105 protein-coding genes and 2 pseudogenes (2 of these 107 running past the window's edge) are annotated in these 112976 nt (G+C 66.1%); 49 read left to right on the forward strand and 58 right to left on the reverse strand.

Going from position 1 to position 112976, the window contains the following annotated elements:
• The 3 genes in view from ACZY0R_RS01555 to ACZY0R_RS01565 are tightly spaced (at most 16 nt apart) and all read left to right on the forward strand, a layout consistent with a single transcriptional unit that may run on beyond the window.
• Nucleotides 1-951 carry the 3' portion of a TolC family protein gene (locus ACZY0R_RS01555; protein WP_488856821.1) on the forward strand. Its footprint begins 318 nt before the window's first position, so the window shows 951 of its 1269 coding nt (coding positions 319-1269); its start codon lies beyond the left edge, outside the window; the stop codon is at nt 949-951.
• Between the two features lie 16 nt (nt 952-967).
• Complete coding sequence (locus tag ACZY0R_RS01560; protein WP_488856822.1) at nt 968-2554, forward strand: efflux RND transporter periplasmic adaptor subunit; 1587 nt, start codon at nt 968-970, stop codon at nt 2552-2554.
• A 14-nt stretch (nt 2555-2568) separates the two neighbouring features.
• The gene (locus ACZY0R_RS01565) at nt 2569-5772 is read left to right on the forward strand and encodes a CusA/CzcA family heavy metal efflux RND transporter (RefSeq protein ID WP_488856823.1); all 3204 of its coding nucleotides are present in this window, start codon (nt 2569-2571) and stop codon (nt 5770-5772) included.
• Between the two features lie 148 nt (nt 5773-5920).
• Here the strand turns inward: ACZY0R_RS01565 and ACZY0R_RS01570 are convergent, their stop codons facing one another.
• Entirely contained in the window at nt 5921-7363 is a 1443-nt protein-coding gene (locus ACZY0R_RS01570; protein WP_488856824.1) for a heavy metal sensor histidine kinase, read from the reverse strand.
• 25 nt (nt 7364-7388) lie between these two features.
• Nucleotides 7389-8063: a heavy metal response regulator transcription factor gene (locus ACZY0R_RS01575; RefSeq protein ID WP_488856825.1), complete on the reverse strand. Its 675-nt coding sequence runs from the start codon at nt 8061-8063 to the stop codon at nt 7389-7391.
• 188 nt (nt 8064-8251) lie between these two features.
• Here ACZY0R_RS01575 and ACZY0R_RS01580 point away from each other — a divergent pair, with 188 nt between their 5' ends.
• The 6 genes from ACZY0R_RS01580 (at nt 8252) to ACZY0R_RS01605 (ending at nt 12858) form a co-directional block, all read left to right on the forward strand.
• Nucleotides 8252-8740 carry a hypothetical protein gene (locus ACZY0R_RS01580; protein WP_488856826.1) on the forward strand — a complete coding sequence of 163 codons (489 nt, stop codon included), beginning with the start codon at nt 8252-8254 and terminating at the stop codon, nt 8738-8740.
• Nucleotides 8741-8828: 88 nt separating this feature from the next.
• Nucleotides 8829-9134 carry a hypothetical protein gene (locus ACZY0R_RS01585; RefSeq protein WP_488856827.1) on the forward strand — a complete coding sequence of 102 codons (306 nt, stop codon included), beginning with the start codon at nt 8829-8831 and terminating at the stop codon, nt 9132-9134.
• A 9-nt stretch (nt 9135-9143) separates the two neighbouring features.
• The gene (locus tag ACZY0R_RS01590; RefSeq protein ID WP_488856828.1) at nt 9144-10598 is read left to right on the forward strand and encodes a TolC family protein; all 1455 of its coding nucleotides are present in this window, start codon (nt 9144-9146) and stop codon (nt 10596-10598) included.
• A 2-nt stretch (nt 10599-10600) separates the two neighbouring features.
• Entirely contained in the window at nt 10601-11914 is a 1314-nt protein-coding gene (locus ACZY0R_RS01595; RefSeq protein ID WP_488856829.1) for a multicopper oxidase family protein, read from the forward strand.
• A 38-nt stretch (nt 11915-11952) separates the two neighbouring features.
• Entirely contained in the window at nt 11953-12429 is a 477-nt protein-coding gene (locus ACZY0R_RS01600; RefSeq protein ID WP_488859469.1) for a cupredoxin domain-containing protein, read from the forward strand.
• Between the two features lie 42 nt (nt 12430-12471).
• Entirely contained in the window at nt 12472-12858 is a 387-nt protein-coding gene (locus ACZY0R_RS01605; RefSeq protein ID WP_488856830.1) for a copper-binding protein, read from the forward strand.
• 43 nt (nt 12859-12901) lie between these two features.
• On the opposite strand, the gene ACZY0R_RS01610 is transcribed toward ACZY0R_RS01605, so the two are convergent.
• From ACZY0R_RS01610 to ACZY0R_RS01665, 12 genes are all read right to left on the reverse strand, one after another.
• Nucleotides 12902-13219: an H-NS family nucleoid-associated regulatory protein gene (locus tag ACZY0R_RS01610; protein WP_488856831.1), complete on the reverse strand. Its 318-nt coding sequence runs from the start codon at nt 13217-13219 to the stop codon at nt 12902-12904.
• 160 nt (nt 13220-13379) lie between these two features.
• Entirely contained in the window at nt 13380-13778 is a 399-nt protein-coding gene (locus ACZY0R_RS01615; protein ID WP_045241058.1) for a DUF350 domain-containing protein, read from the reverse strand.
• Between the two features lie 104 nt (nt 13779-13882).
• Complete coding sequence (locus ACZY0R_RS01620) at nt 13883-14638, reverse strand: hypothetical protein (protein ID WP_488856832.1); 756 nt, start codon at nt 14636-14638, stop codon at nt 13883-13885.
• Nucleotides 14639-14658: 20 nt separating this feature from the next.
• Entirely contained in the window at nt 14659-15831 is a 1173-nt protein-coding gene (locus ACZY0R_RS01625; RefSeq protein WP_488856833.1) for a glutathionylspermidine synthase family protein, read from the reverse strand.
• Entirely contained in the window at nt 15828-17234 is a 1407-nt protein-coding gene (locus tag ACZY0R_RS01630) for a saccharopine dehydrogenase C-terminal domain-containing protein (RefSeq protein WP_488856834.1), read from the reverse strand. The genes ACZY0R_RS01625 and ACZY0R_RS01630 overlap by 4 nt, the downstream gene beginning before the upstream one ends.
• A gap of 137 nt (nt 17235-17371) precedes the next feature.
• Nucleotides 17372-18334 (reverse strand): phosphatidate cytidylyltransferase, encoded by a 963-nt coding sequence (locus tag ACZY0R_RS01635; RefSeq protein WP_488856835.1) that lies wholly within the window; start codon nt 18332-18334, stop codon nt 17372-17374.
• A gap of 6 nt (nt 18335-18340) precedes the next feature.
• A complete protein-coding gene (locus ACZY0R_RS01640; protein WP_488856836.1) occupies nt 18341-18967 on the reverse strand; it encodes a lysophospholipid acyltransferase family protein in 627 nt (208 codons plus the stop codon).
• 6 nt (nt 18968-18973) lie between these two features.
• Entirely contained in the window at nt 18974-19444 is a 471-nt protein-coding gene (locus ACZY0R_RS01645; RefSeq protein WP_488856837.1) for a hypothetical protein, read from the reverse strand.
• A gap of 19 nt (nt 19445-19463) precedes the next feature.
• Entirely contained in the window at nt 19464-20840 is a 1377-nt protein-coding gene (locus tag ACZY0R_RS01650) for a phosphatase PAP2/dual specificity phosphatase family protein (protein WP_488859470.1), read from the reverse strand.
• Complete coding sequence (locus ACZY0R_RS01655) at nt 20840-22621, reverse strand: bifunctional alpha/beta hydrolase/class I SAM-dependent methyltransferase (RefSeq protein WP_488856838.1); 1782 nt, start codon at nt 22619-22621, stop codon at nt 20840-20842. The genes ACZY0R_RS01650 and ACZY0R_RS01655 overlap by 1 nt, the downstream gene beginning before the upstream one ends.
• Before the next feature lie 30 nt (nt 22622-22651).
• The gene (locus tag ACZY0R_RS01660) at nt 22652-23293 is read right to left on the reverse strand and encodes a CDP-alcohol phosphatidyltransferase family protein (RefSeq protein WP_488856839.1); all 642 of its coding nucleotides are present in this window, start codon (nt 23291-23293) and stop codon (nt 22652-22654) included.
• A 183-nt stretch (nt 23294-23476) separates the two neighbouring features.
• Nucleotides 23477-23710 (reverse strand): hypothetical protein, encoded by a 234-nt coding sequence (locus ACZY0R_RS01665; RefSeq protein ID WP_488856840.1) that lies wholly within the window; start codon nt 23708-23710, stop codon nt 23477-23479.
• Nucleotides 23711-23818: 108 nt separating this feature from the next.
• On the opposite strand from ACZY0R_RS01665, the gene ACZY0R_RS01670 reads away from it, so the two are divergent.
• Nucleotides 23819-24085 (forward strand): copper resistance protein CopQ, encoded by a 267-nt coding sequence (locus ACZY0R_RS01670; RefSeq protein ID WP_488856841.1) that lies wholly within the window; start codon nt 23819-23821, stop codon nt 24083-24085.
• A 23-nt stretch (nt 24086-24108) separates the two neighbouring features.
• Here the strand turns inward: ACZY0R_RS01670 and ACZY0R_RS01675 are convergent, their stop codons facing one another.
• Nucleotides 24109-24951, reverse strand: coding sequence for a beta-keto acid cleavage family enzyme (locus tag ACZY0R_RS01675; protein ID WP_488856842.1), 843 nt, complete (start codon nt 24949-24951; stop codon nt 24109-24111).
• 62 nt (nt 24952-25013) lie between these two features.
• The gene (locus tag ACZY0R_RS01680) at nt 25014-25988 is read right to left on the reverse strand and encodes a 3-hydroxyacyl-CoA dehydrogenase family protein (RefSeq protein ID WP_488856843.1); all 975 of its coding nucleotides are present in this window, start codon (nt 25986-25988) and stop codon (nt 25014-25016) included.
• Between the two features lie 196 nt (nt 25989-26184).
• Here ACZY0R_RS01680 and ACZY0R_RS01685 point away from each other — a divergent pair, with 196 nt between their 5' ends.
• Nucleotides 26185-27111: a LysR family transcriptional regulator gene (locus ACZY0R_RS01685; RefSeq protein ID WP_488856844.1), complete on the forward strand. Its 927-nt coding sequence runs from the start codon at nt 26185-26187 to the stop codon at nt 27109-27111.
• A 57-nt stretch (nt 27112-27168) separates the two neighbouring features.
• On the opposite strand, the gene ACZY0R_RS01690 is transcribed toward ACZY0R_RS01685, so the two are convergent.
• A complete protein-coding gene (locus ACZY0R_RS01690; RefSeq protein ID WP_488856845.1) occupies nt 27169-27894 on the reverse strand; it encodes a GntR family transcriptional regulator in 726 nt (241 codons plus the stop codon).
• 10 nt (nt 27895-27904) lie between these two features.
• Nucleotides 27905-29695, reverse strand: coding sequence for an IlvD/Edd family dehydratase (locus ACZY0R_RS01695; RefSeq protein WP_488856846.1), 1791 nt, complete (start codon nt 29693-29695; stop codon nt 27905-27907).
• Nucleotides 29696-29934: 239 nt separating this feature from the next.
• Here ACZY0R_RS01695 and ACZY0R_RS01700 point away from each other — a divergent pair, with 239 nt between their 5' ends.
• Nucleotides 29935-30969 (forward strand): Bug family tripartite tricarboxylate transporter substrate binding protein, encoded by a 1035-nt coding sequence (locus tag ACZY0R_RS01700; protein ID WP_488856847.1) that lies wholly within the window; start codon nt 29935-29937, stop codon nt 30967-30969.
• Nucleotides 30970-31147: 178 nt separating this feature from the next.
• Entirely contained in the window at nt 31148-31744 is a 597-nt protein-coding gene (locus ACZY0R_RS01705; RefSeq protein ID WP_488856848.1) for a phasin family protein, read from the forward strand.
• Between the two features lie 25 nt (nt 31745-31769).
• Here the strand turns inward: ACZY0R_RS01705 and ACZY0R_RS01710 are convergent, their stop codons facing one another.
• The 3 genes from ACZY0R_RS01710 to ACZY0R_RS01720 all read right to left on the reverse strand — a co-directional run bounded on the left by ACZY0R_RS01710 (nt 31770) and on the right by ACZY0R_RS01720 (nt 33529).
• Nucleotides 31770-32153 carry a cupin domain-containing protein gene (locus ACZY0R_RS01710; protein ID WP_488856849.1) on the reverse strand — a complete coding sequence of 128 codons (384 nt, stop codon included), beginning with the start codon at nt 32151-32153 and terminating at the stop codon, nt 31770-31772.
• 87 nt (nt 32154-32240) lie between these two features.
• The gene (locus tag ACZY0R_RS01715) at nt 32241-32711 is read right to left on the reverse strand and encodes a hypothetical protein (protein WP_488856850.1); all 471 of its coding nucleotides are present in this window, start codon (nt 32709-32711) and stop codon (nt 32241-32243) included.
• Between the two features lie 362 nt (nt 32712-33073).
• Nucleotides 33074-33529 (reverse strand): YccF domain-containing protein, encoded by a 456-nt coding sequence (locus ACZY0R_RS01720; RefSeq protein WP_488856851.1) that lies wholly within the window; start codon nt 33527-33529, stop codon nt 33074-33076.
• 165 nt (nt 33530-33694) lie between these two features.
• On the opposite strand from ACZY0R_RS01720, the gene ACZY0R_RS01725 reads away from it, so the two are divergent.
• Both ACZY0R_RS01725 and ACZY0R_RS01730 read left to right on the forward strand, forming a co-directional pair.
• Entirely contained in the window at nt 33695-34822 is a 1128-nt protein-coding gene (locus ACZY0R_RS01725; RefSeq protein ID WP_488856852.1) for a GGDEF domain-containing protein, read from the forward strand.
• A 72-nt stretch (nt 34823-34894) separates the two neighbouring features.
• Nucleotides 34895-35647: a head GIN domain-containing protein gene (locus tag ACZY0R_RS01730; RefSeq protein ID WP_488856853.1), complete on the forward strand. Its 753-nt coding sequence runs from the start codon at nt 34895-34897 to the stop codon at nt 35645-35647.
• A gap of 15 nt (nt 35648-35662) precedes the next feature.
• Here ACZY0R_RS01730 and ACZY0R_RS01735 read toward each other — a convergent pair whose 3' ends face one another.
• Together ACZY0R_RS01735 and ACZY0R_RS01740 are read right to left on the reverse strand one after the other, a co-directional pair.
• On the reverse strand, nt 35663-36784 hold the full coding sequence (locus tag ACZY0R_RS01735) for a M14 family metallopeptidase (protein ID WP_488859471.1): 1122 nt from the start codon (nt 36782-36784) through the stop codon (nt 35663-35665).
• The gene (locus tag ACZY0R_RS01740; RefSeq protein ID WP_488856854.1) at nt 36781-37629 is read right to left on the reverse strand and encodes a VOC family protein; all 849 of its coding nucleotides are present in this window, start codon (nt 37627-37629) and stop codon (nt 36781-36783) included. The genes ACZY0R_RS01735 and ACZY0R_RS01740 overlap by 4 nt, the downstream gene beginning before the upstream one ends.
• A gap of 282 nt (nt 37630-37911) precedes the next feature.
• On the opposite strand from ACZY0R_RS01740, the gene ACZY0R_RS01745 reads away from it, so the two are divergent.
• The 9 genes from ACZY0R_RS01745 (at nt 37912) to ACZY0R_RS01785 (ending at nt 46259) form a co-directional block, all read left to right on the forward strand.
• Nucleotides 37912-39513 (forward strand): ABC transporter substrate-binding protein, encoded by a 1602-nt coding sequence (locus tag ACZY0R_RS01745; RefSeq protein WP_488856855.1) that lies wholly within the window; start codon nt 37912-37914, stop codon nt 39511-39513.
• Between the two features lie 7 nt (nt 39514-39520).
• The gene (locus ACZY0R_RS01750) at nt 39521-40504 is read left to right on the forward strand and encodes an ABC transporter permease (protein WP_045241082.1); all 984 of its coding nucleotides are present in this window, start codon (nt 39521-39523) and stop codon (nt 40502-40504) included.
• Nucleotides 40501-41331, forward strand: a complete 831-nt coding sequence (locus ACZY0R_RS01755; protein ID WP_488856856.1) for an ABC transporter permease — start codon at nt 40501-40503, stop codon at nt 41329-41331. The genes ACZY0R_RS01750 and ACZY0R_RS01755 overlap by 4 nt, the downstream gene beginning before the upstream one ends.
• Nucleotides 41328-43013 (forward strand): ABC transporter ATP-binding protein, encoded by a 1686-nt coding sequence (locus ACZY0R_RS01760; RefSeq protein WP_488856857.1) that lies wholly within the window; start codon nt 41328-41330, stop codon nt 43011-43013. The genes ACZY0R_RS01755 and ACZY0R_RS01760 overlap by 4 nt, the downstream gene beginning before the upstream one ends.
• Before the next feature lie 175 nt (nt 43014-43188).
• The gene (locus ACZY0R_RS01765) at nt 43189-44217 is read left to right on the forward strand and encodes an NAD(P)-dependent oxidoreductase (RefSeq protein WP_488856858.1); all 1029 of its coding nucleotides are present in this window, start codon (nt 43189-43191) and stop codon (nt 44215-44217) included.
• Nucleotides 44218-44278: 61 nt separating this feature from the next.
• Nucleotides 44279-44650 (forward strand): hypothetical protein, encoded by a 372-nt coding sequence (locus tag ACZY0R_RS01770; RefSeq protein ID WP_488856859.1) that lies wholly within the window; start codon nt 44279-44281, stop codon nt 44648-44650.
• A 96-nt stretch (nt 44651-44746) separates the two neighbouring features.
• Nucleotides 44747-45607: an NAD(P)-dependent oxidoreductase gene (locus tag ACZY0R_RS01775; RefSeq protein WP_488856860.1), complete on the forward strand. Its 861-nt coding sequence runs from the start codon at nt 44747-44749 to the stop codon at nt 45605-45607.
• 201 nt (nt 45608-45808) lie between these two features.
• On the forward strand, nt 45809-45991 hold the full coding sequence (locus ACZY0R_RS01780; RefSeq protein WP_035862797.1) for a glycine zipper 2TM domain-containing protein: 183 nt from the start codon (nt 45809-45811) through the stop codon (nt 45989-45991).
• Between the two features lie 109 nt (nt 45992-46100).
• A complete protein-coding gene (locus ACZY0R_RS01785; protein WP_081862075.1) occupies nt 46101-46259 on the forward strand; it encodes a DUF3309 family protein in 159 nt (52 codons plus the stop codon).
• A 134-nt stretch (nt 46260-46393) separates the two neighbouring features.
• Here the strand turns inward: ACZY0R_RS01785 and ACZY0R_RS01790 are convergent, their stop codons facing one another.
• The 4 genes from ACZY0R_RS01790 to ACZY0R_RS01805 all read right to left on the reverse strand — a co-directional run bounded on the left by ACZY0R_RS01790 (nt 46394) and on the right by ACZY0R_RS01805 (nt 50110).
• On the reverse strand, nt 46394-47566 hold the full coding sequence (locus ACZY0R_RS01790) for an acyl-CoA dehydrogenase family protein (RefSeq protein WP_441628535.1): 1173 nt from the start codon (nt 47564-47566) through the stop codon (nt 46394-46396).
• 7 nt (nt 47567-47573) lie between these two features.
• Nucleotides 47574-48548 carry a Bug family tripartite tricarboxylate transporter substrate binding protein gene (locus ACZY0R_RS01795; protein WP_488856861.1) on the reverse strand — a complete coding sequence of 325 codons (975 nt, stop codon included), beginning with the start codon at nt 48546-48548 and terminating at the stop codon, nt 47574-47576.
• Between the two features lie 113 nt (nt 48549-48661).
• On the reverse strand, nt 48662-49639 hold the full coding sequence (locus tag ACZY0R_RS01800; protein ID WP_488856862.1) for a Bug family tripartite tricarboxylate transporter substrate binding protein: 978 nt from the start codon (nt 49637-49639) through the stop codon (nt 48662-48664).
• Nucleotides 49640-49711: 72 nt separating this feature from the next.
• Nucleotides 49712-50110 carry a cupin domain-containing protein gene (locus ACZY0R_RS01805; protein ID WP_488856863.1) on the reverse strand — a complete coding sequence of 133 codons (399 nt, stop codon included), beginning with the start codon at nt 50108-50110 and terminating at the stop codon, nt 49712-49714.
• A 412-nt stretch (nt 50111-50522) separates the two neighbouring features.
• Between ACZY0R_RS01805 and ACZY0R_RS01810 the strand changes: the two genes are divergently transcribed.
• Nucleotides 50523-50987 (forward strand): ProQ/FinO family protein, encoded by a 465-nt coding sequence (locus ACZY0R_RS01810; protein ID WP_488856864.1) that lies wholly within the window; start codon nt 50523-50525, stop codon nt 50985-50987.
• A gap of 73 nt (nt 50988-51060) precedes the next feature.
• On the opposite strand, the gene ACZY0R_RS01815 is transcribed toward ACZY0R_RS01810, so the two are convergent.
• The gene (locus ACZY0R_RS01815) at nt 51061-52473 is read right to left on the reverse strand and encodes a DUF2252 domain-containing protein (protein ID WP_488856865.1); all 1413 of its coding nucleotides are present in this window, start codon (nt 52471-52473) and stop codon (nt 51061-51063) included.
• Between the two features lie 386 nt (nt 52474-52859).
• Between ACZY0R_RS01815 and ACZY0R_RS01820 the strand changes: the two genes are divergently transcribed.
• From ACZY0R_RS01820 to ACZY0R_RS01835, 4 genes are all read left to right on the forward strand, one after another.
• Nucleotides 52860-55340, forward strand: a complete 2481-nt coding sequence (locus ACZY0R_RS01820; protein WP_488856866.1) for a heavy metal translocating P-type ATPase — start codon at nt 52860-52862, stop codon at nt 55338-55340.
• A gap of 211 nt (nt 55341-55551) precedes the next feature.
• The gene (locus tag ACZY0R_RS01825) at nt 55552-55686 is read left to right on the forward strand and encodes a hypothetical protein (RefSeq protein ID WP_488856867.1); all 135 of its coding nucleotides are present in this window, start codon (nt 55552-55554) and stop codon (nt 55684-55686) included.
• Between the two features lie 190 nt (nt 55687-55876).
• On the forward strand, nt 55877-56662 hold the full coding sequence (locus ACZY0R_RS01830; protein ID WP_488859472.1) for a TonB-dependent siderophore receptor: 786 nt from the start codon (nt 55877-55879) through the stop codon (nt 56660-56662).
• Nucleotides 56663-56698: 36 nt separating this feature from the next.
• Nucleotides 56699-57454: an IclR family transcriptional regulator gene (locus tag ACZY0R_RS01835; protein ID WP_488859473.1), complete on the forward strand. Its 756-nt coding sequence runs from the start codon at nt 56699-56701 to the stop codon at nt 57452-57454.
• A 42-nt stretch (nt 57455-57496) separates the two neighbouring features.
• Here the strand turns inward: ACZY0R_RS01835 and ACZY0R_RS01840 are convergent, their stop codons facing one another.
• From ACZY0R_RS01840 to ACZY0R_RS01870, 7 genes are all read right to left on the reverse strand, one after another.
• Nucleotides 57497-58585 (reverse strand): Rieske 2Fe-2S domain-containing protein, encoded by a 1089-nt coding sequence (locus ACZY0R_RS01840; protein ID WP_488856868.1) that lies wholly within the window; start codon nt 58583-58585, stop codon nt 57497-57499.
• 181 nt (nt 58586-58766) lie between these two features.
• Entirely contained in the window at nt 58767-59558 is a 792-nt protein-coding gene (locus ACZY0R_RS01845) for a glycosyltransferase family 2 protein (protein ID WP_488856869.1), read from the reverse strand.
• A gap of 106 nt (nt 59559-59664) precedes the next feature.
• Entirely contained in the window at nt 59665-60480 is an 816-nt protein-coding gene (locus tag ACZY0R_RS01850) for a lysophospholipid acyltransferase family protein (RefSeq protein ID WP_488856870.1), read from the reverse strand.
• A 114-nt stretch (nt 60481-60594) separates the two neighbouring features.
• Complete coding sequence (locus ACZY0R_RS01855; protein ID WP_488856871.1) at nt 60595-61710, reverse strand: chorismate transformation FkbO/Hyg5 family protein; 1116 nt, start codon at nt 61708-61710, stop codon at nt 60595-60597.
• Nucleotides 61707-63083: an NAD(P)/FAD-dependent oxidoreductase gene (locus ACZY0R_RS01860; protein ID WP_488856872.1), complete on the reverse strand. Its 1377-nt coding sequence runs from the start codon at nt 63081-63083 to the stop codon at nt 61707-61709. The genes ACZY0R_RS01855 and ACZY0R_RS01860 overlap by 4 nt, the downstream gene beginning before the upstream one ends.
• 24 nt (nt 63084-63107) lie before the next feature.
• Nucleotides 63108-63845: a 3-oxoacyl-ACP reductase FabG gene (gene fabG / locus ACZY0R_RS01865; RefSeq protein WP_488856873.1), complete on the reverse strand. Its 738-nt coding sequence runs from the start codon at nt 63843-63845 to the stop codon at nt 63108-63110.
• A gap of 158 nt (nt 63846-64003) precedes the next feature.
• The gene (locus tag ACZY0R_RS01870) at nt 64004-64264 is read right to left on the reverse strand and encodes a phosphopantetheine-binding protein (protein WP_441630586.1); all 261 of its coding nucleotides are present in this window, start codon (nt 64262-64264) and stop codon (nt 64004-64006) included.
• 467 nt (nt 64265-64731) lie between these two features.
• On the opposite strand from ACZY0R_RS01870, the gene ACZY0R_RS01875 reads away from it, so the two are divergent.
• The 10 genes from ACZY0R_RS01875 to ACZY0R_RS01920 all read left to right on the forward strand — a co-directional run bounded on the left by ACZY0R_RS01875 (nt 64732) and on the right by ACZY0R_RS01920 (nt 74727).
• Nucleotides 64732-65412, forward strand: a complete 681-nt coding sequence (locus ACZY0R_RS01875) for a COG4648 family protein (protein WP_488856874.1) — start codon at nt 64732-64734, stop codon at nt 65410-65412.
• On the forward strand, nt 65412-66869 hold the full coding sequence (locus ACZY0R_RS01880) for an AMP-binding protein (protein ID WP_488856875.1): 1458 nt from the start codon (nt 65412-65414) through the stop codon (nt 66867-66869). Before ACZY0R_RS01875 ends, ACZY0R_RS01880 begins: the two co-directional genes overlap by 1 nt.
• The gene (locus ACZY0R_RS01885) at nt 66866-67222 is read left to right on the forward strand and encodes an ApeI family dehydratase (RefSeq protein ID WP_488856876.1); all 357 of its coding nucleotides are present in this window, start codon (nt 66866-66868) and stop codon (nt 67220-67222) included. Before ACZY0R_RS01880 ends, ACZY0R_RS01885 begins: the two co-directional genes overlap by 4 nt.
• Nucleotides 67219-68184: a lysophospholipid acyltransferase family protein gene (locus tag ACZY0R_RS01890; RefSeq protein WP_488856877.1), complete on the forward strand. Its 966-nt coding sequence runs from the start codon at nt 67219-67221 to the stop codon at nt 68182-68184. Before ACZY0R_RS01885 ends, ACZY0R_RS01890 begins: the two co-directional genes overlap by 4 nt.
• Before the next feature lie 63 nt (nt 68185-68247).
• Nucleotides 68248-68841 carry a LolA-related protein gene (locus ACZY0R_RS01895; protein WP_488859474.1) on the forward strand — a complete coding sequence of 198 codons (594 nt, stop codon included), beginning with the start codon at nt 68248-68250 and terminating at the stop codon, nt 68839-68841.
• On the forward strand, nt 68838-71309 hold the full coding sequence (locus tag ACZY0R_RS01900) for an MMPL family transporter (RefSeq protein ID WP_488856878.1): 2472 nt from the start codon (nt 68838-68840) through the stop codon (nt 71307-71309). The genes ACZY0R_RS01895 and ACZY0R_RS01900 overlap by 4 nt, the downstream gene beginning before the upstream one ends.
• Nucleotides 71306-72154: a polysaccharide deacetylase family protein gene (locus tag ACZY0R_RS01905; protein ID WP_488856879.1), complete on the forward strand. Its 849-nt coding sequence runs from the start codon at nt 71306-71308 to the stop codon at nt 72152-72154. Before ACZY0R_RS01900 ends, ACZY0R_RS01905 begins: the two co-directional genes overlap by 4 nt.
• An 86-nt stretch (nt 72155-72240) precedes the next feature.
• Nucleotides 72241-73449, forward strand: a complete 1209-nt coding sequence (locus tag ACZY0R_RS01910) for a beta-ketoacyl-[acyl-carrier-protein] synthase family protein (protein WP_488856880.1) — start codon at nt 72241-72243, stop codon at nt 73447-73449.
• Between the two features lie 8 nt (nt 73450-73457).
• The gene (locus ACZY0R_RS01915; protein WP_488856881.1) at nt 73458-74261 is read left to right on the forward strand and encodes a beta-ketoacyl synthase chain length factor; all 804 of its coding nucleotides are present in this window, start codon (nt 73458-73460) and stop codon (nt 74259-74261) included.
• Between the two features lie 4 nt (nt 74262-74265).
• Nucleotides 74266-74727, forward strand: a complete 462-nt coding sequence (locus tag ACZY0R_RS01920; RefSeq protein WP_488856882.1) for a hotdog family protein — start codon at nt 74266-74268, stop codon at nt 74725-74727.
• Here the strand turns inward: ACZY0R_RS01920 and fahA are convergent.
• The 6 genes from fahA to ACZY0R_RS01950 form a co-directional block, all read right to left on the reverse strand.
• Nucleotides 74724-75986 (reverse strand): fumarylacetoacetase, encoded by a 1263-nt coding sequence (gene fahA / locus ACZY0R_RS01925; RefSeq protein WP_488856883.1) that lies wholly within the window; start codon nt 75984-75986, stop codon nt 74724-74726. The two genes, ACZY0R_RS01920 and fahA, sit on opposite strands and share 4 nt — an antisense overlap.
• A gap of 83 nt (nt 75987-76069) precedes the next feature.
• On the reverse strand, nt 76070-77410 hold the full coding sequence (gene hmgA / locus ACZY0R_RS01930) for a homogentisate 1,2-dioxygenase (protein ID WP_488856884.1): 1341 nt from the start codon (nt 77408-77410) through the stop codon (nt 76070-76072).
• 72 nt (nt 77411-77482) lie between these two features.
• Nucleotides 77483-77722, reverse strand: a complete 240-nt coding sequence (locus tag ACZY0R_RS01935; protein ID WP_045236832.1) for a DUF2783 domain-containing protein — start codon at nt 77720-77722, stop codon at nt 77483-77485.
• A gap of 20 nt (nt 77723-77742) precedes the next feature.
• Nucleotides 77743-79506, reverse strand: coding sequence for an FAD-dependent oxidoreductase (locus tag ACZY0R_RS01940; protein ID WP_488856885.1), 1764 nt, complete (start codon nt 79504-79506; stop codon nt 77743-77745).
• Nucleotides 79507-79600: 94 nt separating this feature from the next.
• On the reverse strand, nt 79601-80560 hold the full coding sequence (locus ACZY0R_RS01945) for an MBL fold metallo-hydrolase (RefSeq protein WP_488856886.1): 960 nt from the start codon (nt 80558-80560) through the stop codon (nt 79601-79603).
• 600 nt (nt 80561-81160) lie between these two features.
• On the reverse strand, nt 81161-81556 hold the full coding sequence (locus tag ACZY0R_RS01950) for a helix-turn-helix domain-containing protein (RefSeq protein WP_081862071.1): 396 nt from the start codon (nt 81554-81556) through the stop codon (nt 81161-81163).
• Between the two features lie 265 nt (nt 81557-81821).
• On the opposite strand from ACZY0R_RS01950, the gene ACZY0R_RS01955 reads away from it, so the two are divergent.
• Together ACZY0R_RS01955 and ACZY0R_RS01960 are read left to right on the forward strand one after the other, a co-directional pair.
• Nucleotides 81822-82430: a TetR/AcrR family transcriptional regulator gene (locus ACZY0R_RS01955; RefSeq protein ID WP_045236795.1), complete on the forward strand. Its 609-nt coding sequence runs from the start codon at nt 81822-81824 to the stop codon at nt 82428-82430.
• A gap of 258 nt (nt 82431-82688) precedes the next feature.
• On the forward strand, nt 82689-83597 hold the full coding sequence (locus tag ACZY0R_RS01960; protein WP_488856887.1) for an alpha/beta fold hydrolase: 909 nt from the start codon (nt 82689-82691) through the stop codon (nt 83595-83597).
• Nucleotides 83598-83816: 219 nt separating this feature from the next.
• Here the strand turns inward: ACZY0R_RS01960 and ACZY0R_RS01965 are convergent, their stop codons facing one another.
• From ACZY0R_RS01965 to oxlT (ACZY0R_RS01995), 7 genes are all read right to left on the reverse strand, one after another.
• Nucleotides 83817-84833: a zinc-binding alcohol dehydrogenase family protein gene (locus ACZY0R_RS01965; RefSeq protein ID WP_488856888.1), complete on the reverse strand. Its 1017-nt coding sequence runs from the start codon at nt 84831-84833 to the stop codon at nt 83817-83819.
• 138 nt (nt 84834-84971) lie between these two features.
• A complete protein-coding gene (gene fdhF, locus ACZY0R_RS01970; protein ID WP_488856889.1) occupies nt 84972-87809 on the reverse strand; it encodes a formate dehydrogenase subunit alpha in 2838 nt (945 codons plus the stop codon).
• Between the two features lie 14 nt (nt 87810-87823).
• The gene (locus ACZY0R_RS01975; RefSeq protein ID WP_488856890.1) at nt 87824-89533 is read right to left on the reverse strand and encodes an NADH-ubiquinone oxidoreductase-F iron-sulfur binding region domain-containing protein; all 1710 of its coding nucleotides are present in this window, start codon (nt 89531-89533) and stop codon (nt 87824-87826) included.
• Between the two features lie 205 nt (nt 89534-89738).
• The gene (oxlT, locus tag ACZY0R_RS01980; protein ID WP_488856891.1) at nt 89739-91055 is read right to left on the reverse strand and encodes an oxalate/formate MFS antiporter; all 1317 of its coding nucleotides are present in this window, start codon (nt 91053-91055) and stop codon (nt 89739-89741) included.
• 708 nt (nt 91056-91763) lie between these two features.
• Complete coding sequence (locus ACZY0R_RS01985; RefSeq protein WP_488856892.1) at nt 91764-92024, reverse strand: hypothetical protein; 261 nt, start codon at nt 92022-92024, stop codon at nt 91764-91766.
• Nucleotides 92025-92136: 112 nt separating this feature from the next.
• Nucleotides 92137-93048 carry a LysR family transcriptional regulator gene (locus ACZY0R_RS01990; RefSeq protein WP_488856893.1) on the reverse strand — a complete coding sequence of 304 codons (912 nt, stop codon included), beginning with the start codon at nt 93046-93048 and terminating at the stop codon, nt 92137-92139.
• A 117-nt stretch (nt 93049-93165) separates the two neighbouring features.
• Entirely contained in the window at nt 93166-94500 is a 1335-nt protein-coding gene (gene oxlT, locus ACZY0R_RS01995) for an oxalate/formate MFS antiporter (RefSeq protein ID WP_488856894.1), read from the reverse strand.
• A 212-nt stretch (nt 94501-94712) separates the two neighbouring features.
• On the opposite strand from oxlT (ACZY0R_RS01995), the gene ACZY0R_RS02000 reads away from it, so the two are divergent.
• The 3 genes from ACZY0R_RS02000 (at nt 94713) to ACZY0R_RS02010 (ending at nt 96836) form a co-directional block, all read left to right on the forward strand.
• Complete coding sequence (locus tag ACZY0R_RS02000; protein ID WP_488856895.1) at nt 94713-95654, forward strand: LysR family transcriptional regulator; 942 nt, start codon at nt 94713-94715, stop codon at nt 95652-95654.
• A gap of 98 nt (nt 95655-95752) precedes the next feature.
• A complete protein-coding gene (locus ACZY0R_RS02005; RefSeq protein ID WP_488856896.1) occupies nt 95753-96058 on the forward strand; it encodes a LysR family transcriptional regulator in 306 nt (101 codons plus the stop codon).
• A 223-nt stretch (nt 96059-96281) separates the two neighbouring features.
• A complete protein-coding gene (locus ACZY0R_RS02010) occupies nt 96282-96836 on the forward strand; it encodes a cupin domain-containing protein (RefSeq protein WP_488856897.1) in 555 nt (184 codons plus the stop codon).
• Nucleotides 96837-96877: 41 nt separating this feature from the next.
• Here the strand turns inward: ACZY0R_RS02010 and ACZY0R_RS02015 are convergent.
• The 4 genes and pseudogenes from ACZY0R_RS02015 to ACZY0R_RS02030 all read right to left on the reverse strand — a co-directional run bounded on the left by ACZY0R_RS02015 (nt 96878) and on the right by ACZY0R_RS02030 (nt 101242).
• Nucleotides 96878-97649: pseudogene (locus ACZY0R_RS02015) on the reverse strand (fumarylacetoacetate hydrolase family protein).
• A gap of 107 nt (nt 97650-97756) precedes the next feature.
• Nucleotides 97757-98105, reverse strand: a pseudogene (locus tag ACZY0R_RS02020) (acetate--CoA ligase family protein); the annotation flags it as partial.
• 131 nt (nt 98106-98236) lie between these two features.
• Nucleotides 98237-99466: a formyl-CoA transferase gene (gene frc / locus ACZY0R_RS02025; RefSeq protein WP_488856898.1), complete on the reverse strand. Its 1230-nt coding sequence runs from the start codon at nt 99464-99466 to the stop codon at nt 98237-98239.
• A 21-nt stretch (nt 99467-99487) separates the two neighbouring features.
• Nucleotides 99488-101242, reverse strand: a complete 1755-nt coding sequence (locus ACZY0R_RS02030; RefSeq protein WP_488856899.1) for a thiamine pyrophosphate-binding protein — start codon at nt 101240-101242, stop codon at nt 99488-99490.
• A 463-nt stretch (nt 101243-101705) separates the two neighbouring features.
• Between ACZY0R_RS02030 and sucC the strand changes: the two genes are divergently transcribed.
• Both sucC and sucD read left to right on the forward strand, forming a co-directional pair.
• The gene (gene sucC, locus ACZY0R_RS02035) at nt 101706-102935 is read left to right on the forward strand and encodes an ADP-forming succinate--CoA ligase subunit beta (RefSeq protein WP_488856900.1); all 1230 of its coding nucleotides are present in this window, start codon (nt 101706-101708) and stop codon (nt 102933-102935) included.
• Between the two features lies 1 nt (nt 102936).
• Nucleotides 102937-103821, forward strand: a complete 885-nt coding sequence (gene sucD, locus ACZY0R_RS02040; RefSeq protein WP_488856901.1) for a succinate--CoA ligase subunit alpha — start codon at nt 102937-102939, stop codon at nt 103819-103821.
• 232 nt (nt 103822-104053) lie between these two features.
• On the opposite strand, the gene ACZY0R_RS02045 is transcribed toward sucD, so the two are convergent.
• The 3 genes from ACZY0R_RS02045 to ACZY0R_RS02055 form a co-directional block, all read right to left on the reverse strand.
• Nucleotides 104054-104617 (reverse strand): BPSL1445 family SYLF domain-containing lipoprotein, encoded by a 564-nt coding sequence (locus ACZY0R_RS02045; RefSeq protein WP_488856902.1) that lies wholly within the window; start codon nt 104615-104617, stop codon nt 104054-104056.
• Between the two features lie 357 nt (nt 104618-104974).
• Complete coding sequence (locus tag ACZY0R_RS02050; protein WP_035862714.1) at nt 104975-105694, reverse strand: GntR family transcriptional regulator; 720 nt, start codon at nt 105692-105694, stop codon at nt 104975-104977.
• Between the two features lie 232 nt (nt 105695-105926).
• On the reverse strand, nt 105927-106901 hold the full coding sequence (locus ACZY0R_RS02055; protein WP_488856903.1) for a 2-dehydropantoate 2-reductase: 975 nt from the start codon (nt 106899-106901) through the stop codon (nt 105927-105929).
• Between the two features lie 272 nt (nt 106902-107173).
• Between ACZY0R_RS02055 and ACZY0R_RS02060 the strand changes: the two genes are divergently transcribed.
• Together ACZY0R_RS02060 and ACZY0R_RS02065 are read left to right on the forward strand one after the other, a co-directional pair.
• Nucleotides 107174-108793 carry an OpgD/OpgG family glucan biosynthesis protein gene (locus ACZY0R_RS02060; protein ID WP_488856904.1) on the forward strand — a complete coding sequence of 540 codons (1620 nt, stop codon included), beginning with the start codon at nt 107174-107176 and terminating at the stop codon, nt 108791-108793.
• 205 nt (nt 108794-108998) lie between these two features.
• Nucleotides 108999-109691: a GntR family transcriptional regulator gene (locus ACZY0R_RS02065; RefSeq protein WP_488856905.1), complete on the forward strand. Its 693-nt coding sequence runs from the start codon at nt 108999-109001 to the stop codon at nt 109689-109691.
• Nucleotides 109692-109730: 39 nt separating this feature from the next.
• Here the strand turns inward: ACZY0R_RS02065 and ACZY0R_RS02070 are convergent, their stop codons facing one another.
• From ACZY0R_RS02070 to ACZY0R_RS02080, 3 genes are all read right to left on the reverse strand, one after another.
• The gene (locus tag ACZY0R_RS02070) at nt 109731-110609 is read right to left on the reverse strand and encodes an EamA family transporter (RefSeq protein ID WP_488859475.1); all 879 of its coding nucleotides are present in this window, start codon (nt 110607-110609) and stop codon (nt 109731-109733) included.
• Between the two features lie 451 nt (nt 110610-111060).
• Nucleotides 111061-111246: a hypothetical protein gene (locus ACZY0R_RS02075; RefSeq protein ID WP_488856906.1), complete on the reverse strand. Its 186-nt coding sequence runs from the start codon at nt 111244-111246 to the stop codon at nt 111061-111063.
• Between the two features lie 419 nt (nt 111247-111665).
• A complete protein-coding gene (locus ACZY0R_RS02080) occupies nt 111666-112316 on the reverse strand; it encodes a DsbA family protein (RefSeq protein WP_488856907.1) in 651 nt (216 codons plus the stop codon).
• A 266-nt stretch (nt 112317-112582) separates the two neighbouring features.
• On the opposite strand from ACZY0R_RS02080, the gene ppk1 reads away from it, so the two are divergent.
• Nucleotides 112583-112976, forward strand: the beginning of a protein-coding gene (ppk1, locus tag ACZY0R_RS02085; protein WP_488856908.1) for a polyphosphate kinase 1. It continues 1799 nt past the right edge of the window; 394 of the gene's 2193 nt are visible here — the first part of the coding sequence; the start codon lies at nt 112583-112585; its stop codon lies beyond the right edge, outside the window.

Genomic DNA, 112976 nt, shown 5'->3' on the forward strand with positions numbered 1-112976 from the left:
CCGGTCGAACTTGGCGGCAAGCGCTCCGCGCGGATCGGCGCGGCGCAGAAAGCGCGCGAACTCGCGCAATCGCAACTGGGCGCGACCCGCACCGACTTGCGCGCCGCCGTTGTAGGCGGCTTCTTTGCGGTGGTTATCGCGCAGGAGCGCGTCAGGCTTGCGCGGGGCTCGGCCGACATCGCCGCCAAGGGCGCGCTGGCCGCGGCCCGCCGCGTGGCCGCCGGCAAGATCGCGCCGCTCGAGGAAAGCAAGGCGCGCGTCGAACAGGCCAATGCCGAGCTCGAAGTCGCCGACGCCGAGGCCGCGCTGGCCGTAGCGCGGCAGGCCCTCGCTGGCCTGTGGGGCAGCAGCGAAGCCCGCTTCCTTGAGGCCACCGGCAATCTGGACACCCTCCCCGCGCGCCCCGACGGCGCCATCCTGACGCAAGCGCTGGACAGCGCGCCGGAACTGGCGAACAGCCGGCTGGAGCTGGAGCGGCGGCAGGCCATCATTGGCGTGGAACGCAGCCGCCAGTATCCAGACCTGACCGTCAGCCTGGGCAGCAAGCGCGACAACAGTTCCGATCGCGGCACCATGCCAGTGCTGGGCGTGTCGCTGCCGTTGCCGCTGTTCGACCGCAACCAGGGCAATCTGTACGCCGCCATGCGCCAGGCCGACAAGGCCGCCGACGAGTACCGCGCGACGCAGGTGCGGCTCGCCAATGAACTGCAGCAAGCCGCGCGGCAACTGACCGTATCCCGGACTTCGGCCGAATCCCTCAAGGGCACCGTGCTGCCTGCCGCCCAACAGGCCTACGAGGCCGCCACGCGCGGCTTCGAAGCCGGCAAGTTCAACTTCCTCGACGTGCTCGATGCGCAGCGCACCTGGTTCCAGGCGCGCATCCGCTATCTCGGCGTGGTCGCCACCGCCTACCAGGCCGCCACTACCATCGACCGCATTCTTGGCCGTTGAGTCAAAGGAACCCATCATGGCAATCAGCAGCAAGCAAAGAACGAGCATCGCCATCATCCTGGCCGGCGGCACGCTGGCAGGCGCGGCATTGATCTTCACCGGCCGCGGCAACAGCGCGGCCGAAGGCGGACACGGCGCGCATACAGAGGCCGCCGCCCACAACGACGGCGAGCATCACGACGGCAAAGCCGGCTCTGCGCACGACGACGCCGCCGCACATGGCGACGGCGAGCATCACGAAAGCAGCACAGGCCCCAATGGCGGACAGCTGTTCAAGCAAGGCGATGCCAGCGTGGAAGTGCTGGTGGCCGAAGCCGGCGCCAGTGAAGGCGGCCCGCGCATGCGGATCTGGGTCGCGCAAGGCGGCAAGGCGGTGGCGCCGGCGGGCATCAAGGTGTCGGGGCAACTGCAGCGCCTCACCGGCGAGAAGGAACCGCTGGGTTTCCGGCCCGCCGGGTCCTACCTGCAAAGCGAAGCCACAATCGAGGAACCGCACGCGTTCGATGCCAGCCTGAATGTGACGCTGCCGGGCAGCAATGCGCCCATCGCGATCAAGCTCGGCAAGGAAGAAGGCCGCGTCGAGATGACGCCCGGGCAGATCCAGGGCGCCGGGCTCACGCTGCTCGCCGCCGGGCCTGAGCGTATCGAGGCAACAGTCTCCTTCCCCGGCGAGATCCGCTTCAACGAGGACCGCACCGCCCACGTGGTGCCGCGCGTAGCCGGCGTGGTGGAAAGCGTGTCGGCCAACCTTGGGCAGCAAGTGAAAAAAGGCGACTTGCTGGCGGTGCTGGCCAGCACCGCGCTGTCCGACCAGCGCAGCGAACTGCTGGCCGCGCAAAAGCGCCTGGAACTGGCCGAATCGACCTTCCAGCGCGAGAAGAAGCTCTGGGAAGACAAGATTTCCGCCGAGCAGGACTACCTGGCGGCGCGCACCGCGCTACAGGAGGCGCGCATCGCCACGCAAAACGCCACGCAGAAGCTGACCGCCATCGGCGCCAGCGGCAATGCAGGCGGCAAGTCGCTCAACCGCTTCGAGCTGCGCGCCCCCTTCGACGGCACCGTGGTGGAGAAGCACCTGGCGCTTGGCGAAGCCGTGGCAGCTGACGCCAACGTGTTCATCATCTCGGACCTGAGCACGGTATGGGCCGAATTCGTGATCGCGCCCAAGGACCTGGACCGCGTGCGCGTCGGCGAGAAGGTGAAGATCGCCTCGACCGCCTTCGACGGCAAGGCCGAGGGAACTGTCTCGTATGTCGGATCCCTGCTGGGCCAGCAAACCCGCACGGCCACGGCCCGCGTTACCCTGCCCAACCCGAAGATGGCCTGGCGTCCCGGCTTGTTCGTTACCGTGGGCGTGACCGATTCCAGCGCCGAGGTGCCAGTGGCCATCGACGCCCAGGCGCTGCAAAGCAATGGCGAGCAGCAGGTGGTGTTCGTTGCGGTGCCGGGCGGCTTCCTGGCGCAACCGGTCAAGACCGGACGCAGCGACGGCAAGCTGGTCGAGATCACGAACGGGATGCAAGCCGGCTGGAAGTACGTGGCCGACAACAGCTTCGTGATCAAGGCCGAGCTGGGCAAGGCCGGCGCCGAGCATAGCCACTAAGCGGAGACACCATCATGTTTGAACGAATGATCCGCTTTGCCATCGAGCAGCGGTGGCTAGTGCTGCTGGCCGTGTTCGCCATGGCGGCGCTCGGCATCTACAACTACAGCCGGCTGCCCATCGACGCGGTGCCCGACATCACCAACGTGCAGGTGCAGGTCAACACGTCCGCGCCAGGCTACTCGCCACTCGAAACCGAGCAACGCGTCACCTATCCGATCGAAACCGCCATGTCCGGGCTGCCCGGGCTGGAGCAAACCCGTTCGCTGTCGCGCTACGGCCTGTCCCAGGTGACGGTGATCTTCAAGGACGGCACCGATATCTACTTCGCGCGCCAGCTTGTCAATCAGCGCATCCAGGAAGCCGCGCAGAACCTGCCTACGGGCGTGGCGCCGCAGATGGGTCCGATCTCGACCGGGCTCGGCGAGATCTACCTGTGGACGGTGGAAGCCGAGGACGGCGCAAGGAAGGCCGACGGCACGCCGTACACCCCGACCGATCTGCGCGAGATCCAGGACTGGGTCATCAAGCCTCAGCTCCGCACCATGCCAGGCGTGACAGAGATCAACTCCATCGGCGGCTTCGCCAAGGAATACCTGGCGACGCCAAGCCCGGAAAGGCTGGCTTCCTACGGCCTGAGCCTGCAGGACGTGGTAGCGGCGCTGGAGAAAAACAATGCCAACGTGGGCGCCGGCTATATCGAACGGCGCGGGGAGCAATACCTGGTGCGCGCTCCGGGACAGGTCAAGTCCATCGACGATATCCGCGACATCATCGTCGGCAGCGCGCAAGGCCAGCCCATCCGCATCCGCGACCTGGCCGATGTGGGAGTCGGGCGTGAACTGCGTACTGGCGCCGCTACGGACAACGGGCGCGAGGTAGTGCTGGGCACCGTCTTCATGCTGATCGGCGAGAACAGCCGTGCCGTGTCGCAAGCGGTAGACCAGCGCATGGCTGCCATCAACCGTTCCCTGCCGGCGGGCATCAAGGCCGTCACGGTGTACGACCGCACAGTGCTGGTCGACCGCGCCATCGCCACCGTCAAGAAGAACCTGGTCGAGGGCGCGATCCTGGTGATCGTGATCCTGTTCCTGTTCCTCGGCAACCTGCGCGCCGCCATCATCACCGCGCTGGTGATCCCGTTATCCATGCTGTTTACGTTCACCGGCATGGTGACCTACAAGATCAGTGCCAACCTGATGAGCCTGGGCGCGCTGGACTTCGGCATCATCATCGATGGCGCGGTGGTGATCGTGGAGAACTGCGTGCGGCGGCTGGCGCATGCCCAGCAACAGCACGGCCGCCCGCTCACCCGCAGCGAACGCTTCCACGAAGTCTTTGCCGCCTCCAGGGAGGCGCGCCGGCCGCTGATCTTCGGCCAGCTCATCATCATGATCGTCTACATCCCGATCTTTGCGCTGACCGGCGTGGAGGGCAAGATGTTCCACCCGATGGCAATGACGGTGGTGCTGGCGCTGATCGGGGCCATGATCCTGTCGGTGACCTTCGTGCCTGCGGCGGTAGCGCTGTTTATCGGCGACAAGGTGGCCGAGAAGGAAAACCGCCTGATGCTGTGGGCCAAGCGCGCCTATGCGCCGATGCTCGGCAAGACCATCGCCAACACACCGGTGGTGCTGACCCTTGCCGCCGTGGCGGTGCTGCTGAGCGGCCTGGTGGCGACGCGCCTGGGCAGCGAGTTCATCCCCAACCTGAACGAAGGCGATTTCGCCGTGCAGGCGCTGCGCATTCCCGGCACCAGCCTGACGCAGTCGCTCGCGATGCAGCAACAGATCGAAACGCGCCTCAAGGAGAAGTTCCCCGAGATCGAGCGCGTGTTCGCCCGCACCGGCACCGCCGAGATCGCCTCGGACCCGATGCCGCCCAACGCGTCCGACGGCTACATCATGCTCAAGCCGTGGGCAAAGTGGCCCGACCCGTCCAAGACGCGCGAGCAACTGCTGGCGGAGATGGAGGCCGAACTGGCGACCATCCCCGGCAACAAGTACGAGTTCTCGCAGCCGATCCAGTTGCGGTTCAACGAACTGATCTCCGGGGTGCGCAGCGACGTGGCCGTGAAGATTTTCGGCGACGACAACGCCGTGCTGGAGGATACCGCGCAAAAGGTCGCCAACGTGCTGCAATCCATCCCCGGCGCGACCGAAGTCAAGGTCGAGCAGACCAGCGGCCTGCCGGTGCTCACGGTGGACGTGGACCGTGCCCGCGCGGCCCGCTACGGACTCAATATGACCGACGTGCAGGACACGGTGGCCATCGCCGTCGGCGGGCGCGATGCCGGCATCTTCTTCCAGGGTGACCGCCGCTTCAATATCGGCGTGCGCCTGCCGGAAGGCATCCGCGCCGATGTGGAAGCGCTGCGGCGCCTGCCGATTCCCTTGCCCAAGGGAACCACGGCAAGCGCCAGCTACATCCCGCTGGGCGAAGTGGCAACGCTCACCCTCGCCCCCGGCCCCAACCAGGTCTCGCGCGAGAACGGCAAGCGCCGCATCGTGGTCAGCGCCAATGTGCGCGGGCGTGACGTAGGCACCTTCGTGCCGGATGCCATGGCCACGCTCGATCGCCAGGCCAAGATCCCCGCCGGCTACTGGGTCACCTGGGGCGGCACCTTCGAGCAATTGCAATCCGCCACCACGCGGCTGCAGATCGTGGTGCCGGTGGCATTGCTGATGGTGTTCGTGCTGCTGTTTGCCATGTTCGGCAATATGCGCGATGGCCTGCTGGTCTTTACCGGCATCCCCTTCGCGCTCACCGGCGGCATTCTGGCGCTGTGGCTACGGGGCATTCCGCTGTCGATCTCGGCGGCGGTGGGATTTATCGCCCTGTCCGGCGTGGCGGTGCTCAACGGACTGGTCATGCTGTCCTTCATCCGCAGCCTGCGCGAAGAAGGCAAGCCGCTGGATGAAGCCATCCACACTGGCGCGCTGACCCGGCTGCGCCCGGTATTGATGACGGCGCTGGTGGCATCGCTGGGCTTTATCCCGATGGCGATCGCCACCGGAACCGGAGCTGAAGTGCAGCGCCCGCTCGCCACGGTGGTGATCGGCGGCATCCTGTCTTCCACCGCGCTGACCTTGCTGGTGCTGCCGGTGCTCTACCGGCTGGCCCATCGGCGAGATGAGGACGAGGCTGGCCAGGTGCGCGAAGCTGGCAACGAACGCCTGGCCGGTGCGGATCCGGCGCCAGCGTTGCCGAACGGCTAAGACCTGGGGAAGTCCACACAGGCCCCTTCAAACGGGCCTGCGTGGCCGGGGTCTGATGACCCCACCTTGCGCGCGGCCTGGCCTGTCAGGGAAGAACCGTCGACGTAGCTCCGCACAAGCGGCTCCCCTGCGCTTCGTCCCTTAACCTTCAAACCTTGGCCGGCCGCGCGCCTGTCGCCTGAGGCATCAGCGGAAACGTCAGCTCAGCCACCGTCTCGCCAGGCAGACTGCGCAGGCTGACGCTGCCGCCATGCAGGCGCATGATGGTGTCGACGATGGCCAGCCCGAGCCCGGTGGAGGCCGCCGAATTGCTGCGCGCCGGATCTCCCCGGTAGAAGCGCCCAAATACATGCGGCAGCGCCTCCGGGGCGATCCCGCCACCGCCGTTGCCCACCCGGATCCTGGTGGCATGGGCGTCCGCCGCCACCCGGATATCCACGGCGCTGCCGGCGGGGGCATGGCGCAGGGCGTTGTCGACGAGGTTGGTCACCGCGCGCCGCAGCAAGGTCTGGTCGGCATGCACGCTGCCCTGCCCCGCCAGTTGCACCTTGATATCGCGGTCCGCGGCAACGGCCTCGTAGTACTCGGCCACCTTGTCCAGCTCCGCCCTCGCGTCCAGCTCGCGCACCTTCATGGCCACCTGCGCATGGTCGGCACGCGCGAGAAACAGCATGTTCTCGATCATGCGGGCCAGGCGCTCGTATTCCTCCAGGTTGGACTCCAGCAGGTTTTCGTACTCCTGCACCGGGCGGCTCTGGCCGAGCGTAACCTGGGTCTGGCCGATCAGGTTGCTGATGGGGGTGCGGAAATCATGCGCGAGGTCGGCCGAGAATTCGGAGAGCCGGCGAAAGCCATCCTCCAGGCGCGCGAGCATGTCGTTAAGCGCAGCCACCAGCGCGCGCAGTTCGGTGGGCGCCTGCCCGGCATCGAGGCGCGTGGCAAGCCGGCTCATGGTGACGGCCGAGGCGTCCTCGGCCATGCGCCTGAGCGGACGCAAGCCGCGCCTGGCCAGCAGGTAGCCCAAGCCGGCCGCCACCGCCGCACCGCACAGCGTGGCCCAGAGCATCTGGGTCTGGTATGCCTTCATCAGCGCGACGCGGTACCCTGCGTCGCGCAGCACCACAATCTCGACTGCGCGATCGGAATCTCCCAGTTGCCCAAGCGCGGAGATGCCGCGCGAAGCAACGCCATTGCGCGGGTACCAGGTGTGCAGCCGCGATTTGTCGGGGTGCGTCTCGGCAGGCAGCACGGACAACACCGGCACCGGTTCATGGCGCGGATTGAGGCTCACCAGCGGCGCGCCCTCGCTGCCGCGTACCAGCAGGATCAGGCCTTCATGGCCCAGCGCGAGATCGGCAAAGCGATGTGTGTCGGCCCGGATCTCCTCCTCCGAACTGACTTCGCGCAGCAGGTGCCGCACCAGCAGGACTTCGCTGACCAGTTCGCTCTCGTCGCGATCCTGCAACTGGGCGGCAAGCGCGCTCGCCAGGTAAGTGCCTACGGCCACCAGGATGGCCACGGTGGCGGCGCCATAGGCCAACGCAAGCCGTGCCGTGAGCGATGCCGGCAGGCGCAGTACAGCGCGGATCAAGACGCGGCCTCTGACATCGCCCGGCTCACAGGGCCTCCTCTTCCAGTACGTAGCCCATGCCCCTGCGGGTGTGGATCAGCTTGCGGGGGAAGGGATCGTCCACCTTGGCGCGCAGCCGGCGGATAGAAACATCGACCACATTGGTATTGCTGTCGAAATTCATGTCCCATACGTGCGAGGCGATCAGCGAACGCGACAGCACTTCGCCGCTGCGGCGCGCCAGCAGTTGCAGCAGCGCGAACTCCTTGGAGGTCAGCTCGAGCTTCTGCCCGTCGCGGGTGACACGCCGCTTGACGCTGTCGATCTGCAGGTCCGCCACTTCGATCAGCTCGCTTTCACGCAAGGGGCCGCGCCGCAGGATGGTACGGATGCGCATGACCAGTTCGGCAAAAGCGAAGGGCTTGACCATATAGTCGTCAGCACCCAGCTCCAAGCCCTTGAGGCGGTCCGAGAGCTCGTCGCGCGCGGTCAGGAACAAGACAGGCGTATCGCGCTCGCGCCGCAGTTCCTGGAGCACCTGCCAGCCATCCATGCCCGGCAACATCACATCCAGCACGATCAGGTCGTACTCCTGGCCGCGCGCATGGGCAAGCCCGTCCACCCCGTCGCGTGCCAGGTCCACCACGAAACCGGATTCAGTCAGGCCCTTGCGCAGGTAGTCGCCTGCCTTGGGTTCGTCTTCAACAATCAATATGCGCATTTCCATTCACTCCGAGCCATCTGCCGGGCATCCGCCGGCCATCCGCCGGTTATCGGGCGGCCCTGCAAGACCGACACGCTATACGAGGAAAACCCGCCGCGGCAAAAGATGACAGGTTTGTCATGTTCGCGTCACGCTTTCGCACCTTTCAATGCAGGTACAATAACGGCTGCCATTTTCCTGCCCCGATGAAACGTCTCCTGAGCTCCTTCCTGCTATGTCTCGCCATGATCGCGCTGCCCGCACAGGGTGTCGCGGCGGCAGTCATGATGGTCTGCAGCGCGGCGCAGTCGGTGCAGGCATCCCACGGGCTGCCGACCGATTCGCCTGCCATGACATCGATGATGTTACGTCATGCGGCAATGAAATCGCAGGCGGAGGATGCGCTTGGCAGCCATGCCAGCGCGCATTGCCATGACGCCGTGGACCCGGCGCATGACCAGGCCGACGTGACAGACATCGCCGACCAATCCGGCCCGCAGGATCACCACGCCAGCCACGGCGCCGGTGGGGCCTGCAGCGCCTGTGCCGCCTGTGCGCTCGGGGCGGTCATGCCCACGATCCTGCCTGAACTCGCCCTGGCCAGCCACGGCCATGCCACACCGGCAGCCGCCCTGGCCGCCTATACCGGTTTCCTTCCCTCGCCCTCGTACCGCCCGCCCGCCGCACGCTGCTGACACCCGAGGTGCGCCCAGCGCACGCTCATCCCCCGTTCGTTTTGCCCCGCGCCGCTAACCGCGCCCCCCCACGAACACTGAGGTTGTCATGCATTTCGTCCGCATTTTCGCGGCGGCTTGCCTGCTGCTCGGGCCGGCCTTGTCGTCGGCCCAGTCCAGCGCACCTGCCGCCAATCCGCTCGACCCCGGCGCATCCGTGCCGCCCTTGCCGGCACTGAACGTGCTCGCCGGCTACGTGCCGTTCCAGGCCCAGCCGATCGCCCCATGGCGGGAGTCCAATGCCCAGGTCGCGCCCCCGGCAAGCAAGGACGCGCCAAGCGCCGGCGCGCCGATACCCGCCGGCAAGCCTGCCACGCCCGGGCAGGCGAGCGCCAGCCACGGCCGCCACCACTAAGGGCGCCGCATGTCTCTCCGATTGCCATTCCGGCCCGGGCTGGCGGCAGCGGCTTGCGCCCTGCTGCTGGCCGGCTGCGCCGGATTTACCCCCGATGGCGGCTTCGGCACCGCGGCCACCGCCGCGCGCGAACGCCTCGGCAAGGATGCCCTCTGGGTGCGCTCCGATGAGGATCGCGCCGCCGTCTTCGAGCGCACCCAGGCCTTGCTGGCGCAGCCGCTCGATGCCGACAGCGCGGTACAGATCGCGCTGCTCAACAACGCCGGCTTGCAGGCGGCCTTTGCCGAACTCGGTATCTCCGAGGCCGAATACGTGCAGGCCACGCGCCTGCCCAACCCTGGCTTTTCCTTCAGCCGCAAGCGCCAGGGCGACGACCTGAAGATCGACCGCGCCATCTCGGTCGGCCTGATGAACCTGCTGGTGCTGCCGCTGGCGGCCCGCATCGAACAGGACCGCTTTGCCCAAACCCGGCTGGCCGTGGCCGACACCTTGCTGCGGCAAGCGCTGGAAACGCGCAAGGCCTTCGTCAATGCGGTCGCCGCGGAACAGTCGGCACGCTATGCCGAGCAGGTGAAGAATGCTGCCGAGACAGGCGCGCTGTTCGCTCGCGACCTCGCGAGGGCGGGTAACGTCAGCGCGCTCGATCACGCGCGCGAGCAAGCCTTCTATGCCGACGCCGCCACCCAACTCGCGCGTGCGCGCCAGCAGGCCCTGGCAGCGCGCGAGCAGCTGACGCGCCGCCTTGGCCTGTGGGGTACCGGCGCGCAATACCGGCTCCCCGAGCGCTTGCCGGACCTGCCGAAAGCCAGGCCCGCGCTGGCCGACCTGGAGGGCTTTGCCATTGCCGGCCGGCTTGACCTGCAAGCCGGCCGGTTGCAGCTGGACAGCCTGGCACGCTCGCTTGGCCTGACCAGGGCGACGCGCTTTATCAGCGTGCTCGATGTGAGCTACCTGAGCAACTCGGAGACCGCCAAGCCGCGTGAAACGGGTTACAGCATCGATATCGAGATCCCGCTGTTCGACTGGGGCGGCGCCCGCGTGGCCCGCGCCGAAGCGGTCTATATGCAAGCCGCCAGCCGGCTGGCGGAGAGCGCCATCAATGCCCGCTCGGAAGTCCGCGAGAGCTATGCCGGCTACCAGGCGCGCTACGACATCGCGCGGCACTACCGCGACGAAGTGGTGCCGCTGCGCAAGCGCATCTCCGACGAGGGCTTGCTGCGCTACAACGGCATGCTGGTCAGCGTATTCGAACTGCTGGCCGATGCACGCGAGCAGGTGGGCGCGGTGAATGGCTATCTCGACGCGCTGCGCGAGTACTGGGTGGCTGAAACCGAACTCCAGGGCGCGCTCGGCGGACGGCTGCCGGAAGCTGGCGCCTTGCCGCCGCCTGCATCGCCCTCTTCCGCCAACGCGCCCCCGGCCCCCGCAAGCCCGACATTTCCGGCCTCGCCCAAAGGACAATGATCATGGTTACCCGTAGACAATTCCTGCATGGCTCCGGCGCCACCATGCTCGGCGCGGCGCTGGTGACGCGCGCCGGCGCCGCTGTGCTGCCCGAAGCCGCATTGCAAGCCAGCGCCGCCACCCAGCCGCCGCTGGCGCCCGCCACCGGCCGTCCGTACAACCCGGTGGTTACGCTCAATGGCTGGACCCTGCCGTGGCGGATGCACCAAGGCTGGAAAGAGTTCCACCTGGTGGCGGAGCCCGTCGAGCGCGAATTCGCGCCCGGCATGAAGGCGCACCTGTGGGGCTACAACGGCCAGAGCCCCGGCCCCACCATCGAGTGCGTGGAAGGCGACAAGGTGCGCATCTTCGTCACCAACAAGCTGCCTGAACACACGACCGTGCACTGGCACGGGATCATCCTGCCCGCCGGCATGGACGGCGTGGGCGGCTTGTCTCAGCCGCATATCCCGCCCGGCAAGACCTTCGTCTACGAGTTCGAGATGAAGCACGCCGGCACCTTCATGTACCACCCGCATTCGGACGAGATGGTGCAGATGGCGATGGGCATGATGGGCTTCCTGGTGGTGCATCCGAAGGACCCCGCGCAGATGCGGGTCGACCGGGACTTCGTCTTCCTGATCTCGGCCTACGACATCGATCCCGGATCCTATACACCGCGCGTGGCCGAGATGACGGACTTCAATATGTGGACCTGGAACAGCCGTGTGTTCCCCGGCATCGACAGCCTGCCGGTGCGCCTGGGCGATCGCGTGCGCATCCGCTTTGGCAATCTCACCATGACCAACCACCCGATCCACCTGCACGGGCACCGCTTCGAGGTGAGCGGCACCGACGGCGGCTGGGTGCCGCCGTCCGCGCGCTGGCCGGAAGTCACCACCGACGTGGCGGTGGGGCAGATGCGCGCGATCGAGTTCGTCGCCGACAACCCGGGCGACTGGGCATTCCACTGCCACAAGTCGCACCACACCATGAACGCCATGGGCCACCAGATGCCGACCATGATCGGCGTCAAGCAGAAGGACCTGGCCAAGCGCATGAATGCGCTGTTGCCCGACTACATGGCGATGGGCGAGGCCGGCATGGCGGATATGGGCGGCATGGAAATGCCGCTGCCCGACAACACGCTGCCGATGATGACCGGGCAGGGACCATTCGGGCCGATCGAGATGGGCGGCATGTTCAGCGTGCTCAAGGTGCGCGCCGGCCTTGGCCGCAACGACTACCGGGACCCCGGCTGGTACCGCCACCCGAAGGGCACGGTTGCCTTCGAGTACGCCGGCACGCCCGGCGCAAGCCAGTCATCGCACCAATGAGCACGTCAACCCAATCAAGGAAAGAAAAGATGCGCAAAATGCAATCCCGTGCCGCGGCCGCCGCCAGCGCCCTGTCCCTCGCGCTTGTGTGCGCCAGCGCCCTCGCCGCGGGCAACCACGGCAGCCATCATGGCGATGGCCCCAGCGCCATCGGCGAGCCTGGCGATGCTGCCAGCGTGAGCCGCACCATCAAGGTCGACATGACCGACAACATGCGCTTCAGCCCGTCGGACATCACCGTGCAGGCCGGCGAAACCATCCGCTTCGTCGTCCGCAACGCCGGCAAGCTACGGCACGAGATGGTGCTCGGCAGCGAGGCCGACCTGCAAGCCCACTATGCCGACATGCTGAAAATGCCCGAGATGGAACACGCCGACCCCAACGCCGTCACGCTGGAAGCCGGACAGAGCGGAGAAATGCTGTGGCGTTTCACGCGCGGCGGCCACGTCGCCTTTGGCTGCCTGCTGCCCGGCCACTATGACGCCGGCATGCGGGGACAGGTCCGCGTGCGCTAAAGATCCATGTATCGAATACCAAGTAATCAGAAAGGCATCCACATGAAAATCCACAAGATCCTGCTCGCGCTGCTGCCCCTGCTGGCGGCCGCCACCATCCTGCCGGCCCGCGCCGCCACCGATACTGGCAATAACGTCAATCCCGCGGACACCGGGAATGCCGCCGGGGCGCCCGGCGCGGTCCAGGCGGAGGCAGCGCCCATGACCGATGGCGAAATCCGCAAGGTGGATGCGGCTGCCGGCAAACTCACCATCCGGCATGGCCCTATCGCCAACCTGGATATGGGTGCCATGACCATGATCTTCCGTGTGCAAGACCCCGCCCTGCTGGGGCAGGTCAAGGAGGGCGACCGGGTGAAGTTCATCGTGGTCCGCGCCAACGGCGTGCTGACGATAACCACGCTTGCGGTGCAGCCTCCGGCGCAGTGAGGCGCACCCGGCGGGCTTGAAGCGCGGGGGATGCCCGGAGGTGTTATCCGACGCGGAAAAAGTCGATCGTCTGTCCGGCATTGACCGCGCGCTGCAGCCATTCCGGGCGCTCGCCGGTTCCATCCCAGCTCTGCCCCATGGCATTGCGGTACAGCGGCCGCGCGGGATTTTCCGCCTCTGCTGCCTGCGCGGGAGCCGGTGCGGGAACGGCAAGTGTCGCCGCCGGTATCACCGGGGCAGGCGCCGGGGGTGCGGCAAAACAGCCCGCTTCAAGTAAATCGTCGAGCGTGAGGCCGTGGAGGTCCATCTGCTCACGGACCCACGTCGCCGCGGCTATTTTGGCTTCATCAGACTCTGACATGACTTTCGTAATTGACTTTCCCGGCGGCGGATGGCCGGCATAGCGGAGGAAGGGGGATCGCCAGGCAGATCGAGCCGCCTGTAGGGTACGATTTTACAGGGTCTTGCGCCCATGCTGGCACAGACATTTCCCAAGCGGTATCCCCATCGCCGCCATGCTCCTACGCCAGGCAGGCTGCATTGACGATGCCCGCGGAAAGCGACACTACGCCCATCAGCGCGCCCATGCCGCGGTTATCCGCGGTAATTTGTTCGCTGACGCCGTGCAGCGCCCGCGCCACAAGCACATAGGCCAGCACCTGCACCACGAAGGCACCGAACCCCCAAAGCACAAACATCGAGAAGGCGGCATTGTGCTGGATGCTGGCCGACAACGTCAGAGAAAACCCCAATACCGCGCCGCCCAGCGATAAGGCCGCCGCCACATTCCCCTGGCGGATCAACTCGAACTCACGGTGCGGCGTAATGCGCGTATACACCAACAGGAACAATCCCAGCATGGCGAAACTGGCGAGAATATAAATCAGGTAGGCGTAAACCGGCTGCAGCGGGAATGTCATTTGGACTCCTGGTTATTTCGTACCGGCCGCTTGGATCGGATACAGCATGCCGGATAGGTCAAATCGTCTGCCAAGCAAGAAATGGAATCGCGCGGTGCGCCGCCTCAACCGCCACCTGAGCGGCCGGACCCGCCAAAGCGGCTGGTAAAGCCGCCGCGCGAGGATACCGGCGCCCGGCTGACCGCGGCCGATCGCATCGAGATACCGCCGGTCACACCGCGCCCGAGGCTGCTCCGGCGCAGCGTGCCCTCCTCCACCATGGTCGCATGCGGCGTGCCAGGCGCCTCGGCGATACGGGAGAGGCTGCCGTTACTGTCGTAGACACCCATCGGACGCGCGGCGCCGCCCGACATATCGCGCCGGGTCTGCGTGCCGTCGGGATGGTAGACCGTACCCGACTGGGTGTAGTACGGCCCGTACCGGCGGGCCACGGTGCCGCCGTAATATCCACCATGATAGCCACCGCCATGGCCGCCGCTGCTCCCGCTCGCACTGCTGGCATTGCTGCCAGCCGGATCCGCGAGGCTGGAGGCGTAGATGTCGTCAACCGGCACGCTCTCGCAATCCTCGGGTGCGTTCCAGTCGGCTTCGCAGTCGGCCTGCGATGCGTAGCTGGCGCGCCGCACGGTCACGGCTTCATCGTCGCCGTCGTCGCTGCATGAGTCGATGGCCGCCACGCCTGCAGCCAGCGCGCAGGCGCCGATCAGCCACAGGGCCGGCGAGCGGGATTTGCGCTGGGCGCGCGGGACGGACGCAGCCTGGCCGGGCCATGCCGACCGGCTGGAGCCGCTTGCCCGCGGCTGGTACGGGCTGCCATATTTTGACGGCTGGCCGCCCTTCTTGCCTTTCTTCCTGGCCATTGCTCTGTCTTTCTCCAGGCTTATGATTGCTGAAAATAATGCGGGACGAAGAAGCTGGTGTTCTTCGCGATTGGACCCAGTTCCTCACGTACGCACAGGCCGGCGGGCACGTCATCCACAAGCCATACACCGAGCGTGGTGTAACGTTCGTCAAAGCGCTGCGCGGGCGCGTAGGCCTGGTACATGAAGCCATCCTCGCCGTACTCGCCGGGATTCTCGAAGCGGCCCTGCGGCGTCACCAGCGACACGTTTTCGCCCTCACGCGACAGGAAGGGCTTCCTCGCGTATGAGCGCCCGGCAAAGATGCCTTCGCTGAACGAAGCCTCCAGCAAATTGGGATGGCCGGGGAACAAGTCCCACAGGATCGGCAGGATGGCCTTGTTGGATAGCACGGCCTTCCATGGCGGCTCGACCCACCGCACCGCGCTGCCCGCCAGTTCGGCACGGTAATCGGAAGTGGCCATCCATTCCCACGGATAGAGCTTGAACACCAGTTCCATCGGCTGGTCGTCGCCGTCGAAGAACCCGCCGCGTCCATCGGAGCCAACCTCCGCCAGTTCGGTCATCTTGACCGACCAGCCCGCCTGCAGCGCCGTATCCATCAGGTACTCCACATTGCAGACATCTTCCTGGCTGTCATACATGCAGGCGAAGTGCAATACCGTGGCGTCGCGGTAATGGCGGCGCAGCCATTGCCAGCGCGACACGAGCGCTTCGTGCAGGCTGTTGAACTGGTCGGCATCCGGCCGCACGGCCTCCTTCCAGAACCACTGCGCCAGGCTCGACTCGATCAGCGAGGTTGGCGTATCGGCGTTGAACTCGTACATCTTGGGCACGCCGAGCGCATCCATGGTCATGTCGAAGCGGCCAAACAGCGTCGGCTCGTCGCGATCCCAGGAGGTGCGGATCAGCTCCGCGAAATCCGGGGCAATGGCGTGCCGCGCAAACAGGTCGTGATCGATCACGTGCTGCACGGCCTCCAGGCAGCGCTGGTTCAGGTCCAGCGCCGCGGCATACAGCGCCTCGATCTCCCGTGCCTCAAACTCATAGGCAACATCCTCGCGCCAGTAGAAGAAGGTATTGCGGTCTACCTGGCGCGGCAGGTTCTGTTCGTCGAGCGAGTGGAAATGAAAGCCGATGCGCTCAAGCTGCTGCGGCCAGTCGGCGCGCGGGGTCTGTGGAACACGTTTCATGGCAAGGCAATTTCCGCGGCCAGAGGCGTGGGCGCGGCAAGGAGGAATTCGTCGAAGGCCAGCGTGCGGCGGCCCGGCATGGGCGTCCAGTCGGTAAAGCGGGTAACCAGCGGCGCCCACCACCCGGCGGCATGCTCGAGCACCGCCTGGTGATCCATGGCATCGGACTCGGTCACGCCACGCGCCGGATTGGCCTGCGCCCAGCGCATCGCGGCGACGATGCTGGAAGCCACCTGCAGGCTGGTGGCGGAGTTGTGCGGCGCCAGTGCGCGGGCCCGCTGTATGTCGAGTTGCGAACCGTGCCACACCGCGCCGTAACGTCCGCTCATCAGCAGCACGCCGAGTTCGTCCACGCCATCCGTGATCTCTGCCTTGAGGATACGGTGGCTGGCAATGCGGCCTGCGTCGCGCTCGCCCAGCCACTGCATCGAAGCCAGCGTAGCCCGGGTGGGCCGATAGGCGTAGTAGGCGGTGGGCCGGTACGGCGGCTGCCCATACGCGGTACAACTGAGGTACTCGGCAATCGAGATCGACTCGTTGTGCGTGATCAGGTAGGCATCGAACGGCCCATGCAGCGCGGACCAGGAACGCACGCGCGTGCGATGGCCGGGCCGGTCCAGCACGATGGCCGCGCCGCTGCCGTAGCTGTGGCGCCTACCCTCCGGGGGCAGCGCGGGCTCATGGCTGCCCCACCCGAGTTCGGCGTCCTGCAGGCATTCGGTGACGAAGCCATCGGCCGACCAGGTGTTGGCGAACTCGCCGTGCGCGGGATAGCCCGGTGCGGACTGGCTGTCGTACTCGGCCACCTGGATCACGCGCACATCGAGCCGGCGCGCGAGCCCGGCCCAGCCGGCCCGATCCGCTGGCTGCGCGCCGGGCAACCCGGGGATGCCCGCGTGCCGCGCCAGTTTCAGCAAGGCGGCCTTGACCAGCAGGGAGACCAGGCCGGGGTTGGCGCCGTGCGCGACCAACGCGGTGGACATCCGCTCGCGGCCGTGGGCAAACGCCAGCATTTCGCTGCGCAAGGCGTAATTGCCAAGCGGGGAAGCGTGCGCACCGTCCTCGTAGTCCCAGGGCTCGATGCCGCTATCGAGGTAAAGCGACTGGTGCGCCTGCGCGAGCGCGATCAGGTCGCGGCTGCATACTGCAGGCGCCAGGTTGAGCAGGAAGGTTTGCGGCCCGAGCAACGGGCCCAGCAGCCGGGTGTGGCTACCGGGTGTGACGGTGGCATGCACTGGCGCCGCGCGGTATTGCGATGCGAGTGACAGCCGGTGCGCGTCCATCGCCCAGTCCACCACCGTGACGGCGGCCTCCGGGTAGGCATGGGCCAGCAATGGCAGGATGGCCTGGCCGATGCAGCCGAACCCGACAATAACGATTTGCTCGATGCGCTTGCTTGACATGATGATATGGCTGCCGGCCGGGCACCTCGGGTGCCGTACCGGTAAAGAGTCCGTACGCCTTCAAGGCGACGAACTGAATGGCGAAGTGAATGGATGAGACCGATGGGCAGGAACGGGGCGGCGCGCGGACGCTCCGCTCAGGGCACCCACCAGTAACGAGTGATGTGGAAGAAGATCGGCGCGGCGAACACCACGGAATCCAGCCGGTCCAGCATGCCGCCGTGGCCCTGGATCATGTGGCCCCAGTCCTTGATGTTGCGGTCGCGCTTGATGGCCGACATCACCAGTCCGCCAAGGAAGCCCATCAAGGCAATCACCAGCGCGATCAGGCCCGCTTTCCAGGGAGAGCCGTAGGGCGTGATCCACCACAGCGAGGCACCCAGCGCGGTGGCGCTGGCCACGCCGCCGATAAAGCCTTCCACGGTCTTCGACGGCGACAGCAGCGGCGCGATCTTGGTCTTGCCGAGCAGCTTTCCCCACACGTACTGCAACACGTCGCTGCCCTGCACCACGATCACCAGGAAGGCGATCAGCAACAGGTTGCGATCCTCGAAGCCGGGAATCGGCAAGGTCAGCAACGCAGGCACGTGCGAGACGCAGAACACGCAGATCATCACCGCCCACTGCACTCCCGCGCAGCGTTCGAGGAAGCGCGTGGTCTCCGCCGACAGCGCCGAGAGGATGGGCAGGATCAGGAAGGCGTAGACCGGGATAAAAATCGAAAACAGCCCATACCAGCCGATATACACCAGCACATACTGCAGCGGCAGGAAGACGAAGAAGGCGGCGACGATGGCGCGGTGATCGCCGCGCCGGGTGGTGGTGATGGTAATGAACTCGCGCAAGGCGAAGAACGACAACAGATAAAACAGCACGACAATGGCGGTCCGCCCCGCGGCGAACGCCACCCCGAGCACGCCGATCATCCACCACCACGCCGATACCCGGGCGGCCAGATTATCGATCACCGCGTGCGGGCCACCCCTGGCAATGCGCCAGCGCAGCAGCGCGGTCACGGTGGAGGCCAGCACAAGCACGCCCAGCACCCCACCGAACAGCAGCCAGGTCTCGTGCATCATGGTCAGGTGAGGAAGGTTCATAGATTCTCAGTCCAGCGCGGGCGCCAGCGACAACAGGCCTGCGCGGCAGCGCGCCAGGAAATCGTCTTTGGCTTCTTCCGCACCAAGGGTCAGCGGCTTGCCGAAGGTAACGGTGCACAACAGCGGCACCGGCACGAACTCGCCCTTGGGCATCACGCGGTTGAGGTTATCGATCCACACGGGCACGAACTCCACGTCCCGGCAAACGCACGCCAGGTGGTAGATGCCGCTCTTGAAGGGCAGGAGCCGCTCGTCGGTGGTATTGCGCGTGCCTTCGGGAAACAGGATCAGCGAGTCGCCGCGGCGCACGGCCTGCTCCATCAGCGCCACCGGGTCGCTGCCCGGGTCGCTGCGTGTGCGGTCGATCAGCAGCGCGTTGAACACATCCTTGCCGATGAAACGGCGCAAGCCCGATTTGTTCCAGTAGTCCGCGCCCGCCACCGGCCGCGTCAGCGGCCGCAGGTCCGGCGGCAGGCAGCCCCAGATCAGCACGAAATCGCCGTGGCTGCTGTGGTTGGCAAAGTAGATGCGCTGCACCGCGGCGGGCAGGCAGCCGTTCCAGCGGGCCTGCATGCCGGTCAGCAGGCGCGCAAACAGGATGATGGCGCGTGCCACCAGTTTGGAAAGCCACATCTTCCGTTATCTCAGCAGCAGTAGCAGCAAGGCCACCAGTAATTGGAGGGCAGCCAGCGCCCCCGCCCAGTGAAGGAAGCGCAATGCGCCGCGAGCGCGCTGCGCCAGGGACCGCCCGCCGGACCCGGGCCTGGCCCAGCCCAGCCGCACGAGCGCCTGGTCCAGCGAGCCCAGCATCTCGTCCGTGCCGGCGCTTTGCGACATATCGGCAAGCGCCGCGAACAGCCGGCGATCGATTGCCACCCGCGCCAGCAGCCACAACTGCACGGCGCCGAACAGGGCCGCCACGATGCCCAGCACCAGGTAGACCTGGCCCGCCGGCGACAAGGTGCCGGCCAGCAGCAGGTTGATCAGCGCAAGCACCAGCCCGGCCCAGAGCAGCCGTGCCGCGCCGTCGAGGCCACCCACCGCGGCGAGCGCCACCCAGCGCTGCGCGGCAACGCCGAGGGGCTCGTCATCATGCACCGGGACCGACATAGCCTGCTCCCCCTGAAGACTATGCAGCCGCCTGCCGGCGGCCGACGAATTGCGACAGCGCGGCCACGCTGTCCGGGCCCAGCACCACGGCCGGCCGGCCCTTGCGCAGCAGCGCCAGCGCCTGTCCGGCATCGTGCGCGCCGGCACGGCCTGCCAGCCAGGCGGCTGCCACCAGGGCGCTGCGCGAGTAGCCAAGCGCGCAGCATACAAGCACTTTGCGGCCGTCGCGATGCCATGCGTCGAGCACGGCCACCGCTTCATCCAGTTGCGCCTGCGTCGGCACGGTCAGGTCCAGCACCGGCACGCAACGATACAGCGTAGCGCTTGCCAGCCGCGGCAGCTCGGCGGTCAGGTCCAGCACGGCATCCGCCCCGAGCCGGCGCAGTTCGCCGCCGCCGGGAAAACGGCCGACCCAAAGCCCGGGCACGATCTCGCTGGCGCCGGACTGGCTGCGGGTCCACCAGCGCGAATTGGCAAGCGCCCCTAGCAGATAAGGCGCCAGCACCCAGTGCGCGGCCATCGGCATCGTGCCGTCGTGTCCCTTCTGGAACAGGCCAGGCACGCCTTGCCGGTAAATCGCCGCGACACAAGCCAGGGACAGGGCCAGCCAGCCCAGCAGCAGCGCCGCGAGCGCTGACACCGGCAACAGCGCCAAGGCAACCGCGCCTACGGCCAGGGCGCCGGCGGCGTAGCGCCCGGCAAGCTGCCGCGTGCGGGCGCGGGCGGCGGGCCCGCCAATCCACCGCCCCTGCCCAAACGGAAACAGGAAGACGCAGAACCAGCCCACCAGCCAGCCGGTAGGCACGTCGATGGCATGGTGCTGGTATGTAGTCAGCACCGACACGCCAATCAGGACGAACCAGCCGTGCAGCAGCCAGCGCCATCCGCCTCGCGCGTGGATGGCGTAAGCCACCCACAGGATCACCAGCAAGCTGATATGCAGCGACGGCGCCTGGTTGAACGGCTTGTCGAAGCCACCCAGCAGCGTGAACAGGTGACCGGGCAAGCCGTCAGCCTGCGGGCGGTCGAAGGCAAAGCGCAAGGGGAAGGCGATGAAACATGCCACCGAGATCACTTGCGCCGCCAGCAAGCGCCTGGCGTGCACGAGCAGTTCGGCACGCGTGCGCCACAGGAAGAACGACAAGCCGTAGAGCAGGTCGATCGACCAGTACGGCACGATGCTCCAGGGCACAAAGGGTATGCGCCGCTCCCATTCAAAGTAAAAGAACGGGACTTCGGCGCGCTGGCTCGCCAGCCAGTTGGCCAGGCCATACGAGGAAAAGAACAAAGCCCCCATGCCGGCCAGCAGGACCAGCGCCAGGCCCCATGGACGAGCCTCGGCGGGCGCCACACCAGCTCCCCCTCCCGCCCTGTCCTCGCCCTGCTGGCGCAGCATCATGCCGTCCTGCGCGCCAGGCTGACCGTGAAGATACCCCACGGATCGATACGCTGCGCAACCTTCTCGAAACCAGCCTGCCGGACAAGTTCGTCCATCTCCGCCTGCGAGCGGCGCCGCATCACCCAGGCAGAGCCGGCACGGTGGCTGGTGAGCGCACGCGCGATGAATTCCAGCTGCGGGTGCCAGGGCTGGCCGGTATAGACCAGATAGCCGCCGGGAGGCACCGCACGCGACAGTCCACCCAGCGAACGCGCCACCATGGCGTTGTCGCCGAACAGTTCATAGAGGCCGGAGACGATGGCCAGCGTGGGAGCCGGGTCGAGCGCCGCGAGATCGTCGCCGTCGAAGGCGTCGCCCTTCTCGAAGCGGGCGATATCGGAGAGCCCCTTGCTGCGGATCAGCGCGCGCCCCTGCCTGACATTGATATCGCTGTAGTCGCGCAGCAGAATGCTTTGCACCTGTTGCGCGGCAGTGCCATTGAAGCCCTTGGCGGCCAGCGCCTCCAGCACGTAGCGGCCATGGCCCGCAGCGATATCGACGATGCGCACCGGCACGCCAGCGGCGCTCAGGCTGCCGATGGCCATGCCCAGCAGCTCTTCGATATTCACCTTGCGCTGGCGAATCCCCCGCCAGCCGATGGCGTCCAGGTAGTTGCGGTCGATCACCGGACCGACGCCAAACCGCCCTTGCGCCTGATTGCAGTAAACGTAATCCAGCGTGGAGCCCGAATCGAACCCGGTCTGGTGCCCGAGCCGCACGCCGTCGGACAGCATGCCGCCGACCTTCAGGCCAGCCCGCGTCAAGGCCCAGTAGATGCCAGCCGGGCTGGCCGGGGACAGCGCTTGTGCCAGCCGGTCTGACTCGTCCTTGAAAGCGCCAATGCGGTCGGCGTTGAGCAGCGTGACAGGCGGCGATGGCGATTCGAACTCGCGCACGATAAAGCGCCGCGCCGCCGCCACAGCCTGCGCGCGATCGCGCTCGCCAAGGGTGTCGTGGTAGAAGCCGTCCAGCACGATGCGCTCCTTGACGCTGGAACCCAGGCGCTCGTAAAACGCGTCCTGCGGGGCGCGGTGCACCACCCAGTCGGCGCCGGAGATCAGCAATTGCGTGGGCACCGTGATGGCGGCCGCATCGGCCACGATGCGATCGGCCGTCTCGTAGAGATCCAGCAGGATATTGACGGCGATCGGACGCGTAATCAGCGGATCTTGCTGGTAACTGGCAATGCGTTCCGGGTCGTGCGTCAGGAACTTCGCCTTGACGTAGCTGTTGACGAAGAACTTGCCACGCAGCTTGTGCATGAGCTTCAGGCCTGGCCGAGCGAACGGCACGTAAAGCTTGACCTTGAACGCCGGCGAGGCAAGCACCAGGCAGCGAATCCGCGGCGCATAGTCATGCACCCAGGTGGAAGCCAGTACCGCGCCCACGCTCTGGGCTACCACCGCGATGCGTTCCACCGGGATGCCATGGACCGCCGCGATATGGTCGACAAAGGTCTGGATATCGCGCACGGACGTGGCCAGGCTGGGGCTATAGCCGCGCTCGCCGGGCGAGCGTCCATGGCCGCGCGCGTCCCAGGCGAAGAATGCGTGGCCGGGCAAGTCCAGTTCGTCCACCAGGTGGGCGATCCGGCCCGAATGCTCGTGCCCGCGGTGGAACAGCACGACGGCGCCCTGCGGTGCATTGTCCGCGGTTGGCCAATGCCGGTAGAACAGCGACTGGCCATCGTGTGTTTCGAACTGCGCCTCGACGGGGGTACGGCTGGTTTGACTATCCACGTAGTATCACTCCACGGGTTGGGAAGAGGATCAGGCGTGCGGTGCCGCCTGTGCACGTGCCTGGCGTAGCTGTTCCGCCTCGGCCACGCCGCGGCGGACCCGGTTGGCGATGGTAAGCAGCGACAGCAGCGACAACAGTACCCACAACCAGTGCGCGGCGTATGCGAGGCTCAGGCCGAGCCCGACCCACAAGCCCAGCGCGCCCAGCACCAGGGCCCGGTCGCTCTTGCCAAGCGGGCCGTCATAGCGCCGGCTGGCGCCGGCCAGCGGCCCGATCAGGCCAGCACACTCGACGATCACGGCCAGGACGGCAAAGACCATGACCTCCCCCGCGCCGAAAGGCGAAACCAGGGCGAATGGCAGGATCAGCGCAAGATCGGAGACGATGTCGCCCAGTTCGTTGAGATAGGCGCCCAGCACGCTTTGCTGGTCATGTTCGCGCGCCAGCATGCCGTCGACGGCGTTAAGGGCCATGCGCACGAACAGCCAGACTGGCATCAGCAGGAAGACAGCGGGCAGCCAGGCCAGCGCGGCCACCAGGGCGCCAACGACCAATGAGCCCGCGGCGGCGGCAAGCGTCACCTGGTTGGCGGTCACGCCGCGCGCGGCGAGGCGCTTCACCAACGGTCGCAGAAGTGCCTGGAATTTCGGTTTGATCTGGTAAAGCGTCATGTTCCATGGCCGTTGAGGCCTTATGTTATTAGCGGCCATGGTGCCTGTACCCACGGCAACCGGCCATGTCAGTTCCCTGCCCCAGCCTCCCGGCTGCCTCCTTGGCGCCCGTCAGGTGTGCTGCGTTCCCGACAATCGGCAAGCATAGCCGGATATTGTGCGCTTACGTCATTTTTTAAGAATTTATGAGATTTTTGACACATTCAAGACACGTTTGACAGGCTGCGGCAGCGCGCTGCGTTGCTTTACATGATTGGAGATGCGGCGCGATTTCGCAATATTTTGGATGTCCTGGTGGGCATTGCGCGAAATTGCTCGAATTTGGAGAAATCGGAAGGCCAGGCCAGCAACCGCACGGCATAGCACGGGCAGTGGTTGGGAATCTGGCTGCCCGGCCAGGCGGTCGGCGCGATGCATGACAGCATTGTCATGTGCCAGTCATGTTGCCGTGGGTGCGTGCTTTTTAGACTGTCGGCACGGTCGATCCATGCCGGTCGCCGCCCCTTGAATCCTCGGAGAAAAAGAATGCGTACTCTCAAGCAAGCCCTGCTGGCCACTGCCATTGCCACAACGCTGGCCGGCGCCGCCGGCCTCGCCAGCGCCGCCTCGCGCAGTGTCGACCCGTACCTCGACGGTGCCGCCACCGGCCAGGCCCGGGATATCTATACGCAGAGCGCCAACAAGCTCGGTCCGCGCGACCCGTTCACCGACGGCGCGCACAACGGCGCGCGCGACCCCTTCACCGACGGCGCCCGCAACGGCACGCGCGACAAGTTCAGCGACGGCGCATGACCCCCCTCGCTGAACGCCGGGATTCAGCGGATCTCGCTGTAAATATGCCTGGCCTGCACGGCCGTGGCTAGCGGGCGGCCCAGCGTCCGCGCTCCCTCCGCCGCCTGCCCGACAAGCGCCGCGTTGCCTGGCGCGGTGCTGCCGTCGCGCAGCTTCAGGTTGTTCTCGAAGCCCACCCGCACGTGCCCGCCAAAGGCGGCGGCCGTGGTTACGCAGGCATTCTCCTCGCGCCCGAAGGCGCAGATCGCCCACGGCAGCGTGCCGTCGAAGGCCTGCAGGAACGGCAGCAGGTCGCGCGGTGACGAAACCTGCCCCGCCGAATACCGGCCCAGCACAAACAGCACCGACCATGCCCCCGGCGGCACCAGGCCGCGCGCGCGCAGCGCTTGCCAGCGCGCCACATCGGCCGCGTCGTACAGGATAATCTGCGCCATCACGCGCTCCCGCGCCAGCCAGCCCAGGAAATCGGCCAGTTCCGCCTCGGGGATATCTGGCACCGCGATTTCGCGCAGGCCGATGGAAACCGCCTCGGGACGGAGTTCGCGCACCATCGCGATCTGTTCCACAGCGCGGTAAATGCCGGCGGCTTCGCTGGTCACCTGCACCAGCAATTGATCGCCGACCTCCCGCTTCACGGCGGCAAGCGCTTCGCGATAGATCTGCGCATCCAGGGAGTGGCGCCCGTCGGGCTGGCGCACGTGCATGTGCATCATGGCCGCGCCGGCTTCGAGGCAAGCCCGCGCCTCGGCCGCCAGCGCCGCTGCGGTCATCGGCACGGCCTGGTGGTCGGCGGCGGTCTTGTAGGCGCCATTCGGCGCCACGGTAATGATCAGCGGCGAATCCGCCAGCAAGGTGTGTTCACTCATATTGCACTCGGTGTCGGTGTGTCCGGGGTCGCCCGGCAGGCCCCGGGCGGATACTGGAACCTTCAGGGTTGGATCTTGGGCAGTTCCGGCGCGATCAGGTCTAGACCCGCGCGCAGCAAGCGATCGTAACGCTCACGTTCGGCCGCGATGGTCCCGGGCGTCCACTGGTAAAACCCTTCGCCGCTCTTCATGCCGTGGCGGCCGTCCGCCGCGCGCTCGGTCAGGCACCGGGCCGGCACCGCCGAATTGTTGAAGGTGGGATACATGGTAGCGCCGGCCGCCGCGTGCACGTCGATGCCGGCATGGTCGCGCTGCATGACCGGCCCTGCGGCCAGGAAGCGGAAGCCAAAGCCGAAGCGCACCGCCGCGTCCACATCGTCGGGTGAAGCGATGCCGCGGTCGATCAGGTCGAAGGCTTCGCGCGACAAGGCGTGCTGCAGGCGGTTGGCGAGGAAACCGGGCAAGTCTTTCTTCACCTTGACCGGCACCATGCCGCAACGGCGCATGAAGGCGATCAGGGCGTCCGCGCCAGCCTCGGCACTGCCCTCTCCCAACACCACCTCCACCAGCGGAACCAGGTGCGCCGGCATGAAGAAATGCAAGCCGAACATGCGCTCGCGGGTGGGCAGGCCTTCGCCGATGGCGCTGATCGGAAAGCTGGAACTGTTGCTGGCGAGAATGGCGTCGGGGCGTGCGCGCTGCACGAGGTCGGCGAACAGGGCGCGCTTGATGTCGAGCCGTTCGGGGATGCATTCGATCACCAGGTCCACGGTGCTCCAGTCGACGGCTTCGAGCGATGGGGCCACGGTCAGCCCGGCCAGGCCGGCTTCGGCTGCCGGCCCGATGGCCGCGAGATTGGCGGCGACCTTTGCCGCCACCGCGGCAGCGCGCTGCGCCTCGGGCTCCACCACCGTGGTGCGGCAGTGCGCGCGGGCGAGCACCACGGCCACGTCGGCGCCCATGGTGCCGCCGCCCACCACCACGGCATGGGTGGCGCCGGGAGCGGTTAGAGAAAAGGTTACGGGGGCTTCGGCCATGGTGTTCCTTTGCACTGTCTGTAGGGCGTTGTTGGGGCGGCGTGACCACGCTTGCCATGCGAATATGGCTAAAGCTGCGCTTTGCCATGGATCATGGCGCCCCAGTCTGGCAGGATCGAGCGCCAGTGTAGACAAACCGCTTTGATTGATGAATCAGAATTTTTGGATAAAATGATCGGAAAACGAGATCAATTCCATGAAAATCAACCTGTCGATGCGCGATGTCGAGACCACGTTGGTGCTTGGCCGGACCCTTAACTTCCGCCAGGCCGCGGGGCAGTTGCACTTGTCGCAGTCGGCGCTTTCGACCCAGATCCTGCGCATCGAGGATTCCCTGGGCGTGCGGCTGTTCGACCGCACCACGCGCACGGTGCGGCTGACCGCGGCGGGCGAGGTCTTCATGCAGCAGGCGGCGATCCTGCAAGCGGCCTTCCGCGATGCCATCGATGCGGTCAGCGGCATTGCCAGCGCCGAACGCGGCCAGGTTGCCGTGGCCGCCCTGCCGTCGCTGGCCGCCCGTTTGCTGCCGCGCGTGCTGATGGCCTATCGCCGGGACCACCCCAAGGTCACGCTGAAGGTCTACGACACGCTCTCCGGCCCCGCTTTCGACCTGGTGCGCGCCGGCGAGGTGGATTTCGCGCTGACAGCAGCCGATCCGCAGCAGGCCGACCTGCACTACGACCCCATGATGTCGGACCGCTTCGTGCTGCTGATTCCCAGCGAGCACCCGTTGGCGCAGGGCAAGGGGCCGCTGCGGTGGGCCGACACCGTCAGCGCCGAACACGTTTCGATGACGCACCCCAGCAGCGTGCGCCAGTATGCCGAATGGGCTTTCCTGCAGAACCGGATCCGCTTCCAGCCGGTGTTCGAGGCCGAGCACCTCGCCACCATCGCGGCGATGGTGGAATGCGGCTTCGGCGTCGCCGCGCTGCCGGAGATCGCGGCCGGCACCGTGCGCCAGTCCGGCATCGTCGAGCGGCTGCTCACCGCGCCGGTGACGGAGCGCTCCATCGGGCTGGTGACAGCGCGCAACCGCAGCCTGTCGCCGGCGGCGGCGGCTCTGGTCGGCGTGTTGCGCACCCACCTGGCCCAGGCCGGCGGCGGCGTGCCCGCAGCCGTATGACCGAGGCGTGACGGCCACCTCGCCACGCGCGCCGGCCTGGTGGCACGCGAATAAATACTATGCCGGCCCGCCGGCGCGTTCACGCTCCGCCGCAAGGTAAGCATCGCGCGAAGGCAGCAGGTGATTGCGGCACAGCGCAATCAACGCCTCGCGCCGCCCTTCGCGCAAGGCTTCGATCATGGCCCAGTGCTCCTGCCGGGCGCGTTCCCGATAGCCCGCCGCCGCCAGCGAGCCAAAGCGGATCGGATGGGCGCGCCGCGCGTATTCCTCGATGGCCTGCCGCAGTACCGCGTTATCGACCAGGGCGAACAGCTCGCGATGAAAGCGCTGGTTGATGCGGAACACGGCGCGCGCGTCGCCGGCGGCCACGGCGGCGTCGTGTTCCTGCTGCACCGACACCAGCGCGTGCAGGCGCGCCGGCGGCACCGGCAGCGCGATCAGGCTGGCGGCATGCGCTTCCAGCACCTCCCGCAAGGCATACAGCTCCATCACCTCGCGCGCCGGAAAGGCCCGCACCACGGCGCCGACATTGCGCTTGCGCTCGACCACGCCCATGCCTTCCAGCGTGGCCAGCAACTGGCGCACCACATGGCGCTTCAGGCCAAAGCGCGCCATCAGGTCGTCCTCGACCAGCCGCTCGCGCGGACTCAGCAAGCCGAAGACGATGTCTTCCTCAAGGATGGCGGCGGCGGCCTGCAGGGCATCCGCACCGCTGCCGGGCGCATCGTCCTGGTTGCCCTGCGCAGCCTGCGCATGCGTACCTGCACGGGTTGGTCGATCCATGACAAGGCCCTCAGGACTGGCGCGGCACGGTTTCGCTGGTCTGCGCGGCGCGGAGGAAATCGAAGTCCACGCCCTGGTCGGCCTGCGTCACCGTGGCCAGGAACAGTTTGCGATAGCCGCGCTCGGCGGTGGGCCGCACTACCTCATGCTCGGCCGCACGGCGCGCCAGTTCGGCGTCGTCGACCAGCAGGGATATCTCGCGCCGGGCTACCGACAAGCGGATGCGGTCACCGCTGCGCACGTGGGCGAGCGGGCCGCCGATGGCGGCTTCCGGTGTGACGTGCAGCACGATGGTGCCGGCTGCGGTTCCGCTCATGCGGCCGTCGGAGATGCGCACCATGTCCTTGACGCCGGCGCGTGCAAGCTTCCTGGGAATCGGCATATAGCCGGCCTCGGGCATGCCGGGGGCGCCGGTCGGCCCGATGCGCTTGAGCACCAGGATGTCGTCGGCCCTCACATCGAGGGCCTCGTCGTCGATGCGCAAGGCCATGTCCTCGGCATTCTCGAACACCACCGCGCGCCCTTCATGCTCCATCAGCACCGGATCGGCGGCGGACTGCTTGATGATGGCGCCGCCCGGAGCGAGGTTGCCGCGCAGCACGGCAAGGCCGCCCACGGGGTAGATCGGCGCATCGAAGGGACGGATCACATCCTGCGCGAACGGCGCGGGCGCGGCGTCCAGTTCCTCGCCCAGCGTGCGGCCGGATACGGTGAGCGTGTCGAGATGCAGCAGCGGGCGCAATTCGCGCAGCAGCGCCGGCATGCCGCCTGCCGCGTGGAAGTCTTCCATGTAGTGCTGGCCGGAGGGTTTCAGGTCAACCAGTACCGGCGTCTCGCGGCTCATGCGGTCCAGCCCCGCCAGGTCGATGTCGATGCCCAGCCGGCCGGCGATGGCGGTCAGGTGCACGATGCCGTTGGTGGACCCGCCGATGGCCAGCAGCACGCGGATGGCGTTCTCGATGGCCTTGCCGGTAAGGATGCGGTCCGGCGTCAGGCCAGAGCGGGCCATGGCCACGGCGGTAGTGCCGGTGCGCTCGGCCACCCGCACGCGGTCGGCTGTGACCGCCGGCGCCGAGGCGCCGGCGGTCACCATCATGCCCAGCGCCTCGGTCAGGCAGGCCATGGTGCTGGCCGTGCCCATCACCGAACAGGTGCCCACGCTGGCAACGAGCTGGTTGTTCACGTCGGCAATCTCGGCCGCGTCGATCTCTTCAGCGCGGTATCGGCCCCAGTAGCGGCGGCAGTCCGTGCAGGCACCCACGCGCTCGCCGCGATGCGAGCCGGTCAGCATCGAGCCCGTGACCAGCTGGATCGCCGGCACGCCGGCCGAGGCCGCGCCCATCAGTTGCGCGGGCACGGTCTTGTCGCAACCGCCGATCAGTACCACCGCATCCATCGGCTGGGCGCGGATCATTTCCTCGGTGTCCATCGACATGAGGTTGCGCAGGTACATGCTGGTCGGCGCGGAGAAGCTCTCGTGCACTGAAATGGTGGGGAAGTCCACCGGCAGCCCCCCCGCCAGCATGACGCCGCGCTTCACAGCTTCCACCAGTTGCGGGGCGTTGCCGTGGCAAGGGTTGTAGCTGCTGTTGGTGTTGACGATGCCGATCACCGGGCGCGAAAGCGCGTCGTCGGTATAGCCCGCACCCTTGATGAAGGCCTTGCGCAGGAACAGCGAAAAACCCTTGTCGCCGTAGTTGGTCAGCCCCTTGCCCAGCCCTCTCTCGGCTTCCCGTGCGGGCTCGAAGGGGGCCTGCGCCGCAGTGGAGGGGTCCTTGGGGGAATCGTGGGAGCCGGCCATCCTATCTCCAATAATATTATTGATAATCGAGGAAAGCATGATAGCCGGCACGGTAATACAGACGCAACGGGAAATTGGATCCACTAGATTTAATCGAAAATTTGGATCAGTCGATAGAAAACTTCTGATTCTTCAATCAAGAGACGCCCCCTACACTCTGCGTAGCGACGAGCCGGGCGTCCCGCGCTGCACTGCAGCGAAGTCTTCCCATTCATACCAACCCGGCGCAGGAGATCCTCATGACCGGCATTCGACGCCCCGCTCGCCGCAGCGTTTCTGCGCCCCGGCGCCAACTGTTGTTTTCCGTCCTGGCCACTGCCGGCGCGTTGCTGGCAGGCGCCACCGCCGTCCCCGGCCTGGCCGCCGCGGCCGACTATCCTTCCAAGCCGATCCGCCTGGTTGTGCCCTATCCCCCTGGTGGCGCCACCGACGTCATTGCCCGCACGCTGGCCCAGCACCTGTCCAGCGCGCTGGGCCAACAGGTCGTGGTCGACAACCGTGCTGGCGCCGCCGGCAATATCGGCGCGGAACTGGTGGCCAAGGCTCCGGCCGACGGCTACACCTTGCTGATGGGCGCGCTGACCAGCCATGCGATCAACGCTGCGCTATACAAGAGCCGCGTTTCCTATGACATCGAGAAGAGCTTTGCCCCGGTGGCAATCGTCGGCACCGTCCCGCTGGTGTTCGTGGTCAATCTCAGTGTCAAGGCCAGCAGCCTGCCGCAACTGATCGCGCTGGCCAAATCCACCCCCGGCACGATTACCTTCGCCTCCGCCGGCAACGGTTCGCCCCAGCACCTGGCCGGCGAGATGTTCAAGCGCGTGGCGGGCGTGGACATGCTGCACGTGCCCTATAAAGGCAGCGGCCCCGCCATGACCGACCTGATCGGCGGCCAAGTGCTCAGCATGGTCGAGACCGTGCCGGCGGCGCAGTCCTACGTCAAAGGCGGCAAGATCCGCGCGCTGGCCGTCACCACCAGCGAGCGCGTGACGGCGCTGCCTGATGTCCCGACCACCAGCGAAGCGGGCCTGAAGGACTTCGAGGTCAACTCCATGTTCGGCATCGTGGCGCCGGCCGGCACCCCGGCCCCGGTGGTGGAGCGGCTCAACGCGGAACTGAAGAAGATCCTCGCCGAACCCGACGTGAAGGCCTCCCTGCTCAAGCAAGGTGCCATCGCCACCTGGACCACGCCGGCGCAAACGCAGGCCCGCATCAAGTCCGAGCTGGCGAAATGGACGGCGGTGATCCGGGAAGCCGGCGTCAAGCCTGAGTAAACGCGGCGGAACTAAACGCGGCGGAACGCCCGGGGGCTGGCCATGCGAGCCCTCGCATCCGGCATGGAATTGCCCGCCCCGCCGCGCAAGTGACGCGGCATGCGCCTTTCGCTCCGACTCTTGACACCCCGATGATTGCGCCTATCATGACAAGCGCAATGCTGCGCCGCAGCAAGCAATGATTGCCACCGGCGAAATCCCTTCGCACGCGTTGCATCGTCCATCGGAGACGCTTATGGCCACCCCCTCTCACTCCGAAGTCGTCGAAGTGCTCGCGCCTTATCCGGGCATGGCTTTTGGCCTGGCTGGCGCGTGGGCGCAAGTGGCCCAAAAGATCGGTGCGCTGAACCTGGAAACCGCCAGGGCCGCGATCGCCGAGAGTACCGAGTACTTTCGCGAAGCGGTAACGCAGCCGCCGGGCTTCGCCTTGTTCCGGCCGGAACTGGCCGACGTGATTACCGAGCACTTTGCCGCGTATGCCAACAGCCTGCACGAAATCCTGTTCGGCGCGAACGGGGAATTTACCGGCGAGCTGCAACGCCAGCTTGCCGCGATGACCGGCCAGGATCCGTTTCAGTGGTGCTTGATGGGACGGGATTTCCTGCCGGACTATGGCAGCACCCTGCCTAACATGAGCGTGGCGATGACGGGGTGGGTCGCGGCCTACCTGCCGGGCGCCAAGCCGCTGCCTGTAGCAACGGTCGAACCCGCGCAGCGCAAAACGCCGCTGCTGGCAGCACCGGTCGACGCCAAGCCGGGTACGGCAGCGGAATAAGCCGGAGCGCCGTTGCGCAGGTCAACTAGACCTCGACCACCAGCATGGAGGCCGCCGCATTGCCCGTCACCCGGCTCAGATGGCCCTTGCCGCTAACGTCTTCCAGCAGCAATGCGCTTCCCGCGCCGAGGGACCGGCGCTGCCCGTCCGAAGCTTCGAACTCCATCTCACTACTGAGCAGGACAATCCACATGCGGATTGGGGAAGGATGGAGTTCGCCACGCCACCCGCAGGGCAGCAGCAGGAAACCATAGCGGGATGCCTGCCCGAACGCCGAAACGTTGAACGCCGGCGCGGGAGGAGCGAACTGGCGGGGGACGGTCTCGATCGCAACCGGCCCGAAGTGGGATTCTCCGGCTGCGTCGGCATGGATTCGCTCATAGGCTAGTACAGGTGTCAGCGATGCCATCTCAACCCTCCCCGCGCACAAAAAAACGTTGATCGGGGAAGTCTGTATCAGCGCTCGCCAGGCCGCCCCGCTTTCCGGCATGGACCGTCACTGGCAGGCGGTACCAGGCACAGGCTTGCCCGAGTGGGTCACGCCCTGGCAAGCGTCGCCGACATTGGTATCGGCATCGAAGGCCGCGCTGTTGTACGGCTTGAGCCGGCCGGCTACCGTGCAGCAAAAACGCGGCTCCGACGTGGCCGGCGCAGCCGGAGCAACCGACGTGGGTGGCGGGGGCGGCGGGGGCGGCGCGTTCCTCACCATGCGGGAGGAGGTGGGCGCTTGCGCCGGGCTTGCGGTGGGCACCGGAGCGGGAGCGGGGGCCGGAGCGGCGCGAGAAGCTGCCTGCCTGGAGGCCTGGGCGGCGGCATCCTGCTCATCGTCATCGGGGGAAACGCACTGGCCCTTCTGGCAGATTCGCTCCCCTTTGCACTGCATGTCATATTGGCAACCCGCTGCATTCGCATGCAGCGGTAGCGCTATCGCCATCGACGTGGCGAACAGCAAGCCCAGCGTTCTCATATGCCCTCCTACGCGACCGCCAGCGATAGACGCGCACGTAGCGTCCCCACTCCGCGCTAGCAGCATCTTCAGCCTCCGGCATCTGCGGCCCGGCGGCCCTGGCCTCCTGGCTGAACACCGCGTTGGCCGGAGCGTTCAACCACCATCTTTAGAATAGCCAGCGATAGGGCACATCGGAGCACCGCGCGGAAAATTTTGTGAGCGCGGCCCCACCAACGATCGTGGTGGCTTGCAAAGCGGCGTCCGGTTTCCGGCGTGGTCCCGACCAACCATGCCGTGACAGCGCGGGCGCCGAAACTTGCCGCGACGCGCCCTTGCACAAAGCGAACTTCCTGTTCAGCGCACCAGGAGCACTCGCAGCGTCAACGGCGCAGCCCGTCAACGTGCGCGCGTGCCTGGTCTCGCCGCGCGGCCTCGGCGACTTCGTTTGTCACCACCATCTGGCCGATCGGCGCAAGCGCGATGCCGGCCAGCTTGAGATGCTGGATGGCAAAAGGAATGCCGATGATGGTGACAAAACAGGCAATGGCGGATGCCACATGGCCAAGCGCGAGCCAGACGCCGGCGAAGACGAACCAGATCACGTTACCGGCCAGGCCAAGGGCACCGGTGCCGATGTCATCCCGCTGGTGGAGTTCGCGGCGGCTGATAGCCTGCTTGCCGAACGGAAAGAAAGTGAATTTACCGATCACGAAACAGGCCTTGCCCCACGGGATCCCGACGATGGAAACGAAGGCGAGCAGCCCGGCCAGCCACCAGGCCAGGCCCATGAATACGCCGCCGAGGATGAACCAGAGAAAATTTAAGATGGCACGCATGAATCTCCCTCAAACAATTGAAGTCACGGCAGATGATACGCGAAGGCAACTTGCTTGCCTGGGGTACAAGGCATGGCGTGTGCCAGACGGGATTGAGACCCTGTAAGATCATCGCCGGACACCATCCCGGAACGCTTCCCCGCACACGATAAGTCAGGGTGATCCATGTTTGGAACTGTCGAATCCGAAGTGCTGAAGAAACCCATCCCGCCAGCCACGCTGGCGGAGTTTGCCCAGCATGAATACGAACGGCTGCATCGTTTCTGCCTGATCACCTTTGTGGTCAGCGTGGGTATCTGGCTCCTGTTCGACCTCCTGGTCAGCATTAAGGGCGGCCAGGGCTTTACGATCAACTCCGTGCTGCACCTGGCCCTGCTTTCGGCCCTGACGGCGTCCGTGCCGGTCGTACGGCGCGCGGATCATTTCCAGTTGCTCAACTTTGTCTTCGTCGTCGCCTACTGCGTGGGCGCCCGGCTGGTGCGCGATGGCCTGCAGGTCGAGGTACGTCCCATCTGGTTCATGCTGGTTGCCGCGAGCGTGCTGTTCGGCGGGTCAACGCTGCCGATAAGCCTGCGGGCATTCGTAGGCGTGATAGCTGCCACCTGGCTGATTCTTTTTCCTGTGCTGCCGCCGGAAGAGATCTTCGGCCTCAAAGGTATCCTGATCATCTGCTGCGCGCTCTACTTCAGCGGCATCACGGTGTACACCTTCGTCACGCTACGGCGCACGAAGCTGCACAACTTCGTCTTGTCCAAGACCTTGCTGGAGCAAGCTTACGTGGACGCGCTCACGGATATCCCTAACCAGCGCGCCTTCATGGTCAATGTGGCCCCCCTGCTGACGCGCGCCGCCGCTGCGCACGATCACTACCTGGCCATGGTGGATATCGACGACTTCAAGAAGGTCAACGACCGCTATGGCCACGATATCGGCGACGAAGTGCTCAAGCACGTTGCCGCGGAGATCAGGGAGGTGATGGCCGGTTGCCAGTTCGCGCGCCTGGGCGGCGAGGAGTTCGGCATCTACCTGAGCGGGACGTTGCGCGCCGAGGCGGAGCTACGTATCGACCTGCTGTGCCGCTGCCTCCGGGATCTGCCTTCGGCCCATCCGGTAACCATCAGCATTGGCGTCGCCCACCTGGACGAAGGCGACACGCTCACCAAAGCCCTCATCAAAGCCGACGAGGCGCTCTATGATTCAAAGAGGACCGGCAAGGATAAATACACGTTCCACCGGGAAGCCAGTGCGCCGCGCGCCAGGGTCGGCGTGACCGGCGAAATTGCTTTCGGCTAGGGCGTTACTGGCGGGCCCGCTGGCCGGGCATCTCCCGGAACATCCGGCGCCACCCGGCGCAAGAGGATCGCCATGACCCGCTTCAGCACGCCACGCGCCACCTGGCTGGCATCCGCCTGCCTGACCAGCGCGGCACTGGCCCAGCAAAGCACCGTTGTCATCAACCAAAGCGGCGTCTCGGCCTCGGGAACCTCCGGCAGCAGTGTCGTCGTCGTCAATGGCCAGGTGGTGTCTTCCGTCGACGCCACCAGGGGAACGGGTCCCGAAAGGACCGAGCGGCGCACAGTCGGGGCGTTTTCAAGCGTGCAGCTCAATGCCCCGGTCGAAGCGGTGTTTTCGGCGTCGCCCACCGCGTCCGTTTCCATCACTGGCCCCGCGGACATCCTGCCGCTGATCGTGACCACCGTTGCCGACGGCAAGCTGTCGATCGGTCTCACGGCGCCCGTCGTGCTGGCCGCGCCGCTCAGGGTAGCCATTACCGGGCCATCGCTCCAGGCGGTCAGCATTCCCGGCGCCGGCACCCTGCGGGCGTCCGGGCTGCATGAGGCTTCCATCGACCTGCGCTTGTCCGGTTCCGGTTCGATCGTGGCCGAGGGACAGGTCGGCAGCGTGCGCGCCGCCATCTCCGGCTCGGGCGAGGTGGACGCCAGCGCGCTGCGCGCGCAAAGGCTGGATGCGCAACTGAGCGGCTCGGGACGTATCCTCGGATACGCTTCGGATGCCGCCAGCGTGGCACTGACGGGATCGGGCGATATCGTGGTCGCCGGCAGGCCGCCCCAGCGCACGGTCAGCCGGACCGGCTCCGGCCAGGTGTATTTCGAGTAGCCGCGCGCCGGATTGCTACCAGGCGGCCAGCCCGTCCACCGCCTGTTGGGTGATGGCAACGCCATGCCGCACCGTGGCATCGCGCCACGGCTGGGCCACCGGGATGAAGGCATCGAGCATGTCCGCCCGCAACTGCGCATAACGCCCGGTGCCGCGCTCCGCCTTGAAGCGCAGCCATTGGTCCAGGCGCAGTGCATGCCCCATATTGCTGCCCCGCGTGCCGAACTCGACCACCGCGCCCACCAGCGGCCGCTCCCCGAGGAAACGTTCGACGCCATGGAATACCAGCCCGGTATAGGCCGGCCGTGCCAAGCCGTGCGGGCGGACACCGAGCACGCGCTGCTCACCCCACCAGCTGGCGGCACGCGCCTGCTGGCCGCTGCCATCCGGGTTGAAGCACAGGAAGAAGGGTTCGCCGTACTCGCCGATGCCGGTATGCCAGTCGATCAGGCCGACCCGCCCGGCATGCGCCAGGTGCTCCCGCACGATGGTCTCCAGCGTCAGGTTTGACCACTCCCGGTGGTGGCCGCCGAACACCAGACCATCGGGGTGGCTGTACTGGCCCCGGGCGCGCGTGTCGAACAGGGCGTCGGCGCCATGCCTGGCCCCGTAGGCTTGCGCCGCGGCTTCCGCGTCGGCAACGCTGTCCCAGCTCCACTCCGCCGGAATCAGGCTGGCATGCAGTTCCGCGTAGCCGGGATTGGCGGGAACCGGCTGCGCCGGGTCGAAGAGATGCGCGGCGAAGTTGCGGTTCAGGTCGACATTGTTTTCGGTGGTGCGGGTGCCGTGCGCGAAGCCATAGGGATTGAGCCCGTGCACCAGCAGCACGCCCAGCCCCGCAGGCAATTGCCGGGCCGGCGCGCAGCGCAGCCATGCTACCTGCGCGGCCGAGCCGGCGTAGCCTTCCTGGCCATGGGTGCCGCTGATCAGGATCAGCTGGCGCGGCGCGCGCGTGTCGCCGAGATGCGCCACGTCGATGGCCAGCGGCTCGCCGGCCGGCCCGCTGGCGTGCGGATGCGGGTAGACGCTGAGCGCCGCGCCGGCCGCATCGGCAGCCGCGCGGAACTTGTTGCGGGCGCCGGTGTAGTCGGGCGCGTAGAAGTCCGTGAAATCCATCGGGATATCGTCCTCGCTTATTCGGTGAAGGCGATGGTGACACCCGCCGCTTCGGCCGGCGGCACCACCAACAGGCCGTCGATTTCCGCAATACCGCGCACCTCGCCCGCCGCCAGTGCGGCACGCGCCGTTTCCAGCGCCGTCGTGCGCAGTACCAGCGCGACCATGCGGTCGCGCCCGTCAATCAGCGGCGGCACGCTGGCGCCGAAGCGGCGCACTGCCGCATCCGGGCCTAGCACCACCACGGATGCGCCCCCGGCGCGCAGCCGCTGCCCGTGCTGCCCCTGGCTCACGTGCTCGCTGCCAAACAGCCGCGCCAGCAGGCCAATGGTGCGCGCCGGGTCGGCTGCCGCGATCACGTATTCCGCGACGCCGGTCACGCCATTGGGGTGCGCCTGCCAGTGGCCGCGCCAGACCAACTCGGGCGTGAAGTGGTGGCAGAAGTAGATGCGGCCGTTGGGCACCTGGTGGGCCGCCAGCCGCACCGTGCGAAAGCGCGCGTCGGCGCTGGCGCCGGGCAGTTCAACCGGGCGCGTGAACTCGCGCGGGGGCCCTTCCACGTCCAGCCCGCGTGCCAGGATCTCGCGGTGCAGCCCGGTCGAGTCGGCGCTCTTGAAGACTAGCCCGGTCAGGCCCGGGGGCTCGGCCAGCAGGTCCCCGCGGCCCGTGGTGGCCTTGCCGGCTTCGAAGCCCAGCAACTCCAGGTAGTCCGTGTCGAAGATCGCCAGGTGGTTACTCGACCCGAGGGAATGGTGGCCGCGCGGCGTGAGCTGGAAGCCAAGCCTGCGATAGCGGCTGGCAGCGTCATCCAGGCGTTCGTGGACATTGACGACCACGTGGTCGAGCAGCGGGATCAGGTTCGGCATTTCAGGGTTCCGTTGGAACGGGCGCGGGCTGGGATGGGATGGCTATGTCTGCGGCCGGAGCGCATGGAGATTACGTGAGCCTGGCCCGTTACCCAACTGCGCGTTTCGTCTTTGCTTATGCGTGCCGATGCCATGCCGGGGCGACAGCGCAGCGAGCGCCGCCACCAGCCAACTACCGTCTTTGCTTAGACGAAAAGCGCGTTTCCCTCGCGGAGCGGCGCCCCCTACACTCGCTGGCTGTCCAGCCTTCGTGCTTCTCTCGATCCTTGTGGAACCCCAGCCATGTCCCTGACCCGACGCGACTTCCTGATTCAATCCGGCGCCCTTGCCGCTGGCGCCGCCCTGCCGGGCACGCTGCTGGCACAGTCCTCCGAAGCGCCGCGCAAGGGCGGCGTGCTGACGGTCCTGCTGGGCGGCGAACAGCGCATCCTCAACCCTGCCCTGCGCGCATCCACCGGCGTCTACGTGGTCTCGAGCAAGATCATCGAATCGCTGGTGGACCTGGACGCCAGCGGCAGGCCGGCACCCGTACTGGCCACCGGCTGGAGCAGCTCGCCGGACGGCAAGACCATTACCTTCAAGCTGCGCGAGGGTGTCACCTGGCACGACGGCAAGCCCTTCACCTCGGCCGACGTGCAGTACAACGCGCTGGAGCTGTGGAAGAAGCACCTGAACTACGGCACCGCGCTGCACCTGTACCTGGAAGCCGTCGACACGCCCAATGCGCAGACCGCGGTGTTCCGCTATTCCCGCCCGATGCCGATCGAGCTGCTGCTGCGCGCGCTGTGCGACCTGGGCTACGTGGTGCCACGCCACAAGTTCGAAGGCACCAGCGTATTGGAAAATCCGGCCAATACCGCGCCCATCGGCACGGGTCCCTTCCGCTTCGTCCAGTATGAGCGCGGTCAGTTCGTGATCGCCGAGCGCAATGCCGCTTACTGGCGCAAGAACACGCCTTACCTGGACCGCGTGGTGTGGCGCATCGTCACCGACAAATCCGCCGCTGCCGCCGCGATCGAAACCGGCGAGGCGCAGCTGACCACCTATTCGCACGTGGGGCTGGCCGACCTCGAACGCTTCAAGAAGGACGGTCGCTTCAAGGTGTCCACCAAGGGCCTGGAGGCAAATTCGTACAACAACACGCTGGAGTTCAACGTGCGGCGCAAGGAGCTGTCGGACGTGCGGGTGCGCCGCGCCATCGCGCATGCCATCGACGTGGAATTCTTCATCAAGAATTTCCTGTACGGCACCGCCAAGCCGGCCACCGGCCCGATCCCCTCGACGTCGTCCTTCTATCCGGGTGGCAAGCAGCCCTACCCGTTCGACCGCAAGCGCGCCGAGGCCCTGCTCGACGAAGCCGGCTTCAAGCGCGGCGCCGACGGCAACCGCTTCACGCTCAAGCTGGTGCCGATCCAGAACGGCGAGGACGTGCCGCTGTTCGCCACCTTCGTGCAGCAGTCGCTGGCCCAGGTGGGCATCAAGGTCACGGTGCAGCAGTTCGACATCGCCGGCGCGCTATCGACCGTCTACCGCGACTGGAATTTCGACCTTGCCACGGGCTGGCACCAGTACCGCGGCGATCCGGCGGTCTCGACCACCGTCTGGTACCGCTCCGGCAGCCCAAAGGGCGCGCCCTGGACCAACCAGTACGGCTGGCAATCGGCCAAGGTCGACAAGCTGATCGACGATGCCGCTTCGGAAATCAACGCGGCCAGGCGCAAGGCGCTCTATGCCGAATGGGTCAAGGAGGTCAACGACGAGCTGCCGGTCTGGATGGTGACGGAGCGCGAGTTCTACTCGATCACCAGCAAGCGCGTGCACAACGACCACAACACGCCGCGCTGGCCCTCCAGCAGCTGGTATGACACCTGGCTTTCGGCCTGAGCCGGCCATGCGTGTGTTGTTGCTCGCGCTGCGCAGGCTGGCCGCCAGCCTGCCGTCCCTGCTGCTGATCCTGTGCGGCCTGTTCCTGCTGCTGCAATTCGCCCCCGGGGACACCGTCGACGCGCTGGTGGCGGAGATGGGTGGCGCCGATGCGGCGGTCATTGGCCAGTTGCGGCAGTTCTACGGACTGGACGCATCCACCACGGTGCAGCTCGGCCGCTACCTGTGGCGTCTCGTGCATCTGGACCTGGGCTACTCGGCCATCTATGGCAAGCCGGTGGCAGCGGTGATCCTGGAGCGCCTGCCGGTCACGCTGCTGCTGATGGGCTGTGCCCAGGTGCTGGCCGCCGTGTGCGGCGTCGCGCTGGGCGTCGCCGCGGCGCGCCGGGCCGGCCGCTGGCCGGATACGCTGGTGTCCATGCTCGGCCTGGTGTTCTATGCCACGCCGTCGTTCTGGTTCGGCCTGATGGGCATCGTGGTGTTCGCCATCCACCTCGGGTGGCTGCCGCCAGGCGGCTACCTGGATGTGGCCGCGGGATACAAGGGGCTGGAGCGCATCGCCGACATCGCCTGGCACCTGGTGCTGCCCACCGTGACGCTGGCGCTGATCTACCTGGCCATCTACCTGCGCATCATGCGCGCGTCGATGCTCGAAGTGCTGAGCCTGGATTTCGTGCGCAGCGCGCGTGCCAAGGGGCTGGCGGAATACGCGGTGCTGGTGCGGCATGTCTTGCGCAACGCGCTGCTGCCGCTGCTGACGCTGGCGGGGCTGCAGTTCGGCACCATGCTGGGCGGCTCGGTGGTAATCGAGAGCGTGTTCGCGCTGCCCGGCCTGGGCCGGCTCGCCTACGACTCGGTGGTGCAGCGCGACCTGAACACCTTGCTGGGCATCGTCTTTATCAGCGCGCTGCTGGTGATCGCGATCAATTTCATCGTCGACATGCTGTATGCGCTGCTCGACCCCCGCATCCTTCACGAACGCAAGGCATGAAGCTGCTCCAACGCTATCTGCGCAACCCGGCCGCCTTCTTCGGCTTGCTGGTGTTGCTGGCGGTCATCGCCATGGCGGCCTCCGCCCCGTTCTTGTTCCCGGCCGACCCGCTTTCGCTGGCCGGGCGCCCGTTGCAATGGCCGCTGGAGGACCCGCGCTTCTGGCTCGGCACCGACCAGACCGGCCGCGACATTGCCGCCCAGATCTTCCATGGCGCGCGCGTATCGCTGCTGATCGGCTTCGTGGCCACGCTGATCGCCGTCTGCATCGGCATCCTGATCGGGGCGTTCGCCGGCTATTACGGCGGCTGGGCCGACAACCTGCTGATGCGGCTGACCGAAGGCTTCCAGACACTGCCCAGCTTCCTGTTGCTGCTGGTGCTGGTTTCGGTATTCGGCTCCGGCATCGCCACCGTGACGCTGGCGATCGGAGCCGTGTCCTGGCCCGCCACGGCACGGCTGACCCGTGCCGAGTTCCTGACGTTGCGCAACCGCGACTTCGTCCACTCGTGCCGCTCGCTGGGCATGCGCGACCTGCAGATCATCTTCCGCGAGATCCTGCCGAATGCGCTGCCGCCGGTGGTGGTGTACGCCAGCGTGGTGATGGCGCTGGCCATCCTGCTGGAAAGCGCACTGGCCTTCCTCAACCTGTCCGACCCGAACGTGGCCTCCTGGGGCAACCTGATCGGCGGCGGGCGCAGCGTGCTGCGTTCGCAATGGTATGTATCGGCCATCCCCGGCATCGCCATCCTGATGACCGTGCTGGCGGTGTCGCTGGTCGGACAAGGCCTGAACGATGCACTCAACCCCAGGCTGAAGCGCCCATGAGCGGACCCTTGCCCTTTCTTCTCAGCATCGACGCGCTGAGCGTCGCCTTGCCTGCCGGCGCCGATCGCGGGCTGGCCCTGAACAACGTCTCGCTGGCGCTGGCGCCTGGCGAAGTCCTGTGCGTGGTCGGCGAGAGCGGCTCCGGCAAGTCGATGACCGCCGGCGCCGTGCTTGGCTTGCTGCCCGACGGGGTGCGGCGCAGCGCCGGCCATATCCTGTTCGAAGGCCGCGAGCTCACCGCCCTGTCCGAAGCCGGGTTGCGGCGCATACGCGGCGCCCGCATCGGCATGATCTTCCAGGAGCCGATGACGGCGCTCAACCCGCTGCGCACCATCGGTGACCAGATTGGCGAGGTGTTCCGCACCCACACCCGGCTGGGCAAGGCGGAAATCGCGCGCAAGGTGCTGGGGCTGCTGGAAGACGTGCAGATCCCGCAGCCACATGCTGCCGCCGGCGCCTACCCGCACGAGTTGTCGGGCGGGCAGCGCCAGCGCGCCATGATCGCCATGGCGCTGGCGCTCGAACCCAGCCTGCTGATTGCCGACGAGCCCACCACCGCGCTCGACGTCACTACCCAGGCCCAGATCCTGCGGCTGATCCGCGAACTGCAGCGGCGCAAAGGCACGGCGGTGCTATTCATCACGCATGACTTCGGCGTGGTGGCGGAGATCGCCGACCGCATCGCGGTCATGCGCCAGGGGGAAGTGGTGGAAACCGGGCCCGCCGCCGAGATCCTGGCACGGCCCCGGCACCCCTATACGCAGGCGCTGCTGGGCGCCGTGCCCGCGCTGGAGCCGCCGGCGCCACGCGTGGTGGCGGGTGACACGCTGCTCGCCATCGACGGTATCGCCAAGACTTATCGCAGCGGCAGCTGGCTCGGCCGGGGCCAGCGCCAGGTCCGTGCACTCGACCAGGTCTGCCTGACGCTGCCGCGCAGCGGCGCGCTGGGCATCGTGGGCGAGAGCGGCTCTGGCAAGAGCACACTGGCACGTTGCCTGGTGGGACTACTAGACCCGGACCGCGGCAGCCTGCGGCTCGATGGCGAAGATCTTCTCGCCGGCGGCGCGGCGCGGCGCCGGCAACGCGCCCGCCGTATCCAGATGGTGTTCCAGGACCCGTTCGGTTCACTCAACCCGCGCCGGCGCGTGGGGGAACTCGTTGCGCAGGGACCGCTGATTCACGGGGAGCACCCGCTGCGCGCACGCCAGCGAGCGGCTGAACTGTTCGAGCTGGTGGGACTGGACCCCAGCGCGCTCGACCGCTATCCGCATGAATTCTCCGGCGGCCAGCGCCAGCGCATCGGCCTGGCCAGAGCGCTGGCGCTCGAGCCTGACGTGCTGGTGGCCGACGAGCCGGTCTCGGCGCTGGACGTCTCCGTGCAAGCCCAGGTGCTGGCCCTGCTCGACGACCTGCGCTCGCGCACCGGCTTGTCGCTGATCCTGATCACGCACGACCTGCGCGTGGCCGCCCAGGTCTGCGACCGCGTCGCCGTCATGAAGGACGGGCGCGTGGTGGAGCAAGCGGATACCGCAACGCTGTTCGGCTCGCCCCGCCATCCGTACACGCAGGCCTTGCTGGCAGCGGTGCCCGGCAGGCAGGCGGCGGGCCGGGCAAGGGCCGCCGGGGTCTCGCCTGCCACCGCCGCCGCCGAACCGGATAAGGCGCAGGCTGGCCTCTGGTGATCCCCTGACCGAGCGCCACGAGGCCCGTCGTCCTGGCCCGTTCCGGTACCCGCTTGCATTTGCCAGGCATTCGCCTATGATCTTGTAAACCGATTTACTAAATCGTTTTACTAAAGTGTTGCTTAAGACGGCCATGAGGAAGCGGAATGTATCGAACCCATGCAAGACGGCTGTCATGCGCACGATTTGCCTGACGCACGGGCCCGGCGCGCGCGCGCTGTACTTCAGCGGCCACGCGCTCGCCAGGCTCGGTGCGGTGGCCGCGCTCAGGCTCAATGACAGCGAGGCCGGGCTCGCGCCGGACGAACTGGCAAGCGCCGCGGCGGGCTGCGACATCATCGTCGCCTCGCGCGAGCTGGCGGTGCCCGCCGCGGTGTTCCAGGCACTGCCGGACCTGGTGGCGGTGTGCCGGGTTGCCGTGGACATCCGGCAGATCGACGTCCAGGCGGCAAGCCGTCACGGCGTCCTGGTGACGCGAGCCTCGCCCGGCTTCGCCGCCTCGGTGTCCGAATGGGTGGTGGGAGTGATGATCGACCTGGGCCGCGGCATCGGCCGGGCCAGCGCCAGCTATCGCACCTGGGGCCACGCAACGCCTGCGATGGGCCGCGAGTTGCGGGGCGCCAGCCTCGGCATCGTGGGCTACGGCACCATCGGCAGCTATCTCGCCTCGCTCGGCCGCGCACTCGGCATGAAGGTGCTGGTCAGCGATCCCTATGCCGACGTCGATGACCTCACGCTGGAGCGCCTGGACTTGCCCACCCTGCTGTCGCACGCCGACTTCGTGGTCTGCCTTGCGGCGGTCACCCCGGGCACCCTCAATCTGTTCGATCGCGGCGCCTTCAGCGCCATGAAGCGCGGCGCCTGCTTCATCAACGCCTCACGTGGTGATCTGGTGGATGAGCCGGCACTGCTGCACGCGCTGAACCGGGGGCATCTCGGCGGGTGCGCGCTGGATGTCGGGCGGGGGCACGATCAGACACCCTCCCTCGCCCTGGCCCGCCACCCGCTCGTCATCGCTACGCCGCATATCGGCGGGCTGACGCCGCAGTCCGCGGAACACCAGGCCATGGATGCCGTGCGCCAGGTGGAAGACCTGCTGCGCGGATGCATACCCGATGGCGCCGTCAACGCCGAACATGCCAGCCGGTTGCCGCGCCTGCGCGGTGTTCCCGCTGGCGGACTTGCGCAGGATGCCGGCAAATAGCCCGGCGCCTGCAACCAAGTCATGGCCCGCGGCAAAGACCGCGGACCAGGACACGGGAGTCATGGCATCGGGACGGCCCGGTGCGCGGGGATTTTCGCCAGAAAAAGCGCGGAGGAACGACATGGTGACTGACAAAGCGGAACGGCGGCTCGCGGGGCCCGCCTGGACCTGCACGGAGGGAGAATATGCGATTGACGTGGATATCTTGCCGGTGGAGGACGGCCGCTGGGGCGCACTCGTCCGCTTATGCAAGCCGGGCAACGGCATGGAGCTCTCCTCACAATTCATGCTCAACCGGACTTTCGACAATCGGATCATGGCGCTGGCCTACACGCTGGCGCTGACGCGCGAGTGCGTGCAACAATTTGCTCCCGCCACAGCCGCGTCGATCGCCCGCATGCTGACAACCGGGAGCACCGGCAACGCTTGTTGACGCTGCATTGCAAGAATGGCAGCATTCCCGGCTTCGGGGGCTGCCCACTTTGTCATATTCGCCCGCGCTCACCGCGGGCCCTGGAGTTTCTTAGTCATGCGTGTCGCATTTATCGGCCTGGGTGTCATGGGCTATCACATGGCGGCCCATCTCGCCGCCAAAGGCCATCAGGTCACCGTGTACAACCGCACGGCAAGCAAGGCCGAGCAGTGGGTCGCGGCCTTCGGCGGCAAATCGGCGGCCACCCCGGCGCTGGCCGTCCGGGACGCCGAAGTGGTCTGCTCCTGCGTGGGCAATGACGATGACCTGCGCGCGGTGCTCACCGGCGCCAATGGTGCTTTCGGCACGGCGCCGGCAGGCTGTGTGTTCGTGGATCACACCACCGCCAGCGCCAATGTCGCGCGCGAGTTGTACGCCGCCGCCGGCGAGCGCGGGCTGCACTTTGTCGATGCGCCGGTGTCGGGCGGCGAAGTCGGCGCGCAAAAGGGCATCCTGACCATCATGTGCGGCGCCGACGAGGCCGTGTTCACCCAGATCGAGCCGGTGCTGGGCGCCTATGCGCGCGCGGTCACCCGGATCGGCGGCGCGGGCGCCGGCCAGCTGGCCAAGATGGTCAACCAGATCTGCATTGCCGGCCTGCTGCAGGGCCTGTCGGAAGCCATCGCCTTCGGCGAGCGCGCCGGGCTGGACATGAAGGTCGTGCTCGACGTGATCAGCAAGGGCGCCGCGGGCTCGTGGCAACTGGAAAACCGCGGCCCCACCATGATCGAAGGCAAGTTCGACTTCGGCTTCGCGGTGGACTGGATGCGCAAGGATCTCGGCCTCTGCCTGGACGAAGCGCGCCGCAACGGCGCCAGCCTGCCCGTCACGGCTGTGGTCGACCAGTTCTACGCGGACCTGCAGAAAGACGGCTGCGGCCGCGCCGACACCTCCGCGCTGATCAAGCGCTTGCGGTAACAGCTGGCGGGCAGCCCTTGCCCGCTGACTTCCCCTTCCGCCTGGCCCGCCTCCCTCCCTGACGCCGCACTCGCTGCGTCGTCCAATTCCTACATCCTTATCAGAGGCAGCCCCGCTGGGGACGCCAACTTGCCCGGCTATCTTGTAGGCATGGCTGGCGTGCCTGTCCCGCGACCGGCACCACGCATCAAGGAGACCAACATGCTAAGACTGGCAAGCGCGCTCATCGCGGGCGCGGCACTTCTGATCGGGCTGAACGGCTGTACCGCTACCGGCGCCGTGGCCGGCGGCGTTGCAGGCCATGAACTGTCGCACGGCAATACGGCGGCAACCATCGGCGGCGCGGTGGCTGGCGGCGTCATCGGCCACGAACTGGGCAAGTAACGCTGGCCCCGGTCCGCACCGCATTGCGTAGCCCGCACAGATTAACCATCAGCACCCCACAGGCATCCCATAAGCACCTCACGCTTATCCATTCGTCAAGGAGCCCGTCATGGCCATCGGTACGATCTTGCTTATCCTCCTCATCCTGCTGCTCGTCGGCGCATTGCCAACCTGGCCGTACAGCACCGGGTGGGGCTACTACCCAAGCGGCGGTCTTGGACTGGTCCTGCTGATCATTGTGGTCCTGGTCGTGATGGGTCGGCTGTAGAGACAGAGACCTACGGAAAGCCGTATTCGCTCAGGGAAACAAGGGCGCCCCGCTGGCATCAGCGGGGCGCCCTTTATTATTTTCATCGCTGAAAGAATGCGGGTTCCCCGCGCGGAATTGTCCCGCCGCCTCCGTCAATAGGACTTCGGCAAACCCAGCACGCGCTCGGCGATATGGCACATGATCAGTTGCGCGCTGACCGGTGCGATGCGCGGGATATACGACTCGCGCAGGTAGCGCTCCACCTGGTACTCGCGCGCATAGCCCATGCCGCCCAGCGTCAGGACCGCGGTCTGGCAAGCCTGGTGGGCGGCTTCCGCCGCCAGGTACTTGGCGGTATTGGCTTCGGCGCCACAAGGCTTGCCCTGGTCGTACAGCCACGCCGCTTTCCAGACCATCATGTCGGCCGCTTCCAGCGCCATCCAGGCCTGCGCCAGCGGATGCTGGATGCCCTGGTTCTGGCCGATCGGGCGGCCGAACACGGTGCGCTCCCTGGCATAGCGCGTCGCCGCTTCCAGCGCGACGCGGCCAAGGCCGACGGCTTCGGCGGCAATCAGGATGCGCTCGGGGTTGAGGCCATGCAGGATGTACTCGAAACCGCGCCCTTCTTCGCCGATGCGGTCTTCCACCGGCACCGTCAGCCCGTCGATAAAGAGCATGTTCGAGTCCACGGCGGCACGTCCCATCTTGTGGATCTCGCGCACCTCGATATGCTTGCGGTCCAGCGCGGTATAGAACAGGCTCAGGCCCTGGGTCGGCTTGGCCACCTGTTCCAGCGGCGTGGTGCGCGCCAGCAGCAGCATGCGGTCGGCCACCTGGGCGGTGGAGATCCAGATCTTGCGGCCGTCCACGCGATAGCTGCCGCCATCGGCCGACAGCACGGCCTGGGTCTTGAGATGGGTGGTGTCGAGCCCGGCATCGGGTTCGGTCACGGCGAAGCAGGCCTTCTCCTGCCCGGCGATCAGCGGTGGCAGCGCCGCCTCCTTCTGGCGCTCGTTGCCGAACACCACCACCGGGTTGAGGCCGAACACATTCATATGGATGGCCGACGCGCCGGAAAAACCAGCGCCGGACGCCGACACCGTCTGCATGATCAGCGCCGCCTCGGTAATCCCGAGCCCGGCGCCGCCATAGGCCTCCGGCATCGCGATGCCAAGCCAGCCCGCCTTCGCCATGGCCTGGTGGAATGCGTGGGGAAACTTGCCTTCATCGTCCAGCCCCGACCAGTAGTCGGCGCCAAAGTCGCTGCAAATCTGCGTCACCGCCTCGACGATGGCGCGCTGTTCGGGAGTTCTTTCGAAGTTCATGCCTGCCTCATTCCGGCTGGATGCCGGCGTCCTTGACCAGCTTGGTCCACTTGACCAGTTCGCCGGCGACGAAGCCGGCAAACTGCTTGGGCGTTTGCCCGAATGCTTCAAACCCCAGCGCCTCGAAACGCGGCGCCACTTCCTTGCTGGCGGCGATGCGGGACAGCTCGCGGTTGAGCCGCTCGACCACGTCCGCCGGCGTCTTCGCTGGCGCGAACACGCCGTTCCAGGAGGTAATGTCGAACCCCCTCAGCTCAGGCGTGTCCCCCAGCGGCGGCAGGTCCGGCAGCAGGCGGCTGCGCTGCGCCGTGGTCACCGCCAGCGCGCGCAGCTTGCCTGCCTTGACGTTGGCAATGCCGGCCGCAACGTCGACGAACATCATCGGCACCTGCCCGGCAATCACATCCGTCATGGCCGGCGGCGTGCTCTTGTACGGCACGTGCAGCAGGTCCAGCCCGGCCATGCGGCCCAGGGTGGCGCCCGACACGATGCCGGTGCTGTTGCCGCTGGCGTACGACATGCCGGGATGAGCGCGCGCGTAGGCGATCAGTTCCGGCACCGTCTTGACGGGCAGCTTAGGATTGACCACCAGGATGAAGGGCAGGTTGCCCATGCGCGCCACCGGCGTGAAATCGCGGATCGGGTCATACGGCAGCTTCTTCATCAGCGAAGGGTTGGCCGAGTGCGTGGTGTTGGTGGTCATGAACAGCGTGTAGCCGTCCGGCGCGGCCTGCGCGACGATTTCAGCGGCGATGGCGCCGTTGGCCCCGGGACGGTTGTCCACCACCACGTTGGTCTTGAGCGCATCGCCCAGTTCCTTGGCGGTGATGCGGGCCACCGCGTCGGTGCCGCTGCCGGCGGCGAAGGGCACCACCATGCGGATCGGCTTGCTGGGATAGGCATCGGCCGCCGCCGCATACGGCGCCGCGGCGAGTGTCAGCAATGGCAGCGCCGCGCGCAGCAGCGTGGTAAGGCTTGGCATTGTGTTGTCTCCTGCTTCTTTCTGATCAGCGATCCCTTTGTGATGGATGCGCTTTGTGGTGGTGGCTTGGGACTGACCGCCGGACTGACGGCCGGACTGACAGTCCCGCCGCTTCATCGCGCGGCCTTTTCTTTATAGTTCGTGTCCTTCACCAGCTTGGCCCAGCGCGCGGCGTCGTCGGCAATGATGGTGGCGAACTGCTCGGGCGTGCTGCCGACGGCTTCATAGTCGATAGCGGCGAGGCGTTCCTTGATCTCCGGCATGGCCACGATCCGGACGATTTCCTGGTTCAGCCGCGTGACGATTTCCTTTGGCGTGCCTGCCGGCGCCAGCAAGCCAGCCCAGGAATTGAAGTTCATGCCCTGGATGCCGGCCTCCTGCATGGTCGGGACATCCGGCAGCGCCGGCGAGCGCTTGGACGACAGCACCGCCAGCGGGCGCAGCCGGCCTGCGCGGATCATTGCCATCCCGTTAAAGGGGTCGATGGTCATGTCGACCTCGCCCGCCACCACTGCCTGCATCTGCGGGCCGGTACCCCGATAGGAGACGCTGACGACATCCGGCGTGCCGGCCGTTGTCTTGAAGGTTTCCCCGATCAGCTCGATCATGCTGCTGCCGGCCGACAAGCTCAGCGGACGGCTCTTGGAGCGCGCCAGCCCGACAAACTCCTGCACGGTCTTGGCCGGTACCGAGGGGTGGACCACCATGACGAAGCCGATACTGCTGATCAGGCTGATCGGCGCGAAGCTCTTGAGCGGCTCGTAGCCGGCCTTGTAGAGGACAGGGCTCAGCGTCTGCGCGCCGGCGGTGTTCAGCAGCAGGGTGTAGCCATCCGGCGCGGCACGCGCGACCTGGTCGGTGCCGATGATGCCGTTGGCGCCCGGCCGGTTCTCCACCACCACCGGCTGCTTCAAGGCCTCCGACAGCTTCTGCGAGACCAACCGGGCCACCACATCGGAGGCTCCGCCCGGCGCGTAAGGCACCACCATGCGGATCGGCTTGCTGGGATAGGCGCTGCTCCAGGCCAGGGCCGGCGCAGCACTCCAGATCGCGGCGCACAGCATCAGGCGGCGTCGGGAAGACAGTTTCATCGGGATCTCCTTCCAGGCTTCAACTACGAACGTCCGTTCGGGTGCGGGCAACCGCGCGGGACGGGGCAACGCTCAGGCGGGACGGATCACGCGATCCGGGGATTCCTCATAAGGCGGGGCGTAGATCACCAGCAGCTTGACGGGCTCGTCGCTGATGACGGTGAACACGTGCATGGATCCGGCGGGGAAGAAGCAGCAGTCGCCGGGCCCAAGCTCGCGCGACTGGCCGTTCACCTTGGCGAGCGCCCTGCCCTCCAGCACGTAGCAAACCTGCTCGATACCGGGATGGGCGTGCGGCAAGGCGCCCTTGCCGCGCTCGATGGTGCCGTGAATCACCTCAAGCTGGGTGGCACCGACATTCTCGCGGCCAATGATGCGGCGGTTCAGCGTACCCACATGGTTGGCCGGGTGGTAGCCGGGCACGTCTTCGGCACGGACGAAGCAGGTCGGCGAGGACGAGGGTGATGTCATTGCAGTCTCCTTGCCAGTTTCGCCCCACCCAGGGAGGGCGACAGGCAAACCGATCATTTTTTCATGTTTGTGAATTTTATTTTATACCCATGAAAACAAACACGTCCAGCAAAGGTGCGCCCAGTAAGCGCCTGATCGAAGTGGACAGCAGTTTCACCGTCAAAAGTACTGTCTACAGATAGAAATACCCGGTTTAGCACCCTAGAGATGTAGTCAACCGCAGCGGATATAGGTTCCGCCAGGGAGGGCGTGGAGCGCCGGTGGCATGGGTGGACGCGCGAAGCGAAGTGTGACGGGCGCCCACCTTCGCCACGATGCCTGGTTTGGCCAATTCCCGCCGCGGCGTGGGCGGCAAGGCGAATCGCGTAGGGACTGCTACAATCGCACCAAGTTTTTTTACTGGCTGGACACGATGGGCTTCGAACAACTGGCGGCACTGAAGGAACAACTGGCAAGGCAGGCTAAGGCCGCGCCACAGGCTAAGACGCGGCGCGCGCGTCCGGTGGCTCCGGTCAGCCCGGCGAAGCCCGTGGATCCGGTGCTGCAGGCCATCGCGAAGCTGCAAAAGCGCTTCCCGCAAACCTTCCCGAAGAATCCTGCGCCGAAGGTACCGCTCAAGATCGGCATCTTCGAAGATCTCGTCCAGCACGCGCAGGAACTTGGCCTGACGGAGCCGGTGTTGCGCGACGCGATCCGGACCTGGTGCCGCGGCACCCGCTACTGGACCTGCCTGGTGGAAGGTGCCCCGCGCGTCGATCTGGCGGGTCAGGAAGCGGGACACGTTGCACAGGCCGATGCGAACCGGGCGCTGCAACTGCATGCCCATCGCGCGGCGCGAGCGTCATCTCGAACCGCGACTGCGCCCAAGCCCAGCTGATCTGCGACAGAGGCACCCTCCGGATTCGAATCGGCCCAATGGTGTTCCTCGATCCGCGGATTTCAGCGAGCGCCTAGATTTGAAAATCCGCGGCGATGTCTTCATCCGTGCGCGCCTCCAGCCGGCCAGATCGGCAGGCGCCGACAAACACGTCGTAGTCGCGCTCGACCTGATCCGCATACGCGTTCGAATACGCCAACAGCGCATCGGCCATCGCATCGCTGTTGCCAAGGTAGCCGCTGATCTCCAGCGCCATCCCGCTGGCCTTGGCATGGGCCCGCGCCAGCACCCAGCCACACAGCGCCGCGAACCTGCCCAGCAATTCATGATCCATCAACTCGATCTCGGGCGACAGTTTCATATCGCGCAGTTGCCGCAGATAGAAATGCCGGCCTGACGGCCCGTTGTTCCAGCCAAGGAACACATCGCTGGCCGCCTGCATCAGCCGCTGGCCCTCCACCACGCGCCGGCCTTCATGCGTCACGGGCGGCGACTTGAAATAGCGCGCCACTACCGACTGTGTGGCCTGCTTGCTTTGCAGGAACAGCGGCTTGCCGTGCTTGTCGATCATCAGGATGATCAGGCAGCGCGTGCCGACGCTGCCCACCCCCACCACCTTGAAGGCAGCATCATGGCGCGTGAAATGGCTGAGCAACTGGCGCCGGTCGGGCGACAGGGTGTCCAGGTACTCCTCGAAAGACTTGTCGAGCGCCTTTCCGGCGTCGTCGACCTTCATCCAGTCGTCGTCGGGGGAGAACAGCGTGTTCTGGCCGTGTAGATGGAAGATGGCCGGCGGTGCGTCGCGGATAACCCAGCGCTCGCCAACCCGCTCCGACAGCTTCGGCAACAGCGCCTCGCTGGCGCGCTTGGTCGCGCGCGCTATGCCGCGCTCCAGGCGCTGGCGGATCTGCGGCGAAGGCGTCTCGGCCATCAGGCGCTCGAAGGTGATGGCGTCATACCAGGTGTCGAGAATGCCCATCCCGGCATAGGTGGCCATGCGCTCCTGATAGCTGCGCACGACCCGATAGACCAGGTCGTCGATCACGCCCCGCTTGTGGCGCAGATGCCGGCCCGCCACCACGAAGCTGGCGGTAAGCCGCTTCAGGTCCCATTCCCAGGGCCCGAGGCTGGTCTCGTCGAAATCGTTGAGGTCGAACAGCAGCGAGCGTTCGGGGCTGGCAAACCCGCCAAAGTTGGCCAGGTGGCAGTCGCCGCAGATCTGGATGGGGAGATCGGAATTCGGCGTACCGGCCAGGTCATGCGCCTGGATGATGGCGCTGCCTCGGTAAAAGGTGAAAGGCGATTCGATCATGCGGCCGTAGCGCAGCGGCACCAGCCGTTCGACACGGCCGGCGCTGTTGATCTCCAGCAACTCGACGGGATCTCGTTCGACGTTGCCGACCGCGGCATGCGCGCTGCGGGGAACGTGTTTGCGCGTGCCCTTGCCGCGTTCGCGGCGGGATTCGATGTCTACAGGGGTGTCCACAAGCGCTCCTTGAATTTCGGCTCTGTCTCTGTGTTTTTCTGTGTTATTGCCGGTAGGGATTGCAACGCTCGCCTATCTCCGTAGCATAGGCCACAACATCATTTCTCCGCAGCATCCATTTAACGCGTCGGAATCGTGGCCTTCACCTGGGCGCAATCTCTTTATCCTCTATGGACCGCATCACGATATTTGATGTCCCGCACTCTGTCATTGGCACAAAATTGTTGGTTGCAATCATAGTATTCCTGAGCATCGGTGCGTTCGCTTGGTACTGTCTTCGGTGGATTCGACTAAATACTCCGTCCGGATGCTTGACCTTGACATAATCGGAAGCTTTAAAGTAGCCACCGTTCTGAAGGAGCTTCCCAATTTTTCAAGGAGCAGTGATGAGTTCCAGCCCGACAGGCAGTGTTGCGATCAGCATCCCGATCGAAGGCATGACTTGCGCTTCGTGCGTGGGCCGCGTCGAAAAGGCCCTGAAGGCTGTGCCAGGCGTGAACAAGGCCAGCGTCAACCTCGCGACCGAGCGCGCCGACATCACTTTTGACGGGGTACCGAATGTCGAGGCCGCTGTGCAGGCGGTGCAGAAGTCCGGCTATAACGTGGCTTCGAGCACCATCGAGTTATCGGTAACGGGCATGACCTGCGCCTCGTGCGTGGGCCGCGTCGAAAAGGCCCTGAAAGCCGTACCGGGCGTCAGCAATGCAACCGTCAACCTCGCGACTGAGCGCGCGCAGATTAGCGCCGCTGGCGGAACCTCGCCCGAAGCCCTGATCCAGGCCGTTGCCAGGGCAGGCTACGAGGCGCAGGTCATCTCGGGCGACACCAGCAACACCGATGCCGTGGCCGAGCGCCAGGCTGTCGAACTGAAGTCGCTCCGGCGCGCCCTGACGATTGCCACGCTTTTCGCCCTCCCCATTTTCATCATGGAGATGGGCGCGCACCTGGTTCCGGCGTTTCACCACGTGATTGCAAAAAGCATCGGCACGCAGAACAGCTGGTATATCCAGTTCGTGCTCTCTAGCATCGTGCTGTTCGGGCCGGGGCTGCGTTTCTTCAAGAAGGGCATCCCGGCGCTGCTGCGGGGTGCGCCGGATATGAATTCACTGGTGGCGGTAGGTACCTCCGCCGCCTATGCCTACTCGGTCGTCGCTACCTTTGCGCCGGGCCTGCTTCCCGCCGGCACGGTCAATGTCTACTACGAAGCCGCCGCTGTCATCGTGGCGCTGATCCTGCTTGGCCGCTATATGGAAGCCCGCGCCAAGGGCAACACCTCCGAAGCGATCAAGCGGCTGCTCGGTTTGCAGGCAAAGACTGCGCGTGTGGTGCGTGATGCCGCGACGCTTGAGGTTCCTATCGAAGAGGTGGTCGCAGGCGAGCTGATCGAAGTTCGTCCCGGCGAGCGTATTCCTGTCGACGGCGAAGTCGTGGACGGCGATAGCTTCATCGACGAATCCATGATCAGCGGCGAACGGGTACCCGTGGAGAAGAAGCCCGGCTCAGAAGTGGTGGGGGGCACTGTCAACCAGAACGGGGCGCTGACGTTCCGCGCCACCAAAGTCGGCAACGACACCGTGCTGGCGCAGATCATCCGCATGGTCGAGCAGGCGCAAGGCTCCAAGCTGCCGATCCAGGCGATGGTTGATCGCATCACCATGTGGTTCGTGCCGGCAGTCATGGCCGCCGCCGCGCTGACGTTCGTTATCTGGCTGAGTTTCGGGCCGGACCCCGCCCTGACATTCGCGCTTGTCAACGCGGTTGCCGTGCTGATTATTGCCTGCCCGTGCGCGATGGGCCTGGCGACGCCGACGTCAATCATGGTGGGAACCGGGCGCGCGGCGCAAATGGGCGTGTTGTTCCGCAAGGGCGAGGCACTGCAATCCCTGAAGGACGCCAGGGTGGTGGCCGTCGATAAGACCGGAACGCTAACCAAAGGGCGTCCCGAACTGACGGATCTGATCGTTGCCCCGGGGTTCGAACGCTCAGTGGTGCTGGGCAAGGTAGCCACTGTCGAAGCGAAGTCCGAACACCCGATTGCACAGGCCATCGTCGACGCAGCCAAGGCGCAAAAGATCGCCCTGGGCGCCATCGGGCAGTTCGAGTCGATTACGGGCTTTGGGGTCAGCGCCCGGGTGGATGGCGATGTGGTCGAGATTGGCGCCGATCGCTTCATGCGGGAGCTGGGCTTGGATGTCGACGCGTTCAGCGCGGATGCGGCACGTCTGGGCGACGAAGGCAAGACACCTTTGTACGCAGCTATCAATGGCCGGCTTGCAGCCATGATTGCCGTGGCCGACCCGATCAAGGAAACTACGGCGGCCGCCATCCAGGCCTTGCACGGCCTTGGCCTGAAGGTTGCCATGATCACCGGCGACAACCGTCGAACCGGCGAGGCAATCGCCCGCCAGCTGGGCATTGATGAGGTGGTTGCCGAGGTGCTGCCCGGCGGCAAGGTCGAGGCGGTACAGCGGCTGAAGAAGCGGTACGGTCCTATCGCGTATGTGGGCGATGGCATCAATGACGCGCCGGCGCTGGCCGAGGCCGACGTGGGACTCGCTATCGGTACAGGCACGGACATTGCCATCGAGGCGGCGGACGTGGTGCTGATGTCCGGCGACCTGGGTGGCGTGCCCAACGCGATTGCATTGTCGAAGGCCACGATCCGCAACATCAAGCAGAACCTGTTCTGGGCGTTTGCCTACAACGCTGCCTTGATCCCGGTCGCGGCTGGCCTGCTGTACCCGGTCAACGGCAACTTGCTTTCGCCCGTGTTTGCGGCAGGTGCCATGGCCTTGTCCAGCGTGTTTGTCCTTACCAACGCGCTGCGGCTGCGCGGCTTCGTTGCCCCCTTCGCGGTCAAGGCTTGAGACGAGATTGGTCCGGCCGGGATGGCTTGCGTAATCGACAATCCCAAGCCGAAGCCATCTGAGTCCGGACGGGTTCGCGATTTGTCTGCGCGGTAGTATGGCAGCCCATGGGGGCCGCATTGCCGCGAAGTCGACTGCGGGGAGAACGCGCTTTGTATTGATTTTCAGGCAACCGGAAGAGTGATCGAAGTTGCCGTAATGCGTCGATGGCGTGCCGGATCTGCTGGTCCAGATTTCAAAATTCGCGATGGCGCACCTCGTCGACATGATCTTCCACACCACGCTGGCGCGCCTGTCCACGCCGCAACTACACCAGTCAACTGCTGACATCAGGCGCGGACATTAAATCGCGCCTCGGCGTTTGACGGCATTGCGGCGATCTCTCGCCGGCCGCCCCGCCGCTTCCCCTTTCCGCATTCCCCTCACCCGATAACGGTTCCTGACCACCTCTGATCCGGCAAGCCCGGTCAGGGGCCGGTGGCGCTCGCCACGGCAGGCGGCAAAAATTTCTCCGGCGGCCCAGCAGATTCTACGACCTGAGCAAGCACTGGTCGGCTTACGCCAGCTATACCAATATCTTCAAGCCGCAAAACAACCGGACAGTCAACGGCAGCTTCCTCGACCCCCTGGTTGGCAACGGTTATGAAATCGGCGGCAAAGGCGCGTTCTTCAACAACCGCCTGAACATCAGCGGCGCGCTCTACTGGGTCAAGCAGGACAACCTGGCGGTGGCCATCCCCGGCGCCCTCGCGCCCGACGGCTCGCAGGCCTACTACGGCGCATCCGGCGCCAAGACCCGCGGCTACGAGCTGGAAATCTCGGGCGAACTGACGCGCGACTGGCAGGCAACCGCAAGCTTCGCACGCAACTTCAGCACGGATAAAGACGGCAAGGCGCTCAACACCAATATCCCGCAGGACACCCTCAAGCTGTTCACCACGTACCGCATTGCCGCCATTGGCAACGGGCTGACGGTGGGTGGCGGCTTGCGCTGGCAGAACCAGACCTACAGCGACAACCAGGGGCCCCTCAGGGTGCGCTTCACGCAGGGGAGCTACTCGGTGGTGGACCTGATGGCACGTTATGCCATCACCAGGAATGTCTCAGCGACGTTCAACCTCTACAACCTGTTCGACAAGCGCTACTACACCAGCACCAGTTCGTCGTTCTACGGCACGCCGCGCAGCTTCCGCCTGGGGCTGAACGTCAGCTACCGATGCGCCGCGGGCCGGGAGGAAGAATGTCGCGGGCCGATAGACTATGATGATCGCTTATCTTCCGGCCAACCCGGCCCGCGCCCTCCCCCCAGGCGCGCGGCCTGACCACACATGACCGCCAACGACAACAAAGCGCCGCCCATGAACGTGAAGACGGCGCTGCGCGTGCTTGAGATCATCGAAACCTTTGCCCGCGAGCGGCGCGCGCTCTCGCTATCGGAACTGGCCCGCCTGCTGGCGGTGCCGGCATCAAGCTGCCTTGCGCTGATCCGCACCCTGACTTCGCTGGGCTATCTCTACGAGACCGGCCGCCGCCAGGGCTATTACCCCACCGGCCGGCTGCTCGCCATGGCGCAGCAGATCGCGCGCCACGATCCGGTACTGGACCGCGTGCACGGCACCATGAACGAGCTGCGGGCCGCCACAGGCGAAACCGTGGTGATCGGCAAGCTGCATGAAGGCCGGTGGGTGGTGTACCTCGACGTGCTCGAATCCCCGCACGCGATCCGCTATATCGCCACCGCGGGCGAGCGGCGCGAACTCCACGCGAACTCCATCGGCAAGGCGTTGCTGTCCGTCATGCCGGAGGACGAGCGCCGCGCACTGATGGCGCAGCTCAGCTTCGAGCGGTTTACGCCCCGCACGATATCGGGCGTGGCGCAGCTGGAAGCCGAACTGGAGAAGTCCGCCCAGCAGGGCTGCTTTATCAACCTGGGCGAGTCGATGCCCGATGTTGGCGCGCTGGCCTGGCCGGTGCGGCTGTCGGGCGAATGCTATGGGATTTCCATTGCGGGCCCGGTCTATCGCATCGAACCCGCGCTGACGCGCTTCTCGGCCATGCTCAGGACGGCCTGCTCGGCGCTGGAACGCGACGAGCGCAGCCGGTTCGCCCAATAGCTGAAAAGCCCGATAGCCCGATAGCCCGGCAGGAAGCCGCTATCAGGCCGGGCCGGGCGCTTCCGGCTCGCCGCACTCGCGCAGCAGGTCGCGCAGCTCGTTGATGACCGGGAACACCTCGTGGTTCCAGTCCGCGCCCTGCTTGTCGTGCGCTTCCTGTTCCGCCTCCACGATCCAGCGGTCTTCCTTGAAGATCCGCTCGGTGAACCACACCAGCAGCGGCCACGCCAGGTTGAGCACGCCGGGAATGCCGGGCTTCTTGATCGACAGCAATCCGAAGGTGCGGTTGGTGCGCTGCGCCGCGTCGAGCGGCACATAGACGATCCACAAATCCATCACCAGCGTCCCTTCCGAGGTGCGGATCTGCAATGTCTGGTAGGGATAGCAGGTACGGACCGTCATTACATCCTTGCCGCTCTGCCCGCCGTTCTTGCCGCCGCCGAACACCAGCGCTTCGCCCACCGGCTGCTTGCCCTCTTCCCGCGAGAAGGTGTAGTCGACCTCGACCCACCCCTCACCCCGCCGGCGCCCGAGCGAGCGCGCGCGCATCTGGCCCATCTGCCGGCGGTGCAGGAACTGATGGTTCATATCCATCAGGTTCTCGTGCATGAACGAGTAATGGCATTTGACCTCGCGGCCGAAGCGGCGCGTCTTGTACGCCTTGTTGGCCACCGAGCCAAGGTCGGGCAGCGGCGTTTCGTCGGCGAGCACCGCGCTGCCGGGGAAAACGAAAATCAGGCCCTCCACCTCGCGGCAAGGATAGGAGCGCACCCCGTTGGGCAGCCGCTCGCGGCCCAGGTAAGGCACATCGATGCAGCGGCCCGTGCAGTCGTAGGTCCACCCGTGATAGCAGCAGCGAATCGATTCGCCATCGACCACGCCCGCATGCAGCGGCACCTGCCGGTGCGCGCAGCGATCCTCCAGCGCGAACACCGCGCCGGATTCCGTGCGCACCAGCACGATCGGCTCGCCCGCGAAGCGCACGCCATGCGCCTTGCCACGCTTGACTTCGCGCGACCAGGCTAGCGGATACCAATAATCGGGATGAATGGTGACGCGACGCAGGTCGCGGATCGGTACTTCGACGGGACTACCGTTGGCACTGCCATCTAGCAACGGGACTGCATGCATGGGGGACTTCTCCTTGCAAGACTGGAATCTCGATTGGCCGACTGCATGGGCTGGAACTCACACAGAGATCAGTCTACCTGAAGGCAAGCCGAAGCATGTGCGGCGGGACACAGCCGACGGCAAGCGAACGCCGCCGGACGGGCAGCGCTCGACAGAAACGCCATGCTTGAAGGAGGCGCCGTCAGGGCGCGGTGATGCGGGACGCCGCACCGTCCCGGGCGCACAGGCGGCGGCAGGCCAGCAGCGGCAGGCGAAGCAGGAAGCCGGCGAGCAGGCGCGCATGCATCCCGCTCAGCAAGAGGTTGTCGCGCACGTAGTGGAAGTGCGAGACGCCGCCTTCCTCGGCGCTGAAATAGCGCACCGGCGCGTCCACGTTCAGCGGCCGCACGCCATGCCAGCACATGCGCACCACCGCCTCGGGATCGAAATCGAAACGCCGCATCCAGCGCTGCTTGTGCATGACAGCACGCAGCGGCGCGATCGGGTAAATACGAAAGCCATAGAGCGAATCGCCGATGCCGGCCCAGAGCGTTTCCAGGTTGGCCCAGGCGTTGGAGATACGCCGCCCGTAGACCCGGGCCTTCGGCGCGCTGGCATCGAAGACGGGGCGGCCGAGCACCATGGCTCCCGGAGCGCGTTGCGATGCCGCCATGAAGGGGGCGATCAGGCCGGCCGGGTGCTGGCCGTCGGAATCCATGGTCAGCACGTGGGTGAACCCTTGCGCCGCGGCCTGCTCCAGCCCCTGCAGCACCGCAGCCCCCTTACCCTGGTTGCGGGGCAGCACGAGCACCCGCAAGCCCGGGTCGGCTGCCGCCTCTTGCTCCAGCCATTGCGTGCTGCCGTCGGTGCTGCCGTCCACCACCACCCACACCGGCGACCAATGGCGCCGCGCCTCGCGCACCGTGTCGCGAACCTTGGCCCCAGGGTTGTAGCTGGGAATCAGGACGAGATGGGTGTTGGAAGGCTTGATCATGCGAAGGCGAATCTGGAAACAGTGAAAAAACAAAAACAGCAAGAACAGGAGACAGGAGGCATGCCCGCCAACCCGCCGGCTAGCCCGGGCGCGCAAACCTGGCCGCTTAAACGTTGTGCACCGCGGCGCAGCCCGCGGCGCCCGGACGAAGCGGCTCTCTTTCCGGGCGCGACAGCTCCGCCTCATAGTATTGCGCCAGCTCGGCCATGAAAGCGCGCTCGCTGTCGGGCGCGTCGAAGCGCCGCCCCAGCCGGACGCGATAGCAGACCGGCATATCGGGCTTGCGAAAAATCGGCCAGCCCTTCCCGAGGAACGGCGAATCGGTCTCGATAAACAGCGTCTGCACCGGCACGCCCGCACGCTTGGCAATCAGCCCGACGCCGCCCTTGAAGGCATTGACCGGACGGCGGGTGGTGCGCGTGCCTTCAGGGAATACCAGCACCTGGCCGCCACGCCGCAGTTCCTGCACGGCACAGCGGATCATGCCGGCCAGCGTGTCGTTACGGATATAGCGCGCCAGCCTGGCAGCGGCACCGAGGAAGGGATTGTCCACCACGTCGGCTTTCATGATGCAGGCCGCCCCGGGCAGCCGCGACAACACCAGCAAGGCATCCAGCAAGCCAGGATGATTCGCCGCCAGCACGAGGGGCGGCCCGCCACGCAGGCTGTCAAGTTCGCGCAGGTCGAAGCGGCAGGCGCCCATGCCCTCCAGGGCCCACAGATAGAAGCGGAATATGCACATGATCACGAAACGGCCGAAGCGCCGCCCCAACCCGGCCGGCAGCAGCCAGTAGCAGGCCGCGGCGAAGGGCGCCCACAGCAGGGACACCAGCGCCAGCAACAGCAGGCCTGCATAGAACACGGTATATTCAGCTGCCACCGCAGCCAGGCCAAGCAAGGTTCCGCGTAGTTGACGCAGCATCAGGCCACCTCCACGGACGCGCGCATTCCCCGCTTTCCGCGCGGATGGCGGATTCCGCGAATATCGGGGTCAAGGCTGTGCCGGCGGCCTGGGGGATGCAGTGTCATGTCGCGCTCACGCCAACACTTCCAGCCCATGGCCGGCCGATGCCTCGATTTCCACCAGGAGATCGCCGCGACAGATGTCGGCCTGCACATAGGCGGCCACCACGCCGTGCCCGACCGCACTCTCCAGTGCCGCGCGCACGCTGGCGAGGGTGCCACGTTCCTGCGGATGGCGCACGTAAACCCGGTAGGCGAGTTCCGGCAGACCGATCCCCGCATGTCCATCGCGCGCGGCCTGCTCCAGGACGGCGGCAATATTGGCGATGCTCTCGCGCGTCTGCGCGGCTACATCGCCGGCATGCACCGTGCGATGCCCGACAATGCTGGCGGTGCCGGACACGAACAGCACGGGGGCTGCGCGTTCGTCGTGCGCCCTGGCCTGCCACACGCCGGCGCGTGCAAAGGTAGGGCTGCGCGGGCCGTATTGGGCAGGATAGTGATAGGCGCTGACCTGGCGCGGATTCTCCACCGCGACCGGCGCGCGCGGGCTGGCCAGGAAGCCGACCGAGAGCGTGCGCTGCGCCACGGGCTGGCCCACCGCGCCTAGCGCGCAGGCCGCCGGCACATTGCCCACGATTTCCCGGCGGCAAGCCGTGAAGGCATCCTGCCGCCCGATATTGAACTGGCGATACCGCTCCATGCCCGACTCCTCCGCATTGATGTCGGCCACGTAATTCCACACCCGCACGAGATAGGGATAGCCCTTCGCATCCAGCAAGCCGAAGATGTCGCGATAGGCGCGCTCGGTCGCCGACTGCAGCAGGCTCCCCTGCGCGGCGGCAAAGTCCGCCTCGCGCAGCGTGACGCTGCCGAAGATCAGGCCCAGCGTGGCATCCGTGCGGAAATCCACCACGCCGTGCCGGCCGGTGGCAGGCTCGCCCATGGTGTCCCAGGCAGCATTGCTGCCGTGCCAGACCTCGCATACGACGGGGTCCTCGCCCAGTGGCGGCGTGGCCACGCGCGCCAGCGGCAAGTCCGTCCCGGCAAGCATCGCCGGCGGCGAACCGCCGCCATACCACACGGCCCCCAGCGCGCCATCCAGCCAGCCCGGCCGTACCGCCGCCAGTCCACGGGCCGAGTACTGCGCCAGCCGTAGCGGTGTCGCGTTCATGGCGTCGCGCTTCATCGGCTGGCCACCGTGCCGGCGTCGTCGAGCGGGCGGATATTGCGGCGGCGTTGACGCCATGCGCCCAATGAGCGCCGCAGGTTGAACAGCGCCACGCCGTAGTAGAGCACCTTGAAGGCCAGCAGCGAGCGCCAGATCGGCGTCTTGCCGTAGATGTCGCCGGCCAGCACGGAGAGCAACGCCTCCTTCATGCGCAACACATTGCGCGGCCCCATGAACAGGTCGCGCATGGTCGGCGTCGTAATGCGGTAGATGAACCAGGAGAACTGCCTGGGACCGTGGCGCACTACCTTGTCGAAGCGCTGCAGCGCAACCTGCGCCCTGGCCGGCTCGCGCAGGCAGGTTTCGATGGCATCGGCGGCGGCAAAGGCGCTGGTCATGGCCAGCATCACGCCCGATGAGAACACCGGGTCGATAAAGGCATAGGCGTCGCCAAGCAGCACGTAGTTCGGGCCAAAGGTCTGCTCGGTCACATAGGAATAATTGCCGGTGGCCTCCACGTCCGCCACCAGCTCCGCGCCCGCCAACCGCTCCGCCAAGGCCGGGCACAGCGCGATGGTGTCGGCGAAGAAATCCCTGAGCGGCTTGTCGCGGCGTTTCAGGTAATACGGCCAGGTCACGGCGCCCACGCTGGTGGTCCCGTCCGAAAGCGGGATGAACCAGAACCAGCCGTGTTCGAACCAGAAAATGGTGATGTTGCCCTCGTTCTTGCCAGGATGGCGCCGCGCGCCGCGAAAGTGCCCGTACAGCGCGGAGCTGTTGTGCTTGGGATTGCGCAGCTTGGTCTTGAAGCGGTTGGCAAGAAACGTATCGCGGCCGGACGCGTCGACTACGAAGCGTGCCTGCCAGTCCTCCCGGCTGCCGTCGTCCCGTACCGCATGCACCACGGCGCCCGAGTCCTGCGCAAGGAACTCCACTTCCCGCACCCGGCATTGTTCGATCACCCGCGCGCCCTTGCGCGCCGCATTGCGGAACAGCAGTTCGTCAAAGGCAGAGCGGCGCACATGGTAGGCGTATGGCATCGACTTGTCCCAGGCATCGGCGAACTCGAATGCCTGGCCGCCTTCGTGCCACGGGGAGACAAACTCGGCAGCCCACTTCTCGATGGAGATGGCCCGCACTTCATCGGCCACGCCCAGGCTCTCGAACAGCGGCAAGTTGGCGGGCAGCAAGGATTCGCCGATATGGAAACGCGGATGGCGCGCCTTCTCCAGCAGAGTGACCTGGAATCCGCGCTCGGCCAGCAAGGCCGCGGCGGTGGACCCGGCAGGGCCCCCGCCGATCACCAGCACATCGCATTGGCGCAGGCCGGACGCCGGCAACGTGGCCGGCGTTGCGCCAGCGGTGCTGCAAGGAGCATTGTTATCCATCATGTTTCCTGGAATCCCGCGGCCGCACTAGGCCATGCCGCCATTGATGGAGAGCGTCTGGCCAGTGACGTAGGCCGCCGCGTCCGAGACGAGGTAGGCGATCATGCCGGCGACCTCCTGCGGGCTGCCGGCGCGCTGTGCCGGCACCAGTTGCCGGATGCGCTCAACCGGAAACGCCTCGCCGGTCATGGGCGACTCGATGACGCCGGGCGCCACGGCATTGACGGTGACACCGCGCGAGGCCATCTCAATGGCCAGGGACCGCGTGGCAGCGGTGATCCCGGCCTTGGCGGCAGCGTAGTTGGCCTGGCCACGGTTGCCGACCAGCGCCGCCACCGAAGCCATGCTGACGATGCGGCCCCAGCGGGTGCGCATCATCGGCATCAGCAGGGGCTGGGTGACATTGAAGAATCCGTTCAGCGAGACGTCGATGACACTGCGCCACTGCTGGCGCGTCATGCCGACCATCGGTGCGTCGTCATGGATGCCGGCATTGTTGACGAGTATCTGCACCGGCCCGTGCGCCAGGATGCGCTGCAACGCAGCGTCGGTGGCATCGGCATCGGTGACATCGAAGGCGATGGCATGCGCGTGGCCGCCGGCGGCGCGAATCGTCGCGGCTACCGCCTCGGCCTGGGCAAGATGGCGGTTGGCATGGACCCATACCTCATGGCCCGCCTGCGCCATCGCCAGGCAAATAGCCTGTCCAAGCGCACCGCTGCCGCCGGTGACAAGCGCCAGCTTGCGCCTCTCTTGTTGCTCCATTCACGCTCCCACAAGCGGCTGCTTCGTTACGTTGACAGGGCCCCACAGCGCATCACAGTCACCTTCCCGATGCCTCCCATTGATGCCCCTCTTCGGTATCCCTTGCCTGTCCTACGGCTTCTGACATCCGGACAAGGCCAGGCGGCCAGCCGGAGGCATCAACGCGTCCGGTTCGCTGCCGCATAGGCGGCGAGGCTGCCGAGCGAGGCGAAAATCTCGTGGTTGTCGGGATTGTCGGAGCGCAACTCGAACCCGTACTTCTTCGAGATCAGCAGGGCAATCTCCAGGATGTCGATCGAATCCAGGCCAAAGCCCTCGCCATACAGAGGCGTTTCGGCAGAGACATCTTCCGGCTTGATGTCGGAGATATCGAGTTCGCCGATGATCAACTCGGCGAGTTCATGTTCCAGTTCGGTCATCGTCGCAACGTTGCAAATATCGAAGGGTTCCGCATGCACGCTACGGTAGTCGTCCCCTGCACATGATGGGCAGCCCGGGGCATGCGTGAATTCAGACGGCTATCGTATACTCCGGCATCGTCTTTGGGGCAGATGCTACCAAGCTGGGGTAAATCCCACTAGAAAAGAGAAGTTTAGTAACAAGATTGTTCGCCGCTTCCTGAAACATCGCTCCACTTCAGCAGTCTTCACGCTATATGCTCTCGTCTTGCTTCCCGGCGCCCAGATCGGTGCCGGGCCATCCTGCCGGACGCCAGTGCAGGGCACGAGACCCTTGCATGCGGCAAGACAAGCCAAACGCCACAGCCGTCCCGATATAGCACCAAATGTCATCTTGTGATCCATCCACAACCTGCCGTCCCGTTCGCCTGCCCGCCAGGCCGGCGGACGACTGTCACACCAGTAATTCCACTGCCTCGCCCAAACAAATGCAGGCTACGGCACATGCCACTGGCCAGCACCCGCTGCGCCGTCACGGCTGGGTAATCGTTGCCGCACTTTTTGCGTTGTATGAGTACGCCTTGCACCATGTGGCCCAGCAGCCGGGCGCACAGGTGGCGGGCCTGCTGCTGGGGGCAGCGCCTTTTATCCTGCTGGGGCTGAGCCTCAGCTGGCGCTCAGGCCGGCGGTTCTCCTTGTTTGTGCTGCTGACGCTGGCCTGCGCCGGCCTGTGGCTGATGCGCGCACCGCTCTCGCAGCATTTCGGATGGACCTACTACACCCAGCACATGGGTGCGAACACCGCGCTCGGATTGATGTTCGGCCGCAGCTTGCGGCGCGGGCAAACGCCGCTGTGCACCCAGTTCGCCGCCATCGTGCGGGGAGCGCTTTCCCCCGCGCTGCAACGCTACACACGCGCCGTCACGCTGGCGTGGACGCTCTTCTTCGCCATCATGGCGACGGTATCCACAGTCCTGTTCGCGCTTGCGCCTATCGCCACCTGGTCCACCTTCGCCAACCTGTGCAGCCCGGTACTGGTGGCACTGATGTTCGTGGTGGAAGCGGGCTGCCGCCGTTTTGCGCTGCCGGGAGTGGCCCATGCCGGCGTTCGCGAAGCGATCCAGGGCTACCGCGCGGCCATGGCTGCGCGCGCGGGGTTGTCGCGTTGATGCCGGCCGCCCCCACCCACCGGCAGCCCGGCAACGGACGCGCCTATCCGCTGGTTTCACATACCTCGCCGGATAACATCATTGCCTGGCATCTCGGCCAGGCAGTGACGGTGCGCCGCTTCCTGGCCGACGTCATGCGGCTGGCCGCCGAGTTGCCGCCGGGCGACCATATCTTCAATGTCTGCGCCGACCGCTATCGCTTCACCGTAGGCCTGTGCGCGGCACTGGTGGCCGGCAAGATCAGCCTGCTGCCGTCCACCCATACCCCGGAAATGGTGCGCCAGCTCGCATCGTTCGCGCCCGACGCCTTCTGCCTGCACGACACGCCGGATTGCGATATCGCGCTGCCGCGCTTCCGCGTCCCCGGGTTCGTCGGGCAAGCCGCCGCTGCCACCCTGCCTGAGCCGCGCATACCGTCCATCCCCGGCGAGCGCGTCATGGCCTATGTGTTCACCTCCGGTTCGACGGGGCAACCGGTGCCGCACCGCAAGACCTGGGGCTTCCTGGTCAGCAACGTACGCGCCGCGGCGGCACGGCTGGGCTTGCAGGACGGCCGCGCCTATACACTGGTGGGCACCGTGCCGCCCCAGCACATGTATGGTTTCGAGTCGACGGTACTGCTGGCCTTGCAGGGCGGTATCGCCCTGAGCGCAGCGCATACCTTCTACCCCGCGGACATCTGCGATGCGCTGGAAGCCGTGCCGCGGCCGCGCGTGCTGGTGACCTCGCCGGTGCACCTGCGCGCGCTGCTGCTCTCTCCCGCCAAGCTGCCCCCGGCAGACCTCATCCTGTCTGCCACCGCGCCACTGTCGGAGAAGCTGGCATGCGAGGCGGAGGCACGCCTGGCGGCGCCGCTGATGGAAATCTACGGCAGCACCGAAACGGGCCAGCTGGCTACGCGCCGCACCGCGCAGACCAGCGCCTGGGAACTGTTCCCTGGAGTGAAGCTGGAAGCGCGGCGGCAAACCGGCGGCGAAAGCGGCGCAGAGGACCAGGACCAGGTCTGGGCAGCGGGCGGCCATGTGGAACAACCCGTTGCCATGGGCGACGCGCTGGAGCTGCTGGACGAAACCCGCTTCCTGTTGCACGGCCGCAAGGCGGACCTGATCAATATCGCCGGCAAGCGCACCTCGCTGGCTTACCTCAACCACCAGCTCAACGCCATCGAGGGCGTGGAGGACGGTGTCTTCTTCATGCCGGATGCGCCGCCGGGCGAGCAGGCCGAAGGCCATGTGCGGCGCCTGGTTGCGTTAGTGATGGCGCCGCGCCTGCAGGCCGCGCAGATCCTGCACGCGCTGCGCGAGCGCATCGACCCGGCCTTCCTGCCACGCCCGCTGCTATTCGTCGACACGCTGCCGCGCAACGCCACGGGCAAGCTTCCGCACGAGATCCTGGCGCCACTGGTGGCAAGGCTGCAGGCGGCCCGGCAGTCACAACCGCCCGGAGAGGGCGCATGATGCGCAAGGCCCACCTAGAACAAGGCGAAGCGCGCGCCACCGCTGGCTTCGTCATTGCGCCCGATCATCCCGCGCTGGCCGGCCACTTCCCCGGCCATCCGGTGGTGCCGGGGGTGGTGCTGCTGGATCACGCGATCGCGCTGATCGGCGCGGCGCTGGCGCAACCGCTGGAGATCTTCCAGCTCGGTTCGGTCAAGTTCCTGAGCCCGGTGTCGCCCGGCGAACCGGTGACGGTCACGCACGAAGCCGATGCACGCGGCACGATCCGCTTCACGCTCAGCGCCAGCGGCCGGGACGTGGCAAGCGGCACGCTGACCCCGGCGGCGCCGTCGTCAGGGGAAATCCGCGCATGACGTGGCCTGCCAAGCGAGCCGCCAGCGCCGACTGGTCCAGCCGTCAGGAACGCAGCAACACCACGCTGCTGCGCATCATGAGCTGGCTCTCCTTGCGCCTCGGGCGCCGGTTCGGCCGCGCCGTGCTGCGCCTGATCACCGCGTACTTCGTGCTGTTTTCCCCGACCGCACGCTATGCCTCGCGCGCCTACCTGGACCGCGTGCTGGGACGCTACGCGGGTTGGAGCGACGGTTTCAAACACGTCTTCACCTTCGCCTCGACCATCCACGACCGCATCTACCTGCTCAACGAACGCTTCGACCTGTTCGATATCCGCGTGCATGGCGGCGAGCTGGTGGACGAGGTCATGGCGCGAGGCGGCGGCGCCTTCCTGCTGGGTGCGCACCTGGGCAGTTTCGAAGTGATCCGCGCCGTGGGCCGCCAACGGCCCGGCCTGCGGGTCGCGATCACCATGTACGAGGAGAACGCGCGCAAGCTGAACGACGTGCTTGAAGCCATCAACCCGGCCATGCGCCAGGACGTGATTTCACTCGGCCGCATCGATGCCATGCTGAAGGCACGCGAATACCTGGAACGCGGCTTCATGATCGGCATGCTGGCCGATCGCACGCTCTCGCAACGCGCCACCGATCCCGTGCAGCAGTGCGATTTCCTGGGTGCGCCGGCGGGCTTTCCCACTGGCCCGCTGCGCATGGCGGCCATGCTGCGCCGTCCTGTGATCTTCATGACCGGGCTGTATCGCGGCGGCAACCGCTACGATATCCACTTCGAGGCGCTGGCGGATTTCTCCCAAGTGGCACGCGGCCAGCGTGAGCAGGAAGTCCAGGCTGCACTGACACGCTATGTCGGCATGCTGGAACGCCACTGCCACGACGCGCCATACAACTGGTTCAACTTCTACGACTTCTGGCAGTCCGGCCCGCCGCTTTCCAGCCAGCCGCCTCCCGGCAACGAGCCCTGACGCATGCCTCGATCCCCCGCCGCCCTCGCGCCTTACTGCCTGCGTGTTCTTGCGCGCCTGTCCATGCTTGCCTGCCTGGGCGGCGCGCTTATCCTGGCGGCCCCGCCTGCCGCCCAGGCCGCCGAACCGCCCGCCACCGCTTCCGCGGCCTGGGGCGTGGACCAGTTGATGTCCGCGCTGGCGCAGCGCAAATCCGGGCGAGTGCGCTTTACCGAGACGAAATATCTCGCCATGCTCGAACGTCCGGTGGAGTCATCGGGGGAACTGGTATTCGTGGCGCCGGATCACCTGGAAAAGCGTACCGTTGCGCCCAAGCCGGAGAACCTCGTGCTCGACGGCGACATGATGACGGTGGAGCGCGGCGGCAAGCGGTTCGTGATGCCGCTGCAAAACTACCCGGAAATCGCAGCCTTTATCGAGAGCATCCGCGGCACCCTGGCGGGCAACCGCAATGCGCTGGAGCGTTACTATCGCCTCGGCATCGAGGGCCGCGCTACCCGCTGGACGCTGACCCTGACGCCAGCCGATTCGCGCATGGCCGGCATCGTCAGGCAGATCCGCATCGATGGCGCACGGGACACGCTCGAGAGCGTGGAAATCGTGCAGGCAGACGGTGACCGCTCGGTGATGAAGATCAAGACGGCCGGCGCCCCATGACCGGACAGGCTCGCCGCGACAGCTGGCGCCAGCGCTTGGCCGAACGGCCGGCGCGCGTGGCCGTCGGCCTGTGGATAGTGTTCCTGCTGGCCTGCGCCGCGGTGGTTGCGCGCACCAGCTTCACGGCGGACTTGTCTGCTTTCCTGCCGCGCAGCCCGAGCGCGGAGCAGCAGCTGCTGGTGGACCAGTTGCGCGAGGGGCTGGTGTCCAGGCTGATCCTGCTTGGCATCGAAGGCGGCGACGCCGCCGGGCGGGCAGTGCTCTCCAAGGCCGTGGCGGCAAAGTTGCGGGCCGACCCGCGCTTTTCCTCGGTCAACAATGGCGAGCCGGTCAACCAGGCCAGCGACCAGCGTTTCCTCTATGCGCATCGCTACCTGCTCAGCCCCACGGTCACGCCCGAGCGCTTTTCGCCGGACGGGCTCAAGGCGGCGGTGGGCGAAAGCTTCGACCTGCTCGCCTCGCCGGCGGGACTCTTCACCAAAACGCTCTTGCCGCGCGATCCCACCGGCGAAATCACCTCCGTGCTGGGCCAGCTCGATAGCAGCCAGCGCGTGCCGCTGCGCGACGGCGCATGGATCTCGCGCAACGGCCAGCGCGCCGTGCTGCTGGCACAGACCGCCAGCGCCGGCTCCGACACCGACGGGCAGGCAGATGCCATCGCTGCCATCCGCCAGGCCCTCGGACAAGCCCGGCAGGCACAGCCAGCGCAGGCCGGCGCCGCACCTTACCGCCTTGTGATGACCGGCCCGGGCGTGTTCTCCGTCAGCACTCGCGACACCATCAAGCGGGAAGTGGAGCGCCTGTCCACGCTGGGCATCTGCCTCATCGTCACGCTGCTGCTGGTGGTGTACCGCTCGGTGCCCACGCTGCTGCTCGGGCTGGTGCCGGTGATATCTGGCGCGCTGGCCGGCGTGGCCGCGGTCAGCCTCGGCTTTGGCGGCATGGTGCATGGGCTGACGCTTGGCTTCGGCACCACGCTGATTGGCGAGGCGGTCGACTACTCCATCTACCTGTTCGTGCAATCCGCCCAGTACACACATGCCGGCCGGCGCGACGAACGGGCCTGGGTTGGCGCGTTCTGGCCCACGGTGCGGCTGGGCGTTTTGACGTCGGTCTGCGGTTTTGCTTCGCTGCTGCTTTCGGGCTTTCCCGGGCTCGCCCAGCTGGGGCTGTATTCCATCGCCGGGCTGGCTACGGCAGCGCTGGTCACGCGCTTTGTGCTGCCGCGGCTGGCGCCGGCCAACCTGCGCATGCGCGATGTCACGCCGCTGGGCACGCGCCTGGCCCGCGCCGCCGCCCATGCCCACCGGCTGCGCTGGCCGATGGCCGCCTTGCTGCTGGCAGCCGGCGCGGTGCTGCTGATGCAGCGCGGCCCGCTGTGGAGCCAGGAACTCGCCTCGCTAAGTCCTGTGCCCGAGCGGGAACAGGCACTCGACGCCGCGTTGCGCGCCGACCTCGGCGCGCCGGACGTGCGCTACCTGGTGGTCTTGTCCGGCCCCGACCAGGAGAGCGTGCTGCAGGGTGCCGAGCGGGTGGCGCGAGAGCTGGATCCCCTGGTGGCGCAAGGCGTCATCGCGGGCTATGAGAGCCCGGCGCACTACCTGCCCAGCCTGGCCACCCAGCGCGCCCGGCAAGCCAGCCTGCCACCGCGGCCTGAACTGGCGCAACGGCTGCAGGCCGCGGTAGCGCATCAACCCGTGAAGCCAGGCCTGTTTACGCCGTTCCTGGACGAAGCCGAGCAAGCGCGCGGCGCGGCGCCCCTGCGCCGGGAAGACCTGCGCGGCACCTCGATGGCCCTCGCGGTCGACGGGCTGCTGACCCGCCACGGCGAGCGCTGGAGCGCCACGCTGCCGCTGCGTGCGCCCACGGCGACGCCACAGGGCAATGCGGGTCCGGCAGCGGGGCCGAGCCTCGACGCCGCTCCGATCCGCGCCGCCATTGCGCGCGCGGCCCTGGACGACACGCTCTTTGTCGACCTGAAGAACGAATCCGACCAGCTGTATGCCAGCTATATGCACGAAGCGCTGCGCTTGTCGCTCGGCGGGCTCGCCGCCATCGCCGTGCTGCTGACTATCGCGCTGCGCTCGCCGCGCCGCGTGCTGAGCACCTTGCTGCCACTGGCCGCCGCCACGCTAGCGGTAGTCGCGGGGCTCGCCGCCAGCGGGCGGCAACTCACCATCCTGCACCTGGTCGGCATGCTGCTGCTGATCGCGGTGGGATCGAACTACGCGCTGTTCTTCAACGGCAGCGGCCGGCAGGCTGCCGCTATTTCGCCACATACGCTGGTATCCCTGATGCTGGCCAACATGACCACCGTGGCGGCTTTCGGACTGCTCGCCTTCTCGAGCCTGCCGTTGCTGCAAGCGTTCGGCATGACAGTGGGCCCCGGCGCGGTGCTCGCGCTGTTGTTCTCCGCTATCCTGGCGCCGCCGGCACTGCTGTCCACGCGGGCCAGGAGCCAACCATGAGCCGCATGACCCCGACCCCTCGCCTGCAAGCGGCCCCGGCCGCCATCCAGGGCGCCCGCCGGTGGCGTCCCGGCGCCCTGGTCAGCGGTACGGTGGCAGTACATGCCGGCGCCGCCGCGGCCATCGTGGCACAGCCTGCGTCCCTGCCATGGGCTGCCGGCGGCGTGATTGCCTCGCATCTGCTGCTGACGGCGGCCGGGCTGTGGCCGCGCAGTACCTGGCTGGGACCCAACCTGCGGCGCCTCCCGCCATCGGCACAGGGTTGCGTGGCCCTGAGCTTCGACGATGGTCCCAATCCCGAGGTGACGCCACGCGTTCTGGACCTGCTGGATCAGCACCGCGTGCAGGCCACTTTCTTCTGCATCGGCGCGCGCGCGGCGCAGCACCCCGCGCTGGTCCGCGAGATCGTGCAGCGCGGACACGCGGTGGAGAACCACAGCCTGGACCATCGCCATCACTTCTCCCTGTTCGGCCCGGCCCGGCAGTTGCGCGATATCGCCACGGCACAGCAGGTGCTGACGGAACTGACCGGCACCGCGCCGCGCTTCTTCCGGGCGCCCGCCGGGCTGCGCAACCCCTTCCTCGAACCCGTGCTGTGCCGGCTGGGCCTGCACCTGGCCAGCTGGACGCGGCGGGGCTTCGACACCGCCGCCGCCGGCGATGCCGATCATGTCGCGCGCCGCTTGCTGACCGGCCTGGCCGAGCGCGACATCCTGCTGCTGCACGACGGCAACCCAGGCCATGATCGCGCCGGCCGGCCGCTGGTGCTGGAGGTGCTGCCGCGTGTGCTGCGGGCCATCGACAGCGCCGGGCTGCGTTGCGTAACGCTGCGTGATGCTGCGTGACGCTGCGTGACGCCGTGCCCCATGCGGCTTGCTGACACAGGCCATTTGATACAATCGGCGCACCGCGCAAACGGATCCACAAAGCAGTGTCCCCCCTTCTTTTCTCGCACTACACCGCCACCAGTTGCCTAGGGCATGGCCTCGACGCCACACTGGCGGCCTTGCGCGCACAACGCGGCGGGCTGATTCCCTGCGAGTTCAGCGATATCAAGCTGGATACGTATATTGGCGAAGTCGCACAGGTGGACGAGACGTCGCTGCCCGCGGTGCTGGCTGAGTTCGACTGCCGCAACAACCGGCTGGCGCAACTGGGGCTGGAACAGGACGGCTTTGCGGAGCAGGTTCGCGCAACCGTGGCCCGCTATGGCGCGCACCGGATCGGTGTGTTCCTTGGCACCAGCACTGCGGGCATCCTGCAGACCGAGCTTGCGTACCGCCGGCGCGACCCCGACACCGGCGCGCTGCCCGCGGATTTTCATTACCTCGGCAGCCACAGCCCCTACTCCCTGGCGGAATTCGTGCGGTGCTACTTCGGCCTGCGTGGACCCGCGGCGTCGATCTCCTCGGCCTGCTCGTCCGGTGCCAAGGTGTTCGCCTCGGCACGCCGCATGATCGAGGCGGGACTGATCGATGCTGCCGTGGTGGGTGGCGTCGATTCGCTGTGCCACACCACGCTGTACGGATTCAATTCGCTGGAACTGGTATCCAGCCAGCCATGCCGCCCCTACGACGCGCACCGCAATGGCATCTCGATCGGCGAAGGCGCCGCGTTCGGCCTGCTGGAGCGCCTTCCCGCGGCAAGCGCCGCGCGCGCGGGCGAAGACATCCTGCTGCTGGGCATCGGCGAATCCAGCGATGCCCACCATATGTCAGCGCCGCACCCGCAGGGACTGGGCGCCCGCATGGCGATGGCGCAGGCGCTGTCCAGCGCTGGCCTGACGCCGGCGCAGATCGACTACGTCAACCTGCACGGCACCGCCACGCGCAGCAATGACGCGGCCGAAGGCAAGGCCATGCTGGACCTGCTGCCCGCCGCGCCGTGCAGTTCGACCAAGGGCGCAACCGGCCACACACTGGGCGCGGCCGGCGCCATCGAGGCGGTGATCTGCGCGCTGGCGCTGCGTCACGGCCTGCTGCCGGCGGGCATCAACACCACCGAGCCGGATCCCGAGTTGCCGCTCGATTACCTGCTGAAAAACCGCGAGCAGGCCGTGCACCGCGTACTGAGCAACGCCTTTGGCTTTGGCGGCTCCAACTGCAGCCTGTTGTTCGGGCGCGCCGATTCGCCAGGTTGACCCTACCCATGCAAGTGAGCGCATTCATCGAAGGCATCGGCCTGCTCGGACCCGGTTTCAAGGACTGGCCGCAAGGTGCCGCCGTACTTGCCGGCACGCTGCCTTATGTCAGCGAATCGACAGGGCTGCCACCACCGGCCGGCCTGCCACCCGCCGAACGGCGCCGCACCGGCCCCAGCGTCAAGCTGGCGCTGGGGCTTGGCCAGCAAGCCGCTGCGGCCAGCGGCATGGATGCGGCGGCCCTGCCGACCGTATTCACCGCATCCAGCGGCGACGGCTACAACTATCACGTGATCTGCGAGGCACTGGCCAGCGACGATCCGCTGATCTCGCCGACGCGCTTCCACAACTCAGTGCATAACGCGGCGGCGGGCTACTGGGGCATCGCCTCTGGTGCCATGGCAGCGTCCAATGTGCTGTGCGCCCGCGACGGCAGTTTCGGCGCCGGCCTGCTGGACGCCCTGTGCCAGGTGGCGGTGGACCGCGAAGCGTGCATGCTGATCGCCTACGACACGGACTACCCGGAGCCGTTGCGCAGCCACCGGCCGATCCCGGACGCGTTCGGCCTGGCGCTGGTGCTGCTGCCCGAGCCGACCCCGCGTTCCCTCGCGCGCCTCGACGTCACGCTGGCCGAAGCCCCGGCCAGCCGGATGGCGGACCCCGCGCTGGAACGGTTGCGCCAGGGCGTGCCCGCGGCGCGGGCCCTGCCCTTGCTGCAAGCGCTGGCGCTGGGCGGCCCGCGCGAGGTGGTGCTCGACTATCTGGATGATCTGCGCCTGCGGGTGGCCGTTACACCGGCCGTGGCGGCATAGCGCCATGCATCCCGACGCGGCACCGCTGGGGCGCGCGTGGATCGCGGCGCATATACCGCATCAGGGCACCATGTGCCTGCTGGACGCCGTGCTCGACTGGAGCCCGGAGTTCATCCGCAGCGAAGCCAGCAGCCATACCCACCCGGACAATCCGCTGCGCGCCCACGGACGCCTGGCGGCCGTTTGCGGCATCGAATACGCCGCGCAGGCCATGGCCGCGCACGGCGCCGCCTTGCAACAGCCGGCGCAACGCCCGCGCGTGGGCTACCTCGCCAGCGTGCGCAAGCTGGACCTGCGCGTGGCGCGCCTTGACGACATCGCCGCGCCGCTGCAGGTGGAGGCCCACCGCATCAGCGGCAGCGAGAACAACATTCTCTATGCCTTTGAAGTCAGCGCGGCCGGCCAGTTGCTACTGGCCGGCCGCGCCGCGGTCATCCTGGATGTCCCTCTGAGCCCGGCCGCTTAGCGCGCCGGCAGGATCTTGCCGGCCACTTCGCCAAACCCGACCCGATAACCGTCGCCCTGGCACCAGCCGGCCATGACCACTTCGTCGCCGTCTTCCAGGAAGCCACGCTTGCCGCCGTCGGCCAGCGCTACTGGCTCGGCACCGTTGCGGGTCAGCTCCAGCAGGCTGCCATAGGAATCCGGTGTGGTGCCGCTGATGGTACCGGAGCCCATCAGGTCCCCCACGCGGACATTGCAGCCCGACACCGTGTGGTGGGCCAGTTGCTGCACCATGGTCCAGTACATGGCCTTGAAGTTGGTGCGGCAGACGGTGGTGGCTTGCTCGGCGCCTTCCGGGCGCAGGGAGACTTCCAGCGCGATGTCGTAAGCATTGCGCTCCGGCTGTTGCAGGTATTCCAGCGGCTCGGGCGACTGCACCGGATTGTCGCGGCGGAACGGCTCGAGCGCGTCCATCGTCACCACCCACGGCGAGATCGAGGTGCCGAAGCCCTTGCTGTTGAACGGGCCCAGCGGCACATATTCCCACTGCTGGATGTCGCGCGCGCTCCAGTCGTTGAGGATCACCATGCCGAAGATATGCCCGGCCGCAGCGGCGGTGGTGACCGGCTCGCCAAGCGTCGACGGTTTGCCGACGATAAAGGCCATTTCCAGTTCGTAATCGAGCTTCTGGCAGGCCGTGAAGATCGGGCGCGGCGCGTTGGGAGGCTTGATCTGCCCCTTGGGACGGTGCAGCGCCGTGCCGCTCACCACCACCGAACTGGCGCGGCCGTTGTAACCGATGGGAATCTCTAGCCAGTTGGGCAGCAGCGCATTGTCCGGATCGCGGAACATGCGGCCAACGTTGGTGGCGTGCTCGCGCGAGGAGTAGAAATCCGTATAGCCGGGGATGTCCACGGGCAAGTGCAAGGTGGCCCAGGCCATCGGCACCAGGGCTTGCTCGTGCAAGGCGGATTTGGGACGCAGGATGGTGTCGTCCGCCGACAGCAAGGCCGTCAGGCGCTGTCGGGTTTCGGTCCAGGCCGGCTTGCCGAGCGCGATGAAGGCGTTAAGCGTGGCGCCACCGAACACGCCCTTCACCGCGGCTGGCAACAGGCCTTCAGCGTCCAGCACGGACAGGTCGAGAATCAGGTCGCCAATGGCGACGCCCACGCGCGGGCCCTGCCCGTTCGGGGAAAAGATGCCGTAGGGAAGGTTCTGCAGCGGGAAATGCGTAACGCCATCGTTGGCGGAATCGATCCAACTCTGCTGGACGGTAATCATCGGGGGCTCCGGAAGGGAATGACAAAAGGTGCCGGCGGCTTCGGCCGCGCGCGCACCCGAAAGACAAAATCGTTGGGTCGGAATCAACGCTGGCTGGGGTTGAAATGCTTCTTCAATCCTTGCCAGCACGTGTAGTAGTCGGCCTGCAACTGGGCCGACTTCGCCGCATACGGCGTCGGGCGGATCACGGCCGGGGTCTCGAACATGAAGGCCATGGTATCGCTGATGTGGTGCGGCTGCGCAGTATCCCCGGTGGTGGCCTTGGCGAAGGTCTCGGCATCCGGGCCGTGACCGGTCATGCAGTTGTGCAGGCTGGCGCCGCCGGGTGCGAAGCCATCGGCCTTGGCGTCGTAGACGCCCTCGACCAGGCCCATGAATTCGCTGGCGATATTGCGGTGGAACCAGGGCGGGCGGAAAGTGTTCTGCGCCGCCAGCCAGCGCGGGCCGAAGATGACGAAATCGATGGTATCCACGCCCGGCGTGTCGGAGGGGCTTTGCAGCACCAGGAAGATCGACGGATCCGGGTGGTCGAAGCTGATCGAGCCGATCGTGTTGAAGTGGCGCAGGTCGTACTTGTACGGCGCGTAGTTGCCGTGCCAGGCCACCACGTCCAGCGGCGAGTGCCCGATCGATGCGCGCCACAGGTTGCCCTGGAATTTCGCCACCAGCTCGAAATCGCCTTCGCGATCCTCATACCAGGCGTGCGGTGTCAGGAAGTCGCGCGGATTGGCCAGGCCGTTGGAGCCGATCACGCCCAGGTCCGGCAGGCGGAACAAGGCACCGTAGTTCTCGCAGATATAGCCGCGCGCTTCGCCGTCCGGCAACTCCACACGGAAACGCACGCCGCGCGGCACTACCACGATCTCCTGCGGCTCCACGTCCAGCACGCCCATCTCGGTGGCCACGCGCAGCCTGCCCTGCTGCGGCACGATCAGCATTTCGCCGTCGGCGTTATAGAAGAAGCGATCCGTCATCGACCGGTTGGCCAGATACAGGTGGATGCCGCAACCCGACATGGCCTCCGGGCTGCCGTTGCCGGCCATGGTGACGATGCCGTCGACAAAGTCGGTCGGCTCGGTGGGCATGGCCGGCGGGCTCCAGCGCATCTGGTTGGGCGACGGCTGCACGGCATCGAAGCGGCTGACGATGCGCGACTGCTCGACCAGCGTGAACGGCTCGTGCATGGCCGCCGGGCGGATGCGATAGCACCAGCTGCGCCGGTTGTGCGCGCGCGGCGCCGTAAAGGCGGTGCCGGAGATCTGTTCGGCATAGAGGCCATAGGGCGCGCGCTGGGGTGAGTTCTGCGCCACCGGCAATGCACCGGGCAAAGCCTCGGTGGCAAACTCGTTGGCAAAACCCGACTGGTAGCCGGGCGTACCGTGGTCCGGCGCTTTGCCCGGAACGTTCAGTTGCGTCTGCGTCATGTCTTGTGTCTTCCTCTTGCGCTTACGATTTACGATGGCTCTTGGTTTCTTGAAATGCGGTTGGGCGCAGCGTCAGGCTGCGGCCGCCGGGTCGGTGGCGGGCTGGACGACAGCCCGTGCGAGCACGCCCGCACGGGCGAGCTCCATGGCTTCCTGCAGGATGGCAAGGTCGCCGATGTGGTTGGCCAGCAGCAGGATGAGCTGCGCGTTGGCGGACTGGCTCTGGGCGTCTGACAGGTCGCGATGCATGTCGATCAGCGCCTCGTAGAAGTCGTCCGGCCGGGTCAGGTTGGGTTCGGTGTTCAGCGGCATCCGCATGTCTCCCTAACGTCTCAGGCCACGGCCGTGGCCGCGGCAATACGTTCGTCACCGGCGGCGCCGTCTTCCTGCCAGCCGAGCGCCCGCCGCAGCGCGGCTTGCACGCGGCCGGCATCGAATCCCCGCCAGCGCGCGCATACGTGCTGGTCAGGCCGCAGCAGGTAAACCGTGCCCGGCCGCCCGTCGTAGCGGCGCGCCAGCAGGCCTTCGCTGTCTTCAATCAAGCGTACGCCGGCGGGTGCGCCGGGCGTCTCGCCGCCACCTGCCGGGACCACGCACAGCACTGCCAGCCGGACCGGTCCGCAAGCCAGCGCCTGCAAGGCGGTCAGCGCCGGTGCCGGCAAAGCGCCCGCGTCCGCGAAGACCATGGCGGTGAACTGGCTGCCCAGCTGACGCAAAAGCCACGCGGCCTGGCCGTCCACCTTCACCGGCGCATCGGCGCACGACGTGCCTGGCACCATCAGCCCCGTGAACTTCGCCTCGCCCTGCTCGTCGGCCGCATCCGGCGTATTGAGCAGGGACGCGTGCAACACCGCCGGCACCGACAGCCGCCCGCTGTTGACGAGCTGGCGGGCAAAACCATGCTGCCGCGCCAGCGTCAGCACGGCGTCGCGGAAGACGCGGCTTACGGGTGTCTTGGGCGTGATGAAATCGGTAGAGCGAGTCGAGTGGCGGATATTCTCGTCGGCGGCGTGCTCGCGCTCGCTGGCGTAGCTATCCAGCAAGGCATCCGGCGCGCTGCCCGCCAGCACCAGCCCGAGCTTCCAGGCGAGGTTTTCCGCATCCTGCACGCCGCTGTTGGCGCCACGCGCCCCGAAGGGGGAAACGCGGTGCGCGGCATCGCCCGCGAACAGCACGCGGCCATGGCGGAAGCTATCCATGCGCTGGCAGGAGAAGGTATAGACACTGACCCACTCCAGTGCAAATTCAACACCATCTCCCAGCAACGCCTGGATGCGGGGGATCACCCGTTCCGGCTGCTTTTCCAGCTCGGGATCGGCGTCCCAGCCAAGCTGGAAATCGATGCGCCAGACATTGTCCGGCTGTCGATGCACCAGCACCGACTGGTTGCGGTTGAACGGCGGATCGAACCAGAACCAGCGCTCGCTCGGGAAGGGCGCCGCCATCTTCACATCGGCAATCAGGAAGCGGTCATGGAAGACGCGCCCCTTGCTTTCCAGGCCCATCGCATGGCGGACCGGGCTGCGTGCGCCGTCGGCCACCACCACGTAGCGGGCCTGCAGGGCATAGTTGCCATCGGGCGTTTCCACATCCAGCATCACCACGTCGCCATCTTGCGTGAGGCCCGCCACGCGATGCTTCCAGCGGATCGCCAGATTGGCCAGTTCGGCCGCGCGCTCCACCAGAAAACCTTCCACATAGTATTGCTGCAGGTTGATAAAGGCCGGCCTGCCATGCCCGCGCTCGGGCAGCAGGTCGAAGCTGTAGACCAGCTCCCGGTCGAAGAAGATCTTGCCGACGTTCCAGCTCACGCCCTTGTCCACCATGCGCTGGCCGCAACCTAGGCGGTCGAAGATTTCCAGCGTGCGCTTGGCGAAGCAGATCGCACGAGAACCAGCGGACAGCGTGCAGTCGTCGTCTAGCAGCACGACAGGCACACCCTGCTGGGCCAGGTCGACTGCCGTGGCCAACCCGACCGGGCCGGCCCCGATCACCACGACGGGATGGACCGGATGGCCACCGGCACTTGGCCGCGGCGCACTCTGCTCTGCGCAAGGCTGGTACGCAAAGGTACAGGCCTGGTAATTGGTTTCCATCTTGTCTCCATCCTCCAGCCATGACCGCTGGCGCGGTTCTCTTGGCAACGCAGCGGGTGGCCGCACTGCCGGCATGCCATCCCCCGGCCGCGCGCTACTCCTGCAGCGCCGCCCACATATCCTTGTCACGCTGCGCGGTCCAGATACGCGGATGCTTGATGCCGCTGGCCTCGTCGTAGGCACGCGCCACGTCAAAGGGCAGGCAGTGCTCGTAGATAAAGACCTGCCCGAACTTCTCGTCCATCGCAGCGCGGGTATGCGCCATGGCGCCCTTCAGGTCGAGCTTCTGCGCCACGGCTTCCTTGCCTCGCTGCAGCAGCGTGCTGACGAAGTCGCGCGTATAGTCCAGGCCGCGCCCCACCAGTTCGGGATCGGTCAGCGCCGGGCCACGGCCGGGGATCAGCGCCACCGGGTCCAGTGCGCGCAGCGCTTCCAGCGTAGCCGGCCATTCCTCGAGCTGCGCGTCGCCGCAATAGCAGGCTGCGTCGTACTCGACGAGGTCGCCGGAAAACAGGATCTTCTGCGACGGAATCCACACCACGGTATCGCCTTTGGTGTGACCGGCTCCGAGGTGCATGACCTTGACTTCGAGCGTGCCCAGGTACAGCGTCAGCTCGCGCTCGAACACCACGTTGGGCCAGGTCAGTCCAGGCACGGTCTCGACACCCGCGAACAGGCGCGGGAAACGCTCAATCTCGGACTTCATGTCGTCTTCGCCGCGCTCCACGATCATCTCGTAGGTACCGCGGCTGGCGATCACGTTTTGCGCACCTTCCCTGAAGTAAGCCGAAGCGCCCAGCACCCGCACTGCGTGATAGTGCGACAGCACCACATGCTTGATGGGCTTGTCGGTAACGGCGCGGATGCGGGCAATCAGGTCCTGCGCCATTGCCGGCGTAGCGGTTGTGTCCACGATCAGCACGCTGTCGTCGCCGATGATCACGCCGGAATTCGGGTCGCCTTCCGCGGTATACGCGTAAGCGTTCTCCGACAGTTTGGTGAAGGTGACCTGCTTTTCCTGCAGATCCGCCTGCGATGCAAAGGCCTTGCTCATGGCTGCTCCTGTCTCGTTCTTTCTAGTGGAACCGGCGCCTGACGGGATGCAGTGCCGCCTTGCCGCCAGCCGGCAGGCAGGCAGCACCGCAGGGGACAGTGGCGCCCGGTGAATCACACCGCCGGTGCGCTTCCAGCATTCTGGCGGGCTGGTAGCATCACTCGAAATTACACAATCCGTAATTCATTTACCATATCGTAATCCCAGCCTGCGGACGTGTCAAACCCGCATCCTGCTCGCAGACCGGCTGACGGCCGCGAAACCCGGATGGCTCAGGCTTCTAGGTTAGGCGTGAAATACAGCGACGGGAGCATGACGCGACACGAGACAGCACATGACGAGGCGCTGCGCGGAGATGCTCAGGCGCATATGGAGAACACGGGGAAAACGCCGCGAGGGCGGCGGGCAATAGCAGGCAGGCCAGCCACGGCGCAGGGGCCGAAGCCGTCAAAAGAGGGCAAGCGTCAGCCAGCCTGGCATGGCACCAGGCCATGCCAGGCTGGCGGGCAAAACTCCTTCAGCGGGCACATGGGGGTGTGCCCGCTGAAGGTATGGCAAGCGTGCGCCGGCCCGTCCCGAAAGCGGGACCAGCACAAACACTCAGGCTGGCTTGTGACCTTCGCCCGGGCCCGACGCGAAGCCCGTGCTGACCGGGGTGGCCGGTGCAGGGCTGGTGGCGGCGGTGGGTGTCGCGGCAGGCGCCTGTCCGGCCATGGAAGCGGCCGTGACGCCGCCATTGCGGCTGGCAATAAATGCGTTGACGTCTGCTGCAAGATGCTGGGGAGCCAGCACCACTTCCAGGCCCAGCGCCTCGCAAGCCGCTAGGAAAGTCGACATGCGGGGGTCGGCTTGACCCGATTCGGCCCGCAAGTAAGCTTCCCGGGAGATCCCGGCCTTACGGGCGACGTCTTCCTGCTTGAGCTTTCGCGCTCGGCGCAACGCCCGCAGTTGCCGGAACGGTTCGCTAGCGCCTCTAGGCACGGCTGTACTGTTCATGTCGGTCTCCAGTCACCAGTGAAAAAAAAGTGCGCGGACGTGCATTCGAGTATAGAGCACGCAAAGCGTTCCGTATGTAATCAGCGCAACACTTTGTGCAGATTTCTTGAGAGTACCCGAAGCAGGCGTATCCACGCCTGTCAATAGGTCCAATAAAGCACAATTATCTGCCTCCGTGGTGACATAACGGACGGCCGGGATTTAGGTTGACGAGAGCGCACTAACACAATATTGACAAACCGACCGGTCGTGCTATTCTCGTCGAATGCAAAAAGGTCAACTCACCCGCACAGCCATCATCGAGCAAGCCCTGGACACGGCCGCGCAGGTCGGGTTCGAGCAGTTGTCGCTCGCCACGCTGGCGGCCGACACCAGTATGTCGAAAAGTGGGTTGTATGCCCACTTCAAGTCCAAGGAGGCATTGCAGGAAGCCGTCCTGGGGTTGGCCCTCGAGCGTTTCTCCGACGTCGTCATCCGGCCGGCCATGCGCCAGCCGAGGGGCACGCGACGGGTGCAAGCCCTATTCGAAGGCTACATGCACTGGCTTGGCGGACCCGTCAACAGGGGCCGCTGCCTGTTCATGGCGCTGGGCCAGGAATACCGCGACCGCCCAGGCACCATCAGGGATCAGGTGGTGCAGTCGCTGAAGGACTGGCACAGCCTCATTGCCCGGGCCGTGACCGACGCCATCGAGGAAGGCGACCTTTCCCCCGCGCAAGACGCGCGGCAGTTCGCCTTCGAGATGGTCGGCATCGGCATGTCGTTTCAGCAGTCTTTCAAGCTGCTGGGCCGTGAGGACACCGAAATCATGGCGCGCCGCGCCTTCGAAGCCCTGCTCAGGCGTGCCGAGGTGGCGCAACCGGAGCGCAAGTAGCGCGGCACTTACGGGAACGCCTGCGAGACGCCGCGACGCTGCATGAGATAAATCAGGGCGAAATACGGGACGACCGGACGTCGTCTTTTTTTGAAATAAAAAATAGCACGACTGGTCGGTCTTATCGGATGCCATGGCCCCCGAAACCGCAGACCCTGCTCAGGACATTGTAAATTTTTGCTGGAGGTACCCGCCGTGACGCAAGCGACTTACCCATCCACGAAAACCCGGCAAGCCGCGCCGGTACAGAGAACCCCAATGCGCTGGGCCCGCCTTGGCTGGCAACTGGCCGGCCTCCTCTACCCCGCTGGCGCCGCGCGCGCGCTGGAACGCGCCTGGTTCCGCCCACCCCATGGCAAAGGCCCCGACGGCGCGGGCCGGGAGTTGCTTGCCCGTGCCCGCGTTGACTGGGCATTGGTGACCGGCCAGGGAGCGAGCCGGCGTGTGCGTGTCTATCGCTGGGGCAGCGAGGGCCCGACGGTGTTGCTGGCCCACGGCTGGGGCGGCCATGCGGCGCAATGGCAGCCCCTGGTCGCGCCGCTGCTGGCCGCAGGCATGCGCGTGGTGGCCTTCGACGCGCTATCGCACGGCGGCTCCGACGCGGGCGCGCGTGGCACCGGCCAGAGCTCCGTCGTGGAAATGTCGCGCGCGCTGCTGGCCACGGCGTGGCACGCCGGACCGGTCCACGCCGTGATCGCGCATTCGCTCGGCAGCGCCGCACTGGCGCTGGCCGTGCGCGAAGGCCTGTACCTGCAGGCTGCCGTGATGATCGGCCCGCCGGCGGATATGCACAACGCCGCCGCGGCCTTGGCCTGGCAGTTGGGCATTGGCCCAGGTGTGCTCGCCCGCATGCAGCGCAGCAGCGAGCGTTGGCTGGGCATGCCGTGGTCCGCCTTCAACGTCCCGGCGCTCGGCAACGCCCTGCCGGTACCGCCGACCCTGGTGATCCACGACCGCCAGGACAAGGAAGTGGGTTGGGAAAACGGTGCAGCGATTGCCGGCGCCTGGCCCGGTGCGCAACTGATAACCACGGACGGACTCGGGCATCGCCGCGTGCTGCATGACGCAGCGGTAATCGCGCGCACCGTGGCGTTCATCGGCGGCGCTGCCGGCACATTGTCCCGCGGTGTGCCAACGCGCATGGCCCAGGTCGAGGTCCATGCCTGAGTCTGGACCGGCCAGACTCGCGCGAAACTTACCCGCCTCGGCAATTCGGCGCCGCAATCCTGCCAGCCAAGTGGGTATGTGGCACGCCACATACCCACCATTGGTGGTTGGGGGAATTTTCTGGCGGTTAATTGCTTATTAGAGAAAAAATACTGGCCTGCGCGCCAGGGCGTGCCGGCCAGTTCCCGGTTGCCGGGCATTCCGCCCGCCAGCCTCGCCTCAGAACCCTTCCAGCACCAGCTTGCCTATCGTCTGCCCGCTCTCCAGGATGGCGTGGGCCCGGCGCAGGTTGGCCGCATCGATACGCCCGAGGTGTTCCCCCAGCGTGGTCTCCAGCTGGCCGCCATCGACCAGCCGCGCTACCTCGTTAAGCAGGCGGTGCTGCTCGACCATGTCCGGCATGCCGAACATCGAGCGGGTGAACATGAACTCCCACACAAACGTGGCGCTCTTGCTCTTCAGGTCGCCCACGGCCAGTTCGCCGTTGTTCTCCACGATCGAGCAGATCTTGCCTTGCGGGGCGATCACGCTTGCCATGGCGCCAAAGTGGCGGTCGGTATCGTTGAAGCAAAGGATGTAATCGACTTCGGCAAACCCGAGGCTGCGCAGTTGCGCCGGCATGTCGCCGCGATGGTCGATGGTGTGGTCGGCACCGAGCCTGCGGCACCAGGCGGCCGACTCGGGCCGCGACGCTGTGGCGATGACGGTCAGCCCCGCCAGGGTCTTGGCCAACTGGATGCCGATGGAGCCCACGCCCCCTGCCCCGCCGATTACGAGCACGGAACGCCCCGCGTGCTCGCCCCGGGGCGACACACCCAGGCGATCGAACAAGGCTTCCCAGGCCGTGATCGCGGTCAGCGGCAAGGCGGCGGCGTGGGCAAAGCCTAGCGAGGCGGGCTTATGGCCGACGATGCGCTCGTCGACGAGGTGGAACTCGCTATTGGCGCCGGGCCGGGTAATGCTGCCGGCGTAGAAGACTGGATCGCCCGCCTCGAACAGCGTCACATCCGGCCCGACCGCGGCGACCGTGCCGGCGGCATCCCACCCCAGGACGCGCACGGCGGGCTCCACCTTGTCTTTCGGGGCCCGTACCTTGGTATCCACGGGATTGACTGAAATCGCCGCCACCTTGACCAACAGGTCACGGCCTTCGGGCACGGGGGTTGCGATCTCGACATCGACCAGGGATTGCGGATCGTCGATCGGAAGATAACGGGTCAGGCCAACAGCTTTCATTGCAGGGCTCCATCGAGCAGGTTCTCGGCGGCGCGGGACCGCGCCATGACCATAGCGTAGTCCTGTCTGCCCGCATTGATTAGCCGGAAAATACAACAATCAATTTCCCGAAAATCCGGAAAATGGCAAGGCGTCGCCCTATCGCGTCATCCCCGGAATCGTCCCCGCCAGGATCTGCCCGCCTCCGTAGCTGGACTGCCGCGGCATCTCTCCGCCCAGCGTCATCCGGATCGCGCAGTACTTGAACTCCGGGATCTTGCCGAAAGGATCCAGCGCCGCATTGGTGAGTTTGTTGATGGCGGCCTCGTAGTAGCAGAACGGCACGAACACGGCACCGCGCGGGGTGCCATCGTCCGCCCGCGCGAACAGCGATACCTGCCCCCGGCGCGAAGCCAGCGTCACCAGGTCGCCGGGCTGGCCGCCGAGCGCGGCGAGGTCGAGCGGATGCACCAGCGCCACCGGTTCCGGCTCGATCGCGTCCAGCACGCCGGCGCGCCGCGTCATGCTGCCGGTGTGCCAGTGCTCCAGTTGCCGCCCGGTGATCAGCACCGTCGGGTATTCCTCGTCGGGCCGCTCGGCGGCGGGAATGATGTCGGCGGGCACGAAGCGGGCCTTGCCCGTCGCGGTGGGAAACGCGTCGGTGAAGATCACGGGCTCGCCGGGATCGCCTTCGGCACGGCAGGGGTAGGTCACCGCGTTCTCGCGCTGCAGGCGCTCCCAGGTAATGCCGCCGATGCTGGGCATGGCGTGGCGCATCTCATCGAACACATCGGCCACGCTCGCGTACGGCCAGTCCAGCCCAAGCCTGGCCGCCATCTGCTGGATGATCCACAGGTCCTGGCGCGCCTGCCCTGGCGGATCGATCGCCTGGCGCCCGAGCTGCACGGTGCGGTCCGTGTTGGTAAAAGTGCCGGTTTTTTCCGGAAACGCCGATGCCGGCAGCACCACGTCGGCCAGGTAGGCCGTCTCCGTCAGGAAGATATCCTGCACCACCAGGTGGTCCAGCGCCGCCAGCGCCTCGCGCGCATGGCGGGCGTCGGGATCGGACATGGCCGGGTTCTCGCCCATGATGTACATGCCGCGCACTTCGCCGCGCTCGATGGCCTGCATGACTTCGACAACGGTCAGCCCCGGCTGGTGGTCCAGCGGCATGCCCCACAGCGACTCGAAACGGGTAATGGCCTCGGGATCGTCGACGCGCCGGTAGTCCGGGTACATCATCGGGATCAGGCCGGCGTCCGAGGCGCCCTGCACGTTGTTCTGCCCGCGCAGCGGATGCAGCCCCGTGCCCGGCCGGCCGATCTGCCCCGTCATCAGCGCCAGCGCGATCAGGCAACGGGCATTGTCGGTGCCGTGCACGTGCTGGGAGATGCCCATCCCCCAGAGGATCATCGAGGCTTTGGCAGTGGCATACATGCGCGCCACATAACGGATGGTGTCGGCATCGATGCCGCAGATGGGCGCCATCGCCTCCGGGCTGTAGGCGGCCACGTTGCGCAGCAGTTCGTCGTAGCCGATGGTGCGGCTGGCGATGAACGCCTTGTCGACCAGTCCTTCATCCACGATCACATGCATCATCGCGTTGAGCAGCGCCACGTCGGTATCGGGCTGGAATTGCAGGAAACGATGGGCGAAGCGGGCCAGGTCGGAGCGGCGCGGATCGGCCACGATCAGCCTGGTGCCGTTTTTCACCGCGTTCTTGATCCAGCTCGCCGCCACCGGATGATTGACGGAGGGATTGGCGCCGATCACGATCACTACCTCGGCGCGGGCCACATCCATCACCGGGTTGGACACCGCGCCCGAGCCGATCCCTTCAAGCAGCGCCGCCACCGACGAGGCATGGCAAAGCCGCGTGCAATGGTCCACGTTATTGCTGCCGAAGCCGGTGCGCACCAGCTTCTGGAACAGGTAAGCCTCTTCGTTGCTGCCCTTGGCGGAACCGAAGCCGGCCAGCGCGCGCTTGCCGTGCGTATCGCGAATGCCGGCCAGCTTGCCGCTCGCGAGCGCGAGCGCCTCTTCCCAGCTGGCTTCGCGGAATACGTCCATCACGCGTTCGGGGTCCATCACGAAATCGCCGCGCTTGGGGACACCCTCGCGCCGCACCAGCGGCACGGTGAGCCGGTGCGGATGCTGCGCGTAATCGAAACCGTAACGGCCTTTCACGCACAGGCGCTTCTGGTTGGCCGGGCCGTCGCGTCCCTCGACAAACAGGATGCGGTTGTCCTTGACGTTGTAGGTGAGCTGGCAGCCCACGCCGCAATACGGGCAGACCGACTCCACCTGGCGATCCGGCACCGGCAGCGCCGCGTCGCGCGCGGGCATCAGCGCGCCGGTCGGACAGGCCTGCACGCACTCCCCGCAGGCCACGCAGGTGGAAGCGCCCATCGGATCTTCCATGTCGAACACAATCGCGGCGTGATCGCCGCGAAAGGCCAGGCCGATCACATCGTTGACCTGCTCGTCGCGGCAGGCGCGCACGCAGCGGGTGCACTGGATGCAGGCATCGAGATTGACGGCGATGGCCGGATGGGACAAGTCCGCCGGCACCGCGGCGCGCGGCGCAAAGCGCGGCTTTCCGACTGCCAGCCGCGCGGACCACTGGTCCAGTTCGTTGTTGCGCGTGTAGTGCGCTTCGGGCATATCGGACTGCAGCAACTCCAGCACCATGCGCTGCGCGCGCACCGCGCGCTCCGAGCCGGTCTCGACGTCCATGCCCTGAGCCGGGTAACGGCAGCAGGACGGCGCCAGCACGCGCTCGCCCTTGATCTCCACCATGCAGGCGCGGCAGTTGCCGGCGGCGTCCAGGCCGTCCTTGTAGCACAGGTGCGGCACGTCAAAGCCCTCGCGCTGCGCCACCTTGAGCAGGCTCTCGCCGGGCCTTGCGGAAACTTCCCGGCCATTCAGGCGGAACGTCACCGTGGTGCCGGAGGAGGCTTCGACTTGCGCACGTTCGGCGCGGGTCAGTGCATTCATATCGTCCTCGCGGCTCAGGCCAGTTCCTGGGGGAAATACTTGATCACGCAGTCCACCGGGTTGGGCGCGGCCTGCCCCAGCCCACAGATCGAGGCGTCGCGCATCACCGCGGACAGGTCCGCCAGCGCGGCCAGGTCCCACTTCGGCTGCCCGATCACATCCAGCGCCTTGGTGGTGCCCACGCGGCATGGCGTGCACTGGCCACAGGATTCGTGCTTGAAGAAATGCATCAGGTTGCGCGCCACGGCAATGGCGCTGTCCTGCTCGGAGAACACCACGATAGCGGCTGAGCCGATAAAGCAGCCGTAGGGCTGCAGCGTATCGAAATCCAGCGGGATGTCGCCCAGCGACGCCGGCAAGATGCCGCCGGAGGCGCCGCCCGGCAGGTAGCCGTAGAAAGCGTGGCCGTCCTGCATGCCGCCGCAGTACTCCTCGATCAGTTCCCTCACGGTGATGCCCGCCGGCGCCAGATGCACGCCCGGCCGCCTCACCCGCCCCGACACCGAAAAGGAGCGCAGGCCATGCCGGCCATTGCGCCCCTGCGCGGAGAACCATTCCGCGCCCTTCTCCAGGAGCTCGCGCACCCAGTAGAGCGTCTCGAAGTTGTGCTCCAGCGTGGGCCGGCCGAACAGGCCGACCTGCGCCACGTAAGGCGGACGCAGCCTGGGCATGCCGCGCTTGCCTTCGATCGATTCGATCATGGCCGACTCTTCGCCGCAGATATACGCACCGGCGCCGCGGCGCAGCTGGATTTCAGGCAAACCCGGCACCGGCGGATCGGCATGCAGGCGGCGCAGTTCCTCACCAAGCACCGCCCGGCAACCGGCATACTCGTCGCGAAGGTAGAGGTAGATCGCCGAGACCTGCGTCACTGCGGCGGCGATCAGCATGCCTTCCAGGAAGCGATGCGGATCCCGCTCCAGGTAGACGCGATCCTTGAAGGTACCTGGCTCGCCCTCGTCCAGGTTGACCACCATCAGGCGCGGCGCCGCCTCGGCCATCACGATGCGCCATTTGCGCCCGGTGGGGAAACCCGCGCCGCCCAGCCCGCGCAGGCCGGAATCCTCCATCGTGCGAAGCACGGATTCGCAATCGCGCTCGCCCGCGGCCAAGTCCCGCAGCAACTGGTAGCCGCCCTGCGCGCGATAGTCGTCGTAGCCCAGATAGGCTTCCGGTTCATGCCGCACGGCGCGCGCGGCCACCGTGCCGGCAATGGCTGGCGCGCTGGCGAAATCGACGGGATTCTGTCCGACCAGCGCCGCGGGCGCGCGCTCGCACCGGCCGATGCACGGCGCCGCCACGATCCTGACCTCGCTGCCCAGCAGGGCCGGCAACCTGGCGAGCAGGTCGCGGGCACCCGCAAGCTCGCAGGCGATGCCTTCGCACACGCGCACCGTCACGGCCGCCGGCGGCCGGATCGCGCCATCCGGATCCTCGCGCACCACGTCGAAGTGGTGATAGAAAGTGGCGACCTCGTAGACCTCGGCCTGCGACAGCCGCATCTCGTGCGCCAGTGCCACCAGGTGCGGGATGGCGAGCTGGCCGTAATGGTCGTTGATGGCGTGCAGGTGTTCGATCAGCAGGTCGCGCCGGCGGGAGGCATCGCCCAGCAAGGCTCTCACCTCAGCCAGCGCGGCCGGATCGGCCTGCCGCCCCTTGGGTTGGCGGCGCTTGCGCTGCTTGCCGATATCCTGGACCGCGATGGGAATGACGACCTGGTTCATGGCAATCTCGGTGACTGTCGCTCGTGGGTGCCGAATGGCAGTTGGGCAAGCGCTTGACACGCTTGCCCGCCGCTCTGGTTTTATCTTGCCGTGCCCGCCCGGCAGCCGCGCTGCCGGGTTCCGGCGGGGCGGGCGGGACGTCGCCTTCGATCATATCCCTATTCCCGCCACGCGCAGGCAAGCTACAGCCGGCCCAACGCGCCTCTCAGGTGAGGTCCTCCGGCACCGCGCGGTATCCCATCGGCGCCGCGGTATTGGCATGCACGTACTTCCGGGCGTGCGCCTGCCGCATCGGCTTGAGCACGAACAGGGCGAGAAAGGCGGACAGCCCTGCCATGCCGGACGCAAGCATGAAGACCGCGTGCCAGTCGCCGGTGGCGGCGGTGATGACGCTGGAGAACGGCACCAGCAGCGCCGCCGTGCCCTTGGCGGTGTATAGCAGCCCGGCATTGGTGGCAGCGAACTTGGGACCGAAGGTATCGCCGCAGGTCGCCGGGAACAGGCTGTAGATTTCACCCCAGGCGAAGAACACGGCGCCGGTCAGTACCACGAATGCGATGGGATCCTGCCCGTACCTGGCCAGCAGCAGGATGCCGACCGCTTCGACGGCAAAGGCCAGGCACATGGTGTTCTCGCGGCCGATGTTGTCCGAGATCCAGCCGAAGAACGGACGGGTCAGGCCATTGAGCACGCGGTCGATGGTCAGGGCAAAGGTCAGGGCCGGCAGCGTGAGGCCGAGCAGCGAAACCGGCACGCCATCCAGCCCGAAGTCCTTGGCGATCGGGCCGAGCTGCGCGGTAGCCATCAGGCCGCCAGCCGCCATCATCACGAACATGGCGTACATCACCCAGAAGATCGGCGACGACAGGACCTGGCGCGGCGAGGCGTTGTAGGCGGCGGTCTTGACCGCGCTCGTGACCTGGTTCAGCACCTTGGCCGAAGGCGGATAGAGCGCCATGCCCAGGAAGAACACGATCAGGCCCTGGCCCAGCCCGAACCACAGGAAGGTGGCCTCATAGCCGCTGCTCTTGATCATGTTGGCGATCGGCACCACGGTGAGCGCCGAGCCCGCGCCAAAGCCGGCAGCGGTGATCCCCGCTGCCAGCCCGCGCCGGTTGGGGAACCACTTGAGCGCGTTGCCCACGCAGGTGCCATAGACCGCGCCCGCCCCTACCCCGCCAACCGCCGCCGCGAAGTAAAGCATCGGCAGCGACGAAGCCACGGAGTTCAGCGCCCACGCAATCGCGCACAGCAGGCCGCCACCCACCACCACGGGACGCGGGCCGTACTTGTCGACCAGGTAGCCCTCGATCGGCACCAGCCAGGTTTCGGTGACGACGAAGATGGTGAATGCCACCTGGATCGCGGTGCGGCCCCAGTGGTACTTGTCGTCGATCGGATTGACGAACAGCGTCCAGCCGTACTGCATATTGGCGATCATCGCCATGCAGATCACGCCAAAAACGAGCTGTACCCAAGGTGAGGCAAAGCGTGATTCGGGCGCGTTTTGCTGATGTTCCATTGGTGTCTCCTTACGGCGGGCAGGGCCGCCTTATGTGGAAAGGGCGTCTTCGGACACCTCTTCGGGATGGCGCTCCTGTGCGCCATCCCAGATACTGCGGTCGTTTCAGTGCTATACAGTATGTGATATATCAATATAGTCAAGACGCTTTTAGGCGACTCGGAATCCACTGAAATCGTGTGGCAAGCGCCGCGGCGGCGCACCAGAAAGCGGCACGCAGGTTACTCGTGCGCCACGCGCATCAAAGCAGGCGGCCACGCCAGGATGGCCTGCTGACGGATCAATGACTTAGAGCGCCGCCCCACATCAATGGGGCGTGGGGAATAGCGGTAATCGCAATCGGAAACGGGGCGTGCAGAGTGCTCGGGCCCAAAGCATCAAGACCCACCCTCGGGAAAGTCCCTAGATAAAGTCAGGCTGGCGAACGGGTGAATGTGCTGAATGTCTGGCTCTTCAGGAAAGAAGAGCGGAGAGGCGCAAGCTTGATGCATACGCGTGCCTGTAGCACAGGCTGCGTTCAGACCAGTGCGCAAGTAGCGGCGGTCGCAACCAACCGGCACGCCAGGACATCGGACCGAACAAAGTGGAAAACGGAACCCGGGGTGGCTCTGCAGACAAGCCAAAAGGCTTACTTGGCGGGTAGGGCCTCAACCAAAGCGTAGTGGCAGCGATCGGCAGCCGGGCTCCGCCAATCACACCACGCCAACATCAGGCGCGGGCCAGCTGAGGTTGCACGCTCACGCCGGTTGCGGCGGGACTGGCGCGGCCAACACCGGCAGTTTCCTGCGACGCGCCGAGGCCAGCAAATCGACCGTGCTCCTGGGCGCGGACCAGCACGAGGGTCGGCACGCGGGTGGCGATCAGGAAGGTAACACCGACGCCAAGCGAAACCAGGCCAAGGGCGAAACCGAGAAGAAGAGCGCTGTCCATCAGAAAACTCCAGTAAGGATGTTGGGTAGGAGTTTTCATTATATGCTGCGGCGCACTATGTGTAAATATCCTGTATGTAATATATCAATGAAAGTTTTGCATCTCCGCAACAGTCCCTGTGCCGCTACCCGCAGGGGGCGGCCGCTTCGCCCTACCCCACCCGCGCCACCAACGCCTGCTCATACTCCATCCCCCGCAGCGCATCCCAGATAGCGGCAGCATTAGGCTTGAGCGAACGGCTCTTGCGCCGCACCAGCATCACCGAAGACGTGACCTGCGGCCGCAATGGCCTCATCACCGCAGCCGGGCTCAAGCCAGCCGAATTGGCCCGCGACGGCACGATCCCGATGCCCAGCCCCAGCGCCACCATGCCGAAAATCGCAGCGAAATGCCCCAGCGCCTGCAGCGACCCCGCCCGCACGTGATAAACGCCAAACGCCTGCTCCACGGCCGGCTGGATCCCAGAGTGCTGGTCCAGCATCAACACATTGGCATCGTTGAGATCGCCCCACCCTACCGTCTCCCGCGAGGCAAGCGGATGCTGCGACGGCAGCACGGCATGAAACGGATCCGAACACAGCGCTTCGCAATAAAGATCGCCGCCCGCCTCCGGATTGGTGGAGATGCCGAAGTCCACCTCGCCGCTACGCACGCATTGCAGCACGGACTCATGCGAGCGGTCCTTCAGGCAGATGCCAATCCCTGGCCATGCCGCGCGGCAACCCGCCAGCCAGCCTGGCAGCGACATCGACGACAACACCGGATCGGACGCAATCTGGACCGTGCCCTGGCACGGCTTGCCAGTACCCTGGCTCTCGCGCAGCGTCTGCTCGACTTCTTCGATCAGGTGGCAGATGCGCTGCGACAGGTGCTCGCCGGCATCTGTGAGTTCGACCTGGCGCGTGGTGCGGTCGAACAGCCGCTGGTCGATCTCGTCTTCCAGCTCGCGCACGCTGCGGCTGATGGCGGACTGCGTGAGTCCAAGCTCGGCTGCGGCGCGGGTAAAGCTCTTCTGTCGCGCCACGGCGGCAAAGGCCTTCAACTGCGGAAGCGAAATATTCATGATTACCCCTTCTGTATGCATGATGCGCGGCGAACAGCCTTGCGTTGCCCGGCGCGGCGCATCGTGATGGCAATCGGGCCCGGAATCGCTTGACGCGGTCCGGGCCCGGCCGGGGATTCAGTCGCTCTTGCGGGGGGATAGTCCCGCGAGGTAGGCCGGGCTGTCGGCCGCCGGCACCAGGGACTCGACATGCCCGGTGATAAACCGCCTTCGCATCGGGGCCAGCACGAACTTGGCGGACAGTCCGGCGGCGATGGTCACGGCCGCCGCTACCGTAAAGACCGCGTCCCACCCACCCCGCGCCGACAGGACCGAGGCCAGCGGCACCAGCATCGCGGCCGTGCCCTTGGCGGTGTACAGGGTGCCCGCGTTGGCCGCAGCGAACTTGCTGCCAAAGGTGTCGGCGCACAGCGCGGGAAAGATCGAGAAAATCTCGCCCCAGAACAGGAAGGTGAGTGCCGCGAACGTCATGAACCAGTACGGGTTGTGGCCGAACTGCATCAGGCCGAGCAGCGACAGCCCCTCGCCGATGAAGATAAAGAACATGGTGTTCTCGCGCCCGATGCGGTCCGAGATGAATCCGCACAGCGGCCGCGTCAGGCCATTGCACAGGTTATCGATCGACAGCGTCATGGTAAGCAGCGGCAGCGTGAATCCCAGCATCGTCACCGGCATCGATGCGAAACCGAAGTCCCGGGCGATCGGTCCCAACTGCGCGGTGGCCATGATGCCGCCCGCCGCTACCGCCACAAAGGACGCATAGATGACCCAGAACACAGGCGTCTTGACCATCCGCCCCGGCGTAAACTCGATGGGATTGGTCAGCACCGCCTTGGCGGCCACGGCACCGGCGGGCGGACGCGGCTTGACCAGCAGCAAGGCCATCAGCAGGATGCAGACGCCTTGCAGGATGCCGAAAGTGATAAAGGCGTGCTCGTAGCCGGAGCGCTGGATCATGTTGGCGATGGGGATCACGGTGAGCGCCGAGCCCGCGCCGAAACCGGCAGCGGTCAGGCCGGCGGCCAGCCCGCGCTTGTCCGGAAACCACTTGAGCGCGTTGCCCACGCAGGTACCGTAGACGCCACCGGCGCCGATGCCGGCAATCACCGCCGCCAGGTAAAGCTGCGGCAGGCTCGTCGCATAGGCGTTGATGACCCAGGCCAGCCCCGCGCACAGCGCGCCGCCCGCCACCACCGGACGCGGCCCGATCTTGTCGACCAGCCAGCCTTCCAGCGGCACCAGCCAGGTCTCGGTCACGATGAAGATGGAAAAGGCCACCTGGATGGCGGACTCGCCCCAGTGATGCTTGGCATTCATCGGGCCCACGAATAAAGTCCAGCCATACTGCAGGTTCGCTACCAGCCCCATGCAGACCACACCGATTGCCAGCTGGAACCAGCGATTTCCAAGCCAGCCCGAACGGCCCGGGGCCGCGATATTTTCATGCGCCATGTCGTGTCTCCTGCATAGTGCGTATCGCGCTCTGCGGCGCGACGGGTAGGCTTCTCTGTGAGGGGGAGCCCTTGGTCACTACTTGATTGAGCGCGCCTGACATTGCGGCACGTGCATCCGTGGACTGATGCTAGTTCAAACTAAGTTCGGCTAAGCATAAAGTTTTTTATTATGATCATTTACGATCCTTTATAGATTGGACGGATGAGTGCATGAAGAACGCGACGCTACGCCAACTCAAGGTTTTCGAGACGGTTGCCCGGCACCTGAGTTTTTCGCGGGCGGCGGAAGAGCTACACCTGACGCAGCCGGCGGTATCGACGCAGGTGCGGCAGCTCGAAGGCCATGTCGGACTCCCGCTGTTCGAACAGCTCGGGAAGAAGATCTACCTCACGCCGGCCGGGATTGAAATGCTGCACTACAGCCGCAGCATCATGCAGCAATTCCGCGAAGCGGAAGACGCCATGTCGCAGCTCAAAGGCATCTCCGGCGGGCGGCTCAATGTGGCCGTGATCAGCGCAGGCGATTACTTTTTTCCGCGGTTGCTGGCGGAGTTCATGCAACGGCATGCCGGCGTGACGCTTAATCTCGCAGTGCACAATCGCGAGGAATTGCTGCACCAGCTTGCCGGCAACCTGACCGACCTGGCGGTGATGGTTCGCCCGCCGGAAGGCATGGACACCATCAGCGAATCGTTCGCGCCCCACCCCTATGTCATCGTTGCCGCGCCCAACCACCGCCTGGTGGGCGAGCGCAACGTCCCGCTCGCGGCCCTGGCAGACGAAGCCTTCGTCGCGCGCGAGAAAGGGTCCGACACCTGGAACTCCATGCAGGAAGGCTTCGCCGGACGCCTGTCCAACCTGCGCATCGCCATGGAGATCAAGAGCACCGAAACCATCAAGCAGGCCGTGATCGCCAACATGGGCATCGCCTTCCTGTCGGCGCATACCGTGGGGCTGGAACTGCAGACAGGCAATCTCGCCGTACTGGATATCGAGGGGTTCCCGGTGATGCTCAACTGGTATGTGGTGCACCGCAAGAACAAGCGGCTGCCACCTGTGGCGCTCGCCTTCAAGCATTTCCTGATGGAAGAAGGTGCCAGCCTGATCCAGCGCATCACCGGCGTGGACAGCCTTATCAAGCATAAACAATAGGTTATGGTTATTCAGTTAAACTTTAATTATCGTTAATTGATCGGCGAACCTATCCTCAGCTCAGGCCCACCTTTGATAGCCGCCCGAGGAGTCCGATCATGAACCAGGTCCAGTTCGAAGCCCGCCCCGCCGCCCATGCCGACGCCGGAGCCCCGCGCGCCCACGACGAATCGCAACTCGCAGCCTACAACGCCGCATTCACCGAGCTAGGCCTGCGCTTTCGCTGGGACAGCGAGATGTACGCGTGGCTGTGCGGCATCGAATGCGAACAGAGCCGGATCGCGCGCTATATCGAGCAGTACCACGCGCACCTGCTCAACGCCTACGATGCTGATTTCCTCAGCCGCCTGATTCTCGACAAGAAGTGCGATTACCTTCGCGCGATGGGCCAGAAAGCCAACTGAGACATCGGAAGCGCGAGAGGACGCGGCAGGAAGAATGGGCGCGGGAAAGCGCCCTATTCTCCTGCCGCGTGCCGTATTGCGGCCGCGCCATGGCGCCAACGCGGACGCGCCTCCTGGACCACGGCTACAGCCATCCGCGCGCGCCGAATGTGCGCCAGCGCACTTCCGCCAGCGAACGTGGCGCGCTATGGTCTGCCCACTACGCACTAGAACGGAGACTGGCATGGGACAGAACATGTTCGAAGCCGGCGCACCAGCCGGTGCCCGCGCTCAGCGCCGCGAGGGGACGTTCGCCAGCTCCCGTGCGCTTGCATTGCAGAACTGTCCGATCGAACCCTCCTGGATCCGTACCGGTGCCCCGCGGACGCATGCCGCCCAGCACTCTGGCGCGATCGATGGCCTGGCATCCACCAATATCTGGGAATGCACCACCGGCACCTTCGAGTGGTACTACGGCTGGGAGGAAACCGTGTTTATCCTGGAGGGCCAGGTGAAGGTCACCAGCCCGGGCGGCCAGGTACATGTGCTCAAGGCCGGCGACATCGGCTATTTCCCCGCCGACACCACCTGGCTGTGGGAAGTCGATGACTATGTGCGCAAGATTGCCTTCTGCCGCAAGCATGTGCCACTGGTGCTGAATGTCCCCCTGCGGGTTCTTGCACGGCTGGGGCTCGGCCGCCGCCTGCGCAAGGCATGCAACGCATTGCACAGGCTGGCCCGGCGCATGCGGCTGCGCGACACCTCCGCCCTGACCCTGCTACTGATACTGCCGCTCTGACCCCTGCCCGGCGCGGGCCTTGCCCGTGCCCGCGCGCCCGCTCAGCCGCGCATGTGGTTGACCAGCGAACCGATGTCCTCAATCGTCACATCGACCACGGCGCCATCCTTCATCGAGCCGACACCGAGCGAAGTGCCGCAGGCGATCACGTCGCCAGGCATCAGCGTGAGATCCTGCGAGATCAGGCTGACCTGCTGCTCGGGCGAGAAGATCAGGTCCGACAGCGGGTAGTTCTGCCGCTCCGCCCCGTCCAGCCGCGTCACCACGCCGCGGCACGCCAGTTGAAATCCGTGACGATGGCCGGCCCCAGGCAGCCGAAGGTATCGAAGCCCTTGGCGCGGCACCATTGCGGGAAACCGGGATCCTCGGCAATGATCTCTCCGGCGGTCACGTCGTTGACCACGGTATAGCCAAAGATATGCGAGGCGGCATCTTCCGGCGACACGTTGCGGCAACGGCGCCCGATCACGATGCCCAGCTCGCCCTCGTAGACGATCTTGCCCCCGTAGCTGCGCGGCCGCAGGATGGCATCGCCCGGGCCCGCCACCGAGCTCGCCGGTTTGATCAGGAACAGCGGGTGCGCCGGCACCGGTTTTTCCAGCTTGCGCGCCAGCGCATGGAAGTTGTCCATAGCGCCACGATCTTGCCCGGGTCGCACGGGCTCAGCAGGCGCAGCCCCTCGCGCGGCAAAGTCGCACCGGTGGGTTCCGGCCGTGCGTAGCCGGGGCCGTCGTACTCGATGACATGATCCTCCTCAATACGGCCAAAACCGATCTCCCCGTCCCCGGTCTGGAAGCGAATCCACGTTTGCACAGTCAACTCCTCCGGCGGGCGCGGCATGCTGCCCGCGCCCACCCTTGTCCCGCATTGTCGAAAGCCGGGCCCGCACGCGGCGAGCCCGGCCTTACCGCTGGGTCTAGCTGCACCTGCACGCCGACGATATTGGCGTTGGGGTCGTACTTCTTCGCATTCCCAGACAATGGTCAGGTAGCCGCGTTCCACATCCGCGGCGCTCTTCAGGCCCACCAGCACGCCGCCGGCCTCGGTCTTGTGCAGGATGTCGCGCGAGACGATCTTGAGCACTACCGGCTATCCCATCTTGTCAGCCAACTCGACTGCGCCGGTCGGGGTCCTGGCCACGCCCTCGCCCGGCACCGAGATGCCGTAGGCGTCGCACACCAGCTTGCCTTCGGGCGCAGTCAGTGCATTGCGGCCTTCTTCCTTCACGGCGGCGAGGATCTTCCGCACCGCGTCCTTGTTGTGTGCCATGTCAGGTCTCCATCTGTTCATGGATTGCGTAGGGATGAGCCGGTCCGCGCCCTTGCGCGAAAGCGCGAGGGCGGGCGGCTTGCAAACTCACTGCGGGAATTGCTTGAAGTGCCTCGGGTACGTTCAGGGCATCAGACCGCCCCGGCGGCGCGCAAGGCTTCGATTTGCGAGGGCGTGCGGCCCAGCCAGTCGAGGATCTCTTCGGTATGCTCGCCCAGCAGCGGCGAGCGCTCGACCTCCACCGGCGATGCCGACAAGGTGATCGGGCAGCCAAGCTGCACATACTGGCCGCGTTCCGGGTGATCCAGTTCCACCAGGTAGCCGCGCTCGTACAGTGACTTGTCCTCGATCAGGTCCTTCATCGACAGGATCGGCCCGCACGGCACGTCGACCTCGTTGAGGGCATCCATCACTTCGAACTTGGTGCGCGTGCGCGTCCATTTCTCGATGATGGAGAAACACTCTTCCAGGCATTTGAGGCGGGCCTCCGGCGAGGCAAACTGCGGATGGGTGATCAGCTCCTCCCTGCCACACAAGCGCATCAGCGGCTCCCAGCCTTGCGGCTGCACGATCACGTAGACGTAATCGTTGGCGCCGCCGGGCGCGCAGCGCAGCGCTGCGCCGGGCTGGCCGCCGCCAGATGCATTGCCCGCGCGCGGCACGAAGTCGTCGAACTCCTGGTTGGGGTACTCGCGCATCGGTCCGGCGGCCAGGCGCTGCTGGTCGCGCAGCTTGACCCGGCACAGGTTGAGCACGGAGTCCTGCATCGCCACTTCCACGCGCTGGCCACGCCCGGAATGTTCGCGCTGCAACAGTGCCGCCAGGATGCCCACCACGCAGTGGATGCCAGTGCCGGAGTCGCCGATCTGCGCGCCGGTGACGGTGGGCGCGCCATCCGCCGTGCCGGTGGTGCTGGCCGACCCGCCCATGCACTGGGCCACGTTCTCATAGGCCTTGCAGTCCGCGAACGGTCCCGGGCCGAAGCCCTTGATCGACGCGTAGATCAGCCGCGGGTTCAGCGTCTGCAGGCGGTCCCAGTCGAAGCCGGCGCGGTCCAGCACGCCGGGGCCGAAGTTCTCCACCAGCACGTCGCAGCGCTGCACCAGGTCTTCCAGCAGCGCCTTGCCCTCCGGCGTCTTCATATTGAGCGTGAGGCTGCGCTTGTTGGAGTTCAGCATGGTGAAATACAGGCTGTCGGCGTTGGGCACATCGCGCAGCTGGCTGCGCGTGATGTCGCCGCGCCCCGGCAACTCCACCTTGATCACGTCGGCCCCCAGCCATGCCATCAACTGGGTGGCCGAAGGGCCGGCCTGCACATGGGTCATGTCCAGGATCCGCACACCGTCCAGTGCCTTGTTCATGGTTTGTCTCCTCGCCACCGGTTATTTGTACATGGTCTGGTTCTTGGTGCCCGGCGCGTACTCGCGCGGGTCCACCCAGATATTGATCACGGCCGATTTTCCGGTGCGCTGCACCGCCTCGCGTCCGCGCTGCAATGCGCCGGCGATCTTGCCCGGCTCGCGCACTTCCTCGCCATAGCCGCCCAGCATTTCGGCGAACCTGGAGAACGGCACGTCCGACAGCAGGTTGCCGACGTTGCCGCGCTCGTCGCCGTACTTTGCGAGCTGGCCGTAGCGGATCTGGTTCATGGCGGAGTTGTTGCCGATCACCGCCAGGTAGGGCACGCCGAAACGGTTGGCGGTTTCCATGTCGAACGCCGTCATGCCGAACGAGCCGTCACCGTAGTAGCAGAGGATTTCCTTGTTCGGGTTGGCCAGGCCGGCGGCGATGGCAAAGCCGGTGCCGACGCCCAGCGAGCCCAGCGCGCCCGGGTCCATCCACTGCCCGGGACGGCGCGGACGCACCGCCTGCGCGGAAATGGTCACCACGTCGCCGCCGTCGCCAATGTAGACCGTGTTGTCCGCCAGGAACTCATTCAGTTCATAGGCCACCCGGTACGGATGGATCGGCGTGTTTTCCGAGCGAAACAGCGGCATCAGCTTTTCGGCGGCCACGGCCTCGGCTTCGGTCAGCTGGCCCATCCACTTCTGCCGCGCCTGGCGCTTGTCGTTCTTGATGCGGCCGCTGGCGGCCTGCAGCACCGCGCCGAGGATGGCGCCAGGGTCGCCCACCAGGCCAAGGTCGATCTCGCGGTTCTTGCCGACCGTGCGGTAATCCATGTCGATCTGCACCAGCGTCAGTTCCTTGCTGATGCGCTTGCCGTAGCCCATGCGGAAGTCGAACGGGGTGCCCACGATGATCAGTACGTCGGCATTCGCGAAGGCTTGCGTACGGGTGCGGTCGAAGTGGTGCGGATCGCCCGGCGGCAGCAGGCCGCGGCTGGCGCCGTTGAAGTAGCCTGGAATATCCAGGCCCTTGAGCAACGCGATGGCTTCCTCGTGCCCGCGCGCGGTCCAGACCTGCTGGCCGTAGAGAATCGCCGGGCGTTCGGCATTGACCAGGATGTCGGCCAGGCGCTCGATATCCTTCGGGTCGCCAATCGATTTAGTGGAAGCGCGATAGTGGCCGGGGCGCGGAATCACCGCGCGCGCCGCATCGACTTCACGGTCGAGCACGTCGCGCGGGATTTCCAGGTACGACGGGCCGGGCGCGCCATTGAAGCACTCGCGCGCCGCCATCGAGATCATGTCCGCCACACGCTCGGTGCTGGGGATGGTGGCCGCGAACTTGGTGATGGGCGACATCATGTCGACGTGCGGCAGGTCCTGCAGCGAGCCCATCTTGTGCTGGGACAGGGCGCCCTGCCCGCCGATGTGGATGATCGGGCTTTCCGAGCGGAAGGCCGTCGCCACGCCGGTCACGGCGTTGGTGCAGCCCGGACCTGCGGTGGTCACCACGCAGCCCAGCTTGCCGGTCTGGCGCGCGTAGCCGTCCGCGGCATGAGCGGATACCTGCTCGTGGCGCACGTCGATGATGCGGATGCCCTCGTCCACGCAGCCGTCGTAAATGTCGATGATATGGCCGCCACAGAGCGTGAAGATAGTGTCGACGCCTTCGTTCTTCAGGCCCCGCGCTACCAGGTGGCCGCCGGAAATAACGCCGGCATCGCGGGTCTTCTGCTTCAGGGTGTCTTCGGCCGTGGTGGATTCGGACGGCGTGGGTGCGACTGCAGACATGTCTTGGTCTCCTCGTTGACAGGGTTGCGACAGGCTGTGACGCGGACCTGGCCCGTTGTCACGACACCCTTTCGCCCTTTGCTGCTTTGCTGCCTGGCCAGTGCCTACCCTGCATGCCACCGGCCCTGCGACGCCATCGATCCATTTCGAAGGATCTTTATGACATACGGTATGTGATATATCAACTAAGCTCAAGGGAAATTTGGATGCTTGCGCAGGAGTTTCAACGATGCGATGCAGCAAATCGCCGCAAGATGGAGGACAAATAAGCACTATTGCTGAATACGTGCCGATTCATTCCGTTTGCGCACAGCTGACGAGTGCCCCGGCCCCGGCCTCCGCTTCGTGGAAAATCCGCTTGTTTATATTTGATATATTACATACCATATTTCACAACGCGTCTTGCCGGACCATGCGGTTTCGCGGCTCGCCGGCACGCGCATTACCAAGAGCGAGGAGACTTGTGAACATTCACGAATATCAGGCCAAGGAATTGCTCAGGCGCTTCGACGTGGCCGTGCCGCGCGGGGCCATTGCGTTTACCCCGGAGGAAGCCGCCAGCGCGGCACGCAAGATCGGCGGATCGGTCTGGGTGGTGAAGTCCCAGATCCATGCCGGCGGCCGCGGCGCCGGCCGCTTTGCCGGCGATCCGGGCGGCAAGGGCGGCGTGCGCGTGGTCAAGTCAGTCGATGCCGTGCGTACGCAGGCCGAACAGATGCTCGGCAAAGTGCTAATCACCAAACAGACCGGAGAAGCCGGCCGCGAAGTGCGCCGCCTATATGTAGAAGAAGGCTGCGAGATTGGCCGCGAGCTTTACCTGGGCATGCTGATCGACCGCGCCACCTCCCGCGTCACGCTGATGGCCTCTACCGAAGGCGGCATGGAAATCGAGGAAGTCGCGGCCCGCACGCCGGAGAAAATCCTGAAGGTCGCGATCGACCCGGCCAGCGGCATCCAGCCCTTCCACGCGCGCCGCCTGGCCTTTGGGCTGGGGCTGACCGGCAAGCAGGTCGGCGCGGCATCGCGCTTTATCCTCTCGGCCTACCGTGCCTTTACCGAGCTGGACGCCTCGGTGGTCGAAATCAACCCGCTGGTGGTGACGCGCGCTGGCGACGTGATCGCGCTCGACGCCAAGTTCAACTTCGACGACAACGCGCTGTACCGCCATCCGGACATCGAAGCCTTGCGCGACGAAACCGAGGAAGATCCCGCCGAATCCGCGGCGGCCCGTCATGGGCTGAACTACGTCAAGCTCGACGGCAGCATCGGCTGCATGGTCAACGGCGCCGGACTGGCCATGGCCACCATGGACATCATCAAGCTCTACGGCGGGGAGCCGGCCAACTTCCTCGACGTGGGTGGCGGCGCCACCAGGGAACGTGTGACGGCGGCCTTCCGCCTGATCCTCGACGACCCCAAGGTCAAGGGCATCCTGGTCAATATCTTCGGCGGCATCATGCGCTGCGACGTGATCGCCGAAGGCGTGGTGGCCGCCGCGCGCGAGATCGACCTGACGGTCCCGCTGGTGGTCCGGCTGGAAGGCACCAACGTGGAGCTCGGCAAGGCCATCCTGCGCGACTCCGGCTTGCCGATCCTGTCGGCCGATCACCTTGCCGACGCCGCGGAGAAAGTGGTCAAGGCAGTTCAAGCGCGCGTGCAAGCTGGCAATAACGGCGATAAGGGAGGGAAATGACATGGCCGTACTGATCCATCAAGACACCAAGGTAATCTGCCAGGGCTTCACCGGCGCGCAAGGTACCTTCCACTCTGAACAGGCGCTGGCCTACGGCACGCGCATGGTCGGCGGCGTCACCCCCGGCAAGGGCGGCGAGACGCATCTCGGACTCCCGGTGTTCGACACCGTAGCCGCCGCGGTGGAGCGCACGGGCGCCGACGCCTCGGTCATCTACGTGCCCCCGCCCTTCGCTGCCGACGCCATCCTGGAAGCCGTGGACGCGGGCATCGGCCTGATCGTGTGCATTACCGAAGGCATCCCGGTGATCGACATGGTGCGGGTCAAGCGCGCGCTATCCGGTTCGGGCAGCCGTCTGGTCGGGCCAAATTGCCCGGGCGTGATCACGCCGGGACAATGCAAGATCGGCATCATGCCAGGCCATATCCATCGCCCCGGCAAGATCGGCGTGGTGTCACGTTCCGGCACGCTGACGTATGAAGCGGTGGCGCAAACCACGGCCGCCGGGCTCGGGCAGAGCACCTGCATCGGCATCGGCGGCGATCCGGTCAACGGCACCAACTTTATCGATTGCCTGCAGATGTTCCTGGCCGACGACGACACCGAAGGCATCATCATGATCGGCGAGATCGGCGGCTCTGCCGAAGAAGAAGCCGCGCAGTTCCTGCGCGATGCGCGCAGCGGCGGGCAGGCCAAACCCGTGGTGGGGTTTATCGCCGGCACCACCGCCCCGCCGGGCCGGCGCATGGGGCATGCGGGGGCCATCATCTCCGGCGGCATGGGGACCGCCGAGGCAAAGATCGATGCCATGCGCGCCGCCGGCATCCGGGTAGCGCGCTCGCCGGCCGAACTGGGCAAAACCATGGTGGAGGCGATGGGCGCGTAGCACGTTTGCGTTGTCAATGAAAAACGGTGGGCAGGATCCTGGCCGCTAATAAAATATGCTGAAAAATCGGGGGCGGTCTCCGCGACTCCCCGATTTCCATTCCGGCTGCGCGCGGGACGGCCCCTCGTGGCGGCGCACCTCGTCCGCGCGTTTCACGCCCCTCCCTCAATCACAGCCGTTCCAGCAGGCCGCCGCCACTTCGCATGCTACTGCCACGTCCTCCACGCAGGGATCAGATGTCGAGCTTGCTCACCTTGGTGCCCTCGAGGCTCAGGTTCGCCATCAGGCCGGCGTTCGTCAGCACGAAACCGAGGATCGACGCCCCCGTTTCCGTATCGATTCCACCACTGGCGCCCTTCTTCGCCACCGCTACCGAGCCATCCACACCAGCGGTCCAGCCCTTGCTCGCCCGGAAATGATCGAGCGCGTCCTGGGTCATGAACATCAGGAACATGGCCCTGGACTGGGCGCCAGCCAGCAAGCCGAACGAGGCCGTGGACGTCCGGTAGTAGCCGGTCGACACGCCATCGACGCGCAGCGCGCCCTCGCCATATTCACCGCCGACCACCAAGCCCGCGGCGACCACCGACGGAAAGACGAGAATGCCCTTGGCCTTGCTGCCCTGCGCCTGCGCTCCCGGCGTCGAACTGTACAGCTTGCTGAGGGCGTCATCGACGCTGGCATTGATTTCACGGCGCTTGTTGGCCGCTTCCGGCGACTCCGGGGTCGTGCCGCAAGCAGCCAGCGAGCTGGCCACGGCGATGACGGACAGGGAAAAGAAGGTTCGACGATTCATGAGACTCTCCTGGTCGATCTGGTGCAAAACCTGGCTGACCAACGCTGGGTTCGCATTATTGGCTTTGTTAGTTTCGCCGCGCAGGCGAGCGGCCCCGCTACCGGAAGACCGCGCCGTGATGCGCGCACAGCCCGTCAGGGCTCTGCAGGTCAAGCATAGGTGGCTGAGCGCCAGATCAGAAACCAGATCTCAAGGCGCCACTTGGGCAGCCCGAGGCTGGTGTTGGGAGCGACGTCAAGGACGGCATCATGTCGGGCTGGGGCAACCCGACGGGTGGTAACCACGCCACTTTCTCCCTCGGGGACGCGCGGGATCCGCCGTTATTCGTATTGACATGGCGTCCGTGACGCTTCCTGCTCAATCAAGGAAATCGCAGTGCTTTTCGACATAGTCGGCGAGGTCCAGCGAATGCTGGCGCACCAGCTTCTCCGCCAGCTCGGTATCGCGCTTCTCCAGCGCCTCGATAATCCGCAAATGATCGACGATGGAACGCGAGGCGCGATCACTCTGCGAGATCGTCATCTTCCGTATCGCACGCACATGGACAAAGATATTCTTGATCGAATCCATGATGATCTGCGACTTCGACAACTGCACAATCGCCTGGTGGAAGGCGATATTCGCGTCGGAGTACTCCTCGATATGCTCAGCCGGGGTCGCATCGCGGAAGCTGTCGAACATATGGCGCAACTGCGCGATCTCCGCGTCGCTGGCATGCAAGGTGGCCAGGCGCGCGGCCATGCTCTCCAGCGCCGCCCACACCTGGATCATTTCCACGATCTCGCGCTTGGTCTTGCGCATGATGTAGATGCCGCGCCGCGGCACCGTGCGCAGGAAACCCTCCTGTTCCAGGAGCGTCATGGCTTCGCGGATGGGGGTGCGGCTCACGCCCAGCGCTTCGCTCAGGACACGCTCGTCCAGCCGGATTTCCTCGGTCGACTGATAGATATCGGCGTCGGCAATGGCCTGGCGCAGCATGGCGTACGCCTGGTCGCGCAGGCTGGCGCCGGCATTGATGGGTTGCAGGGACAGGGTCAGTCCAGCTGGCTGAACGGCGGATGGGCTTTGCACAGACATGAATGGGCTCTTGTTGATACCAGCGCCTCGGCGCACAGGGTAGTGGCCGGCAGCTTGCCGCCTAGCTTACCAAAAGCAGCCATCACATGAGTCGAATGCATAGCAAAATGCACAATTGACATAAATCGGCTGCCAGGAACGGCGGTTTACGTATATGGTATATCACATGGCGCGCCGCCGTAACGGGCCGGCGCGGCCATGCCCCACCGGAATGCCTGCCCGGCAATCCCGCTCAAGCCACCTGCGTCATCCTTTCGCGCTGCTTGATCAGGCCCAGCACCGTGTCCACCATCGGCGTGGGCTGCCGCACCAGCCGCCCCATTTCCTGCACCACGGTCAGCAGGGGGTCGATCTCCATCGCACGCCCTGCTTCCAGATCCTGCAGCATGGAAGTCTTGTGCGCGCCCACCGCGCCGGCGCCGTCGATGCGGCGCTCCACATCGACGCGGAAATGCACGCCGAAGCGCTCGGCAATCGCCTGGGCTTCCAGCATCATCGCGCGCGACAGCCCGCGGGTGGCGGGATCGGAGGTGATGACATCCAGCGTGGCGTGCGTGAGCGCGCTGATCGGATTGAAGCACAGGTTGCCCCACAGCTTGAGCCAGATCTCGTCGCGGATATTGTCGCGGATGGGCGCGTCCAGCCCGGCGGCCACCATCATTTCACTCAGGTGGCTGACGCGCGCCGACTTGCCGCCGTCGGGCTCGCCGAGCGGGAACTTCTTGCCGTAGACATGGCGAATGACGCCGGGCTCGGCAATCTCCGCGGCGGGATACAGCACGCAGCCGATCGCACGCTCGGGTCCCAGGCCGCGCCACTGGCGCCCGCCCGGGTCCACGCTTTCCAGCGTGGTACCGGCCAGCGGGCCGCCATGCTGATGGAAGTACCAGTAGGGAATGCCGTTCACGCCAGTCACGATGGCCGTCTTCGGCCCGAGCAAGGGCTGCATCAGGTCCACCACGCCCGGCACGGAATGCGCCTTCAAGGTGATGAAGACGTAATCCTGCGGCCCCAGTTGGGCGGGGTCGTCGGTGCAGTTGACCCTGGCCACCCGCTCCTCGCCGTCGCTCAGCAGGCGCAGGCCGTTGGCCTTCATCGCGGCGAGATGGGGGCCGCGTGCGACCAGGCTGACTTCGGCGCCCGCCAGGGCAAGCTGAACGCCGATATAGCCGCCGATGGCGCCGGCACCATAGATACATACTTTCATCAGTTGTCTCCCAGGGGTTTTATGGGTACATCCATTGATATATCACATACTATATCCCACAGAAAAAGAGTACAACCTCAATCTTGCCGGGGCGGCGCCCCGGACACGTGTGGCCCCGCCATCTACACTGCGCGGGATCTCGTTGGCCGTTTAAGCCCCAAAAACGCCATTTACAGCACTTTCAATCACCCTTTTCCGAACTTTCCTTCACCCTCAGCGTCATTTAGAGTTCTGCCCATACCGGCGTGTTGCGCCAAGGATCCCTGCCCTCGATGATGAATCGCCGCACCCTGCTCGTTTCCGCGACCGCTTCAGCCGCCCTGGCGGCCCTCGGCATCACACCATCCGTGCTGGCGGCCGGCAAGATCAAGCTGGGCGACGCCCGCCCCTTCAGCTTCGACACCCTGATTGAGCGAGCCCGCACCCTGGCAGGCCAGGCTTATGCGCCCCCCGTCACGGCGCCGGCCGACATCCTCGCCAGGATCGACTATGAAGCACACGGCAAGATTCGCTTCAAGACTGATGACGCGCTGTTCGCGGACGGGCCCGGCCAGTTCCCGGTGACCTTCTTCCACCTGGGCACCTTCTTCCGCCAGCCGGTGCGCATGCACGTGATCGACAGCGCCAAGGGCGCGCCGGCGGCGCGCGAGATCGTGTATGACGAGTCGTATTTCGACATGCCGGCCGACAGCCCGGCCCGCAAGCTGGCGCGCGGCAGCGGCTTTGCCGGCTTCCGCTTCCAGGAAAGCCGCCTGGCTGACCAGAAGAAACTCGACTGGAAGAAGAACGACTGGGTGGCCTTCCTTGGCGCTTCGTATTTCCGCGCCATCGGCGAGCTCTACCAGTACGGGCTGTCCGCGCGCGGCATTGCCATCGACGTGGCCGAGACCGGCAAGCCGGAGGAGTTTCCGAGCTTCACGCATTTCTATTTCGAGACGCCAGCGGGCAACGGCGACAGCGTCACGGTCTATGCCCTGCTCGATGGCCCCAGCGTGGCCGGCGCGTACCGCTTCGTCATGCAGCGCGGCAAAGGCGTGCTGATGGATATCGATTGCGCGCTGTTCCTGCGCAAGGATGTGGCGCGCCTGGGCCTGACGCCACTGACGTCGATGTGCTGGTTCTCGGAAGCCAGCAAGGGCACCGCGGTGGACTGGCGCCCTGAAGTGCACGATTCCGACGGCCTGGCGATCTGGAACGGGGCCGGCGAACATATCTGGCGCCCGCTCAACAACCCGCCGCGCACCATGGCTTCGAGCTTTGGCGATGACAATCCGCGCGGCTTCGGCCTGCTGCAGCGCGATCGCAACTTCGATCACTACCAGGATGGCGTCCATTACGAGCGGCGGCCCAGCCTGTGGGTCGAGCCGCGCGACGGCTGGGGTGCGGGCACGGTGCAACTGATCGAGATTCCCACCGACGACGAGATCCACGACAACATCGTCGCGATGTGGGTGCCCAAGGCACAGGCCAAGGCCGGCAGCGACTTCCGCTTGCGCTACCGGCTGCACTGGCTGGCCGACGAGCCTTATCCCAGCCCGCTGGCGCGTTGCGTGGCTACCCGGCTGGGCAACGGCGGGCAGCCCGGACAGGCACGCCCGCAAGGCGTGCGCAAGTTCATGGTGGAGTTCAAGGGGGCGCCGCTGGAGAAACTGCCCTACGGCACCAAGCCGGAAGCGGTACTGAGCAGTTCGCGCGGCACCTTTTCCTATATATTTACCGAAGCGGTGCCCGATGGCGTCGCCGGGCACTGGCGTGCCCAGTTCGATCTCACCGCCGAAGGCAAGGAACCGGTCGACCTGCGCCTGTTCCTGCGCCTGGACGGCAAGCCGCTGTCGGAAACCTGGCTATACCAGTACCACCCGTTCAACTCGCCGACGGGCCATGGCACTTGAGCGTTGGCAGCATTCCGCACGACGGCCGGGCGATGCCCGCCGCTCTGAGCAGGCTGGTGACGGACATACTGCTGGCGTGATGTTGCCGGGCGTGGAGCGGGTATCATCACGGCAACCAGGCAGCCGGCTGTCCACCCTCCCCGGCTGCCGCGCCTTGTGCCATTACGACAACAACACATAACGACCACGGTTTCGGCCGTCTCCCATGATTTCCGCAGATCTCGCCGGCGCTGCCGGCACCGGTCCCGACGATTCCCTGCCCCGCGCCGAGCGGGCCTACCAGCACCTGCGCAACGCCATCCAGGCTGGGCAACTGCCCTCCGGCACCCGCCTGCGCGAAGTGGAGCTGGCGGCCACGCTGGGACTGTCGCGCACGCCGGTGCGCGAAGCGCTATCGCGCCTGGAGTCCGAAGGCCTCGTCGTCAACGAGCCCAACCGCGGCATGATGGTGACGCGACTCGACGCCAGCATGGTCAGCGAGCTCTATGTCATGCGCGAGGTGCTGGAAGGCACCGCCGCCGCGCTCGCCGCGCGCCACGCCACCGATGTGGAAATCTCGCTGCTGCGCGATATCGTCCAGCGCGACCTCGCCATCGCCGACCAGCCCGACAAGCTCGCCGCCAACAACCGGCTCTTCCACGAAACCCTGCACCGTTGCGCGCACAACCGCTACCTGCTCAAGACGCTACGCTCCCTGCACGAGTCGATGGCGCTGCTGGGCCGCACCACGCTGGCACTGCCGGGACGCGCGCAGGTTTCCTACGATGACCACATCGCACTGGTGGAAGCCCTGGAACAGCGCGACCCAGCGCTCGCCGAGCAAATCACGCGCCGGCATATCCAGCAGGCCTACAAGGCACGCCTGTCGATGTGGATCGAAGAACAATCCGAATCCTGAGCCGCCGCCCCACCAGTTGCCTCGGGCGGCCTCCGGAAGTCACGTCGCCGCGACCGCCCGCGCGCCGCGCCAGGCACCCAGGCTAAGCACCGCTAGCGCCCCCAGGATCAGCGCCACCGCACCCAGGGTCTGCGGCGCAATCTGCTCGCTGCCCAGCCAGGCGCCTACAGCCAGGGCCACCGGCGGGTTGACATAGACATAGCTGCTGGAAATCGTCGGCGAGACGTTCGCCACCAGATACATATAAGCGGAAAACGCCACCAGCGATCCCGCCACCACCAGATAAACCCAGGCCCACCACGCCTGGCTGCTGACGGTGCGCGGCCAGGGTTCGCCGAGCGCAACGGAAATCGCCAGCAGGATGGCCCCGCCCAGCAGCATCTCCGCGGCAAACGCCACCGCGCCGCGTGGCAGGTCCAGGTGTCTGGCGATCTGCGAGCCGAACGACCAGCTGGCAATGGCCGTCAGCAATGCCACAACCCCGGTGGCACTCGCACGGAATTCCGCGCCGCCCGTCAGCACCAGGATGCCCAGGCTGCCCAGCGCGATGGCCAGCCCCTCATACCAGCGCGGCCGCCCGCCGAAGCAGAATCCCCAGAACAAACCAAAGATCGGCATCGCGCCGATCATCACGGTGGTCGCTCCGGAGGAAATGGTCTGCTCTGCTACGGCAGTCAGCCCCATGCCGCCGACCAGCAGGAAGCCCGCCAGCACGGCGCAATTGCGCAACTGGCGCAGCGTCGGCATGGCAGCACCGCGATACCGCAGCCACAGCGCCAGCAGCAGGCCCGCGCAGACAAAGCGCGAGCCCATCATCAGGAACGGCGGGAAGCCCTCCAGCGTGAAGCGGATTGCGAGATAGGTCGTGCCCCAGACCACATAGGTGATCAGCAGGCAAAGGACGAGGCGGGGCGACAGCATGGCGAGCGCGAAGTGCCGCAGAAGACAGGGGCCCCCACGATAACGCCATCTCGCACGGCTTCAAAAGGAAAACGCCTGGCAAGCGTTGTCAGGCAAACTCACAAGACGGAGAGACTGGTCTACCCGGAAGGCAGCAGCCGAAAGTGGAAGCCGGTGAGCGCTAACCGCGGCCCGGTGAGTATCAAATAAAAAAACCGGCCAAGAAGCGTTGCGCTCCATGGAGCGACGCGTTGGCCGGTCTTGCCGCGTGGAAACATCCACGCCGGTTTCACGTAGTGCCTGCCCTCGCTTTTCAACACACGCCGGGGCGCGGTGCGAGCGGCAGTGATACAGCCGTCAAACCAAGACTACATACATCAACAACAAACAATAGCTAACTACAGTGCACTACAGCAGCAATTACTCTTGATTCGCGCTTCTTGATGTCGGTGCTCTGGCAATTCGGCAATCAGCCGTTCGCGAAAACGATCTTTGCCTTGCGAGCCTGGCTTTGCAGGCGGCCAAACACGTTTTGCACGGCGGCGATGGCGCTCTTCACGTCATCGATAAAGGCCGGGCTGCGGGGACCGAGTTCGCGTTCGATCAGTTCGCGTTCGAGTTGGTCGGTCATCTTGATATCGGATTGCGAGTTCATGGCTTTCTTCCTTTCAGGGATAACCCTCATCGGGTTTTCCCTAGTATAACAAAAGGAATGACGCATCGCAGCATTAGGTGATAGTACGTATGCAAGAAGACAACAGGGGCGCTGTTTCACCATATCCGCCCGAAAATGAGCCCCAAAAAGCATAAAACGACATTGTCACCAGTATTTGGTAACGGATGAAGGAAATGAGCCCGGGCCGGGTAACTTCGGCGAACCGCGGGCCAACCTGCGGGACCCTGCCCGCTGACAAGCTAGACTGGCCCGCCCTTGGGGTCGTTCCGCTTGGCCTCCGGATAGACCAGGCAACAGGCGCCGGCAGTGGAGAATGGCGCGTCGAAGGGGATTAGCGGCCACCCAGGCAAGACATCATCGTAGCTAAGCGCCACCGTGGTGGCGATAGGCAGGCCGCGTCAGGCGCGCGCCGCCAACTGCTCCAGCACCGACGCCAGGCGGTGCTCGATCATGCCGGCACTGGCGTACCCGGTCGTGATGCCATGGAGTTCGCGGCCAACGCGCAGCAGCAGCGTGGGAAAACTGGTGACGCCCCAGGAACGCGCCAGGGCAAAATCAGCCTGCGTCTCGGCTACAGTCGCCGGCGCGCGCCATGCCGCCTCGAACGTAGCGGCATCCATGTCGTACCCGAGCCGCGTCAGCGCTTGCGATGCGATGCCGGCCAGTACGCCGCCATCGGTCGTATCCAGGGCATCCATGTAGAACGCATGCTGCAGCGCATCGAATACGGCGAGGAGGTTGTCCTGCCCGGCGAGGATGCGCGCGGTGACGACCGCCCGGCACACCGGCTCCGTGTCGTAGACGAAATCTTCGCGCGCCAGCAGGCCTTCGCGGTTGAACGGCATGCCGCTGGCTTGCTCGACCCGGGCCCAGTGTTGCAGGCGCACATTCCGTGCCGCGTCGTCCATGATGTCCGTGGCCCCCGCGCGCAGGCCACCGACCACCATGACCAGCGGCAGATCCGGGAAACGCGCCACCAGCGCGGACAATTCCTTGCCGAAGCCGTAGCACCACGAGCACATCGGGTCCGCAACGTAGATCAGTTCCATTTGGGTTCCAGGCTTTGACTTTCCAGGCAGTGAAGCGGGCAATGCGCGCCGCAACGTTGCCAGGCAACGGCTCCATCATGCATGCGAGCGTCCCTGGCCGCAATCCATTACCGCCGCAAAGCCAGGGAACATGGAACAAGTCTTGCTTACGCGGTTTTGACATTCCCGCCGATGACAGGAACGACTGTGAGACGTTTCGCCCACAGTTCCACTCCTCAATCTCCGCGCGGCGCGGTAATATCTATCCAACTGGTCATCGGCGCGCGATGGCCCATTCCAAAGAAGGATTCAAGCGCATCATGGAAGAAGGCTCGGCTGCTCCACTAGAGATCGCCCCTTCCCTCCCTCTCGCACCAAGTGATGTTCGCGGCGTTCCGTCGGACTTCCTTGCCAGCGCGAGCGCCAACATCGGCGCCAACGCGCTGCAGCTCTTCCTGAATCGAGAAGCGAGCCAGCTGGAGTTCAACCGGCGCGTGCTCGCCCAGGCGGAGAATCGCGACATCCCGTTGCTGGAACGCTTGCGCTTCCTATGCATCTTCAGCAGCAACCTCGACGAGTTCTTCGAGATCCGCGTTGCCGGCCTCAAGGAACAGATCAAGCTGCAGGCGATCGCCAGCGGGCCGGACGGGCTGGACACGCGGCAGGTCTATGCGCTGGTCA

It is taken from the genome of Cupriavidus sp. F041 (assembly GCF_057814235.1).

Bases quoted from the DNA above. Each gene is read 5' to 3' on its own strand.
- ACZY0R_RS01580 (WP_488856826.1), top strand. From the start codon at position 8,252: ATGAAACGTCTCCTGAGCTCCTTCCTGCTATGTCTCGCCATGATCGCG.
- ACZY0R_RS02045 (WP_488856902.1), bottom strand. From the start codon at position 104,617: ATGAATCGTCGAACCTTCTTTTCCCTGTCCGTCATCGCCGTGGCCAGC.
- ACZY0R_RS02000 (WP_488856895.1), top strand. From the start codon at position 94,713: ATGAAGAACGCGACGCTACGCCAACTCAAGGTTTTCGAGACGGTTGCC.
- ACZY0R_RS01575 (WP_488856825.1), bottom strand. From the start codon at position 8,063: ATGCGCATATTGATTGTTGAAGACGAACCCAAGGCAGGCGACTACCTG.
- ACZY0R_RS01875 (WP_488856874.1), top strand. From the start codon at position 64,732: ATGCAGGCTACGGCACATGCCACTGGCCAGCACCCGCTGCGCCGTCAC.
- ACZY0R_RS02055 (WP_488856903.1), bottom strand. From the start codon at position 106,901: ATGAAAGTATGTATCTATGGTGCCGGCGCCATCGGCGGCTATATCGGC.
- ACZY0R_RS01850 (WP_488856870.1), bottom strand. From the start codon at position 60,480: ATGCTGCGTCAACTACGCGGAACCTTGCTTGGCCTGGCTGCGGTGGCA.
- ACZY0R_RS01780 (WP_035862797.1), top strand. From the start codon at position 45,809: ATGCTAAGACTGGCAAGCGCGCTCATCGCGGGCGCGGCACTTCTGATC.
- ACZY0R_RS02030 (WP_488856899.1), bottom strand. From the start codon at position 101,242: ATGTCTGCAGTCGCACCCACGCCGTCCGAATCCACCACGGCCGAAGAC.
- ACZY0R_RS01725 (WP_488856852.1), top strand. From the start codon at position 33,695: ATGTTTGGAACTGTCGAATCCGAAGTGCTGAAGAAACCCATCCCGCCA.
- ACZY0R_RS01670 (WP_488856841.1), top strand. From the start codon at position 23,819: ATGCGTACTCTCAAGCAAGCCCTGCTGGCCACTGCCATTGCCACAACG.
- ACZY0R_RS01755 (WP_488856856.1), top strand. From the start codon at position 40,501: ATGAAGCTGCTCCAACGCTATCTGCGCAACCCGGCCGCCTTCTTCGGC.
- ACZY0R_RS01710 (WP_488856849.1), bottom strand. From the start codon at position 32,153: ATGGCATCGCTGACACCTGTACTAGCCTATGAGCGAATCCATGCCGAC.
- oxlT (WP_488856894.1), bottom strand. From the start codon at position 94,500: ATGGCGCATGAAAATATCGCGGCCCCGGGCCGTTCGGGCTGGCTTGGA.
- ACZY0R_RS02075 (WP_488856906.1), bottom strand. From the start codon at position 111,246: ATGAACTCGCAATCCGATATCAAGATGACCGACCAACTCGAACGCGAA.
- ACZY0R_RS02065 (WP_488856905.1), top strand. From the start codon at position 108,999: ATGATTTCCGCAGATCTCGCCGGCGCTGCCGGCACCGGTCCCGACGAT.
- ACZY0R_RS01985 (WP_488856892.1), bottom strand. From the start codon at position 92,024: ATGAAAACTCCTACCCAACATCCTTACTGGAGTTTTCTGATGGACAGC.
- ACZY0R_RS01720 (WP_488856851.1), bottom strand. From the start codon at position 33,529: ATGCGTGCCATCTTAAATTTTCTCTGGTTCATCCTCGGCGGCGTATTC.
- ACZY0R_RS01975 (WP_488856890.1), bottom strand. From the start codon at position 89,533: ATGAACCAGGTCGTCATTCCCATCGCGGTCCAGGATATCGGCAAGCAG.
- ACZY0R_RS01855 (WP_488856871.1), bottom strand. From the start codon at position 61,710: ATGAAGCGCGACGCCATGAACGCGACACCGCTACGGCTGGCGCAGTAC.
- ACZY0R_RS01730 (WP_488856853.1), top strand. From the start codon at position 34,895: ATGACCCGCTTCAGCACGCCACGCGCCACCTGGCTGGCATCCGCCTGC.
- ACZY0R_RS02050 (WP_035862714.1), bottom strand. From the start codon at position 105,694: ATGTCTGTGCAAAGCCCATCCGCCGTTCAGCCAGCTGGACTGACCCTG.
- ACZY0R_RS01705 (WP_488856848.1), top strand. From the start codon at position 31,148: ATGATTGCCACCGGCGAAATCCCTTCGCACGCGTTGCATCGTCCATCG.
- ACZY0R_RS01620 (WP_488856832.1), bottom strand. From the start codon at position 14,638: ATGGCCAGGAAGAAAGGCAAGAAGGGCGGCCAGCCGTCAAAATATGGC.
- ACZY0R_RS01750 (WP_045241082.1), top strand. From the start codon at position 39,521: ATGCGTGTGTTGTTGCTCGCGCTGCGCAGGCTGGCCGCCAGCCTGCCG.
- fdhF (WP_488856889.1), bottom strand. From the start codon at position 87,809: ATGAATGCACTGACCCGCGCCGAACGTGCGCAAGTCGAAGCCTCCTCC.
- ACZY0R_RS01625 (WP_488856833.1), bottom strand. From the start codon at position 15,831: ATGAAACGTGTTCCACAGACCCCGCGCGCCGACTGGCCGCAGCAGCTT.
- ACZY0R_RS01990 (WP_488856893.1), bottom strand. From the start codon at position 93,048: ATGAATATTTCGCTTCCGCAGTTGAAGGCCTTTGCCGCCGTGGCGCGA.
- ACZY0R_RS01760 (WP_488856857.1), top strand. From the start codon at position 41,328: ATGAGCGGACCCTTGCCCTTTCTTCTCAGCATCGACGCGCTGAGCGTC.
- hmgA (WP_488856884.1), bottom strand. From the start codon at position 77,410: ATGACGCAGACGCAACTGAACGTTCCGGGCAAAGCGCCGGACCACGGT.
- ACZY0R_RS01790 (WP_441628535.1), bottom strand. From the start codon at position 47,566: ATGAACTTCGAAAGAACTCCCGAACAGCGCGCCATCGTCGAGGCGGTG.
- ACZY0R_RS01610 (WP_488856831.1), bottom strand. From the start codon at position 13,219: ATGTCAGAGTCTGATGAAGCCAAAATAGCCGCGGCGACGTGGGTCCGT.
- ACZY0R_RS01870 (WP_441630586.1), bottom strand. From the start codon at position 64,264: ATGACCGAACTGGAACATGAACTCGCCGAGTTGATCATCGGCGAACTC.
- ACZY0R_RS01765 (WP_488856858.1), top strand. From the start codon at position 43,189: ATGCGCACGATTTGCCTGACGCACGGGCCCGGCGCGCGCGCGCTGTAC.
- ACZY0R_RS01595 (WP_488856829.1), top strand. From the start codon at position 10,601: ATGGTTACCCGTAGACAATTCCTGCATGGCTCCGGCGCCACCATGCTC.
- ACZY0R_RS01885 (WP_488856876.1), top strand. From the start codon at position 66,866: ATGATGCGCAAGGCCCACCTAGAACAAGGCGAAGCGCGCGCCACCGCT.
- ACZY0R_RS01915 (WP_488856881.1), top strand. From the start codon at position 73,458: ATGCAAGTGAGCGCATTCATCGAAGGCATCGGCCTGCTCGGACCCGGT.
- ACZY0R_RS01880 (WP_488856875.1), top strand. From the start codon at position 65,412: ATGCCGGCCGCCCCCACCCACCGGCAGCCCGGCAACGGACGCGCCTAT.
- ACZY0R_RS01680 (WP_488856843.1), bottom strand. From the start codon at position 25,988: ATGGCCGAAGCCCCCGTAACCTTTTCTCTAACCGCTCCCGGCGCCACC.
- ACZY0R_RS01560 (WP_488856822.1), top strand. From the start codon at position 968: ATGGCAATCAGCAGCAAGCAAAGAACGAGCATCGCCATCATCCTGGCC.
- ACZY0R_RS01685 (WP_488856844.1), top strand. From the start codon at position 26,185: ATGAAAATCAACCTGTCGATGCGCGATGTCGAGACCACGTTGGTGCTT.
- ACZY0R_RS01715 (WP_488856850.1), bottom strand. From the start codon at position 32,711: ATGAGAACGCTGGGCTTGCTGTTCGCCACGTCGATGGCGATAGCGCTA.
- fabG (WP_488856873.1), bottom strand. From the start codon at position 63,845: ATGGAGCAACAAGAGAGGCGCAAGCTGGCGCTTGTCACCGGCGGCAGC.
- ACZY0R_RS01960 (WP_488856887.1), top strand. From the start codon at position 82,689: ATGCGCTGGGCCCGCCTTGGCTGGCAACTGGCCGGCCTCCTCTACCCC.
- ACZY0R_RS01805 (WP_488856863.1), bottom strand. From the start codon at position 50,110: ATGACATCACCCTCGTCCTCGCCGACCTGCTTCGTCCGTGCCGAAGAC.
- ACZY0R_RS01605 (WP_488856830.1), top strand. From the start codon at position 12,472: ATGAAAATCCACAAGATCCTGCTCGCGCTGCTGCCCCTGCTGGCGGCC.
- ACZY0R_RS01945 (WP_488856886.1), bottom strand. From the start codon at position 80,560: ATGAGCAAGGCCTTTGCATCGCAGGCGGATCTGCAGGAAAAGCAGGTC.
- ACZY0R_RS01935 (WP_045236832.1), bottom strand. From the start codon at position 77,722: ATGCCGCTGAACACCGAACCCAACCTGACCCGGCCGGACGACTTCTAC.
- ACZY0R_RS01775 (WP_488856860.1), top strand. From the start codon at position 44,747: ATGCGTGTCGCATTTATCGGCCTGGGTGTCATGGGCTATCACATGGCG.
- ACZY0R_RS01890 (WP_488856877.1), top strand. From the start codon at position 67,219: ATGACGTGGCCTGCCAAGCGAGCCGCCAGCGCCGACTGGTCCAGCCGT.
- ACZY0R_RS01630 (WP_488856834.1), bottom strand. From the start codon at position 17,234: ATGTCAAGCAAGCGCATCGAGCAAATCGTTATTGTCGGGTTCGGCTGC.
- ACZY0R_RS01650 (WP_488859470.1), bottom strand. From the start codon at position 20,840: ATGCTGCGCCAGCAGGGCGAGGACAGGGCGGGAGGGGGAGCTGGTGTG.
- ACZY0R_RS01700 (WP_488856847.1), top strand. From the start codon at position 29,935: ATGACCGGCATTCGACGCCCCGCTCGCCGCAGCGTTTCTGCGCCCCGG.
- ACZY0R_RS01795 (WP_488856861.1), bottom strand. From the start codon at position 48,548: ATGCCAAGCCTTACCACGCTGCTGCGCGCGGCGCTGCCATTGCTGACA.
- ACZY0R_RS01940 (WP_488856885.1), bottom strand. From the start codon at position 79,506: ATGGAAACCAATTACCAGGCCTGTACCTTTGCGTACCAGCCTTGCGCA.
- ACZY0R_RS01895 (WP_488859474.1), top strand. From the start codon at position 68,248: ATGCTTGCCTGCCTGGGCGGCGCGCTTATCCTGGCGGCCCCGCCTGCC.
- ACZY0R_RS01590 (WP_488856828.1), top strand. From the start codon at position 9,144: ATGTCTCTCCGATTGCCATTCCGGCCCGGGCTGGCGGCAGCGGCTTGC.
- ACZY0R_RS01585 (WP_488856827.1), top strand. From the start codon at position 8,829: ATGCATTTCGTCCGCATTTTCGCGGCGGCTTGCCTGCTGCTCGGGCCG.
- ACZY0R_RS01740 (WP_488856854.1), bottom strand. From the start codon at position 37,629: ATGCCGAACCTGATCCCGCTGCTCGACCACGTGGTCGTCAATGTCCAC.
- ACZY0R_RS01905 (WP_488856879.1), top strand. From the start codon at position 71,306: ATGAGCCGCATGACCCCGACCCCTCGCCTGCAAGCGGCCCCGGCCGCC.
- ACZY0R_RS01770 (WP_488856859.1), top strand. From the start codon at position 44,279: ATGGCATCGGGACGGCCCGGTGCGCGGGGATTTTCGCCAGAAAAAGCG.
- ACZY0R_RS02005 (WP_488856896.1), top strand. From the start codon at position 95,753: ATGAACCAGGTCCAGTTCGAAGCCCGCCCCGCCGCCCATGCCGACGCC.
- ACZY0R_RS01955 (WP_045236795.1), top strand. From the start codon at position 81,822: ATGCAAAAAGGTCAACTCACCCGCACAGCCATCATCGAGCAAGCCCTG.
- ACZY0R_RS01785 (WP_081862075.1), top strand. From the start codon at position 46,101: ATGGCCATCGGTACGATCTTGCTTATCCTCCTCATCCTGCTGCTCGTC.
- ACZY0R_RS01920 (WP_488856882.1), top strand. From the start codon at position 74,266: ATGCATCCCGACGCGGCACCGCTGGGGCGCGCGTGGATCGCGGCGCAT.
- ACZY0R_RS01695 (WP_488856846.1), bottom strand. From the start codon at position 29,695: ATGGCCGGCTCCCACGATTCCCCCAAGGACCCCTCCACTGCGGCGCAG.
- sucD (WP_488856901.1), top strand. From the start codon at position 102,937: ATGGCCGTACTGATCCATCAAGACACCAAGGTAATCTGCCAGGGCTTC.
- oxlT (WP_488856891.1), bottom strand. From the start codon at position 91,055: ATGGAACATCAGCAAAACGCGCCCGAATCACGCTTTGCCTCACCTTGG.
- ACZY0R_RS01800 (WP_488856862.1), bottom strand. From the start codon at position 49,639: ATGAAACTGTCTTCCCGACGCCGCCTGATGCTGTGCGCCGCGATCTGG.
- ACZY0R_RS01745 (WP_488856855.1), top strand. From the start codon at position 37,912: ATGTCCCTGACCCGACGCGACTTCCTGATTCAATCCGGCGCCCTTGCC.
- ACZY0R_RS01845 (WP_488856869.1), bottom strand. From the start codon at position 59,558: ATGATCAAGCCTTCCAACACCCATCTCGTCCTGATTCCCAGCTACAAC.
- ACZY0R_RS02060 (WP_488856904.1), top strand. From the start codon at position 107,174: ATGATGAATCGCCGCACCCTGCTCGTTTCCGCGACCGCTTCAGCCGCC.
- fahA (WP_488856883.1), bottom strand. From the start codon at position 75,986: ATGATTACCGTCCAGCAGAGTTGGATCGATTCCGCCAACGATGGCGTT.
- ACZY0R_RS01615 (WP_045241058.1), bottom strand. From the start codon at position 13,778: ATGACATTCCCGCTGCAGCCGGTTTACGCCTACCTGATTTATATTCTC.
- ACZY0R_RS02080 (WP_488856907.1), bottom strand. From the start codon at position 112,316: ATGGAACTGATCTACGTTGCGGACCCGATGTGCTCGTGGTGCTACGGC.
- ACZY0R_RS01950 (WP_081862071.1), bottom strand. From the start codon at position 81,556: ATGAACAGTACAGCCGTGCCTAGAGGCGCTAGCGAACCGTTCCGGCAA.
- ACZY0R_RS01675 (WP_488856842.1), bottom strand. From the start codon at position 24,951: ATGAGTGAACACACCTTGCTGGCGGATTCGCCGCTGATCATTACCGTG.
- ACZY0R_RS01690 (WP_488856845.1), bottom strand. From the start codon at position 27,894: ATGGATCGACCAACCCGTGCAGGTACGCATGCGCAGGCTGCGCAGGGC.
- ACZY0R_RS01835 (WP_488859473.1), top strand. From the start codon at position 56,699: ATGAACGTGAAGACGGCGCTGCGCGTGCTTGAGATCATCGAAACCTTT.
- ACZY0R_RS01640 (WP_488856836.1), bottom strand. From the start codon at position 18,967: ATGTGGCTTTCCAAACTGGTGGCACGCGCCATCATCCTGTTTGCGCGC.
- ACZY0R_RS01840 (WP_488856868.1), bottom strand. From the start codon at position 58,585: ATGCATGCAGTCCCGTTGCTAGATGGCAGTGCCAACGGTAGTCCCGTC.
- ACZY0R_RS01860 (WP_488856872.1), bottom strand. From the start codon at position 63,083: ATGATGGATAACAATGCTCCTTGCAGCACCGCTGGCGCAACGCCGGCC.
- ACZY0R_RS01665 (WP_488856840.1), bottom strand. From the start codon at position 23,710: ATGCATCGCGCCGACCGCCTGGCCGGGCAGCCAGATTCCCAACCACTG.
- ACZY0R_RS01600 (WP_488859469.1), top strand. From the start codon at position 11,953: ATGCAATCCCGTGCCGCGGCCGCCGCCAGCGCCCTGTCCCTCGCGCTT.
- ACZY0R_RS01900 (WP_488856878.1), top strand. From the start codon at position 68,838: ATGACCGGACAGGCTCGCCGCGACAGCTGGCGCCAGCGCTTGGCCGAA.
- ACZY0R_RS02010 (WP_488856897.1), top strand. From the start codon at position 96,282: ATGGGACAGAACATGTTCGAAGCCGGCGCACCAGCCGGTGCCCGCGCT.
- ACZY0R_RS01635 (WP_488856835.1), bottom strand. From the start codon at position 18,334: ATGAACCTTCCTCACCTGACCATGATGCACGAGACCTGGCTGCTGTTC.
- ACZY0R_RS01965 (WP_488856888.1), bottom strand. From the start codon at position 84,833: ATGAAAGCTGTTGGCCTGACCCGTTATCTTCCGATCGACGATCCGCAA.
- ACZY0R_RS01660 (WP_488856839.1), bottom strand. From the start codon at position 23,293: ATGACGCTTTACCAGATCAAACCGAAATTCCAGGCACTTCTGCGACCG.
- ACZY0R_RS01820 (WP_488856866.1), top strand. From the start codon at position 52,860: ATGAGTTCCAGCCCGACAGGCAGTGTTGCGATCAGCATCCCGATCGAA.
- ACZY0R_RS01565 (WP_488856823.1), top strand. From the start codon at position 2,569: ATGTTTGAACGAATGATCCGCTTTGCCATCGAGCAGCGGTGGCTAGTG.
- frc (WP_488856898.1), bottom strand. From the start codon at position 99,466: ATGAACAAGGCACTGGACGGTGTGCGGATCCTGGACATGACCCATGTG.
- ACZY0R_RS01810 (WP_488856864.1), top strand. From the start codon at position 50,523: ATGGGCTTCGAACAACTGGCGGCACTGAAGGAACAACTGGCAAGGCAG.
- ACZY0R_RS01645 (WP_488856837.1), bottom strand. From the start codon at position 19,444: ATGTCGGTCCCGGTGCATGATGACGAGCCCCTCGGCGTTGCCGCGCAG.